Here is an 87,453-nt window from a genome sequence, read left to right on the forward strand (position 1 = left end):
GCTACTTCACCGAGTCCCCGGACATGCTGGCCGCCAACTACGGGCTGCATCTGGCCGTCAGCACCGACGGCCTCCAGTGGACCCCGCTCAACCAGAACAACCCCGTCGCGACCCCCACCGCGGGCTCCCTCGGGCTGCGCGACCCGTTCATCCTGCGCAAGCAGGACGGCACGTTCGTTGTGCTCGCCACCGACCTGAACGGCACGGACTGGACCTACGTCAGCCAGTACATCCATGTCTGGGACTCCACCGACCTGCGCACCTTCACCGGCTACCGGCGGATGAAGCTGCACGACATGAACACCCACAGCTGGGCGCCCGAGGCGTTCTGGGACGCGGGCCGCGGCGCGTACGGCGTCATCTACTCCGCCGTCAACGCCAGCGGCCACAACGTCATCATGATCAACTACACCGGCGACTTCGTGACCGCCGGCGCCCCCCAGGTCTTCTTCGACCCCGGCTACGACGTCATCGACGGCGACCTGGCGGTCGGCGTGAACGGCGTCAACTACCTGTACTTCAAGAAGAACTCGACGCTGGTCGGCGCCCGCTCCACCTCCCTGGACCCGGGCAGCTTCACCGAGTTCAGCACGGCCGTCTCGCACAACGGCACCGAGGCCCCGACCCTGGTCAAGTCCCTTGCCTCAAGCTCGGCCTGGTACCTGTGGGGAGACACCTGGTCGCCGAACGGCGTCTTCTACGTCTGGCAGACCAGTTCCCTGTCCGCCGGCACCTGGACGGCCCTCGACCAGAAGACCTACACCCAGCCGCTCAACTCCAAGCACTGCGGGATCCAGCCCATCACCTCGACCGAGTACAACAACCTCGTCGCCAAGTGGGGCACCCCCACCTGGAATCGGCTGAAGTCCTACAACTACCCGGCCCGGTACGTCCGGCACAGCAACTACGTCGGCCGGATAGACGAGTACGCCTTCGACCCGTACGCCGACGGCCTGTGGAAGCTGGTCCCGGGCCTCGCCGACAGCAGCGGCGTGTCCTTCCAGTCGGTCAACTACCCGACCCGCTATCTGCGCCACTACAACTACCAACTGCGGCTCGACGAGAACGACAGCACGACGACGTTCGCCCAGGACGCCACGTTCTACCGGACAGCGGGTCTCGCCGACTCCTCCTGGTCGTCGTTCCGGTCGTACAACTACCCGACGCGGTACGTCCGCCACTCCGACTACGTGCTGCGGATCGACCCCGTCTCCACGAGCGCGGACCAGGCCGACGCCACGTTCCACGTGGGCTACTGACATCGCGACGGGACCGTCGTGCGGCGACACGCCGATGGCGGGCCCCCGGCACCCCCGAACGGCCGTGTGCCGTCGGGCGTGATTGACCCAGCCGGGCGGTGTTGGGCGTGTCGTCGCCACGGATGGGCGGCCCGGATGGTGCCGGGCGTGGGGCTGGCTGACGGTGGTTCATGTCGGGGCCGGGTCGTTTCAGCCGATGGAGTATCCGCTGCCCGGCCACGGCGGAAGGACATCGAGATGCGTTCTGCCCGCATGATCCTGGCGACGACGGCCGCCACCGCAGCCCTCGCCTTCGCGGCACCCGGCGCTCAGGCCGCGGTCGCGGGGGACTGGGACAACGGAGGCCGTGAAGACTCTTCCTACAGCAAGGAGCACGACGATGACAGCAGCCACGATGGGCCGCGTGGCGGGATGCACACGGGCGGCGGTGTGCTCGCCGCGGCGAAGCTGAGCGACGTCTGGGACTCGGGCAGCGGCAGCGACAGCAAGTTCGATCCCGAGACCTACAAGGGCACGGACCAAGGCCAGGGCGACAAGGGCGACAAGGGTGATAAGGGGGACAGCGGCGACAAGGGCAAGGGCGACGGCCGGGACGAGGAGGACCGCGACAGCGGCAGCTCGTGGGGCGGCGGCGAGGACAGTGGTGAGAAGCCGCACGGCGGCATGCACACCGGCGGCGGCGGCCTCGCCACGCCGGGGGTCACGGCCGGCGGGCTGGCCGTCCTCGGTGTGGCGGCCGCCGGCGCCTACGCGCTGCGGCGCAGGAAGACCGAGCCCGTGTCCTGACGGGCTTACGCATACGGGAGCCGCGGCCGCCGACCGTCGTCTGCGCGGCCGCGGCCCCCGTTCCGCCCCTCCCGCTGCCTTGCCCGAGAAAGGTGACCTCCGATGGCAGCTGGCCCCACCACCCCGAATCCCGGGGACCGCAACCCCGACGCTCCGAACTTCGCGGACCCGAACGGCGCCCGGCGCGGCGGACGACTGCCCGTGTGGGGCGTGGCCGTCCTGCTTCTGGCCGTGGCGCTGCTCGGCGGACACGGCAAGGCCTCCGACGCCACGGGCAACACGCCGGCCAAGAGCGCGGACGCCGCCACCTCCAGCGATGCGCGCGGGGACGGGGAGGGTCTGCCCCGGTCCGAGCCGACCCGCCTGCTCATCCCGAAGATCTCCGTCGACGCCCCGTTCACCACCCTGGAGCTCGCACCCTCGGGCCAGCTCCGGCCTCCTCCCGCCGCCGACACCAACCTCGTCGGCTGGTACGCCGATGGCGCGGCGCCCGGCGAGGAGGGCACCGCGATCATCGCCGGGCACGTCGACACCAAGACCTCGGCGGCCGTCTTCGTCCGGCTGGACGAACTCGGGCCGGGCGACCGTTTCGCGGTGCTCCGGGCCGACGGCACGACGGCGAACTTCGCGGTCGACAGCTCCGACACCTTCGCGAAGGAGGACTTCCCCAGCGAACGCGTCTATGCGGACACCCGCCGCCCCGAGGTACGCCTGATCACCTGCGCCGGTGACTACGACCACAACGTGAAGGACTACACGGAGAATCTGGTCGTCTTCGCCCACCTCGTCTGACCTCGAACGCGTGATCGCGTGTCGGGCAGCACAGATTGAGCTGTGGTCAGGGATGGGCAGCCACGAGTGAGGTCATGATCGCCGTGAAGCGACATGAGACTCGTCATCCGGACGATGCTCACCGACCTCGGCCCGAGCCCGGACAACGGCCGGTTCTTCGAGAAGATGGGCCGGCCGGCCGCGGTCGGAGGCCGGCTGACCGGCTCAGCCGCCCGTCGACTCCCGTACCACCAGGCGGAAGGGGCCGGTGAACTCCGCCCGCTCCGGCCCGGACCGGGCCCCGTCGATGCGTGCCGCCAGCAGGGCGACCGCGCGTTCGGCCATCAGGTCGTGGTCCGGGTCGACGGTGGACAGGGAAGGGACGAGGTACGCGCTCTCGTCGACGTTGTCGAAGCCGATCACCTTGACCCGCTCCGGTACCCGGAGCCCGGTGTCGGCGAGAGCGCGCAGCACGCCCACGGCCACCGTGTCCGTCACACAGAACACCCCGTCGAAACGTAGGCCGTCGGTCACCTTCTCGCGGATGTGCCGGGCGGCCTCCTGCATGGTGAGCGACTCGGCGGTCACCACCAGCTCCGGGTCGGCCGGCAGCCCCGCGGCCGCCAGCGCGCGCAGATATCCGGCGTGCCGCAGGCTCGACACATCGACTTCGCCGCCCAGGCGCCCGCACACGAGGGCGATCCGGCGGCAGCCCCGCTCGACGAGATGGCGCGTCGCCGCCTCCGAAGCCGCCTCGTTCGGCATGGCGACATGGTCGACCGGCCCGCCGAAGATCCGCTCACCCAGGATCACCACCGGATGGTCCACCTCCAGCGCCTCGACATCGGCCGGCCCCATCCCGACGGTGCTGAGGATGAGGCCGTCGTAGAGCCGGTTGCGGGACAGGGAGAGGGCCGCCAGCTCGTTCTCCCGGCGGGCGCCGGTCTGCTCGATGCTCACCCTGAGGCCGTGCCGGGCGGCCGCCGCGATGATCGAGGCGGCCAGCCGGCCGTAGTAGGGACGGTTGATCTCGGGCACGGCCAGACCGATGGTTCCGGTCCGGCCCTTGCGCAGATTGCGGGCGGCGAGGTTGACCCGGTAGCCGAGCCGGGTCATCGCCTCCAGGACGCGGTCCCGGGTGGCCGGGCGGACGTTGGGGTGGCCGTTGATCACGTTGGAGACGGTCATCGCCGAGACTCCGGCGGCCTTCGCCACGTCCTGGATCGTCGCCACGCTCACTCCCGCCCGCTGTCCTCGGCAAGACGATAGAGGGCGGCACCGTGGGCGGGCAGCTCGACGATCAGCTGCCGGCCGTCGTGAACGGTGTCGGTGCGGGTCCAGAGCTCGCGGGCGGCGTCGCGGGGTTCGGCCCCGATCGACCCCAGGGGTACGGCGAAGCGGCGCTCCTCGTCGGCCAGGGAGAACACCGCCGCGTACCGGGTGCGCCCGTCGGTGTCCCGGGCGGTCCACAGCACCAGGTCCCGCTCCCGCAGCACCTCCCGGTTGGCGGTGCTGTGCCGGAGGACGTCGAGCGCCGCGTCGTTGGTCAGCAGTTCGATGGTCTCGGGCGAACTGGTGGGCAGGTCTCCGCCCATCATCAGCGGTGAGCGGGAGATCAGCCAGAGAGTGAGCAGGCTGATCTGCTCGGGATGGGTGAGGGCGCACTGGCGGTCCGCGCCGCGCTCCGCGCGGATGCCGATGTGGCCCAGCGGCAGCATGTCGGCGTCCGCCCAACCTCGTTGGCCCTGCCAGGGGGCCCAGCGGGCCATGCGCGCGAACTGTGCCTCGACGTCCTCCCAGCGGTCCCACAGGTCGTCGCAGACCCGCCACATGGTGGCGTGCTTCCCTAGGTGGTCGAGGCGTGCGAGGGACATGTCCGTGCCGGGGGAGAGGCTCAGCTCGATCGGCCGCCCGCTGCGCTCGACGGCCCGCGCATAGGCGGCGATCTCCCGCTGGTGGTAGGGGAAGAGCATGTCGTCGGCCTTGACGAAGTCGACGCCCCACTCGGCGAACTGGGCTACCTGGGTGTCGTAGTAGGCCTGGGCGCCGGGGTGGTCGTGGTTCAGGCCGTAGTTGTCGGAGTTCCAGGGGCACACGGAGGCGGTGTCGGCCACGTCGGCGGCCGTGAACTCCGTCCCGAGAACCGGGAGTTTCGCCTCGACCGCCCGCCGGGGGATGCCTCGCATGATGTGCAGCCCGAACCTCAGGCCCATGCCGTGCACTTGCCCGGCCAGCGGCCCGAATCCGGCCCCGGCCGCGGCGGAGGGGAACCTGTTCGGCGCGGGGAGCTGGCGGCCGTGGTCGTCGAGGACGAGCGGTGCGTCCGGGTTGTAGCCGTGGGCCCGCGCGGTGGGCTCGTACCACTGGATGTCCACGACCACGGTGTCCCAGCCGTGCGGCAGCAGACGCTCGCGCATGAACTCCGCGTTGGCGAGGACCTCTTCCTCGGTGACGGTGGTGCCGTAGCAGTCCCAGCTGTTCCAGCCCATCGGCGGCCGCAGGCGGCGGGCGGGCAGGGGGCGTGCGGATCGGGTCATGTGCGCTCTCCTGAGGGTCAGCGCAGGGGGGCCTGGACGGTGACGAAAGAGTGCGGCGGCAGGGAGAGCCTCAGGCCGTGGGTGACCGCTGTGAGTTCCTCGAACACCTGCGGGACAACGGCTGTTGAGGCCTCGGGTGAGTTGTGGGCCTGGAGCTTGCCGGCCGTGAGGACGCGGGCGGTCGGCTCGCCGAGGGTGCCGCCGCGCAGGTCGAGGGTCACCTCGGCGGGTTCCTCGGCGTCGAGGTTGCTCAGCGAGATCAGGACCTTGCCGTCCTTGACGCTGGCGGAGGCGGAGAGGGTGTCGAGTTCCGTGTCCCCGACCCGGCGCCGGGTGCCCTCGCCGCGTAGGTGCACCGGAAGTGAGGTCGCGCCCTGGTGGCCCTTGTTCATCTCGAAGACGTGGTAGGTCGGGGTCAGGACCAGGGCGTCGCCGTCGGTGAGCAGCATGGCCTGGAGCACGTTGACGGTCTGGGCGATGTTGGCCATGTGCAGGCGGGCGGCATGCTTGTGGAAGATGTCGAAGTGGGTGCTTGCCACCAGCGCGTCGCGCAGGGTGTTCTGCTGGAAGAGGAAGCCGGGGTTGGTTCCGGGCTCCACGTCCCACCAGGTGCCCCACTCGTCGAGGACCAGGCCGACCGTGCGGCCCGGGTCGTAGACGTCCATGACCGTGGAGTGGCCGGTGAGGATGCGGTCGATCCGGCGGGCCGACAGCATCGTGCGGTAGTAGTCGTCGGTGCCGAACTCGGTGGCGCTGCCCTTGGCCTCCCAGGGGCCGGCGAGCGTGTAGTAGTGCACGGACAGGCCCTGGAAGAAGTTCTTCGGGGTGGCCTCGCAGCCGAAGCAGCTGATCTGCTGCATCAGGGTCTCGGTCCACTTGTAGTCGGCGTCGGAGGCGCCCGAGGCGATGCGGTAGAGCGTGTTGTCGCCGTGGTCGCGGCAGTAGGTGGCGTACTGGCGGGCCAGGTCGGCGGAGTACTCGGCGCGCATGTTGCCGCCGCAGCCCCAGGTCTCGTTGCCGATGCCCCAGAACTTCACCCGCCAGGGCTCCTGGCGGCCGTTCTCCTTGCGCAGCCGCACCATCGGGCTGTCGCCGTCCCGGGTGAGGTACTCGACCCACTCGCTCATCTCGCGGACGGTGCCCGAGCCGACGTTGCCGCTGATGTAGGGCTCGGCGCCGAGGAGTTCGCACAGGGCCATGAACTCATGGGTGCCGAAGTGGTTGTTCTCCTCCACGTTGCCCCAGTGCGTGTTGACCATCCGGGGCCGCTGCTCGCGCGGGCCGATGCCGTCCCGCCAGTGGTACTCGTCCGCGAAACAGCCGCCGGGCCAGCGCAGGTTGGGGATGTCCAGGGCGCGCAGGGCTTCCACGACGTCGAGGCGGATGCCGCCCTCGTTGGGGATCGGAGAGTCCTCGCCGACCCAAAAGCCGCCGTAGACGCAGTGGCCGAGGTGCTCGGCGAAGTGGCCGTAGAGGTGGCGGCTGATGGTCGGGCCTGCGATGTCGAGGTTGATGATCGCGGTGGCGCTGGGCATGCGGATACTCCTGTCCGGAAGGCGGCTGTTCGATATCACGAACATTGTTCGCGGCGTCGTTTGTATCGATAAAAGCTGCCATCGGGGCGTGGGGCGCGTCAAGAGTGGTGGTACGCCCGGCACAGCGGAAACGGCCCGGCCGGCCTGCGGGCGCAGGGCAGCCGGGCCGCTGAGGCTGAGGAGCGTCAGACCGCCGTCGCCGGGAAGGTCGGGTACTCGACGCCGGAGACGTGCTGGACGACCCGGACGACCTGGCAGGAGTAGCCGAACTCGTTGTCGTACCAGAGGTAGAGGATCGCGTTGTCGCCCTCGACCTTCAGCGCGCCGGCGTCGACGATCGACGCGTGGCGTGAGCCGATGAAGTCGCTGGAAACCGCGTCCGGGGCGGTGATGAAGTCGATCTGGCGCTTCAGCGGCGAGGTCAGCGACACCTCGCGGAGATGGTCGAGGACCTCCTCGCGGGACGCCTCACGGGCCAGCTGGAGGTTGAGGATCGCGATCGACACGTCCGGCACCGGGACCCGGATCGAGCTGCCGGTGATCCGGGCCTTGAGGTCGGGCAGCGCCTTCGCGACGGCGGACGCGGCGCCCGTCTCGGTGATGACCATGTTGAGCGGCGCGGACCGGCCGCGGCGCTCCGACTTGTGGTAGTTGTCCAGCAGGTTCTGGTCGTTGGTGAACGAGTGGACGGTCTCCACGTGCCCGCGCAGCACCCCGTACTCGTCGGCCATGGCCTTCAGCGGCGGCACGATCGCGTTGGTGGTGCAGGACGCGCAGGACAGGATCTGCTCGTCCGGCTTGATCGTGTCGTGGTTGACGCCGTGCACGATGTTCGGGACGTCGCCCTTGCCCGGCGCGGTCAGGACGACCTTTTCGATACCGGGCCGCAGGTGCTTGGAGAGGCCCTCGCGGTCCCGCCACTTGCCCGTGTTGTCGATGAGGATGGCGTCCCGGATGCCGTACGCCGTGTAGTCCACGTCGGTCGGGTCGTCGGCGTAGATCACCTTGATCTCGTTGCCGTTGGCGAGGATCGTGCTGTTCTCCTCGTCGACGGTGATCGTGCCCTGGAACTGGCCGTGGATGGAGTCGCGGCGCAGCAGCGAGGCGCGCTTCACGAGGTCCCCGGCGCCCTGGCCGCCGCCGCGCACCACGATGGCCCGCAGGCGCAGACCGTTGCCGGAGCCGGACTTCTCGATGAGCAGCCGGGCGACCAGGCGGCCGATACGGCCGAAGCCGTAGAGGACGACGTCCCGCGGCTCGCGCTGCTCGATCTTGTTGGCACCGGTGGCCCCGGCGACCGCCTCCGCGGTGAACGCCTCGACGCTCAGGCCCCGGTCGTCGGCCTTGTAGGTCGCGGCGAGCATGCCGATGTCGATCTGGGAGGGGCCGAGGTCGAGCGTGGTGAGCGCGCGCAGGAAGGGCATCGTCTCGGTGACCGAGAGTTCGGCGCCGGCGATCTGTCGGGCGAACCGGTGGGTCTTGAGGATGCTGACCACCGACTTGTTCACCAAGGAGCGGCTGTGGAGAAGGACGGTCACGTCCCGCTCCCGGTGCAGCTTCCCGATGATCGGGATCATCGACTCCGCGATCTCCTCGCGGTTCTTCCAGTTGGTGAACGAGTCCTCGTTGACAGTCACAGACCTGAATCTCTCGATCGAGCTTGGTGGCGCTCATATGCTAAACCGGCCGGTGAATGATCGATCAAGTGGGTCCGTAAGTGATTCGGGTCGCGAAGGTCTGAGCCGGCCGGGAAGACCGTAAGAAACTGCCGTGTCGAGTTGCGCCGTCACCAGCCGCTACCGAAGGTCGGAGTGTGAGCACGTCTTCCGTCCCGCGGCCCGAGTCCGCCGCGCCGTTCGGGCCCGTCCGTCCCGCGACCGTCCGCCGGACCCCGTCCGGCCTGGTGACCGCCCTCGTCCTGTTCATGGCCGTCCGGCTCGCCGGAGCGGGCGCCGTGGTCCTCGCCAACCACTTCACGGGACGCCCCCTGGTCCGGAACCTGGCGCACGTCTGGGACGCCCGCTGGTACCTGCACATCGCCACGTACGGCTACGGGGACCTCATCGAGATCACGCGCCGGGGAGCCGTGCAGACCGACTGGGCGTTCTTCCCCTTGTATCCCTGGCTCATCCGCGCCCTGAGGACGGCCCTGCCGCTCACCCCCGGCCAGGCCGCGCTGCTCGTCTCCGGGGCGGCGGCCGTCCTGGCCGCGTGGGGCATCTACCGGATCGGCGATCACCTGTACGGCCGCGCCGTCGCCGTCGCGCTCGTCGCCCTGTGGGCCGTCCTGCCCCAGTCGGTCGTACTCACCATCGCCTACACCGAGTCCCTCTTCTCCGCCCTCGCGGCATGGTCCCTGTACTGCGTGCTCAAGGGCCGCTGGCTGGGGGCCGGTGCCCTCGCCGCGCTCGCCGGTCTGTCCCGTCCGAGCGGCTTCGCGGTCGCGGTGGCCGTCGTGGCCGCGGGCGCGTACGAGGCGGTACGGCTCCGGGGCCGCGTCCCCCTCGGGCTGTGGGCCGGGTGCCTGCTGGCGCCCCTCGGCTGGCTCGGCTATGTGCTGTGGGTGGGGCACCGGACCGGTGATCTCCTGAACGGCTACTTCGGTGTGCAGCGCGCCTGGAACTCACGGTTCGACTTCGGACTCGGCTCCCTGCGCTTCCTCAAAGGGCTGCTGTTGCACGGCGGAGGCTTCGTCTACGCGGTGGACCTGGTGATCGTCGTGTCGGCGATCCTGCTGTTCGGTCTGCTCTGCCTGGACCGTGCCCCGCTGGCGCTGGTGGTCTTCGCGGGCATGCTGGTCCTGGTGGTCGTGGGCGGCTCAGGCTCGTTCTCCTCCAAGCCCCGATTCCTGCTTCCCGCCTTCCCCCTCCTGATCCCGCTGGCCCGCGCCCTGGTGCGGAGCCGGCGCGCGCGTCCGGCTCAGGCCTTCCTCGTCGTCGGCGCCCTCGCGGTGGTCTCGCTGCTGTTCGGGGCCTATGTCATGACGGTCGCCCGCGCACCCCTGTGAGGTCCAGCTGCCCGAAGGCGGCGGCCACGTCGACCAGCAGCGTCCGGAAGACGTTCGCCAAGGCAGCGAGGACGGTGCCGGACCGGGTCACCGCGTACAGGTCGCGGGGGAGCGGAGGGTCGGCGAGGGGGCGGTGCGTCGTGCCGGGCCGGGCCGGGCCGGGGCAGTCCGACACCCGGTCACCGGTACCGGTGTTCGGCGCAGTGGCCTCACTCGAACGGGTAGCCCTGTTTGATCACGCGTTCCGCCCGCCCGCTCGCTGGCTCGCCGTCCGCGGCCCCGACGAGCCCTTCGGACCGGCCGCCGTACGCCTCGCCCACGCCGTCCGCGCCACCCCCGCGCCGGGCCGGGCACCCCTCGTCGCGGGACCGCCGGCCCTAGCGGGGGTTGAAGACCACGCTGGCGAAGCGGATGCTGCTGGGCGCCGAGTGCCCGGGGGCGATCCGGTGCGCGGTGCCCTTGCACTTCTTCTTGCTGTAGACGACGAGCGCCTTCTTCGTGGCGTTCTGCGCACCGCGCGCCTCCTGCGCCATGTCGAGGCACTTGCGGTCCGGCGGGCTCTGGATGGCGTACGCCTTGCCCTTGGGTCCCAGCCAGACGAAGGACCCGTCGGCGGCGGCGGCCGGACCGATGGTGATGACGGCGAGAGCGAGGCCACCGAGAGCGGCGGTGAGCGGACGGCTGAGACGCATGGTGATGTCCTCCGTGAGCGGTGAGAACGGTGACGACGGTGACGACGGAATCGACGGAGAGACCGAGGTCCGGCGCCATCACACACCGTTACCGCGTCCGGACGCCCCGGCGACACGGAAACGTCCCACGTCCGGGGGATGCCCGTCGGCGGGCTGCGATGCGCCCGAGGGCAAGTGCGGGCACCGTCAAGGTGGTTGGTCGATGCCGGTCACCCGTGCGCGTGTGGCGGAGGGGACGCGCGAACCGTCGGCGATTCATTGCCGGAAATGAGTGACATAAGAGTAAATTCCCGACCATTGCTTGAGAGGTGTCACCGGCGGACGGGGCAAGGGATGAGCACGGACGACGGCGTGGCGGTGACGACCGGCATCGCGCGACTGCACGACTCGCCCTCACTCGCCGGGGCCGGCCGGTTCGGACTGGTGACCAACCACGCCGGAGTCCTCCCCGATCTGCGCCCGGCGGCGCCCGCGCTGCTCGCGGCCGGCGCGCCGCTGGCCGCCCTGTTCGGTCCCGAACACGGGCTGCACGGGACCGGCCAGGCCGGCGAGACCGAGGCCGTCCGGGCGGACCCCGACACCGGCCTGCCGGTGTACGACACCTACCGGTGCGAAGGCGAGCGCCTCGACAAACTGCTGATCGACAGTGGCGTCGACACCCTGGTGTACGACCTGCAGGACATCGGGGCCAGGTTCTACACCTATGTCTGGACCATGTTCGACCTGATGGTCTCGGCGGCCCGCACCGGCGTCCGCTTCGTGGTCGCCGACCGGCCCAATCCCCTCGGCGGACTCGTGGGCGAGGGCCCGCTCCTCGAACCGGCGTGGGCCAGCTTCGTCGGGCGCGCCCCGATCCCCGTCCGGCACGGCCTCACCAGCGGCGAACTGGCCCGGCACTTCAACGCCGCCGCCGTGCTCCAAGCGGCGGGACGAGCCGTCGACCTGACGGTGATCGAGGCCGTCGGCTGGCAGCGCGCCATGGACGCGCAGGCCACCGGCCTGCCGTGGATCGCCCCCTCGCCGAACATCCCGACGCCCGCCACCGCCACCGTCTACCCCGGCACCTGCCTGTTCGAGGGGACGAACCTCTCGGAGGGCCGCGGCACCACACAACCCTTCGAGATCGTCGGCGCCCCCTACCTCGACGCTCGGTTCACGCCCGCGCTCGCCGAACTCGCCCTGCCCGGGGTGCACTTCCGCGACCTGCGGTACGTACCGGCCTTCCACAAGCACGCCGGACGGCCGCTGCGGGGAGTGCAGCTGCACATCACCGACCGCCGGGCGTTCGCACCCGTACGCACCGCTGTCGCGATGCTCGCCGTGGTCCGCCGGCTGTACCCGGACGACTTCGCCTGGCACACCGTCGACGGCGGCGCCGAGGAGACCGGCCACCGTCACTTCGTCGACCTGCTGTGGGGGTCCGACCGGTTGCGGCGTGCCGTCGACGCGGGCGACGACCCGCTGCCGCTGTGCGACCCGCCGGCCCCGCCCGGCCGCTGGGCCGGCGACGACGTGCTGCTCTACCCCGCGGACCCGCCGCCCGGCCCGGAAGGACGATCCCGTCGATGACCGACCGCACGACGACACCCCCGGCCGGGATCCGTGGCTTTCGCGCGGGCGACGGCCCACAGGTGGTGGAGGCCTGGCGCCGGAGCGCGCCGGCCGACCCCATCACCCCGGACCGCTTCCGCACTCTGGTGCTGCTCGACCCCAACTTCGACCCCGAAGGGCTGCGGGTCGCCGTCGACGGCGACCGTGTCGTCGGCGCCGCCTACGCGGTGCGGCGACAGACACCGATGGCCGGTAGCGACCTGGAGCCGGAACAGGGCTGGATCCCGTTCTTCTTCGTCACCCCGGCCGCCCGCGGGCGCGGCCTCGGCCACCGGCTGCTGACCGACGCCCTCGACTGGCTGCACAGCCACGGCCGTACCCGGGTGGACTTCGCCTCGTACACCCCGAACTACGTGTTCCCGGGCCTGGACGCCGAGGCCTATCCGGAGGCGGCCGGGCTCCTGGAGTCCCTGGGCTTTCGCACGCTGTACGAGGCGGCCGCGATGGACCGGGTCCTGGTCGGCTACCGCTTCCCGGACGACGTGACGCGCCGCCTGGACGAACTGACGGGACGGGGCTACCGGTTCGCCACCCCGGCCGACGACGACCTGGTGGATCTCCTCGCGCTCGCCGGGACACACTTCGGCCCGGACTGGGCGTGCACGATCCGGGCGTGTCTGGCCGCGGGCACACCGCTCGACCGGATCGTCGTCGCCCGTGACCCCGCGCGCCGCATGGTCGGCTGGGCGATGCACGGCGCGTTCGACTCGGTGGACGAGCGGTTCGGCCCCATCGGGGTGCTGGAGGAGATGCGCGGCACCGGACTCGGCGAAGTCCTCCTCCACCTGGTCCTGGAACGGATGCGGGCCCTGCGCGCCCACTCCGCGTGGTTCCTGTGGACCGGCGCCCAGTCGCCGGCCGGCCACCTCTACCGCAAGACCGGATTCACCACGACCCGGGTGTTCCGCGTGATGCGCCGCCAGGCGGCCGACCGATGACCCCGTCCCCCCCGGCGGGCCGGCCGAGCCGCCGTCGCCTCGCGCTCGCGCTGCCCTCGGCGCTGCTCGCGTCCGGCTGTGCCGCGCCGTACCGGGGCACCGGGCGGCCCGGGGATCCGGTCGTCCTCACCTTGCTCTCGCACTACGCGAGCGGGGAGCTCAAGGAGGCGCTGCAGGGCCCGGTCGACGAGTGGAACGCCACGCACGACCGGGTCAAGGTGGTGACCAAGGCAGTCGAGTTCACCGACCTGCTGACCACCTTCATGGTTCGCCAGGCAGCCGGCCAGGGCGCCGACATCCTCCACCCCTACTGCCTGTGGAACGGCCAGCTCGTCCAGGCCGGCGTCCTGCGGCCGGCCCCGGCCGAGCACGCCGAGGAGATCAGGCGCGGTTACGGCGCCGCCGCGGTCGGTTCCTCATCGGTCGCGGGCAGGGTCTACGGCTATCCCACCGAGATGCAGACGTACGCCCTCTACTACAACAAGCGGCTGCTGCGCGAGGCCGGCGTCGGCGAACCTCCGCGCACCTGGCGGGAGCTGGAGGAGACGGCCTACCGCACCGCCCGGCGGGACGGCTACGGCAACACCCTGGTCCAGGGGTTCGGCCTGTCGACCTTCGACGACTCCACGACCGTCGGCCAGACCCTCGCGCTGCTCAACGCCGCCGGCGGACGGTTCGTCTCCGCGGACGGCAGGAGCACCGCCATCGACTCGCCGGCCGGCCGGGCCGTGCTCGACCTGGAGCACCGCCTCGTCGTCAAGGGCGCGAGCGCCCCCGGCGTCAACGTCTACAAGGCGTTCGCGTCCGGGCAGGTGGCCATGGTGATCAGCGCCGGCTGGTGGACCGCCAACCTCAAGTCCCTGATGGGCGGGGACTACCGCGACGTCGGCGTGGCGCCCGTGCCCCTGCCCGAGGCGGACGGCCGACGTGCCACGCTGTCCACCGGGTTCATGCTCGGCGTCAACACCGCCAGTGAACATCCGCGCGAGGCCTGGGAGTTCCTGCGCTGGCTCAACGCCGAGAAGGTGAGCGGTGCCACCCGGATGAGCGCCCTGCAGGTGTCGGTCGGCTCCCTGACCGGCCGCGCCGACGACATGCGGACCCTGCTCGGCGCGGGCGGCGACCCGAACCTGCGGCCGTTCCTGGACGCGCTGGCGTATGCGGTGCCGGAGCCGAACGGGCCGGGCGCACAGCAGGCCAAGTCGCTGCTGCGCAAGAACATCGAGGCGCTGTGGACCGGTCAGCACTCCGTCGACGAGGCCCTGCGCACCACCCGCCGCCAGGTCGACCAGGAGGTGTCGCGCTCATGGTGAACGCCACCCTGACAGCGGAGGCGGCCGAACAGGCGGCGCGCCACCAGCCCGCCGTCGGTGTCCGCGGCCGCGGCCGCGACCGGCAGCGGCGTCGCCAGGCCCTCGTCGCCTACCTCTTCCTGGCCCCGACACTGCTGTTCTACGCCGTCTTCCTCGCCCTGCCGCTCGGCTTCGCGCTGCTGCTGTCCATGTCCCGCTGGGCGGGCTTCGACCTCGGCGACATCGACCCCGTCGGACCGGACAACTTCGCCGGCCTCTTCGCGGACGGTGCGACGTTCCTGACGCCGGTCCTCACCAACACGCTGCTGTTCGCCCTCGGCACCGTGGCCCTCGCGCTCGCCGGCTCCGTGCTCGTTGCCACCTGTATCGACAAACTGCGGTTCCAGGGGCTGTGGCGCACCCTGTACTTCCTGCCGATCGTCACGACCGTCGTCGCCGTCGGCAACGTGTGGAAGTACATGTACGAACCCGGCGGGCTCGTCAACGGCGTCCTCAACGCCCTCGGGCTCGGCTCGGTGGCGTTCCTCCAGGACCCGGACACCGCGCTGCCCGCGGTCGTGGTCGTCCAGGCCTGGGCCTCGGTCGGCTCGGCGATCCTCGTCCTGACCGCCGGACTGAAGTCCGTCCCCCAGTCGTACTACGAGGCCGCCGCGCTCGACGGCGCCGGGCCCGTCACCGTCTTCTGGAGGATCACCCTGCCCCTGCTGCGGCCGTCCCTGCTGTTCGTGTGCGTCACCCAGTTCCTCACCGGTCTGCAGTCGTTCGCGCTGATCATCGTGATGACCAAGGGCGGGCCGGGGGACGCGACCGACGTGGCCGCCCTTGAGATGTACCGGCAGGCCTTCTCGTACGGCGACTGGGGCACCGCCAGCGCGGCCGCCTTCGTGCTGTTCGCGGTGGTCCTCGCGGTCACTCTGGCGCAGTTGTGGCTCTTCCGACGCAAGGGGGAGGACGTATGATCCGCCGACGGTTCCCGTGGCTGTCGTATCTGCTGGTCGTCACCGGCGCCGTGCTCACGGTGGTGCCGTTCCTCGACATGGTGATGACGTCCTTCAAGGGGGCCGGCGAGGCCGGCACACTGCCCTACCGGTTCCTGCCCGAGGCGTTCGACCTGTCCAACTACCGGGCGGCGGTCCACCAGCTGGATCTGCCGGTGCTCTTCCGCAACAGCGTCGTCGCCACGGCCGTGATCAGCGGTTCGGTGCTGGTCACGTCGTCACTCGCCGGCTACGCGCTCGCCAAACTGCGCTTCCCCGGCCGGGACTTCGTCTTCCGCCTGGTGCTGTCGACGATGATGTTCCCGCCGTTCCTCTTCCTCGTCCCGCACTTCCTGATCCTGGTGCACTGGCCGCTTGCGGGCGGCAACGACCTGTTCGGGCGCGGTGGCGCCGGCCTGACCGTCAGCATCGCGGCGCTCGCCGTGCCGTTCCTCGTCAGCAGCTTCGGGATCTTCCTGATGCGCCAGTTCATGGTCTCGATCCCGGACGAGGTGCTGGAGGCCGCGCGCATCGACGGGGCCGGCGAGTTCACCGTGTGGTGGCGGATCGTCGTCCCGCAGACCAAGCCGGTCCTCGTCACCCTGGGACTGCTGACCTTCGTCGACGCCTGGAACGAGTACATCTGGGCGCTGCTCGTCTCGACCGCCAACCCGGACGTGATGACCCTGCCCGTCGGCATCCAGCTCCTGCAGGACTACGTCGACCCGACCCGCACGACGCCGATCCTCATGGCCGGCCTCGTCCTGAGCACTCTGCCGGTCCTGGTCCTCTTCCTGCTGCTGCAGAAGTACTACATCCGTGGTGTGATGCTCAGCGGCCTCAAGTGAACTGAGTTTCCTACCCGGAACGGGGTGTCGGCCGCAACTTGGATTTCTGCCTCGGCACCCACTTCTGCCTGGGCGCACCGCACGTCGACCGCGACGCGGAGAACTACCGGTTCTGGCGGGACGAGGAAACCCAGGACCAGCCGGAATGGAAGCGGTTCGGCATACGGGTGAGCACCGGTTCCGACTGACGCGGCAACAACCGATGTTTGGTCTGCACCATTGACATGTACGCGGACCAGGCCTTCAATGCGGCACGTCCATGTATGTCTTCCGACGTTCACGTATGAGGAAGGTGCTGGCATGATCACCCCCCGCCCGGACATCACCTGGCCCCGCACGCTGTTGAGAATCCTCGCCCTGGTCGCCGTGGTGCTCGGCGTCCAGGCCGGACCGGCACACAGCGCCCGGGCCGCCACGCCCGTCAATGTGATCGCCTTCTACGACGGCACGTACGACGCGGCCCACATCAGCTTCGACCACGAGGCCAACGCCTGGTTCCCGCAGGCAGGCACCCAGAACGGCTTCACCTACACCGCGACCACGGACTGGAACCGCCTCAACTCCGCGACGCTGGCCAACTACCAGGTGGTCATGTTTCTCGACAACTACCCCCACACCGCGTCCCAGCAGGCCGCCTTCCAGAACTACATGGCGGGCGGTGGTGGCTTCATCGGCTTCCACGTCTCGGCGTACAACGACAACGCCAGCGACTGGCCCTGGTACCACAACACCTTCCTGGGCACCGGTACCTTCCGCAGCAACACCTGGGGACCCACCCCGGAAACCCTCCAGATCGACGACCCCGGCCACCCCGCGACCGCGAACCTGCCGGCCACCATCACATCGTCGGTGAGCGAGTGGTACAGCTGGCAGAACGACCTGCGGCAGAACCCGGACATCGACATCCTCGCCTCGATGGCCCCGTCCACCTTCCCGATCGGCACCGACCCCAACCAGACCTGGTACAGCGGCTATTACCCGATCGTCTGGTCCAACCGCCACTACAAGATGGTCTACAACAACTTCGGCCACAACGCGATGGACTACTCGACCAACACCGCCCTCTCGTCGACGTTCGCGAGCGCCCAGCAGAACCAGCTCCTGCTGCAGGAGATCAAGTGGGCGGCCGGCCAGTCCGGTCCGGTCACCCCGCCCGCGAACACCAGCGGTCCGATCCACGGATACGGCGGCAAGTGCGTGGACGTCGCGGGCGCCGCCACCGCCAACGGCACCGCTGTACAACTCTACGACTGCAACGGCACCAGCGCCCAGAACTGGACGGTCTCCACCGCCGGGACCCTCACCGCGCTCGGCAAGTGCATGGATGTGACCGGCGCCGCCACCGCCGACGGCGCCAAGGTGCAGCTCTACGACTGCAACGGCACCGGCTCACAGGTCTGGCAGCCCGGCGCGAACGGCTCCCTGGTCAACCCGCAGTCGGGCAGGTGCCTCGACGCGACCGGCCCCAGCTCGGCCAACGGCACCCGGCTGCAGATCTGGTCGTGCTCGGGAGCCGCCAACCAGAGCTGGACGCTGCCGTCCTGAACCGCCCGCGGCCCCACCGCCGAATCCGCCCGTGAAACGCCGGCATGCCGCAGCCCGCGGCATGCCGTATTCCGTGGAACCAGATGTCTCCGGTGCATGGGTGCGCGCTCGGTCATGGTCACATCCCGGGTCCCAATACCCGCCCCCAACTGCTGCCGCGGCTGGCATGCGTGCCGAGCGTGATCACCCGCGTGACCGGGCGGGGGCCGCGCAGAAACGGGCGGCCGGCGGCCCGTTGCCTCAGTCGGGAGGGGTTGGGGTCTCGGTGGTGTTCGTCAGGGTGTCGAGTTCGGTTGCGAGGTGAGGGTGGGTGGCGGTCAAGTGGGGACGCGTGGCGTTGAGGGGGTGGACGAGGTCGGCGGGGTCGTCCTGGGCGAGGGCCGCGTGGAGTTGGCTGAGGGGGAGACGGGCGTCGGTGGGCAGGTCGGTGAGGGCGGTGATCTGGCCGGCGATGCGGCGCAGGTCGGCGGCGTTGTGGCGGGCCCAGGTGGCGGTGGTGCGTTGGGCGGCGCGGCGTTCACGGGTGGCCTGGACGCGTTGTTCGCCGGTGGTTCCGGTGGGGCCGGGCCGGTTGCGCAGGTAGCGGCGTTCGGCGGCCTGGCGGCTGGTGACGCCGAGGGGGTGGGCGAGGTCGGCCCAGCTGGCTCCCGCGTGGCGGGCCGTCTCGATCAGGCCGCTTTCCCATCCGGCGAGCTGCTCGCGTACCTGTCGCAGCAGCAGCAGGGAGGCCAGGGCCTGTTCGGGGTCGACGTCGTGGGCTTCGGGGATGTCGGGGGCCTTGCGCCGGGCGGCATGCAGGGCTTCCTCGATGGCTTCCAGGGCCGCCGCGGCGGCGAGGAACGACGCCGGGCTTGTCGCGTCGGCGCTGGGTGAGGCCGGCTGGTCGGCCGGGGTCATGGGCACCTCCCTCGGGTCGTCATCATTTGGATGACGTCAATGTTTGTCATCCATCGGATGACATGTTACAACGGTTCCAGTGAGGCGCATTGGCAGCAACTGCCCGAACCTGCTGGAGGTGTTACGCGATGTTGATGCGCACTGACCCCTTCCGTGAACTCGACCGGCTGACTCAGCAGCTGCTGGGCCCGGGCACCTGGACGCGGCCGTCCCCGATGCCCATGGACGCCTACCGCGAGGGCGACGAGTACGTGGTGGCCTTCGACCTCCCCGGCGTCAGCCCGGACGCGATCGACATCGACGTCGAACGGAACATGCTGACCGTCAAGGCCGAGCGCCGGCCGGTGCCCAAGGGCGACGAGGTACAGATGGAACTGTCGGAGCGGCCGCTGGGCGTCTTCTCACGCCAGATCGTGCTCGCCGACACGCTGGACACCGAGCACATCAAGGCCGACTGCGACCAGGGCGTGCTCACCCTGCGCATCCCGATCGCCGAGCGTGCCAAGCCCCGCAAGATCGCCATCGGCGGCGGATCAGACCGCAAGGAGATCTCCGGCTGAGACCGGTCACGCGGGCCGAACAGGTGCGGAGGACGGGTAACTGATCTCCCCCTCTGCCGTCCTCCGCACCCCACGGACAGTCCGAAGGATGGGGGTGGCGATGGTGACCCTGAGACGGGAAGCGTTCCTCGACCAGGTGAAGGAACGCGGCGAGTACGAGAGCCTGGGGGAAGCCGAGCGCGCGGCCCGTGTGGTGCTCGCCCTGCTGGGCGCGCACCTGGTCGGCGAGGTGCGCGCCCAACTGGCGGCGCGCCTGCCGGAGGACTTCGCCCTCGTGCTGCTCAACCCACTGCACAGCGCCGAGCCACTGCCGCCGGAACGGTTCGTGCGGGCGGCCGCGGCCTGGATCGAGGGCGCGACCGACCAGACCGCGGCCTGGGACGTCAGCTCCGTCCTCTCCACGGCCGCCGACGCCGCGGGCGAGGACCTGCTGGGACAGATCCTGCTCCAGCTCCCCGCGGGCTACGACCTACTCTTCGGTCGCCCCCAGCCTGGCTGAACACCCGCACCCCGGGTATCCGCACACCAGCACCGCATCCCCGGTGACAGACAGAAAGGCGAGAACCACAGTGATCACCGACCGGCTCACCCCGCAGCACACGCAAGGGACGGCGTACGAGCAGATGCTGGAGAAGGTTCGCTATGAAGGCGCCTACCCCACCCGCGAAAGAGCCGAGGAGGCCGTCCTCATGGTTCTCGCGGGACTGGGACGCCAGCTGACCGGCGACGAACGCGTCGAACTGGCCGCCAGACTCCCCTTCGAAGCCGCACGCGTCCTCACCACCCAGATCCCCGACACCCAGCCCCTGACCGGCTGGGCCTTCGTCAAGGACCTCGCCGCCCGCACGGGCGCCTCCCTCGCCACCACCCGCTGGGACACCGGCTCCGTCTTCTCCGCAGTCGCCGCCTGCGCAGGCCCCGACCTGATCACCCGCATCCTGCGCCGGCTCCCCTCGGGCTACGCGCTGCTGTTCGGCCGCGCCGAACTCACCCCGGCCGCATAAGCGGTTTTGCCGTGCGGTCCTCAGTTCCTCGCCGACGTGGGGCCGGGGACCGCGAGGGTACGGGTGTAGTCGCCGATCTTTTCCATGGGGATCAGACGTCAGAAGAGTGTTCGTAGGGGCGTTCCGGCGCTCCACGCGGCGATGTCCTCGACCGCATCCCGGTAGAAGACCTCGTACAGATCCCGGCTGACGTAACCGATGTGGGGAGTGACCACGGTGTTCGGCAGGGTGCGCAGCGGGTGACCGGCGGGCAGCGGTTCCCGATCGAAGACGTCCAGCGCAGCTGACGCGATCCTCTTCTCGGTCAATGCCCTGATCAGTGCCGCCTCGTCCACCACGGGCCCGCGCGAGGTGTTCACCAGGATCGCCGTCGACTTCATCAGGCCCAGTTCGCGCTCACCGACCAGGCCCCGGGTGCGCCCGCTGAGTACGACATGAATGCTCAGCACATCCGAGCCGGCGAACAACTCGTCCCGCGAAACGTATTCCGCTCCTTTGGCCTGTGCGTCCTCAGGCGTCAGATTCTGACTCCAGGCGATGGTCCGCATGCCGAAAGCCCGCCCGATCTCCGCTACCGCTGTCCCGAGCCGGCCGAGGCCCAGTACCCCGAGAGTGGCACCCCTGAGGCTCGTCCCCAGGCCCTCCTGCCAACCACCTCGGCGTACGGAGTCCACCTGTTGCGGGATCCGCCGTGCCGCGGAAAGGATGAGCGCCCAGGTGAGTTCGACCGTCGGGTACGAGAAATACCCCGTGCCGCAGACGGTGATACCCGCACGGCGAGCGGCGTCCAGATCGATCGCCGCGTTGACCGGCCCGGTGGTCACGAGCAACTTCAGCCGCGGCAGCCTTCCCAGAGTCGAGGACGGAAAGGGAGTTCGCTCCCGCATGGCGACCACTACCTCGAATTCGGTGAGCGCCGCAACAACCGCCTCCTCGTTCTCGAAGGCATCGGTGAAGACGTGCACCTCGGCGTGGAGGGAATCCCAGTCGGCCAGGCTCAGGGCCACGCCTTGGTAGTCGTCCAGGATCGCGATCCTCATACGGGCTCCTCTCGTTCTCGGCAGCCGGGCCGGCGCCTGCCGTGGTCTCAAGCGAGGGTACGGGGGCCGGACCTCGTCGCGTTGCGGCGCCGTGCACCGCCGTCCCCTCCTTCGCGTGGCCGGTTCCTCGCGTGCGACGCTCCGTGGCGGCGCAACCATGCGCCGCCAGGTCCGCACGGACTCTAAGCTCGTGCGAAGCCGCGCGCCCCCGACGACCGGGTGCGCCGGTCTCACATGTCGTCACAGTCGGTACAGGGGACTCGGTGCGTACACGATTTGCCGTGCTCGGACCCGTCAGGGCTTGGCGCGGCGGCACGGAACTGGTGCTGGGCCCGCCCAAGGAGCGCGCGCTGCTCGCGTTGCTGCTGACCGAGGCGGGGCATCCGGTCGCCGTGCACGAGATCATCGACGCGCTGTGGGGCCAGGACCCGCCGGACAGCGCCGTCAACGTCGTCCAGCGGCACATCGGCGCCCTGCGCCGGCTGATCGAACCCGACCTCCCGGCCAGGAGCGAGTCCCGGTGGCTGGTGCGGGGCTCCGGTGGCTACCGCCTCGAGGCCGACCCCGACTCTCTCGACCTACTCCGCTTCCGGGACCTGCGGCGCCAGGCGGACCAGGCGGCGCAGGACGGGCAACCGGCCACCGCCACCGAGCTGTTGATCGAGGCACTGGCGCTGTGGCGCGGGCCGGCGGCCTCCGGGATCGCGGCCGAAGTGCGGTCCCACCCGGCCTTCACCGCCCTCGACGCCGAGCATCTGGCCGCCGTCAAGGCGGCCGCCGAACTGGCCCTGGAAGCCGGCCCGGGCCTCGGCGCGCGGATCCTGGTGACCCTCCGGCAGGCCGCGGCTCAGCACCCGCTGGACGAAGGACTGCAGGCAAGACTGATCCTGGTGCTCGCGGCCACCGGCCACCAGGCCGAGGCGCTGGACGTCCACCGGACCGTACGCACCCGGCTCGCCGACGAGCTGGGCGTCCAGCCGGGGCCCGAACTCCAGGCCGCCCAGCAGCGGGTCCTCGGCCGAACCCCCACCGCGCGGACCCCGACGGCGTCCGGACCCGCCGACCCCGGCGAAGGCGCGGCCGCGGCCGCCCGGCCGGCCACCGTCGTCACCGTGCGCCCTGCCCAACTCCCCGTGGATCTCGCCGCCTTCACCGGCCGGCGCAGTGAACTCGCCCGCGTCCGGGCACTGTTGCCCGCCACCGACGAACCGGCGTCGACGGTCGTGATCAGCGCCATCGGCGGCATGGCCGGCGTCGGCAAGACCACCCTGGCGGTGCACTGGGCGCACAGCGTCGCCGGCCGGTTCCCCGACGGACAGCTCTACGTCAATCTGCGCGGCTTCCATCCCACCGGCTCGATCATGAGCGCCGCGGAGGCGATACGGTCCTTCCTCGACGCCTTCGGCGTCCCCGCGCAGCGCATCCCCGCGGGGCTGGACGCGCAGGCCGCGCTCTACCGCAGCCTCCTCGCCGACCGGCGCGTCCTCATCGTCCTCGACAACGCCCGGGACAGCGAGCACGTCCGCCCACTGCTGCCCGGCGCGCCCGGCTGCATGGTCGTCGTCACCAGTCGCAACCAGCTCTACGGCCTGGTGGCCGGGGAGGGCGCGCACTTCCTGAGCCTGGACGTGCTCAGCGACGCGGACGCGCGCGAGTTCCTGTCCCGTCGGCTCGGTGCCGAACGCGTCGCGCGCGAACCCGACGCCGTCGCGGAGATCATCGCCCTGTGCGGACGCCTCCCCTTGGCGCTGGCCGTCGTCGGCGCCCGCGCGGTCGTGAACCCGACGTTCCCGCTCGCGTCCGTCGCCGCCGAACTGCACGACAGCGAGGACAGCCTGGACGCCTTCTCCGGAGAGGCCCCGGCCGCGGACGCACGCAGCGCGTTCTCCTGGTCGTACCAGCTCCTCACCCCCGCCGCCGCCCGCGTGTTCCGCCTGCTCGCCCTGCATCCGGGATCCGACAGCTCGCTCGCCGCCGTCGCCAGCCTCGCCGGGCAGCGGGCCGGCCAGGTCCGGCCCCTGCTCGCCGAGCTGGTCCGCGCCCATCTGATCTCCGAGCCCGCGCCGGGCCGCTACGGCTGCCACGAGCTGCTGCGCGCCTACGCGGGCGAGCTGGCCCGGGCGCGGGACACCGCACAGGAGCGGGACACGGCACGGCGCCGCATGTTCGACCACTACCTGCACACCGCGCACGCGGCCGACAGCGTCCTCGCGCCCGGCCGGGAACGCATCCGGCTGCGGCCCCCCGCGACCGGGGTGACCGTCCCGCGGCTGCCCGACCAGGCCGCCGCGGACCACTGGCTGGAGACCAACCGCTCCGCCCTGCTCGCCGCGATCGAGCAGGACGCCCGGCACGGCAGCGGCGAGCACAGCTGGCAACTGGCCACCATCCTGGAGCTGTACCTGGACCGCAACGGCCGTTGGCAGGAGCAGCTCACCGCGCAGACGGCGGCCGTGGGGGCGGCCCAGCGCCTGGGCGACATCAGCGGTCAGGCGGACGGGCACCGGGCGCTCGGCTTCGCCAGCGGCCGTTTCGAACGGTGGGACGAGGCCGACGCACACCTGTCGCGGGCCCTGGAACTGTGCGCCGAGACCGGCGACCGGGCGGGCGAGGGCAGGACCCACCGCCGCTTCGCCTTCCTCGCCAACCGGCGCGGACGGCACAAGGAGGCCCTGGACCACTACGCCCGGGCCAGCACCCTCTACCGCGCGGCCGGACTGTGCGGCGTCGAGGCGGCCATCGCCAACGAGGTCGGCTGGACGTACATCCTGATGGGCAAGTACGAGGACGCCCTGGAGGAGTGCGGCCGGGCGCTCGCCGTCCACCGGGAAACGGGCGACCGCAACGGCGAGGCCGCCGCCTGGGACAGCGTCGGCTACGCCCATCACCATCTGCACCGCCACGACCGCGCACTCGAGTGCTACGAGCACGCGCTGGAGCTGTACCGGGAGATCCGCGACCGCTACCTGGAGGCCGACACCCTGGTGCACATCGGCGACACCCACCGCGCGGCCCGCCACGACCCACAGGCCGCGCTCGCCTGGCGCGAGGCACTCGGCATCCTCGACGAGATCGGCCACCCCGAGGCCGGGCAGCTGCGTGACCGGCTGGAGGACCTTCCCGCACCCGACCCGCCCCGGCGTCAGTAAACCGTCAGAGTTCCGGAAGCGGGCCCTGCCTACGCTCCCCGCGCTCCGCTCCACCAGGAGCCGAAGGGGCGTACGGCATTCCCCGTCAGGAACTCGAAGATGACTACGACCACCCACGCGCACGCCGCGCCGGCCGCAGACCGCGACCAACTGCTGCACACCATGATGTCCGACCACGCGAAGGCGCTGGTCGTCTACGCCGAGAAGCTGCTGAACGACCGTCACATGGCCGAGGACATCGTCCAGGAGGCCCTCATCCGTGCCTGGCCGCACGCCGAACGCCTCTACAGCACCGAGGGATCGGTGCGGGGCTGGCTCCTCAAGGTCACCCGCAACCTCGTCGTCGACCGGATGCGCAGCGCCGCCGCCCGCCACGAGACCCTCGGTGCCGACGACCGGGACGTACCCCTGCCCGACCACTCCGGCGCCGTGCTGACCTCGGTGGAGGCCACCGATCTGCTGCGGCAGCTGTCGCACGAGCACCGGGAGGTCCTGCTGCACACCTACCTGTGCGGCCGGACCGCGCAGGAAACGGCACGCATCCTGGGCATACCCGCCGGGACCGTCAAGTCCCGCCAGCACTACGCCCTCACCGCCCTGCGCGCCAAGGCCGGCAGGGGACTCACGCCGGAACGGTGAGCCGCACGTCCAGCACCGGGATGTCGACATGGCCGTCGGCGTCGGTGTGCCAGCGCCAGTGCGCACCCTCCGCCTCGCCGTACACGAGCCCGGTCCAGCCAGCGCCGTCCGGTCCGCACAGCGCGGCCAGTTCGGCGGCCGCCGGCCCGCCCGGTGTCCCGGCCACCACGACCAGGCCCCGCACCGGCCTGCGCGACGCGCCGGCACGCACCGTCCCCCGGCCCGCGACCGGTACCGCCGTGGCCGGGGTCTCGACCCGCGGAAGCTGCCGCAGACCCGCGGGCACCGTGAGCGGCTGCGCACCGTCCGCGCCGCGCAGCACGGTCACCGGAGTATCCGGCCGGGTCCGGGCGATCTCCGCCAGCAGGTTCTGCACGACGTCCCGGGCCACGCTCTGATCACCGCTCACGCTGAGCACGCCGTCCAGCCGGCTGAGGTCCACGAACACCGGCTCGCCGTCCGCGTCCGTGCCCGCCCGCACCAGGCAGGCGGCGCCGACCGCGGCCTGTGACGTCACACCGGCCTCCTCGCCGCGGCTCAGCCAGCCGGTGGCGGCCGCGGGGCGGCGCCAGCGGGTGCCGTCGACGTTCGCCCACGGAGCGTCGACCGAGTCGGAGGCCGTCAGCCACACCGTCACGCCCGCCCCGTCGACCCGCAGCGCGTGCACCGGCCGCTCCGGCTGCCGGCGGGTGGCCGCGAACTCGCCCAGGGTGCCGTAGGCGCGTCGTACGCCTTCCGCGTCGGTCGCGAAGCGGCGGCCCGTGGCCCGGCGCTGCGTCAGGCGGCGCTTGCGGCGCATCGGCTCGCCGAGCCGGCCGACGGCGTGCCGTACGGCGGCGTACGCCATGCGCACCTTCCGCCTGCCGACGATTCCGGCGGTGATCAGGGCGAGCAGAATCGTGCCGAGCACCGCGACAGCCGCGGCCAGCGGAATCGTGAACATCGTGGACTGCTGGGCGCCCGGCGGGGACGTCTGCTGTCCGGAGGCCGGGGGGATGGTGGCGGCGCCCTGGCCGCCGGTGTCCCGGGCCAGCCGGACGTCGGGTCCCGAGGCGTCCTGCGGCAGGCGCAGGATCCAGCCGGGGTGCAGCTGGTCGGCCGGGCTGTCCAGGGTCCCGCCGTCCTTCTGCGCCTGACCGCGGTTGAGGTCGAGGATCTCGCCCGACCGGGACGCGTCGCCCAGCGTGGAGACGGCGATCGACTGCAGGGTGGCGAGCTGCCCGCCTGCCTGCGCCGGGTCCGGTACCACGAACACCTTGATCAGATCGTCGTCGGGGGCCGCGTGCGCGGACGCCGTCCCACCCAGCGCCATCAGACAGGCCGCCAACAGCGCCACCATGGTGCGCAGCAGCATGCGCACCGTGGGGTTCGCCGGCCTGTGCCCGTACCCGTCGTCCCCGTTGCCGCTCATCGTGTCCACCCATGTCCTCCTGGTTCCGTTGCACCGACTACACGGAGCCGCCCGGTGGAATCGTTCGAAGCGAACTCGGATTGAACCCTTCGCGACACCGACCCCGTGTACCTGGCGAACACCCGTCACAGGCACCGGACCGGGGGATCCCCATGGCACGTCGGCACGCGAGTCCCGAGGACTTCCAGATCGTCGGCATGGACTCCGATCCGACTCCCGGTGACCCCGACCTGATCCAGGGCGTGATGCAGCGGTACCGGGACATCGGGGACGCCGCGGAGAAGGCGCTGAACGTCCTGAAGAAGGACGGCACGATCTCGCAGGGCCGTGGTTCGGCGATGGACCAGCTGAAGCAGAAGATCGGCGACGATCTCCCGGAAAAGCTGACCAAGACCATGACCTCCTACCACGACGCGGCCCAGGCTTACACCGACTACATGCCGCGGCTGCGGGAGGCCCAGGACACCTTCGACCGGGCGGTGGACCAGGCCCGGTCGGCCGCTCCGCAGGCGAACCAGGCGCCCAAGCAGCTCGGCGCGAACCCGACGGACGAAGAGAAGTCCGAGGCGCGCAGGACGCAGGACGCCATCGACGCCGGCCAGTCGGAGCTGAGCGCGGCCAAGAGCCTGGCCGAACAGGCCAAGTCGATGCGGGAGAGCGCGCAGGGCCGGTGCGCCGACGTGCTGGACCGGGCGGCGCAGGAGGCGATTCCGGAGCGGAACATCTTCCAGAAGATCGCCGACTTCTTCAAGGATTTCCCGTTCGTCCAGATCCTGCTTGCCGCGCTCGTCGCCGTCGTGGCGGTGTTCTTCCCGGTGGTGGGCGCACTGCTCGGCGCGGCGTTGTTCGTCTTCAACCAAGTCGTGGCCAGTCAGACCGGCGGTATCAAGGCCGGTGACTTCGTCGTCGGTCTGCTCGGGATCGTGCCCGGCGGCTCCCTGCTGAAGCTCGGCGGCAAGGCCGTCCAGGCGATCGCCCCCGCCGCCGTGGCCGCCGTGAAGAGCTCGGGCTTCATCACGAAGGGCACCGGGTCGATCACGAAGATCGGTGAGTCCCTCACCAACAGCAAGATCGTCGGCGGTGTGCTCGCCAACCCCGTCGGCAAGGTGGCCACCGAGGTCGGCGGCAACTTCCTGACCAACTCGGCGCTGGAAGCGGGCGCCAAGGCGGCCAACCACGACCAGATCACGGCCGCGGGCGTGTTCGCGGGGGCGGCGGCGGGGGCCGTGGCCGGAGCCGCCTTCAAGGGAGGCATCGGCAAGATCGGAAAGAGCCGCGGGAACCCAGCGGTCGAGGAGGGCAAGGGCGGCCGGTTCGGGGACACCACGGCGCCCGCGGCCGGGGACACCGTGGGCAAGCGGGCCACCGACCAGATCGGAGGCGCCGTCGAGGAGGGCGCCACCCTCGGCACCAAGATCGGCGTGGGTGTCGCCCAGGGCGGCGACCCCAACGAGGTCGCGGCCGGTGAGATCGCCAACTCCGCACCGAAGCTCGGCGCCGGACCCGTCGGAAAGGCGGGCCTCGGCCGTTCGATCGACGGCCTCACCGACAAGATCCCCGTCAAGGGCAGCCCCAGACCGCCGGCCGGTCCGGCGAACACACCCGCCGACCAGACGTCGACGCCGGACCCGGCGGCCTCACCGACAGGGTCGCGTCCCTCCACCCCGGCGCCGGTGGACCCGGCCAACGTGCCGCTTCCGCCGTCGCCGACGGGGTCCCGCCCGTCCACGCCGACCCCGGTGGACCCGGCCGACGTGCCGCTTCCGCCGTCCCCCACCACTCCGCACCCCACCGACGCGCCGCCGTCCTCGCCCGTCACCCCGGACGCCGGCAGCCCCCAGGGACGGCCCGGCCTCCCACCGATCAGTACGTCCGACGCGCAGCCGAACTCCGGCAGCGAGTCGCCGTCCCCGTCGAGCGACGGGTTCGTCACGGCGCCCACGAGCCCCAGCGGGTCATCGTCCCCGACGAGCGACGGGTTCGTCACGGCGCCGACGAGCCCCGCTGAAGGCCCGGACGGCCGGTAGTCCCTCTGCCGTCCGCACATCACAGTCGTCCACCCCCGAAGGGTGGATCGCACCAACAACCAGCAAGGAGTCCTCCCATGCCCAACTACAGCGTCAACTCGGACACCACCTCCTCCACCTCGCAGGCCCTCCTCAACGACTTCTCCCAGCTCCAGGACAAGCTCAACGAGGTCAAGGGCAAGATCTCCAGCCTGCTTGCCGACGGCTACACCACGCCGGCCGCCCAGCAGAAGTTCTCGCCGTTCTTCGACGAGTTCGCCAAGGGCTTCGACCAGGTCAACCAGGGGCTGCAGGGGATCGGCCAGTACGTGAAGTCCGTCGGCGAGGCCTTCGACCAGACCGACAGCCAGCTCGGCTCCAACCTCTCCTGACCCACCGGCCCGGCTCGCCGCCATGGCGGGCGGTGCCACACCCACCTCCACACGAGAAGGACGATGAGCAGTGCGATTGACCGTCAGCGTGCGTGACCCGCAGGTCGAGGGGGTGTCCACCACCGTCGCCGTGGAAACCGAACCGTCCGCGCAGACGGGCAGTCTCGCGGCCGAACTGGCACGGGCCGTCGGGTATACCGGGGCGGCCGCGGGGGAGCCGCCCCTGTACATCGGCCCGGCCCCCGTCGACCCGCACACCACCCTCCAGGGCGCCGGGGTGCGGGACGGCATGGACCTCGGGCTCGGCGCTCCCCTGCCACGGGACCCCGAGCCCGAGGGCCGCACCGAGGTCCGGCTGGTGTCGGGCCCGGGCGCCGGAACCGTCTTCCGGCTCGTCCCGGGCGACTACGACATCGGCAGCGGCCCCCTGTGCCGTGTCCGCCTCGCCGACACCGCCCCGCCGCTCGCGGCCCGGGTCCGGGTCCGGCTCGACGGCAGTGCCGAACTCCTCAAGACGGACGGGGCGTTGCTCGACGGCAAGCCCGCGCAGGACCCCGCCCCGTGGCGGGCGGGCAGCCAGCTCGCCGTCGGCGACATCCTGCTGGAGCTGACCTCACGCCCCACGGCCCGCGCCCCGCTGACCCCGGCCCAGGACGGTCTCGGCCTGGAGTTCAACCGGCCGCCGCGGTTCCTGCCGCCCGCCGCGGGCGCGAAGTTCCGGCTTCCCACCCCGCCGGTCAAGCCCGACAAGCGTCCCATCCCGCTGCTGCCGATCCTGCTGCTGCCGGCGGGCAGCGCGGCGATCGCCATCTTCGTCACCCACCGCTGGTCGTTCGTCTTCATCGCCCTGCTCTCCCCGATCGCCGCCCTGGTCACCCAGTTCGGCGGCCGCAAGCAGGCGATGCTCAAGTACCTGGAGAAGAAGGAGGAGTACGACCGGACGCTCGCCCGCGTGCGCGCGGACATCGACGCGGCCGTACTGGAGGAACAGCACAACCTGCGTCTGTCGCTGCCCGATCCGGCCACGCTGCTCCAGATGGCGGTGCAGCCCTCGGAGCGGCTGTGGGAACGCCGTTGGCAGGACCCCGACTTCCTCTCCGTGCGCGTCGGCACCACCGACCTGCCCTCGTCGGTCAGCGTCGACGACCCGGAGCAGGACGAGCACCGGCGCGGCACCGTGCCGTGGCTGAACCAGGTGCCGGTCGCCGTACCGCTGCGCCGGGCCGGTGTCGCGGGCGTCGCCGGACCGGGAGCGACCCGCCTGGCCGGCTGGCTTGCCGCCCAGGCCGCCGCCCTGCACAGCCCCACCGACCTGCGCATCGTCGTCCTCGCCGGACCGGACGGCGAAGGCGACTGGTCCTGGACCCGCTGGCTGCCCCACACCCAGGCACAGGGCGAGGACGCCTACGCCCTGATCGGCAGCACCGCCGAGTCCCTGGCCCGGCGCATCGGCGAACTCGGCCAGCTCGTCGCCGCCCGCACGGCGGCCGGCCCCGACGTCACCCGCGGCGGGGCGAACGGCTACCCGGACGTCCTGGTGATCCTGGAGGAGGCGCGCAGGGCCCGTTCGCTGCCCGGTGTGATCGCGCTGCTGCGCGACGGCCCGGCCGTCGGCGTCCACACCATCTGCATCGACCGCGAGGAGCGGCTGCTGCCCGAGGAGTGCGGCGCCGTCGTCGTCACGGAGCCGGGCGCCACTACGTCCCGGGTGCGCACCGGCTCCGGCGCCGCGCTGGAGAACGTCCGCGGCGACTCGCCGGAGCCCGACTGGTACGAGCACTTCGCCCGCGCGCTGGCCCCGCTGCGCGGCGTCGGCGACAGCGACGAGAGCGCGCTGCCCGGCTCCGTACGCCTGCTGGACCTGCTGCACATCGAACCGCCCACCGCCGAGGCCGTGGTGGCCGGCTGGTCGCTGGGCGGCCGCAGCACCCGGGCCCTGCTCGGCGTCGGATACGACGGTGAGTTCGCCGTCGACCTGGTGCGCGACGGCCCGCACGCACTGATCGCCGGCACCACCGGCTCCGGCAAGTCCGAGCTGCTGCAGACCCTGGTCGCCACACTCGCCGTGGTCAACCGGCCCGACGAGATGACGTTCGTCCTCGTCGACTACAAGGGCGGCAGCGCCTTCGCCGAGTGCGCCGACCTGCCGCACACCGTCGGCCTGGTCACCGACCTCGACACCCGGCTGGTGGAGCGGGCGCTGGTCTCTCTCGGCGCCGAACTGCGCCGCCGCGAGACCCAGTTGGCGCAGGCCGGCGCCAAGGACATCGAGGACTACCTCGACAAGCGTGCCCGCGGCGGCAACGTCCTGGCCCCGCTGCCCCGACTGCTGCTGGTCATCGACGAGTTCGCGTCCATGGCGCGGGAACTGCCCGAGTTCATCTCCGGGTTGGTGAACATCGCACAGCGCGGCCGTTCGCTCGGCATCCACCTGGTGCTGGCGACCCAGCGTCCCGGCGGCGCGGTCACCCCGGACATCCGCGCCAACACCAATCTGCGGATCGCCCTGCGCACCACCGACACCAGCGAGAGCCGCGACATCATCGACGCCCCCGACTCCGGGGACATCTCCCCGGCCAACCCCGGCCGCGCCTACGCCCGGCTCGGCCCCTCGGCCCTGCTGCCGTTCCAGTCGGGCCGCGTGGGCGGCCGCCGCCCCGGCGGCCAGGCCGCCGAGGGGACCGAGGTGGCCGTCCGCGCCGAAGCGGTGAGCTGGCAGAACCTCGGCGGTCCGCGGCCGGCCGCGCGCTCCCGGGGCGGCTCGGGCGCGGCACGGACCGAGGCCGTCACCGACCTGGCGGTGCTCGCCGGAGCCGTCGCCCAGGCGGCCCGGCTCGCCGAAGTGGCGCGCCAGCCCAGCCCCTGGCTGCCCCCGCTGCCCGCGCTGCTGCCGTGGACGCCACCGCCCGCGCCCAAGCCGGCCGCCGAACGTGCGGCGGCGCTGCCCGCAGTGGAGTACGGCATCGTCGACCTGCCCGCACAGCAGACCCGCGCCCCCCTGGTCCTCGACCTCGACCGGGCCGGCCATCTGCACATCGTCGGCTCGCCCCGCAGCGGACGCTCCCAGACCCTGCGCACCCTGGCCGCCGCCCTCGGCCAGGCGCACGGCGCCGACGACGTCCACCTGTACGGCATCGACTGCGGCAACGGCGCGCTCAACGCCCTGACCGCGCTGCCGCACTGCGGCGCGGTCGTCGACCGCAACCAGACCGAGCGCCTGGGACGGCTCCTGGACCGGCTGAGCGCCGAACTCACCGCCCGCCAGAGCATCCTGGGCGCACGGGGCACGGCCGATCTGACCGAACTGCGCGGCACCCAGCCCGCCGAGGAACGGCTCGCCCACATCGTGCTGATGGTCGACCGGTTCGAGGTCTTCGAGCGCGAGTACACCGCGTACGACAACGGCAGCTACATGGAGCGCATGATCCGGCTGCTGCGCGACGGAGCAGGCGTCGGCATCCATGTCGTCCTCGCCGGTGACCGGGTGCTCGGCAGCAGCCGGTTCTCCGGCACCACCGAGGACAAGATCGTCCTCAGGCTCAACGACCGCCAGGACTACTCCAGCGTCGGCATCCCCACCAAGTCAGCGCCGGCCGACCCCGCACCGGGCCGCGGCATCCGCACCCAGGACCTGAGCGAGGCACAGATCGCGGTGCTCGGCGAGGACCTGTCCGGCACCGCGCAGGCCGACATCCTGGTCACCCTGGGCCGGGAGCTGACCGAACGCGAGTCCTCGGTTCCGCTCGCCCGGCGCCCGATCCGCCTCGACGTGCTCCCCGACCGGGTCACGTACGCCGACGCGCTCGCCCTGCACACCCACGGCGGTCCGATGCGTCCCCTGGTGGCCGTCGGCGGTGACACGCTCACCTCGCTCGGCCCCGACCTGGCGGACGTGCCGACCTTCGTGGTCGCCGGTCCGCCGCGCACCGGCCGCAGCACCGCCCTGCTCACCGCGGCCGAGTCGCTGCTGGCCGCCGGGACCGGCCTCATCGTGCTGGCGCCGCGGCGCTCGCCGCTGCGCCGGCTGCGGGGCCGGCCGGGGGTGGCCGTCGTCATCACGGACGCCGAGGTGACGGCCGAGGAGTTCCGGCAGGCTCTGGGCAATGTGCCGGAGGAGCACGGCGTGATCGTGGTGGACGACGCCGAACTGTTCATGGGGGCCGAGATCGACCCCGACCTCGCGCTGCTCGCCCGGGGCGGTGCCGGAACCGGCTGGGGCGTCCTCGCGGCCGGCAATGCCGAGTCGCTGTCACTGAGCCTGGCCGGCTGGATGGGGCAGGTGAAGCGCAACCGCACCGGCATGCTCCTCTCCCCGCAGGGACTGAGCGACGGCGAGGTCATCGGTGTGAAGCTGAGCCGGGGCGTCGTGGGACAGGCCCCGCAGCCGGGCCGGGGTCTGCTGCACCTGGGCGACGGAACGCTGCGGACGGTCCAGGTGCCGTTCGTCGAAGCCCTCGAAGCGGACCTCTGAAGCGGGGAGGCGCACCCCCGCTTCCCCCCTGGGGGTGCGCCTCCCTCCTCTCCTGCGGCCCGGACGAGCGGCCGGTCCCGCGGAGCGGTGAAGGGCGGCCGGAGCTTGGGGGCCCGGCCGCCCTTCGTCATACCGTGCCGCGTGGATCAGGCGGCGGCGCCGTCACCGTCCGGGGAGACCTGGACGCCGTCGTCCGTCACGAAGCGGAACGTGCTGGTGATGGCGTCGAAGAGGTCGTACACCTCACTCTTCAGCGGCAGGTTGGGGCTGGCGAGGGTGACCACGAGGAAGTCGTCGGTGCTGCCGGGCACCGGCATCATCGTGTGCATCGTCAGCAGCTTGACGTCGATGTCCCCGGTCAGCCGGGTCACCTCGGTGCCGGTGACGCGGGCCACCGTGCCCACATGAGGCACCTTCGCCGACGCGATGACCCGGTCCCTGGGCGCCGCGCCGGTAGCCGAGGAGACACCGAGCCGCGCCGACAGCACGGGCAGGGTGAGCTCCTCACCCTCGGGGGTGCTCACGGCGAAGACCATGCCGTACGCCATGAAGAGGCCCTCGGTGTACATCGTCGCCGTGCCCGCGGCCAGCAGCGCCCCGTGGCGGCGGGCGGCCCGGGTCACCTCCCGGCCCTGCCGGAACATGTCGTTGATCCGTGCCTTCTCGCGCGGGTCGTCGGTCGCGGCGAGGGCCTGGGCGCGGGTCCTGGCCAGCTCCTCACCGCTCAGGTCGACCTGCTGCCACTGGTCCGGGATGTCCAGCAGAAAACGCCGTGCGGTGCTCATCGGTCGGCCGCCACCTTCGGGGGAAGTGTTGGACAAGTCGGGGGACTCAGGGAAGTGCTCGGCGGGGGAGCTCACCGGCCGCTGCCGTCGTCGAGGTTCGCCACCGCGTCCTGGTCGGTCTTCTCGAAGGAGTCCAGGACGGTACCGATGGCGTCACGGATGCCCTGCACCTGCTTCTGCAGCTGGTGCTTGCCGTCCTCCCACTTGTTCTCGAAGTTCTGTGCGGAGCCGTGGGAGAGCTCGGGCCCGAACGCGGCATCGAAGTCGAACGTGTGGTGTCCGATGTCGATGAAGTCGTGCACGAAGCCCAGCATGTCCTGGGCCTCTTTGAGTTCACTCCCGGGGATGTTGACGTCCGACGCCACTGCGGGCCCCCGTTCCTGGTGCGGTGAGGATTCGTCTCTGCCGGGAACACGAGGTCGCGGGCCCAAAACGTTCACCGCCGCGGCGGTCCGACCGATCCCGGGCGGCCCGGCGGCCGGCATATTGAACCCTTACCGGTGCCTGTCTCGTGTTGCAGGCATGACCTCGCTCTCCACCCCGCCGCCGTCCCACGGCGGCGCCGTACGCCGTGCCGTCGTCGCGTCCGTGCTCGCCCTGTGCGGTGTTGCCGGCCTGTCGGCCTGCGGCAAGACGATCTCCATCGGCGACAGCTCGACCCCGGCCACCTCGTCCTCCGCGGCGCCGTCCCCGTCCCCTTCCACCACGACACCCGGCCAGGGCACGGGCAACTCGGCCCTCCAAGTGGTCGACTCCACCGCGCAGAACGCCGGCCTCAGCGGCACCGGCGGCACCGTGGTCGGAGCGGTGGTGCAGGAGGCGCCGCCCAAGTGGGTGCAGTTGTCGGCGGTGACCTCGGCGCCGCTGTCCACCGCGCACCTCATCAACATCAACCAGGCGGCGCTGTACCGCTTCGACGCCGACACCGCCAACCCGTCGCAGACGGCCTGCACCGGCGCCTGCGCGGTGAAGTGGCCGCCCGTGACCATCCAGGAGGGCGGCAACGTCTACCTGGCGGGCGTGAACGCGAAGGCGGTCGGCGCCATCCGCCGCCCGGACGGCCAGGTCCAGATCACCGTCGGGGGCTGGCCCGTCTACCGCTTCTCCGGCGACAGCAAGCCGGGCGACCTGAACGGCCAGGGCCTCGACGGCAAGTGGTTCGCGGTCGCACCCACCGGGGAGAAGGCGACCCACTAGCGACAGCCGCCTGCGGTGGCCCTTACAGACCGCGCCACACGTTGTCGAAGGCCGCGTCCTCGATCTCCCGCCGCTGCCGCACGGCGGCCAGCTCCGTCACGGCGTCGTCCACGGCGGCCACCACCGTCACGGTGGCGTCGGAGGCGTCACTCGCAAGGTCCTTGGGCGTCTCGTCCTGGATGCCCACGGCGGCCGCGAGGGCCCCGAGCACGGGCTCACCGGACATCCAGCGCTCGCGCGCCCGGGCATGCTCGGGCGAGTCGGCCGGCGCCGTCCGCCCGCTCGGCAGGGGCAGCCAGCGCCGCCGCTGCCGGGCGACCGTCCCGTCCTCCTCCAGCACGGCGAGATAGGCGGCGGACAGGCCACGCCCCCGGCGCCACAGCCAGTCCTCGACCGACTCGTACGGTGTGTCGCGCTTCAGCGCCGCCGCCGCCTGGTCGAGGAGACGGTCGCCCGTTTCGCCCTGGGGAGCGGGCACGACGAGCTCGTCGTCGAGGGTGGCCGCCCCGGCGCCGAGGAGATCGACCAGTTCGGCTCCCGCGAGGGCCAGCGAGAGGTCGCCCTGCTCGACGGGCCGGGCGGCGGCGTCGTACACGGTGACGATGAACAGGTCCCGGGGTGTGGTCATGTCGGACTCCCCAACAGAGACAACAGAGGCACCAGAAGTACCAGAACTTCCGGAGGTATCGGGAACAACGGTGGCGCGGACGAAATCGATGCCCGGGCGGGAGCCTCGCGGGCTGCACGGCGGGAGTGGGCGAGGCGGCCCGGGTGCCGGCATCCGCACCGCCGGTGGAGCGAAGGCTCGCGCGATAGGCTGCTTCGCGATCAGAAGGGTGACATCGGCCGGAGGTGGGTGGACATGACAGCGCAAGTCGAGCCGTCGTCCGCCGTCGGCGCGGGCGGGCGGGACAGCCGGCTGGGCCCGCTGATCATCACCCTCTTCGGGCTGTACGCGCGCGGTGAGCACGACTGGCTCTCCGTGGCCTCGGTGATACGCCTCATGGCCGACCTCGGTGTGGAGGGGCAGGCCGTACGCTCCGCCGTCTCCCGGCTGAAGCGGCGCGGGGTCCTGCGGAGCGAGCGGCACGGGGGTGCCGCCGGATACGCCGTCGCCGACTCCACCCTGGAGGTGCTCGAGGAGGGCGACATCCGCATCTTCGAGCGGAACCGGGCCGCGGCCGACGACGGCTGGCTCGTAGTCGTCTTCTCGGTGCCCGAGTCCGAGCGGGACAAGCGCCACGCCCTGCGCACGGCCCTGACCCGTCTGGGCTTCGGCACCGCCGCCCCCGGTGTGTGGGTGGCCCCCGGCATCCTCGCCGACGAGACCCGCCGCACCCTGCAACGGCTCGAACTGACGCCGTACGTCGACATCTTCACCGGCGACCACTTCGCCTTCGGTGACCTGTCGGCGAAGGTCCGAGAGTGGTGGGACCTCGACGAGCTCACCGCGCTCTACGCGGACTTCCTCGCACGGTACGGGCCGGTGCGCGAGCGCGCGGCCGCGGGCGGAATCGAGCCCCACGAGGCGTTCGGGATCTATCTGCCGATGCTCACCGAGTGGCGCCGGCTCCCGTACCGCGACCCCGGGCTGCCGCTGTCCCTGCTGCCGCCGGGCTGGCACGGCGAGACGGCCGGCGCGCTCTTCGAAGAACTCGACAGGACGCTCCGGGCCCCCGCCCGCGAACACGCCCTGGCGGTCATTCACACGGCCTAGGCATCCGGCCTGATCAGCCGCTCGTCCGGGATCACGGCCACGCCGAGGATCTCGATCATCGCCTCCGGCTGCCAGAGCGCGGTGCAGCCGATGCCCGCCATCGCCGGATACACCTGCCCCGCGAGCTCCCGCCACACCCGGCCGATCGCCTTGCCGTGGGCCTGGTAGTCGGGGATGTCGGTGAGATAGATCGTCACGCTCACCAGGTCCGCCGACTCACCGCCCGCCGCCCGCAGCGTGGTGAGCACATTGCCGAACGCCTGGCGGAACTGCTCCACGATGCCACCCGGAACGATCTTCATATCGGCGTCCAGGGCGGTCTGGCCGCCCAGGTGGAGCGTGTTTCCCGCGAGCGTCCCGTGCGAGTAGCCGCTCGGGGCGGGCAGTTCGGGCGGGTTCACGGCGACGGGAGTCATGAGGCCTCCGGTTCGGTGGGGTCCGGTTCCGGCCGCACGGCCGGTCGTATTGACAATAAATGACGACCGTGAAAGATACGAGATAGAGCGCGGTCCTCTTCCCGACCCCGACAGGCCGACGATCCCGGCAAGCCCACGGAAACGGAGCCGTTCCATGGAGCCCGACCTCAGTAAGTACCGACTCGAAGACGACAACGCGACGTACCGGCTGCCCAGCGGCATCGTCGCGCCCGTCGTGACCCGGGCCGGTCAGGAGGACGTGAACACCGCCGACTCGGGCGGCGCCGTCCGGGTGTCGGGCGTCAGCGCCCAGCACACCCCCGCGCGCCGCCTGTGGTACGGCAAGGTCAGCAACGAGCCCGGCTACCGCTCCGTCACCCACCACCACGGCGAGGCCGAGACCGGCGGATACGTCCTGTCGGGCCGGGCCCGGATCTACTTCGGCGAGAAGTTCGAGGACTACGTCGACATGACGGAGGGCGACTGGGTCTTCGTGCCGCCCTTCATGCCGCACGTCGAGTGCAACCTCTCCCGGACCAAACCGCTGGTGTGGATGACCACCCGGACCCCGGAGAACATCGTGGTGAACCTGCCCGACGTGTCCGACACCGACCTGCGCGACTGGCTGAACCGATGACCGCCGCCCCGACCTCCGCGATCGTCACCGCCGCCCTGACGCTCAAGCCCGCCGCGCCGGAACACTTCGACCTCGCCTTCACCGCCACCACCCAGCCCTGCCCCTGGCCCAAGGCCTACGGCGGCGACCTCGTCGCCCAGGCCGCCGCGGCCGCCATGCGCTCGGTGACCGACGGCAAGTCGCTGCACTCGACGCACAGTTACTTCCTGCGCCCGGCCGACATCGGCACCGAGGTCCGCTACGAGGTGGAGGTGCTGCGCGACGGCCGCGGCTACAGCACCCGCCAGGTGCGCGGCTACCAGAACGGCAAGGTGCTGTACGTCTGCCTCGCCAACTTCGCGGCGGGGGAGCCGGGTGCCTCCTTCCACGCCGGGTTCACCGGGGAAGTCCCCGCCCCCGAGGACCTCCCCAGCTCGGCCGAGTACCTAGCCGACCGCACCGGCGGCACCATGACCGCAGAGTCCAAGGCCTACTGGCGCGGCGGCCGCGGCTTCGACATGCGCCATGTCCCCGGCCCCGTCTACCTCGCCGTGGAGGGTGAGCTCCTGCCCCACCAGGCGGTCTGGCTACGGCCGTTCGACACGCTGCGCCCCGTCGAGGGACTCACCGACGCCCAGCGCGACCTCGCCGTCCTCGCCTACGTCTGCGACTACACGATCCTCGAACCCGTCCTGCGGGTCCTCGGCCTGGCCTGGGCCGACCCCGGCCTGGTCACCGCCAGCCTCGACCACGCCATGTGGTTCCACCGCCCCGCACCGATGGGCGACTGGCTCCTCTACGCCCAGGAAGCGGTGGCCGCCGACGCGGGCCGCGGCCTGGGCACCGGACGCTTCTTCAGCCGCGACCACCGTCACCTGGCCACTGTCGCCCAGGAGGGCATGATCCGCCCCGCCTGACCGCCCGCCGTACACCACCGGCGGGCTCCCGGAAGGAACCCCACGTTGGCTGTTCCGCTCTCACCCTCCTCGCACCTGGACACCTTCGCCCGGGACCATCTCCCGCCCGCCGAACTGTGGCCCACCATCGAGTTCACCACGCCCGAACTGAGCTACCCGGCCCGCCTCAACGCGGCCACCGAGCTCATCGACGCGGCCGTCGAACGCCACGGCCCCCACCGCCCCGCCCTGCGCACCCCGGCCGGGGAGCTGTGGACCTACGGCGAACTGCGCACCCGCGCCAACCAGGTCGCCCAGGTCCTCACCGAGGACCTGGGCCTGGTACCGGGCGGGCGCGTCCTGCTGCGCGCGCCCAACACCCCGTGGACGGTGGCGTGCTGGCTCGGCGTCCTGAAGGCGGGCGGGGTGGTGGTCACCACGATGGCCGCCCTGCGCGCCCGCGAGATCACCCCGATCGCCGAACGCACCCGGCCCGCGATCGCACTGGTGGACCACCGCTTCACCGAGGAAGTCCGCACCGTGCTGCCCGGCCTGCGGCTGGTCGCATACGGCGGGCCCGGCCCCGAAGACCTGGTGGCCCGGTGTGCGGCCAAGTCCGGTGAGTTCAGCGACGTGGAGACGGCCGCCGACGACGTGGCACTCCTCGGCCCCACCTCGGGAAGCACCGGCGTCCCCAAGATCACGATGCACTTCCACCGGGACATCCTGTCCATCGACAACACCTTCGGCCGGCACCTCCTGGGGCTGCGGGAGGACGATCTGGTCGCCTGCACCGCGCCGTTCGCCTTCACCTTCGGCCTCGGCATGCTGGTCGTCTTTCCGCTGCGGGCCGGCGCCTGCGCCCTGCTGACCGAGACGGCGACACCGGCCCAGCTCGCCGACCTCGTCGAGAAACACGGGGTCACCGTCCTCGCGACCGCGCCCACCGCCTACAAGGCGATCGTCCGCGACGGCAAGGAACGGCGACTGAGCAGTGTGCGGGTCGGGGTGTCGGCCGGCGAACACATACCGCTCGCCGTCTGGCAGGAACTGCGGGACCGCATCGGGCTGAAGGTCATCGACGGCATCGGCGCGACCGAACTGCTGCACATCTTCATCTCCGCCGCCGGCGACGACATCCGGCCCGGCGCCACGGGGCGTGCGGTGCCCGGCTACAGCGCCACGGTCCTCGGTCTGGACGGTGCGGAGGTCGGCCCGGGGGAACCGGGGCTGCTCGGCGTCATCGGCCCGGTCGGCTGCCGCTACCTCGACGACAAGCGCCAGCAGGACTACGTCGTGAACGGCTGGAACGTCACCGGTGACATCTTCCACCGCGACGAGGACGGCTACTTCTACTACCACGCCCGCAGCGACAACATGATCGTCTCCTCCGGGTACAACATCGGCGGCCCCGAGGTGGAAGCCGCCATCGACACCCACCCGGACGTGGTCGAGTCCGCCGTCGTGGCCCGCCCCGACCCGGAGCGCGGCTCGGTCGTCTGCGCCTTCGTCGTGCTGCGCGAGGGCGTCACCGGAGATCCGGCGAAGGCCATGGAGATCCAGGACCACGTCAAGCAGGTCCTGGCGCCCTACAAGTACCCGCGTGACGTGCGCTTCCACGACGCCCTGCCGCGCAACACCAGCGGAAAACTCCAGCGGTTCGCGCTCCGCAAGATCATCGAAGCCGAATCGGCCGCTGAGCAGTGAGAGGAACTCCCTTGAAGATCGCGATCATCGGCGGTGGCCCGGGAGGGCTCTACCTCGCGGCGCTGCTCAAGCAGCTGGACCCCGCCCACGAGATCACCGTGTGGGAACGCAACGCCCCCGACGACACCTTCGGCTTCGGCGTGGTGTTCTCCGACGAGACCCTCGGCGGCATCGAGAACGCCGACACCGTCTTCGCCGAGGCCATGTCCCGCCGCTTCGCCCGCTGGACGGACATCGACATCCACTACCGGGGCGAGACCCACACCGTCGGCGGCCAGGGCTTCGCCGCGATGAGCCGCAAGGAACTCCTCCGGCTCCTGCAGGAGCGCTGCCGGGAGCTGGGCGTCACCCTGCACTTCTCGACCCCGGCACCCGAGGTGGCCGAACTGCGCGCCTCGCACGACCTCGTCGTCGGCGCGGACGGCGTCAACTCGGGTGTCCGGGCGGCCCACGCGGGCGCTTTCCGCCCGTCCCTGGACCGGCGGTGCAGCAAGTACATGTGGCTGGGCACGGACCGGGTCTTCGAGGCCTTCCAGTTCTTCGTCAAGGAGACGGAGTGGGGGGTCATGCAGGTCCACGGCTACCCCTACTCCGACACCGGCTCGACCTTCATCGTGGAGATGCACGAGGACGTCTGGCGCCGGGCCGGCTTCGACGTCACGGAGGACACCGTGTTCGCGCCGGGTGTCTCCGACGAGCGGGCCGTGGCCCGCATCCGTGAGCTGTTCGCCGAGGAACTCGGCGGGCAGCAGGTGTTCGCCAACAACTCCAAGTGGCTGAACTTCACCACCGTCCGCAACGAGCACTGGCACCACGGCAACCTCGTCCTCATCGGCGACGCCGCCCACACCGCCCACTTCTCCATCGGTTCCGGCACCAAGCTGGCCATGGAGGACGCCCTCGCCCTGGCCGCCTGTCTGCACGAACACCCGGACACGGAAAGCGCGTTGACCGCCTACGAGAGCGAGCGGCGGCCGGTGGTGCAGTCCACCCAGCGGGCCGCGCAGGCCTCGCTGGAGTGGTTCGAGAACATCGGCATGTACGCCGGCCAGGAACCCACCCAGTTCTGCTTCAACCTGCTGACCCGTTCGCGCCGTATCACCTACGACAACCTGCGCACCCGGGACGAGGCGTTCGCCGACCGCGTCGATGCCGCCTTCGCCGCGGCGCAGGGGCTGAGCACCGGGGCGCCCGCGATGTTCCAGCCGTTCCGCATCGGGCGGCTGGAGCTGAAGAACCGGGTGATCGTCTCCCCGATGGACATGTACTCCGCCGTCGACGGCGTGCCCGGTGACTTCCATCTGGTCCATCTGGGTTCGAAGGCGATGGGCGGGGCGGGGCTGGTGATGACGGAGATGGTGTGCGTCTCGCCCGAGGGCCGTATCACCCCCGGCTGCACCGGCCTGTGGAACGACGAACAGCGCGGCTCCTGGCAGCGGGTCGTCTCCTTGGTCCACGAATGCAGCACCGCGCGCATCGGCCTCCAGCTCGGCCACTCCGGCCGCAAGGGCTCGACCCGTCTTATGTGGGAGGGCATGGACGAGCCGCTCCCCGACGGCAACTGGGAGGTCGTGGGCCCGTCCGGGCTGCGGTACGGCCCCGGATCGCCCGTCCCCCGCGAACTCACCCGCTCGGAACTCGACGACATCACCGCCGAGTTCGTCGAAGCGGCCCGCCGGGGCGCCGAGGCCGGCTTCGACCTCCTCGAACTCCACTGCGCCCACGGCTATCTGCTCTCCTCCTTCCTCTCACCCCTCGCCAACCACCGCACCGACCAGTACGGCGGCCCGCTGGAGAACCGGCTGCGCTACCCCCTGGAGGTCTTCGACGCGGTGCGGTCCGTCTGGCCCGCCGAGCGGCCGATGACCGTGCGGATCTCCGCCACCGACTGGGCCCCCGACGGCAACACCGAACACGACGCGGTGGAGATCGCCCGCGCGTTCATCGCGCACGGCGCGGACGCCATCGACGTCTCCACCGGCCAGGTCACCAAGGACGAACGCCCCGCCTACGGCCGCTCCTACCAGACTCCCTTCGCCGACCGAATCCGCCACGAGGTGGCCGCCGCGACCGGCGCGGCCGTGATCGCCGTCGGCGCCATCGCCTCCTACGACGACGTGAACTCGATCCTGCTGGCGGGCCGCGCCGACCTGTGTGCCGTAGGACGCACCCATCTGTACGACCCGCACTGGACCCTGCACGCGGCCGCCGACCAGGACTACCGGGGCCCGGCCGCCGAGTGGCCCGTGCAGTTCCAGGCCGGCCGCCGCAAACCGCCCACGGCACGCACCGACGCCGTACGCCCCCGCCTGTCCCTGCTGCGGGCGGACTCGGCAGGGGAGAGCGTTCACCTGCGGTGGAAGCCCATGGGGGAGGGACTACCGGTGGTGGGGTGACGTCAGGTAGTGCCGGCGGATCAGTTCCTTGCCGTAGCCGTAGCCGTAGCCGTAGCCGTAGCCGTAGCCGTAGCCGTTGCCGTTGGCGTGCGGATGACCGAGCGCACGTGCTTCTGAGTGTGTCGTCGAGGCGGGCCCGCGCCTCAGCCATGCGCACCCTGGCCGCGTCGGCCTTGGCCCGTGCGGCGAACGCCTCGACGGTGCCCGTCCGGGTGGGCAGGGTCCCGTCCGCCGGGATCCCGTCGCAGCAGGTCGAACGCCTTCGCGGTGAGTGAGATCGGCGTGCCGCTCCGGCGCACCTCGCGGGTCTTCTCGCCGAGCACCAGGTTGCCGAGCACGCGCACCGCTTCCTACTCGGCGACCTCGCCGGCCCCGGACCGGCGCAGCAATCCGCGCAGCCCGGAGCATCACCTCCTCCAGGGAGGAAGGCTTGACGGCGTGCGGGCTGTGTCTGCGGGCGGTGCGCAGGGTGCCGTACCCGCCCTGGGCCACGAGCGGCCGCCGGCCCGCCGCGGTGACCGCCGCCGAGAGCAGCTCGGTCGCCTCGGGACCGTCGTCGACGATCAGCACATGGATGGCGTCCGCCGCGTGTGTGAGAGGTGCCGGACATGCCCCCGGTGCTCTCCTGACGGGGCTGTACGCGAGCTGTGGAGCGACGTCCGGCAGGGTCGTTTCCGCCCCCCGAAGAGGCTGGAGAGCGTGACACCACCCATAGGAGGCAGATCACATCCTATCCGGCGTCGTAGCACCGGAACCCTCTGAACAGGATGTAAAGCTGCCATAACCGCTCATTTCGGGCATTACTCCGAAGAAGGATAGTACGTCACATCGTTGCGCCCCGCCGCGCCCACCGCTAACCATGGCTGTCGTCGCCGGGAGACGGGCGATGGACCGAGCGGATCCCCGCCGGGTCCGCCCACTCCCCGCCGACTGACCCGGGGCCCCGCCCCACGCCGCCGCCCACCGCGGCCGGCGCAGACGCCGTCCCCCACAGGAGAGTTTCCTTTCACATGACCATGACCACTCGCACCCGCATCGCTCGCCTGCGCACCCTCGGCCTCACCGGCATCGCCACCACCGGTGCCGCGGCCGCCGCCCTCACCCTGATGCCGACGACCGCACAGGCCGCCGAAGCGACGCAGATGCACGCCTCAACCTCGGTCACGGCCGCCAGCGACCACAGCCGCGCCACCTCCCAGCAGCAGTCCGGCCACTCCAACAACCTGGACGGCTGGATCAAGCAGTCCCTGCAGATCATGAAGGCCAAGGGCATTCCGGGCAGCTACGACGGTCTGAAGCGCAACATCATGCGCGAGTCCGGCGGCAACCCGACCGCGCAGAACAACTGGGACGTCAACGCCCAGAAGGGCACCCCCTCCAAGGGTCTGCTCCAGGTCATCGACCCCACCTTCAACGCCTACCACGTCGACGGCACCGCGCGCAGCGTCACCGACCCGGTGGCCAACATCACCGCGGCCGCCAACTACGCCGCCCACCGCTACGGCTCCATCGACAACGTCAACTCCGCGTACTGACCGCGAGGGTGGCTCATCGCGGGCCCTCGAGCTGGTCCGTCTCGGTGTCCAGGTCGAACCCGGCGGGCAACCGGCCCGCCGCCAGGGCCCGTGCCGGCAGGGCGCGGGCGCACCGGCGCCGTGGCCCCGGCACCGCGACCGGAACTCCCGGCGAACGCCGGATCGTGCTGGTCCTCCGCGAGCAGCGCACGCAAGACGGCGCCCGGGCCGGACTCCCCGAGAAACCAGGCGAGTCGGCGCAGACGGGCGCGTAGCCCGGCGGCGAAGTTCCCGGAGCCGGGCGGGGCGAGGTCCTCGCCCGAGCAGCTGCCGCCTCTGACGACTCCCCGCTAGGGCTCCCGGTGTTCGTGCGCCGCCTGCTCCAGTTCCGCGGCCTCCGCCTCGGCGATGCGGGTCTCCGCCTCGACGTCGATCGAGCGGCTCAGCCACCAGTACAGCAGCGCAGAGACCGGCAGCCCGACGAACAACGAGATGTCCGCGCCGCCGAGGGCCTTGGCGGCAGGGCCGACATAGAGCGTGCCGACGGAGAAGAACGGGACCATCACGGCGAAGCCGACCAGGTACGAGATGATCCCCCGCCAGCCCCAACGGCCGTAGATGCCGTCCGGTTTGAAGATCTCGGCGATCGCGTAGTGGCCCCGGCGCACCACGTAGTAGTCCATCAGGTTCACCGAGGTCCACGGGATGAACAGATAGAGCACCAGCAGCAGGAAGTTGTTGAAGTTCGTCAGGAAGTCCGAGGTCGCCGCCAGCGCGCCGACCAGGGAGAGCGCCGCGGTCACGCCGATGGTCACCAGCCGGACGCCCAGCGTCGGCCGCACCCGCTTGAACGAGTCGATGGCGCTGATCAGCGTGAGTGAACCGCCGTACATGTTCAGCGCGGTGACGGAGATCAAGCCCAGCGTGGAGAACAGCAGCACGATAGCGCCGAAGCCGTCGAAGATCTTGTCGCCGGCGGCGTTGATCGTCGAAATCGTGTCGAAGCTGTCGCCCGCCCAGGCGGCCAGCAGCGTCCCGAGCCCCATCAGCCAGATACCGCCGAGCGCCGAGCCGAAGTAGGTCCAGTAGAACGTCTTGCGGACCGTCACGTCCGGCGGCAGATAGCGCGAGTAGTCCGAGACGTAGATGGCCCAGCTGATCTGGTAACCGGCGACCACGCCGAACTGGGCCAGGAACGGCGTCCACTTGAAGGCGCCGAGGTCGAAGGAGCCCGCCGGATAGTGCAGGGTGACCAGGACACCGACGGTGAAGATCCCGAAGACGACGAGGAAGGTGTAGGTCAGGAACCGCTCGGCCTTGTGGATGATGTCGTAGCCCACCAGTGCCACGACCAGCGCGATCAGGGTGACCACGACGACCCACAGCTTCACACTGCCGTGGATCGTGGTGTTCAGTGCGTCACCGGCCAGGATGGTGTTGAACACGTTGAAGCCCGCGTACTGCACATACGCGAACAGCCACACCAGCAGCGCCCCGACATAGCCGAACTGCGGCCGCGACTGGATCATCTGCGGCAGCCCCAGCTGCGGTCCCTGCGCGGAGTGGAAGGCCATGAAGAACGTGCCGATCAGGGTGCCCGCGACGATCGCCAGCAGCGACCAGATCAGGTTGCCGCCCTCCGTGATGCTGATCAGCCCCACGGCCAGGGTGGCGATCTGCGCGTTGGACATGAACCACAGCGGCCCCAGATGCCACAGCTTGCCGTGCCGCTCGTCCAGCGGCACGTAGTCGATGGACCGCACCTCCAGGCCGCTCACCCGCGGTTCCGCCGATGTGCTCATGGGCACCTCCCAGGGGTCGGTCCGTCACTCTGGCCACATTCTTCCCCCGGAACGGTCCGGATGAGGCATACGGAATCCGCGTTCCGTAGCCGGGAGGCCCACCTCATCTGCGGCCTTGTTGTTCTGATCACAATTCGCCTGAAACCGGCCGGTTCGTGGCGGTGGTCACGTCGCCGACCGGCCATTTTGTCTATGTTCGCAGTTCTGTGTTCCCTCCGACCTGAACTGCCGAGGCTCCCCGCATGCTCAACCGCACCCTCGCCGTCCTGGCCACGGCGGTGACCCTGCTCGCAGGCGCCGCGCCGGCGGCCATCGCGGCGGGTTCCGCCCCCGGCTCCGGAGACTTCCGTACGGCCGTGCGGACTCCGGCCGAGGCGCGCGTGACCGCCGCCGTCCTCGACCTGGACGGCAGCGGCCGGGAACCCGCGGTCTACGGCGACGACACGCCGTACGACACGGCGAGCATCGTCAAGGTCGACATCCTCGCCGCGCTGTTGCTCCACGCCCGGGACCACCGGCGCGCCCTCACCGCGCGGGAGAGCACCCAGGCGGAGGTGATGATCCGCGACAGCGACAACGACGCGGCCAACGCCCTGTGGCGGGCCATCGGCGGGGCCCCCGGCCTGGAGTCCGCGAACAAGCGGCTGGGTCTGACCTCGACCGCGGGCGGCCCCGGCGGCAGGTGGGGGCTCACCCGGACCACTGCACGCGATCAGATACGACTGCTGCGCGCGGTCTTCGGCTCCGGCCCCACTCCGCTCGACACGGCGTCACGAAGCCGTATCGGCACCCTGATGACCGAGATCGCCACCGAGCAGTCCTGGGGCGTCTCGGCCGCCGCGGACTCGGGGTGGGCGCTGAAGAACGGCTGGCTCATGCGCAACACCACCCGCCTGTGGGACATCAACAGCGTCGGACGCGTCACGGCAGGCGGTCACCACTACCTCGTCGCGGTCCTCTCCAACGGCAGCGCGTCCATGCCGGACGGTGTGAAACTGGTCGAACGAGCCGCCCGCACGGCCGTCACCACAACGGCGGCACACTGACCCCGTTGGCGCAGCTCACCCCGCCCGCCGCCCGAATTGCCCCTAACGTGCACTAGAGGTGCCCTTACGCGCACCAGAGGCGACGGAAGCCGGCAGCGGGAGGTGCGGTGGCGGGTTCGGGCGGGCCGGCGGCCGGGCGGAACCGGGCGCGCCGGGCGCGTGGCACGGCGCCGGCCACCCGGTCCGCCCGCGCGGTGTGGATCCCGAAGCGCGCCCGTGATCCGGTCGCCTCCGCCTCCGTCAGCGCCGTCGTCGTCCTCGCCCTGCGGATCGCCGCCGCCTATGCCTGGCGGCTCATCGTGCTCGGCGTCGCCGTCTACGGCATCTTCATGGTCCTGGGCCGCTTCCAGCTGATCGCCGTCGCCCTGTTCCTGGCCCTGGTCATCACCTCGGTGCTGCGGCCGTTCACCGACCTGCTGAGCCGCCGGCTCCCCAGACCCCTGTGCGTGGCCGTGAGCCTGGTCGGCAGCATCTGCGTGTTCTTCGGGCTGCTCGCCCTGGTGGGCAACGCGGTCGCGCAGGAGTCGGCGACGCTGGCCGAGGAGTTCCGCGGTGGCATCCACCGCATCGAGGTCTGGCTCCAGCGCCCGCCCTTCCGGCTCGGCCCGGGCGCCCTGTCGCATCTCCAGCAGCAGGTCGTGAACTACGTCCAGGCCCACCGCTCCAACCTGGCCAGCAGGGCGCTCAGCGGCTTCGGCACCCTCGTCGAACTGGTCACCGGAGGCGCGCTCGCGCTCTTCGCCTCCGTCTTCTTCATCAACTCCGGCGAACGGCTGTGGGCCTGGACGAGCCGCGAGCTGCTGCCCGCCGGGGCCCGGGCAGCGTGGGACCGGGCGGGGCACGCAGCCTGGCGGACGTTCGCCGGGTACACCCGGGGCATCATCATCGTGGCCGCCACCAACGCCGTACTCGTCGGCATCGCCCTGCTGGTGCTGCGGGTGCCACTCGCGCTGCCGCTCACCCTGCTTGAGTTCTTCGCCGCGTTCGTCCCGCTGGTCGGCTCACCGGTCGCGCTGGGCGTGGCCACCGTGGTGGCGCTGGCCGGGCGCGGGCCGCTCACGGCCGTGGCCGTCCTAGTGCTCATCGTCGTCATCGGGCAGATCGAGGGGCATGTGCTGCACCCCCTGGTGATGAGCTGGGCGGTGCGTCTGCACCCCCTTGTCGTCGCCGTCTCCGTCATCGCGGGCAGCATCGTCGCCGGGGTGATCGGGGCCGTCGTGGCCGTGCCGTTCATCTCCGTCATCTGGGCGGTGGTGCGGGCCCTGCGGACGGCGCCGCCCTGACCCGGCTCCCGGCGCCCGGCCGTCCTTGGCGGGGCGCCGGGCGCGCTTCGACCGGGTGCCAAGATGCCGTCGTCCGGACCACCGCGCAGCTGCCCCGCACCCGGTGGCCCGTCAGGTGAGACGAAGGGTCAGCGTCTGTCCCCGGCGAGAGGACGGCGGGAGACGGTGGCGCGGATGGTGGTCTGCGGGTGCCGTTCCACGGCGGGGTTGCCGGATCCGCCGTTCGGCTCGCCCCACACCGGGCCGACTTCCCGGCCGTAGGCCACCTCCTCCTCGTCGATCATGCAGACCGAGATCCGGCCACGGACGTTGGCCGTGTAACTGCACAGGGCCGACACGCCGATGAGCCGCCCGTTGTGCTCGATCCGGTCGAACTGGGAGGCCGAGTAGAACGCGGCCGGCATCTCGATGTGCAACGGCGGTTCCGTGTCCGCGCATCCGCACATGGTCGGCGACTCCTTCGCACCTGGTGCGCGGAATGCTGCCTGCGGCTACGCCCGGCGGGGGAGCCCACGGCGCACAACATTGGATGGCGTGCTCGTCACTCCGGCGGAGTGGGCGTGTCCGGCGAGCGGTACATCGCCTGCACGTCCAGCTCCAGTTGCACCGTCGGACCCACCACCGCGATGCCACGGGCCAGCATCGACCGCCAGTTGAGGGTGTAGTCCTCCCGGTGCAGCTCCGCCGTGGCGAGCGCCGCACAGCGCAACTCCTCGCCGTAACCGCCGTTGACCGTGCCCAGGTAGGTGGTGTCCAGTGAGACCGAGCGGCTGACACCGTGCATCGTCAGGGAGCCGAGGAGCGTCCACTTGCTGCCGCCCCGGTAGGCGAAGCGCGCGCTGGCGAAGTCGATGTACGGATACCGCTCGACGTCCAGGAAGTCCCCGGAACGCAGGTGGTTGTCGCGGGTCGTGTTCCCGGTGTTGATGCTGGACGCGTCGATGCGCACCTGCACGGTCGACTGGCTCATGTCCGGGGCGACGTTGATCACGCCGTCGAAACGCTCGAAACGACCGTGCACATGAGCCATGCCGACATGCTTGGCGATGAACCGGATCGCCGTGTGCGGAGGATCGAAGATCCAGCCACCGGTCGGCGGCAACGGCAGCTGCCGGGCCGGCTGCAACCGGATGTGCCCGGGCGCCGGACAGTTGCCGGCGACGATCTCGACCGTCTCGCGGTGCGGGTCCAGACCCTCGGCGACGATCAGCAGGCTGTAGCGCCCGGGCGGCAGAGCGGCCATGAAGAAGCCGAAGGGTCGGTGGTACCCCGCGTCACCACCTGGTGGGTGTCGAGCGCGGTGACCGTGACCTCAGCGCCGCCCAGCGGCTGGTCGACGGGGTCCAGAACGGTACGGGCGACGCCGCCCGCACCGGAGGGGAGGGGCAGGGTGAGTCCCGCCGAACGGGCCGGGGCGTCCTTGGACCACCGGCGCCTGAGCAGCCCGAGGGGCATGCTGTTCACCTTTCGTGTCGCGTGGGTTCCGGGGACGGCACGGCCGTCACTCCGGATCGGTCAGGCCTGGCCGAGGATCTGCCGCAGTGCCTGCGACAGGAGTTCCTCCGCTTTCTCGGCGGCGGCCGGGTGCCGGAAGGCGACATACCCGTCGGGCCGCACCAGCAGGGCGCCCGCGTCGGACACTTCGCTGAGCCGGGCCCAGTCGCCGTACGGGTCCTCGTACTCCTGCCCCGGGCCGATGACGACCGTGGCGATGTCGAGGTCCTGGGCGTCCGCCGCGCGCAGCCAGCCCGCGCCGCCGATACCGGTCAGCAGGGTGAACCGGCCCTTGCCGACGGTGTCCAGGGTGGACACGGTCCTGGTGCCCGAAGTGATCCAGGCGTGCGGGAGCTTGGCGCCCGGGCGGGAGCTGGGCTGGTGGTACAGCTCCGGGTCGCGGGCGAAACCGGGGTCGGGGGTGCCGTCGGGGACGACCGCGGCTGAGCTTTCGGCGGAGTAGCGCTGGTTGAGGTCGACGCCGTGCGCGTTGAACTCGTACACCTTGTACGCGATCGCCTCGCGCAGCCGCGCCCGCTGCTTCTCGGCGCCCTCGGTGGCCTCCTTGCGGGCGGCGATGCTGGCCCACAACCGCTCGGGAGCCTGTGGGGTGAGACCGCCGAGCGCCTCGAAGATCGGTGCCGTCTCGCCGATCGACTTGTTGGCCCGGGTGACGATCTGCCTGCCGACGGGCGCGCGTTCGGCGCTGTAGCTGTCCAGCAGGCCCGGGCCGGCGGTGCCGTCGAGGACCAGCTTCAGCTTCCAGGCCAGGTTGTAGGAGTCCTGGATGGAGGTGTTCGAGCCGAGTCCGTTGGACGGCGGGTGCCGGTGCACGGCGTCACCGGCACAGAACACACGGCCGTTGGAGTACGTCTCGGCGTACATCTCGTTCACCGTCCACGCCGAGGACGACTTGACGGTCACCGGGATGTCGTCGTCGCCGATCAACTGGCGGACGACCGATTCCGCGTACTCGGTGGTGAGGTCGGGAGCGCCCGCCCTGACGTCGTACCCCCACACGATCAGCCACTCGGTCCACGGGCGCACGCAGCGCACCAGGCCCGCGCCGATGCCGCCGACGGTCGCGCCCGGGGCCAGCACCCAGTACAGGGTGGAGGGGCGGTGGGCGGTGTACTCACTCAGGTCGGCGTCGAAGACGATGTTGATGCTGCCCGCGACGCCCATCTGGCCGCCCATCGGCAGCCCGGCGTCCTCGGCCACCTTCGAGCGCCCGCCGTCCGCACCGATGAGGTACTTGGCCCGGACGGTGTACTCGTCCCCGCGCACCCGGTCCTCGACGGTGACGGTCACGCCGTCCGGTCCCTGCGTGAACGACTTGTAGACCGTGCTGTAGCGGAAGACGGTCCCGCGTGTGATCGCCGCGTCCACCAGCACCGGCTCCATCAGATGCTGCGGCATGTCGCACATCCGGGTGGGACTCGCGAGGTCGTGCGCGGCCTGCACCAGCGGGTCGTTGCCCCAGGAGCGCACCCGGCCCAGCTCCTCACCGGCCAGGCTGGTGCAGAAGGTCGTGTTCCCCATCAGGTGCTGCGGAGTGGCCTTGGCCATCACCTCCTGCTCCACCCCGAGGTCGCGCAGGACCTCCATCGTGCGCTGGTTGGTGATGTGCGCACGCGGGGTGTCGGCGAGGCTCGCATAGCGGGTGACGACCATGTTCGGTACGCCGTAGGTGCTCAGGGCCAGGGCGGCTGAGGCGCCGGCGGGGCCGCTGCCCACGATCAGGACGTCGGTGACGACATCGGTGTGCACGGGTAACGCTCCGGTGGGGGGAGGACGGAAACCGACCGTTCAAGATCTTGAAACGGTCCGGGCGGTCATGGGTGTCTCAATCCGAGACACCGGTGTAGGGCGGAACCGACCGGGCACACCGGTCGTTGCTCCTTCAACTGTTCCCGGTACGGTGAGGGGCGCCATGACCACCGCAGAGCATCCCCCCACGGCCGGCCGGCATGCCTCCGCCCGCCCCGCCCTCGGCCAGCTGCGCCGGGCCCGCGCCCGCTTCCTCGCCGGGCACCCCCTGCCCGAGGACGTGCCGGACGAAGTCGCCGCCGCCTGGCGCCGGGCCCGCTTCTTCGGCGTACGGCACGACTCCGCGGAACCCTTCGCCGCCCAGGCCCCGCCGCCACCCGAACCCGCGCTGCTGGAGGTGGCCCGGCCGGTGTTGGAGCGCCTGCGCCCGGTCCTCGGCCACGAGCACGCGACGCTCGTCCTCACCGACGCCCGGCTGCGGGTGCTGTGGGCCGCGGGACACGACCCGCACGACATGCTCCGCCCTGACCTTTCCGAGCAGCGGGTCGGCCCCAACAGCGCGGCCCTGGCCCTGCGCACCGGCCACCGCGCCGAGGTGCACGGGCCCGAGCACTTCCTCGACGTGTGGCAGGAGGTGTCCGCGGTGAGCGCGCCGCTGCGGGCCCCCGGCGACCACAAGCCGGTCGGCACGGTCACCGTGGCGTCCGCCCTGTGCGGCGGTTGCGCCCCGCACCCGCAGGCGGCCCTGGCCGAGGCGACCGCCGCCGCGGTGGAGGCGGAACTGCGGGCCCACGCACGTTCGCCGGAGCGGGCCCTGCTCGACGCCTTCCTCGGGGCGTGCGAGGGGCAGGACCGGCCGGTGGTGGCCTTCACCGGCCACAGCCGGCTGGTGAGCGAGGCGGCGGGCCGGCTGCTGTCGACGCGGGACATCGAGGACCTGGAACGCACCGTGCACGCGGAGCCGTGCCAGGACGGCCCCGGCACCCGGATCCCGCGCGGCGCCCAGGTGAGACCCGTCCGGCACCTGGGAGCGGTCGTCGGGGCCGTCGTCGTACTGGAACCTTCCTACGACCGCGAATCCGCCGCCCCCGCCCGACGGCCGCAGACCACACTGGCCGGACACTCGCTACCGTGGCGGCACGCCACCGAACGGGCGGCCGAACTGGCCGCCACCCGCGCCCCGCTACTGCTCGTCGGCGAACGGGGCACCGGGAAGACCACCCTGGCTCGCGAGCTGCTCGGCGAGAGCGACCCGCTCGTCGTCGACGCGGCCGCGGGGGACCTGCACAACGCCCTGCCCGCCGAACCCCGCGGCCTGGTGCTGCGCCACGCCGAGCGCCTGGCACAGCCGGACGTGGCGGCGATCGTCGCCCTCCTCGAAACCCGGCCCGCCACACGCCTGTTGGTCACCTACACACCGGGTGCGCCGCCCGGACCGTGTCTCCAACGGCTCCTCGACACCCTGGCCGCCCGCTCGGTCACCCTGCCCGCCCTGCGTGAACGCACCGAGGACATAAGGGAGTTGCTCGCCGCCGTGACCCCGGCGCCCGATCCGGGAGAGCCTCCGCTCAGCTGGACGCCGGACGCCCGGCGCGCGCTGGAGCGGTACCTGTGGCCCGGCAACGTCACCGAACTCGTTCATGTCGTAAGGTCGCTGGCGCGGCGCCGCAGGGCGACCGGCCCGGTACGGCGGGCCGAACTGCCCGATCCCGTACGTGAGGGGCCCGCCGGCCGCCCGCTGAGCCCCATGGAGCACGCCGAACGCACCGCCATCCTGGAGGCCCTGCGCCGCAACGGCGGCAACAAGGCCCGCGCGGCGGCCGCCCTGGGCATCGGCCGCGCGACCCTCTACCGGAAGCTGCGCACCTACGCCGACTAGGTGTATTGATCACGAACGTTGTTGACACTCGCGGGTTCTTGATCATGGCGAAGACCTCCGGTGTGGTGGAGCTGTCTAGGACTGCACCTCGCGGAGGTCTTCGTGTCCCACCGTAATGCCCGGCTGACCGTTCACGGCCGACGGCTGCTGATTGAACGAGCCTGCTCGGGTCGCCCGGTCGCGCATGTCGCAGCCGGGATGGGCATCTCGCGCGCCACGGCCCACAAGTGGGCGGCGACCACGGCCGCCAGGCAGGCAACGAGTCTGCGCATGTGGGTGTCTCCTACGGGGAGGTGTGCGCCGAGTGGGTGTGGGCATGCCAAAATGGCACACCGAAACGTAATGGCAAACGCTTTCCCCGAACCCCCGTCACGACCGGCCTATCGGGGAATTCCATATGACGACCAGAAGATCAACTTCTGTCGGCGGCTCCGGTCGGCCGCTGACTGTTACTCACTTTCGGGTGAGCCGATGGCTTCTGAGGGGCCGCAAGGCCCCCGTATGGGGCAAATCCGTCCATTCACTTAGTGAATGGACGTTACAGTCGAGTGTCATAGCCGTGCGAAAGATCGGTAATGGGCGTGGTGCGTGCTCCGCGCGTCCCACCGCGCGGTTGCAGGGTGTGGCTGCGCGGCCGCCCGGCCGCCACCTCGGTACCACACACCCCTCGCGAACCGCGGCTTGACACCGCACCCGTCGAGGTGTGCCCGAACCCCGCAAAGGGGGACCTCGTGTCCGTATCCGTCTCCGCGACCGCCCGTCGTCTCGGTTCCGCCACCGCCATGGCGGCCGCCATGGTGGGCGCACTGACCCTGCCCGCCGCGGCCGCGGCCGCCGCCCCGCACTCCGCGATGCCGCCCCGCGACGCGGTCGTCATCAGTGCCGTACAGCACGACCAGCAGGGCCGCGCGGTCTTCTCCGGCCGTGCCCTGAACCGTGAGTGGGTGGACGTCACCAACACCTCCCGTCGGGACGTCAACCTCAGCGGCTGGACGCTGTCGGACGCCGACGGCCACAGCTACACCTTCCGTCACTACCTGCTGGCCGGCCGCAGCACGGTCCGCGTCCACACCGGGCAGGGCCGGGACACCATGACGGACCTCTACCAGGACCGCCGTGAGTCCGTGTGGAACCACGACACCGACACCGCCACCCTGCGCAACGACCACGGACGCTATGTCGACTCCGCCTCCTGGGGTCTGCACCACCGCCGTGACGCCGACCGCCGGCACGCTCTCGGCCACCGGCACTGATGAGCCCAACGGCCGCCGCCGGGTCCCGGACCGGGACCCGGCGGCGGCCGTTTCGTGTCGCGTTCAGTCGACGACGGGCCCGTGCACGGTGGAGGTGAAGACGGTCTCGCCGCCCTGCCGGCCGACGACCTCCACGGTCATCGTGCCGTCCCCCCCGGGAGTCACCTCGGTCACGTCGACCCAGCAAGGGCTGTCGAGTTCGACGTAGCGGTCGAAGGTCGTGGACGTGCTCGCCGGTATCAGCGCACGCGGGGCCAGCCGGGCGCAGGCGGCCTGACGGGCAGCCTCCAGCAGGACCATGCCGGGCAGATGGTCGCCGCCGTGGTCGAACAGGATCGGGTGGTCCAGGTCAGGGCTGAGCAGCCACCGGCCGGGCGTGTCCGTGGGCGTCAGCACCACGTCGGCGGGGGAGGTGCGGCCCACGGCGGACGGCGGCATCGGGTCGGCCGCGACCACCGGCTCCGCCGAAGTCACCTGTCTTCCGGGCCGGCTGGCCCGCAGCCGCGCGTAGACGGACGGCGTGACGATGGAGTACCGCCCGTCTCCGTGGGCCACGGTCCGGCCGGCCCGGCGCAGCGCGAACCCTATGCCCATCCGGCGCGCGGACGCCCTGCCGCACGGGGCGGTGTCCGGGCACGTCACGTCCAGATGGAAGTCGGTCGGGCGGGAGCCGATCCGCAGTTGCTCCAGATCGGTGTGGCAACTCAGCGACCACAGCACGAAGTGATGACCGAGCGGTACACCGTGTTCGGCGTGCGTCACGAACATGCCGGCCTGCCGAAACGTCTCTGCGGCCTGGAGCGGGTCGTGACTTGAGCCGTCGGCACTGTTGAAGAAGGTGTGGGCGCGTGGCCACTGTCCGGTGAGGGAGAACCGCAGCCTGTCGTCCTGGGCGGTACAGCCGGAGAGAAACACCTCGGCCAGGGACGCCCGGTGGACGTACTCCTTGGGGACCGTCGTGGTCAGCCGGGGCAGTGCGGGCAGACCGACTCCGATCTCGCTGGCGGACAGGCTCATCAATAACCCCCCGTCGGAAAGCTCTTCGTTGGCTGGAAGCTCTGTTCGACGCCTATAAGATACGGACCTACCGGTTTTCTCGGGTCGGCCACAAGGTAAAGGATTCGCCAAGCGTGGTGGGACTCGATCCATGCATGACTCCGCTCGGTGGTGGCTTGGCCAAGTATTTTTGCGCTCAATCAAGTCGAAGGCGCGGCGAAAAACGGACTAAACAGCAGATGTCGGCGGCTGGTTATCGTGGGTGACGAGCCCGCCTCGACTCCGCCAAAACCTGCCGAGCGGTCTCTTTCAGCCATGTCACTGGGGGAGTTCGCCCCCCCGTCGGCGGACCCATGCCGCACCCGGTCCCGACAGCCACTGCATGATTGTCGAACGGCCTGGGAGAGGAAGACCCCGATGGAACCACTGCGCACCCTGCGCCTGGCCGCCGTCAACATCGACGGCGTCCTGCTCAACGACAGCTTCAGCCCCGTCCTGCACCGCCTCGTCCTCAAGTACGGCGGTGAGTACACCCGGGAACTGGAGCAGCGGCTCTTCTCGCAGTCCCGCCTCGCAGCCGCCCGGGTGCTGCTGGAGGAGACCGGCGCCGACGTGAGCGAGCAGGAGGCCGTCGCCGACTACTTCGCCGAACGCGAGCGCTACCTGCGGGCCCACCCCGTCCACACCCTCGACGGCGCCGAGGAACTCCTGCACCGGCTGCGCGCCGTGGGTCTCGACATCATCTGCTACGGCGGCCTCGACGAGGACCACTTCCGCCGCCATCTCGGCGCCTGGGAGCAGCTGTTCACCGCACCGCACTACATCTGCACCAACGACTTCCGCCCCGGCATCCGGCAGATAGTCCAGGACCACTTCGGTCTCGACTACCACCAGGTGCTCTTCATTGACGACGTGGCCCGCTTCGCCGGCCATGCCAAGGAGCTGGACACGCCGTTCGTCGGCCACCCCAGCACCTTCGAGCACGGCTTCCAGCGCGAGCTGATGCGCGAACTCGGCGTCCGGCACCTGGTCGGCGCCCTCGCCGAGATCGACGAAGAGCGCCTGCGCACCCTCGACCAGGAGGCAGGGCTCGACGTCTTCTGGCATGATCCCGACTCCCTCTCCACCGCGCGCGAGGTGACCAGGTGACCGCAGCAGAAGGAGCCGTACTGGCGGGCCGGGTCGCCCTCATCACCGGCGCCAGCAGCGGTATCGGTGCGGCCGCCGCCCGGGTGTTCGCCCGGCAGGGCGCCACCGTCGTCCTGACCGCCCGCCGCGAGGACAAGCTGCGCGACCTCGCCGACGAGCTGCGCGCCAAGGGCGCCGAAGCGAGCCATCGCGCCCTGGACGTCCGCGACGGGGAAGAGGTGCGCCGGACCGTCGAGTTCGCCGTCGAGCGTTACGGCCGTCTCGACGCCGCCTTCAACAACGCCGGCGTCGCGCTGCCGAAGACTCCGATGCACCTCATCGACGACGACGACTACGAGCGGGTCACCGAGACGAACGTGCGAGGCGTGTGGAACTGCCTGCGCCACGAGATCACGGCCATGCTGGAGACCGGGGGCGGCTCGATCGTCAACACCAGCAGCGTGGGCGGCCTGGTCGCCTCCTCGACGGCCGCGCCCTACATCGCCTCCAAGCACGCGGTGATCGGCCTGACCAAGGCCGCCGCCGTCGAGTACGCTCCGCACCGCATCCGCGTGAACGCCATCGCCCCGGGCCTGACCCGCTCCGAGATGATCGACGACTGGTTCGCCAAGTCGCCCGAGAACGAGGCACGGGCCTACCGCTCCGCCCCGCAGGCGCGAGCCGCCGATCCCGAGGAGGTCGCGGAGGCCGCCGCCTGGCTCTGCAGTGACAGGGCGAGCTTCGTCACGGGTGCCACACTTACCGTGGACGGCGGACGCACCGCCTGGTGAACTGCCTGACGAGTCCCGCGCCAACGCCCCGGCGCCGAAGCGGGACGGGCCGGGAATCGGCCCTCTGTGGCCGAAATACCGACCCCCGATTGGGGTAAGGTACGTCACGTCCGGTTTTGTTTTGACCGAGGAGGGGTCCCCATGGCGCGTCAGGAGCGTGCGATTCGGACCCGACGCGCTGTTGTGGAGGCCGCCGCCGCGGTCTTCGCCGAACGCGGATACACAGCGGCGACGATCGCTGAGATCCTTGAGCGAGCCGGAGTGACCAAGGGAGCCCTGTACTTCCACTTCGACTCCAAGGAAGCCCTCGCGCGAGGCGTGATCAACGCCCAGATCAGCGACGACTACTGGGTGCCGCGCGAGCTGAAGCTCCAGGAGTGGGTGGACATCGGCATGACGCTGGCCCACCGCATCCCCAAGGAGGTCATCCTGCTCGCCGGCATACGGCTGTCGGCCGACCTCCAGGGGCGCTCGCTGTTCGGCAGCGCCTGGCCCGCCTGGACCGAGCTCGTGACCGAGAAGCTGGTGGAGGCCAAGGAACGCGGCGAGGTGCTGCCGCACGTCACTCCCCAGGAGACCGCGGAGTGCTTCCTCGGGGCCTGGATCGGGACCCAGTTCATGTCCGAGGTGGTCTCCGACTGGACGGATCTCAACGACCGTATCTCCGTCCTCTACAACCATGTACTGCCGGCCATAGCCACCCCCGCTGCCCTGATCCGGCTGGACACCGCGCCCGACCGGGGCGCCCGGGTCGTCGAGGAAGTCGAGCGCCGGCGGCAGGAATCACTCGTGGCCACCGAGGCCTGACCCGCCTCGAACCAAACCACCTGTCTGGTTTGCTCCGCAGGGAAGCGTCGTGCTCCCGATATGCGGGAGGGCCACCGGAGCCCGGAGCCCTCCGCCCACACACAGAACTCCGGCAAACCTACCAATCGTGCTGTTTGCTAAGGTTCTCAAATCGGAATGTTGCAGGCCCAGGGGGAATCGGACCATCCAATTCCGGATTCACCCGGATAACAGGGGGACGCGATGGTCAAGCAGCTCCGGGCGGCTCGAACCCGCCAGGCCCTCGTTCACGCCGCCGCAGAGATCTTCGCCGAGGACGGATACGCCCTGTCCTCTCTGCCCGCTATCAGCCGGCGCGCGGGAGTGAGCGCCGGAGCGCTGCACTTCCACTTTCCCAGCAAGGACGCCCTCGCGGTCGAGGTGGAGGGCGCGGCCCGGCGGACCATTGAGCAACTGGTAGCCGACCGGCGGCCGCCGGCCACCTCCGCACTGCACCTGCTGATCACGGTCACCCGGGAACTGCTGCTCGCGGTCGCCACCGATGTCGTCGTCCGCGCGGGCTTCAAGCTGAGTGTCGATCCCTCCCGCAAGAACGGCATGGGCTTCGGGTGCTGGTGGCGTACCTGGGTGTGCGAACAGCTGGCACGGGCCCAGCACCAAGGGGAGTTGGCCGAGGGAGTGTCACCGGACCGGGTCGCCGCGGTGATAGTCGCCGCGACGGTCGGGTTCGAGGTGCTCGGCGCGGCGGACCGTGACCGGATCTCACCGAAGCACGTCGATCAGTTCTGGTCACTGGTTCTGCCCCAACTGGCCGCGCACAGCGGCGAGTTCGCGGGCGTCGCACTGTCCGATTCCTGACTGCGGGTCAAGGGGCGCAATGTCATCGGTGTTCATCGGTGTTCGATCTGACAAACCGTCCGTGCCGTTTATGGCCCAGGCCGGCTGACGGCCCGCCCGACGCCGCACGCGGTCGCTGTCCGCCCTCGCCTGTCGCGCCTGCTCCGTGGCACCGTCCATAGAAACAGCTCAGCGCTCCCCGGCCCCGCCGCAACCGAATTCCCCTGCTCAGGAGGCCCTGATGTGCCGGGCGATCCGGACGGCCGCGAACTGGGTGCCCGCCACGAACCGCATCATCGGCCCGAACACCGGTGCCGCGAGCGAGCCCGTGAAATACAGTCCCGGCACCGATGACTCGAAGGTGCCCCGCAGCGCGGGAGCCTTCGAACCCGGCACACACGCCACGGCGCGACGCACGGTGGGGGACAGGAAGGGCAGGGCGGCCACGTCCAGCCGGTAACCGGTGGCCGCCAGCACATGGTCGACGGTGAGGGACTCGCGCTCACCCCCGGGGCCGGCGACATCCAGGCGCACCACCGGTCCGGAGAGCACGGCACCGGTGACCCGGCGCGAGGTGTGCACCGGTACGACACCCTCCACCCGCTCCCGCAGCCACCAGCCGCCCGATGGGCCGAGCGCCCGCCGGAACAGCAGCAGCCGGGCGGCCGCCGGAAACCACCGCACACCGCCCGGTGCCGCACAGACACCGGCGAGGATCCAGCCCGTGCCCAGCGGCGAGGCCGGCTTGGCCAGCCGCTGCGTCCAGGGCCGGCAAAGGTCTGGGATCATGCCCCACAGCACCTTCGGCTCCCGCACCAGAACCTGCGCCTCGGCGCCCGACTCGTGCAGCAGCGCCGCGCTCTCCAGCGCGGACTGGCCACCGCCGACGACGGCCACCCGCCGGCCCGCGTACCCGGACAGATCGGTGTGGTGGCTGGTGTGCGACACCGGCGCTCGGGGGCCGGGCCCCTCGGGCGCGAGGTGCCGCAACTCGTCCGGGACATGGGCGAGTCCGTTCAGACCGGTCGCCACCACGACGGCCGAGGCCGCCATCTCCTGCCCGTCGTCCGCCCGGACCAGGAACCCGGATCCGGACGCGGACCGCTCGACCGCCGTCACCCGGGCCGGCTCCACCTCACCGACGTACCGCTTCTGGAACCACTGCCCGTACCGTACGAAGACGTCGCACGGGATCGGGGTCAGCTCGGTCAGCTCCGGCTCGCCGTGCTCACGCCGGAAGTCCGCCAGCCGGCCACCCGGCTCCGGCGCCGACAGGTCGGTGGCGGCCGGCGTCGATTTCAGGAACATCCCGGTGGCCATGGCGTGCCGCCAACTGCCCATCACCTCGCCGAAGACGCGGACCGGTGTCCCCGACGCCCGTAGGTGGGCGGCCACCGAAAGTCCGTACGGCCCTGCGCCGATCACGACGACCGGTGGCCGTCCGGGCCCGGCGAACGCCTGCTCCTGGGCAGGGCGCTGCCCGGGAAGCGACTGCGTCATGGATCCCTCCGCTGGTCAGCTCGCCGCCTCCCCCTGGGCGACGCGACACCGCGGGATGGCACGCCCGGCGTGACACGGTCGTGCTCGTCCCCCCTCCGCGGGTGAGTCTCTCCCGCGGGACCGGTCCGGGAAACGGTATCCACGCACGTTGGCCAAAACTTGGTCGAACCATACGGCAAGCGGACCCAACAGTGTCATTGGCATGCCCCGGACGGCCACCGGCGATCCGCCCGCCCGTCCGCCGGGCCCTGCCGGGCGGGAGCACAGTCGGCCGCCCCGCTGCGTCCGGGCCCGTTGACCGCCCGGACGCGGTGCGAGGCCGCCGGCAAGAATCGGCCCACGGCCGTCCGCGATCAGGGGCGCAGCGCGACGCAGAGCAGGGCGGCCGGCCCCTGGGCGCTGCCCACGCGGGTCGTGAAGGCGACCCCGGCGATGTACTCGCCGGCGGCGCACTGGCCCTTGTAGGCGCCGTAGGCGAAGTCGTCGCCCGCGCCGTCGGCGGGGCGGTTGTCGGACCGGTCGAACCACAGCGTCCGGCCGCCCGCACCCAGCGCCGTGGCGGACGGCACGCACAGCACCGCCGACAGCCGCTCACCGCGACGGCTGTAGCCGATGACGAACTGGCCCTCCGGGCACTGGAGTTTGGTGTAGCCGGAGGTCCAGTCGCCGCCCGCCGGAACATACCGCTCGTCCGTGACGACCGTCTGGGCGTTGCCCGCGGCCCGCAGACCGCCTGCGGCCGCGTCGGTGCACAGGCCGCGTCCGCCGGAGTGACCGAGGCCGATCAGCCGCAGCCCGTCAGGGCAGACCGCCTTGTAGGCGCCGGAGTCCCAGTCACCGCCGGCCCGCACCCGCAGGGACCGTACGGCGTCTCCGTGATCCGTGGCCAGCATCCGCCAGGTCGTCCCCGGCGCGATGTAGCCGGTGCGGCTGGGGGAGTTCATCACGTGGTCCCACGCGGTGGTCCGCCAGTCTCCGTCGTCGAGGAGGCCGTACCGGTGCCCGGCGGTGTCGTAGCGCAGCAGTGCCCAGTCGTCGTGGCCCTCCCAGCCGACCAGCGGCCAGTAGGCGAAGTCGGTGTCGTGGTCGGCGAAGTAGTCGGTGATGTTGCCGAACCAGGCGCGGGCGGCCGTAGCCGTCTCGCCGGCGCCGATGCCGAACTCGCTGACCCACACGGGTGCGGTGTAGTGCTTGCCCTCGGTTGTGACGAAGAAGGCCTGATCGGCGAGGACTTGGTACAGCTGGTCGCGGGTCAGGTCCTGGTAGCGGGGGTCGCTGGTCTCGCCGATTCCGGTGGCGCCGCTGTGCCGGGGGCCCGTGTAGCCGTAGAAGTGGGCGGAGTAGACCAGCTTGTGGGCGTCCACGAGGGTGTGGGAGAGGGTGCGGACGGGTGTGAGGGTGGGGCGGTCGTGCGGGAGTCCGTCGACGGGCAGGCCGGTCCAGTTGATGCCCTCGATGACGATCAGCAGATCCGGGTCGGCCTCGGTGAGGATGCGGTCGGCGGCGAGCTGGGCGGCGGCGTACCAGTCGTGGTCGTCGCCCAGGCCCCAGCCGGGGTCGTTCAGGACGTCACGGCGTACCTCGTTGTAGAGATCGGCGCCCACGACACGGGAGTTCGCCGCGTAACGGCGGGCCATGAAGACCCAGTCGTCGGCCCACTGCTGCGTCGACTGGCCGCTGTTCCACCGCTCGTTGCCGTCGATGCCGCAGCACCAACGGGAGGTGTTGGTGTGGTTGTTGAGGATGACGGCGAAGCCCGCGTCGGTCAGGTCGGCCACGACGGCGTCGTAGACCTCCAGGGGCGTCTTCCCCCGCAACTGCGGATTCGCCGTGACCGCGCCGTCCGGTACCGGCGCCGTCGTATGGATCATCTCGTTCGAGAACGGCAGCCGGATGCTGTTGATGCCGAGCGCCTGGAAGTCCGACAGGAGCCGGGGGAGGGAGGCGCGGTCCAGGCCGAGGGGGATGCCGTAGGAGTCCTGGCCGGCGTGGTGGTTGGCGGGGTCGGCGGTGCTGCCGCTTCCGGTCCAGGATCCCTGGGCGCCGTCCCAGTTGGCGGCCCTCAGGCGGAAGCGGTTCCCGGCGGCGTCGACGATGTAGCGGCCCCGCGTGGACAGCGGCGGCTGCCAGGTGCCGGTGGCGGAGACGGCCGGTGCGGGGGCGGGGAGCTGGGATGCGATGGCCGCCGGGGCGGCGGACCGCGGTGCGGCGGTTGCCGGGATGGTGCCGGAGAGGGCGAGAACCAGGAGAGTCACTGCCAGGTACCTGACAAGCAGGATGGGCTTCGTGATCGACATCAGCCGTCCTCGGAGTGGATGCCGCGTGGGGGCGCGGCACTTTATCAGGCCGCGGGTCAACGGAGAAGCGGCTCCTGTGCCCCGCAGGCCTCGGCCGTCCAGCCGTCGAGATCGCGCTCGGGACGCAGCAACCGGCGGATGGCGGCGGCCGAGGCCCGGTGCCAGTCGTGGCTGCGGCGGAGCATCGCGTGGTCCCCGCCCCTGAGCAGCACCATTCCGGCCTGCGCGCCGGCCTCGCGGGCCTGCCGTATGAATGTGGCCGACCCGGCGGGCTCGGTGACCCGGTCACGGTCGCCGTGCAGGACGACGATCCTCGTCCCGGTGAGATCGTCCACGGGGTCGCCGGGCGGGCACCAGGGCGCCAGCGCGAGCACACCCCGTACCGAGGGATCGGCCGCCGCGCGCAGCGCCGCCCGGCCGCCCATGGAGTGGCCGACCAGCACCACGGACACGTCCCCGGCCCGGCCGCGCAGCTCGTCGAGGGCGCGCAGCGTGTCCTGCAGCGGGTCGGCGGCGTCGTTCCAGCCGCGGTACCGGTACCGTACCTGGCCGACCAGTACGTCGCGGGGCGAGGAGACCGAGGCGGCCGCGCTCAGGAAAGGGCGCATGCGCAGCGCCGCCGGCTGCCAGGGGCGCGCCGCACGGCGCCCGTTCTCCTGCCCGCCGTGCAGGACGAGCACCGCCGCGCGTGTCCGGTCCCGCGGCGCACGACGCACCACCAGGGCGCTCCCGCCCACCTCGACGACCCGTCCGTCGGCCACCGCGTCCACCTCTGCTTCCTCAGGCCTGGAGCGTGCTGCCGTCATCAAACACTGCCGGGGGAAGCCGCAGCCACCGAGTGGGGCTGAGCGGCCCGTGCCATCGCCGTGAACATCAGTGCCCCGAACATCAGTTAGGCTCCACGGGCGCACAGGGGACGCACAGCGGGGGTGGGGGACATGACCGAAGGTTGCAGCGAGCCCGAAAAGGACGGCAGACCGGTCCTTCAGGCGATCGCGGCGGTGGCCCTGTTCCTGGGTGTCGTGGGCGCCCTGTGGGCTCAGAAGGCGTTCGTCCACCCGCAGGACGCGAGCCGTGAACCGGCGGCCTGCTCGAACTCGACCGACCGGCTGCCGTCCCGCTATGTCTCGGGCGCACGGTTGTGTACGTCGCTGAACCGCCCGGACCTTCCGGCTCTGTTGGGGACACCGGGGGAACAGATCGAGACCGCCAGTGGCAGCGGGGACTGGGTCAAGTTCCCGGGGGGCACGAAGATCGCCGCGCCCGACGCCACGGTGACCCTGAAGACGTACTCCGTGAAGCTGTCGGCGCCCTACTACGACCTGCCCGTCTCCGAGACGGGCGACCTGTCGGGCGACGCACGCAGGACGACCGTCCTGGGGCACCCGGCCCTCCTCTACTCCAGCCCGACCATCTCCATCGGCTTCAACCTCGCCGACGGGAAGGCACGCACAGGGCCCGGCGGCACCGCGCGCTGCCTCCTGGTCTCGAAGCACGCGCAGGACGACGGCAGGGGCACGTTCGAAGTCGCGATCTGGCGGCAGGACGACGTACCGCCCGACGACACGGCTCTCGTACGGGTCGCGGAGCAGGTGCTCCAGACGGTCCCGGGCTGGCAGGGGAACTGAGCTGACGGCCCCGGCACGGACCGGGTTCGCCGCCGCAGCGCCCTCGTGCCAGGGCGCTGCGGCGACGAACCACGGTCACTCCGGGTCAGTTCCTCACGGTGCGACGATCGTCGTCGACGCGGTGGTGTCCGCGGCGGCCGGCGACGGCAGCGCGGGCACGGCGCCGAGGAGGCCTGTGACCGCCTCGAGGATGGGGTCGAGCAGCCCGGTGACGGCGCTCACCACTCCGCCGAGGTCGAGCGTGGTCAGCGAGCTGAGCAGGCTGTTGACGGCAGCCTGGACAGCGTTCAGCAGGTCCGAGACGGGGTCGGCGGCCCGGACCGAGCGGTCGGAGGCGCCCGGCTTCAGCTGCTTCAGCCGCTTCTGGAGGGCGGCGCTCCACTCCTGTACTTCCTTGGCGTAGGCGGCGGCCCGAGCCGGGTCGACGGCGGTGCCGTGCGCCGCGGTGAGGTCGGGCAGCGTGTTCAGGAGAGGGGTCAGGGCACGGTCGTACCGCGTGGTGTCCATCGCTTCGACGCGGTCCAGCAGCGTGGCGACATCGGTACCGGGCCGCGGAACCGTCCGTGCGACACCGGGTCCCGAGGCATCTCGGCCGGCGTCGGCGGCGGCAGCGGTGGCGGCGGCCGGGCCGAAGACCAGGGCGGCACAGACCAGGAGGGAGACGAGGAGACCGCGGGAGGCTAGGGCGCGCATGGGTTTCCTTTCGAGACTGCTGTCCTTGCGCCCACCGTGGGAAGCCGTGCGGGGCACCGCAACCGGTGCCCCGGCCCACGTCCTGCCCGCCGTATCGCCAAGGCGTCCCTGACCAGGCGCTTTGCCCTGTTCGTAGGCTCCTTCCGGGTGTTGGCGGGAGGTTCGCCCGTCAGGCGCGTACGGCCGTCGTCGAAAGCCGTGGACGCAAAGAGCCCCGCCCCCGACGGATCGGGGGCGGGCCTCTTGGGATGGAGCGCCGGGCAGGCCTTGCACCTGCATTTCCCCGCAGGAAGCGGGGCGTCTTTCCTTGGACCACCAACGCATCGCGCGTAACGCTGAGTTGGAGCGCCGCGCGCAAGATCGACCATAGCGAGGCCACAGGGCGGACACCAAATCGCGAGCGCGCACGCCGACGGCCCGAGGCGCTGTGCGCGGGTGGCGGCCGACTGGCCCACCAGCCTCACCCGATCCCGCTACGCCTCCGGGACGCGCTCCAGGTCGTGCAGCCAGGCCTTCGCCGAGCTGTCCGACGGGGCGCGCCAGTCGCCGCGCGGGGAGAGGGAGCCGCCCGCCGAGACCTTCGGGCCGTTCGGCATGGCCGAGCGCTTGAACTGGGCGAAGGCGAAGAAGCGGCGGCAGAAGTAGTCGAGCCAGTGCCGGATCGCGGCCAGGTCGTACGCCTTGCGCTCGGACTCGGGGAAGCCGGGCGGCCAGGCCCCCGCCTCCCGGTCGTGCCAGGCGTGCCAGGCCAGGAAGGCGATCTTCGACGGCCGGAAGCCGTGCCGCAGTACCTGGTAGAGGGTGAAGTCGTGCAGTGCGTACGGGCCGATCTTGGACTCGGTGGACTGGAGCTGCTCGCCCGGAACCAGCTCCGGGCTGATCTCCGTGTCGAGGATCGCGGCGAGCGTCTCGCCGGTCTTCGCGTCGAACTGCTCGCTGCTGATGACCCAGCGGATCAGATGCTGGATCAGTGTCTTCGGCACGCCGGAGTTGACGTTGTAGTGGCTCATCTGGTCGCCGACGCCGTAGGTGCACCAGCCGAGCGCCAGCTCCGACAGGTCACCCGTGCCCAGCACGATGCCGCCGCGCTGGTTGGCGATCCGGAAGAGGTAGTCGGTGCGCAGTCCGGCCTGGACGTTCTCGAAGGTGACGTCGTACACCGGCTCGTTGTCCGCGAACGGGTGGCCCAGCTCCTTCAGCATGAGCCGCGCGGTCGGCGTGATGTCCAGCTCGGCCGCGGTCACGCCGAGCGAGCTCATCAGCTTGTGGGCGTTGCCCTTGGTGTGGTCGCTGGTGGCGAAGCCCGGAAGGGTGAAGCCCAGGATGTCGCTGCGTGGTCGGCCCGCGCGGTCCATCGCCCGGGCGGCGACGATCAGCGCGTGGGTGGAGTCGAGGCCGCCGGACACCCCGATGACCACCTTCGGGCCGCCGATCGCCGCCATCCGCTGCTGGAGTGCCGCGACCTGGATGTTGTACGCCTCGTAGCAGTCCAGGGCGAGCCGGTCGGGGTCGGCGGGCACGAAGGGGAAGCGTTCGACCCTGCGGCGCAGGCCCAGGTCGGCCGTCGGCGGGTCGAGCCGGAAGGGGACGGTCCGGAAGCCGCCGGTGCGGGCCGCGTGCGTACGCCGGTTGTCGTCGAACGAGCCCATCCGGGCCCGTTCCTGGCGCAGCAGGTCCAGGTCCACGTCGGCCACCGCGTACTGGTCGTCCAGCGGGAACCGGTCCGTCTCGGCCAGCAGTGCGCCGTTCTCGTAGATCATGGTCTGGCCGTCCCAGGACAGGTCCGTGGACGACTCACCGAGTCCGGCCGCCGCGTAGACGTACGCGGCGAGGCAGCGCTGCGACGCCGAGCGGCACAGCAGCTTGCGGTCCTCCGCGCGGCCGACCGTGATCGGGCTGCCCGAGAGGTTCAGCAGCACCGTCGCGCCGGCCAGCGCCGCTTCCGCGCTCGGCGGCACCGGCACCCACATGTCCTCGCAGATCTCGGCGTGCAGCACGAGACCGGGGACGTCCTCCGCGTCGAAGAGCAGATCGACCCCGAACGGCACGGACTCGCCGCCGATCCGGATCGTGCCGCCCCGCTCGTCGTCGCCCGAGGCGATCTGCCGGCGCTCGTAGAACTCCCGGTAGTTCGGCGGGTACGACTTCGGTGCGATACCGAGGATCCGGCCCCGGTGCACGAACACCGCGCAGTTGTAGATCCGGTTGCGATGGCGCAGCGGGGCGCCGACGACGAGGACCGGGAGCAGCCCGGCCGAACCGGCGACCACCGTCGCGAGGGCCTCCTCGGCCTGGTCGAGCACCGCGTCCTGGAGGAGCAGGTCCTCGATCGAGTAACCGGTCAGGCCGAGCTCGGGGAAGACGGCCACGGCGACCCCGTCCTCGGCACAGCGGCGGGCCAGGCGCAGGACCGCCTCGGCGTTGGCGCGCGGGTCGGCGATGACGGTGTGGCCGGTGCACGCGGCGACACGCGCGAAGGCATGCTCATAGATCGACCAGAAGTTCAACGGGGCTTCCTCGGGAGAGACGGACACGGTGCGGATACCGGACGGAGAGCGCCGCCGTACACGGGCATCCTCTCCTTCGACGGTCCGGCGAACCTCCTGCTCCAAGAAGCATAGATCGGCCGGTGATCCATGCTGACCAGGGGATTCCGCGCAAGCCGCGGGGCGGTCGACCGGGCGTGAGGGATCACGGGGCCGCGGTGTCGAGAAGGTCCGGGGCCCTCCGGTGGGCCGGGGCCTCGGTCGCGGCCGCGACCCGGTGGGACCCGGTGGGACCCGGTCTCCGCCCGAAGGCCCGGCCGCGGGGCCGCGGCTGTACGGCAGGACCGTGCCGTTCCGGCGGCCCGGCATGTCGAGGGCCTGCGCCGCGCCGGACGACGACGTGCCCTCGGCCTGCGCCGCTCCGACCCCGTTCCGCCACCGGCAGCCGGGCTGTGCTGCCCGGTCTGCCGGTGGACGGTGATGCGCGCGCCGCTCCGCCAGAGGGCTGCCGCCGCACTGTGCGGGTTCTTCGCGGCCAGGACGAGCCCCTCGGTCTGCGAGCAGGCCGCGTCGTCCTGCTGGGTGTTGACGGCCATACCGGGGTCGATCTCGGCCAGGGCGCCCAGGAACCCGTTCCAGAAGGACATGTCGTCGCGGACGCCGCCGAACTTCCACGCCGGGTTCTCCGGCCAGACGTTGCACCAGACGCCGTACCCGGTGGGCGCCTTGCCGGGCGCGTCGGCCGGCACCCGTGTGAACGACGTGTCCAGGGCAGCCGGGGGCCCGGTCCGCTACGCGGCGGTGCCGCCGTTGTAGTCGCTGTTGAACGTGGTCTCGACGGTCGTGGCCACCGACTGCGCCACCCCCGTGCCCGTGAGGACGATGCCCAGCTCGCGGTTGTTGGACAGGGAGTTGCTGCTGATGTTCATGGAGCCTGCCTCCACCTCCTGGGTGGACAGGTTGTAGTCGGCGACCATGGCCTTGGCGTGGATGTAGAAGCCGTTGGGGTCGGAGTAGCCGACGACCGTGCCGCCGGCGTTCTTGATCTCGGTGACCTCACTGGCGTAGCTGTTCGGCGTCTCGAGGACCACCCGCACCTTCACGCCCGCCTCGGCCCGGGCCACGATCGCGTTGACCACCGTGCCGTCGCTGAACTCCAGTTCCTCGACGTCGAGCGTCTTGGTGGCGAGACGAAGCTGGACGGCGACCACACCACACCCGCGCCCGCCTTGGTCAGGGCACTGTACGCGGAACTGTTGGCCCTCTGGTGCACCCGGCCGCCCCGCACTGGCCGTGCTCGCCATCTTCTCCGTCAGCTGGCGCTGGAACGACTTCTTGTGGCCGCTGATCGTCGCCCAGGACGAATCGAAGCAGACCCTGCCAGTGGCCATCGCCCGCTTCGCGAGCCAGCAGGCCATCCCGTTCAACCAGATCCTCGCCGTGTCCGTGGTGTCGATCGTGCCGGTCGTGATCCTCTACCTGCTGCTGCAACGCCACATCATCTCCGGAATCTCCCAAGGAGCGATCAAGTGACGTCACCTCAGGCCACCAGCCGCACGGTGCACTCGCTGGACCGCGGCGGCTTCGTGCGCGACTGGCTGATCAGCCCCGCGTGGAGCAGTACCTGCGACGACCTGGCACGGGTCCTGTCCGCCACTGGCAGCCCGTGGGGCGACGACGGCCGGTGGGTGCTCACCAACGGACCCGACGTCGCACCGCTCAAGCGCCGCCTCCACGACCTGCACCCCCTGCTCACCGAACAGCCGCTGCCCGCCCTCGCCGAGGGCACCGCGTTCACCTGGACGCGCTCGGCGGGCGATCCGCCCTCCTCGGCGCTCTGGCAGCGCGAGCACACCGGCGAGGACGGCCTGCTCGACTGGAGCCAGTTCTGCTTCACCCCCGAGTACCGGCACGCGCTCGCCGGCACCGTCCTCGAGGTGGACCAGGCCGAGTACCGCGAACTCGAAGTCGGCTGCACCGGACCCTTCGTGCTCTTCGTCGACGGCGAACCGGTGCTCTCCGGCGACGACCTCGGATACATGGAGCCGCTACGGCACCGCGTCCGCGTCCGCCTGCGCTCCGGCCCGACGACCGTGCACCTCGCCACCTGGCAGGTCGCCTTCCGCGAGGTCCGCCACGTGGCCAGCCTCAGGATCGAGGGCCTCCCGGTCCGGGTGGTCCTGCCGTCGCCCGGAGCCGACGAGTACCGCTCGCGAGCCGCCGAGCAGCTGCTGGAGTCGGTTGCAGTGGGCCCGTGGGCCTGTGCCGACGGGCGCACCTGGATCTCCGGGCCGGCCGGCGGACGCCTGCTGGTGTCGGTGGACGGCCGCCCCGCCGAACCGGTCCTCCTGCCGGAGAAGGGAGCCGCCCCGGTGGTGCTGGCCGGGCGGTCACCGGAGACCGAGAACGCCGCGTCCATGCTGGACACCGGCGAGAACGTGCTGCGCATCACCGCCGACGACCCCCTGTCCCCGGTGTTCCGGGTGGCCCGGGTCGCCACCCTGCCCCCACAGCGCCGTGCGGAACCGGCCGGCGATCCCACCGTATGGCGAGCAGAACTGCTACGGCACGTCAGCCGCGCCACCCCCGGCGCGGCCCGGGCCCTCGCCCGGCAAACCCTCGACCCGGAGGTTCCACTCGACCAGGCCGACCTGGACGGGCCGCTGGCGATGCTCGCCGACCGCGCCGACTGCGCGGACTTCGAGGCCGTCAGCCTCGTCCACCTGTGGCACCGCGTCCCCGGCACCAACTGGCAGCCGGGCCAGCGGGAGGCGGTGCACCACGCGCTGACCGGCTTCAAGTACTGGATCGACCAGCCCGGCCTGGACGCGATGTGCTACTTCACCGAGAACCACCAGTTCGTCTGGCACACCGCCGAACTCCTGGCCGGCGAACTGTTCCCGGACGAGGAGTTCACCAACACCAGCTGGACCGGACGCCGGCACGCCGAGCACGCACAGGCCCTCGCCGAGGAGTGGATGCGGCGCAAACTCACCGACGGATTCAGCGAGTTCGACTCCAACGCCTACCTGGCCATCGACACCCTCGCCCTGGTGTCCCTGGTGGAGTTCGCCGCCTCCGACGGACTGCGCCGGCTCGCCGAGGCGCTCCTCGACAAGGTACTGCTCACCCTCGCCTGCAACTCCTGGCACGGTGTGCACGGCGCCGCCCACGGCCGCTCCTACACCCCCACCCTGCGCTCCTCCCGCTTCGAGGAGACAGCGCCCGTCATGTGGCTGTTGTGGGGCGTCGGCTCCCTGAACAGTGCCGTCCTCCCCGCCACCGCCCTGGCGACCGCCGAGCACTACCGCGTCCCGCCCGTGATCCCCGCGATCGCGGGCGAGCCCCCGCAGGAATGGAAAGGCCGCCAGGTCTACCGCGGCGGCTACCGGCTCCACCACGACCTGCTGAGCCGCCCGTACGACTCCGACCTGCGCATCTGGCGCACCCCCGACGCCATGCTGTCCAGCGTCCAGGACTACCGGGCGGGCCTGCCGGGACTCCAGGAACACATCTGGGGCGCCACCCTAGGCTCCGAGGTCCAGGTGTTCGCCACCCACCCGGCCGCCGACACCATCAGCTCCTCGGCCCGCCCGAACGCCTGGGCCGGTCAGCGCATCCTCCCGCGCGCCCGCCAGCATCGCGACACCGTCCTCGTACTGCACCGCCTCCCGGACGACACCGCGACCACCCACCTGTGGTTCCCGGCCGAACTGTTCGACGAATGGCGGGAGTACGGCTGCTGGCTCGCCGGCCGGGTCGGGGACGGGTATGTCGCGGTGGCGGCGGAGGGCGGCTTCCGCCCGGACACCACCGGCGACGAGGCCCGGCAGGCCTGGACACCCGTCGGCGACGGCCGCGCCTATGTGGCGACCGTGGGCCGGCGCACGGTGGACGGCTCCTTCGCCGAGTTCACCGACACCCTCGCCACCCCCGACTTCGGCCGGGACCGGCACGGCGATCCGCAGGTGGCGTGGACCGCGCGGGACGGCCGTCGGCTGCATCTCGCCTGGAGCGGCGCGTTCACCGTCGACGGCGCACTGCCCGACCCGGAACCGAGCACGCCGCACCTCGACAATCCGGCCTGCCGGCAGGAGTTCGGCGCGGGCGAACTCCGGGCGAGCTGGCGGGACGCCGAGCTGGTGCTCGATCTCGGCACGGGCCGGCGCGTGGCGCCGGCCAGCGGGATCCCGCAGGCGCGGACGGAGGGCGACGCGCATGGTGGGTGAGGACCTGATCTCCAGCCGGTTCGCCGCGCCCCCCGGCCGCCGCTGACCCCGGCACGACTCGGCACCGACGCACTGCTCACGACCGCCCGGCGGATCACCGAACGCACCTGGCCCCTGGGCCTGCCGGCGTTCTTCTGGCCGTGAGGGAGTCCGTCTGCTCGGCATGGTCCGCGTCGCCGAAGCGGCGCCGAGGTCACCGTGGCCGTCGGCCTCGCCCGCCTCGGCCGTGCCCACCCGGTTCGCCGGCCGGGTCGGCGCGGACCCCTTCGGCGACCGCATCCGCACGACACCCGCTGGAGCGGGCGTCGACATCCGCTTCCTGGAGTCCGACCCGCACCGCCCGACGGGCCGGTGCATGGAGGGCGCGCGGCCCGGCGGCACGACGATGCGCTACTACCGGCAGACCTCCGCGGCCACCGCCTACCGCCGGGTGCCCGACGAGGCCCTCGACGGCGTCGACCAGGTCCACCTGTCCGGGATCACCCCGGCACTCTCGGACGACTGCCGGGACCTGGTCGGCGTCCTGCTGCGCCGCGCCCCGCGTAGCTCCTTCGACGTGAACCACCGGGTGACGCCTGCCGTGTCCCCCCGAGGCGGCGGAGTCGCTGCGCGGCATCGGCCAGCGTGCCGGCACAGTCTCCGTGGGCGCGGACGAAGCCTGCGCCCGGTGGGGGACGGACGACCCGGACGCCCTCCGCAAGCTGCTGCCGGGGCCCTCGGAACTGGTCGTCAAGGGCGGTGCCGGCCCGGCAGTCGCCTTCGTGGACTGGGACGGGTACGCCGTCACGGCAACCGCTGTGGAGGCCGTCGAGCCGGCCGGGGGCGGGCGACGCTTTCGCCGCCGGATACCTGGCCGCCCGGCGCTTCGACCGGCCGTCCGGACGCGCCCTGCGCTGAGATCGCCTGCCGGCCGCGGCCGTCCTGCGGATGCGCAGCGGGCCCACGGCGAGCCGTATCGGGCGCGGATCCGGGGCGACCGTCGCCGGCGACGGGAGCTGGACCCCACGCTGACCCAGGCGGGACCGGTCAGTAATGGAGAAGCGCTAGTGTTCCACCCCGGCTAGCGTGGCGGCCGTCGACGGAGGCACCGCGCAGCGGATGGAGACGGGTTTGAGCATGGCCACAAAGACCGAGACGCAGGCGTCCGCGCCGCACGTGGCGGACAGCCACGACCTGATCCGCGTGCACGGCGCGCGCGAGAACAACCTCAAGGACGTCAGCATCGAGATCCCGAAGCGCCGGCTCACGGTCTTCACCGGAGTCTCCGGCTCGGGCAAGAGCTCACTGGTGTTCGACACCATCGCCGCCGAGTCACAGCGGCTGATCAACGAGACCTACCCCGCCTTCGTCCAGGGCTTCATGCCCAACCTGGCCCGCCCGGAGGTCGACGTCCTCGACGGACTGACCACCGCGATCATCGTCGACCAGCAGCGCATGGGTGGCGACCCCCGCTCCACCGTCGGCACCGCCACCGACGCCAACGCGCTGCTGCGCATCCTCTTCAGCCGCCTCGGCAAGCCGCACATCGGCTCGCCCAAGGCGTTCTCCTTCAACATCGCCTCCATCAGCGGGGCGGGCGCCGTCACCGTCCAACGCGCCGGACAGCAGGTCAAGGAGCGCCGCAGCTTCAGCATCACCGGCGGCATGTGCCCGCGCTGCGAGGGCCGCGGCAGCGTCACCGACCTCGACCTCAGCCAGCTCTACGACGACACCAAGTCCCTGAACGAGGGCGCGATCACCGTCCCCGGCTACAAGGGCGGCGGCTGGAACTCCCGCCTCTACGCCGAGTCCGGCTTCTTCGACCCGGACAAGCCGATCAGCAAGTTCACCAAGAAGGAGCTGCAGGACTTCCTGCACCGTGAGCCGACGCGGATGAAGATCGCGGGCATCAACATGACCTACGAGGGTCTGATCCCGCGCATCCAGAAGTCGATGCTCTCCAAGGACAAGGAGTCGATGCAGTCGCACATCCGCGAGTTCGTGGAGCGGGCGGTCACTTTCGCCACCTGCCCCGACTGCGACGGCACCCGCCTCAACGAGGGTGCCCGCTCCTCGAAGATCGACGGGATCAGCATCGCCGACGCCTGCGCGATGCAGATCAGCGACCTGGCCGCATGGGTCAAGGGCCTCGACGAGCCGTCGGTGGCACCGCTCCTCAAGACGCTCCACGACACCCTGGAGTCGTTCGTGGAGATCGGCCTCGGCTATCTCTCGCTGGACCGGCCGGCGGGCACCCTGTCCGGCGGCGAGGCACAGCGGACCAAGATGATCCGTCACCTCGGCTCCTCGCTCACCGACGTCACCTACGTCTTCGACGAGCCCACCACCGGCCTGCACCCGCACGACATCCAGCGCATGAACGGCCTGCTGCTGCGGCTGCGCGACAAGGGCAACACGGTCCTCGTCGTCGAGCACAAGCCGGAGGTCATCGCGATCGCCGACCACGTCGTCGACCTCGGCCCCGGTGCCGGCGCGGGCGGCGGCACCGTCTGCTTCGAGGGCACCGTCGAAGGCCTGCGCAAGGCCGGCACCATCACCGGCCGTCACATCGACGACCGGGCCTCCCTCAAGGAGAGCGCCCGCAAGCCCGCCGGGGCGCTGGAGATCCGGGGCGCGAGCACCCACAACCTCCAGGGCGTCGACGTCGACGTCCCGCTCGGGGTCCTGACCGTCGTCACCGGTGTCGCCGGTTCCGGCAAGAGCTCCCTGGTGCACGGCTCGATCCCGGCCGGCGCCGGGGTGATCTCCGTCGACCAGGGCGCCATCCGCGGCTCCCGGCGCAGCAACCCGGCGACGTACACCGGGCTCCTCGAACCGATCCGCAAGGCCTTCGCCAAGGAGAACGGCGTCAAGCCGGCCCTGTTCAGCTCCAACTCCGAGGGCGCCTGCCCCACCTGCAACGGCGCCGGAGTCGTCTACACCGACCTGGCGATGATGGCCGGGGTCGCCACCACCTGCGAGGAGTGCGACGGGAAGCGGTTCGAGGCGTCCGTCCTCGAATACCACCTCGGCGGCCGCGACATCAGCGAGGTGCTGGCGATGCCGGTGACCGAGGCCGAGGAGTTCTTCGGCGTGGGCGAGGCGCACATCCCGGCCGCCCACCGCATCCTCCGGCGGCTCATCGACGTAGGTCTCGGCTACCTCACCATCGGCCAGCCGCTCACCACCCTGTCCGGCGGCGAGCGCCAGCGCCTCAAGCTGGCCACGCACATGGCCGACAAGGGCGGTGTCTACGTCCTCGACGAGCCGACCGCGGGCCTGCACCTCGCGGACGTCGAGCAACTCCTCGGCCTGCTGGACCGGTTGGTCGACTCCGGCAAGTCCGTCATCGTCGTCGAGCACCACCAGGCGGTCATGGCCCACGCCGACTGGATCATCGACCTCGGCCCCGGTGCCGGTCACGACGGCGGCCGGATCGTCTTCGAGGGCACCCCCGCCGACCTCGTCGCCGCCCGCTCGACCCTCACCGCCGAGCACCTCGCGGAGTACGTCGGCGCCTGACCACACCACTCCTTCAGTCGGGACAGGGCGTGCTCGACACGATGCCCGACCGCCGATCATCCGTTGGGCTCCGCCCGGGGACGACGCCTACGGCGCGCCGGGCAGCCGGACCTTGACGAGGAGACCGCCGGCGGGGCGGGGGACGAGGTCGAGGGTCCCGTCGTGGGTGCGGATGATGCTGTGCACGATGGCCAGGCCGAGGCCGACGCCGGCGTGCTCGTCGGTGCGGACGCGTTCCGTTCCGCGCTGGAAGGGTTCGGTGAGGGTCGGTATCAGTTCCGGTGGGAGCCGGCGGCCCGTGTTCTCGACCCGCAGCACGCTCGTGTCGCCGTGCTCCTCGGTGTGGACCGTCACGGTGCCGCCGACGGGGAGGTTGTGGACGACGGCGTTCTGGACGAGGTTGGTCACCATCCGCAGCAGGAGCTCCGGGGAGCCGCTGGTCCGGGCCGCCTCGCCGGTGACGTCGAGCGTGATCCGGCGCTGTTCGGCGAGGGGAAGCAGCGTTTCGGCGGCTTCTTCGGCGAGGAGGGAGAGGTCGACGCTCTCGCGGGTGAAGTCTCCGCGCTCGCCGCGGCTGAGCAGCAGGAGGGCCTCGGTGAGGTCGATCGCCCGCGTATTGACAGTGTGCAGGCGTTCGATGATTTCTCCCCGGTCGCGCGTGGGGTCCTTGCGGGCGACGTCGAGGAGCGTCCGCGAGATCGCCAGCGGTGTGCGCAGTTCGTGGGAGGCGTTCGCGGCGAACCTCTGCTGCTCGGCGACGTGGGACTCGAGTTGCTGGAGCATCGAGTCGAACGCGTCGGAGAGTTCACGGAATTCGTCCAGGCGGCCCTTCATACCGATCCGGTGGGACAGCGACCCGTTCCCGGCCATCCGTGCCGCGGCCGTGATCTGTGTGAGCGGTGCGAGCATCCGGCCGGCGAGGATCCATCCCCCGACCAGGCCGAACACGAGCAGGACAACCATCGCCACGGCCGCGGCGGGGACGAAGGTGTGCACAAGGAGGTAGCGGTTGGGCGAGATCCCGAGCAGGCCCTGGGAGTTGTCGGGTACGTAGCGCAGCAGGAACCCCCACACCACGGCCAGCAGAAGAGCGCCGGCGACGGCGAGGAACCCGGCGTAGCTGAGAGTGAGCTTCAGTCGGGCGCTGAGCCCTGGCCGCCTATTCATGCGTGTCGATCCGGTAGCCGACGCCGGGCACCGTAGCGATGATCCATGGTTCGCCGAGCCGTTTGCGCAGTGCGGACACGGTGATGCGCACGGCGTTGGTGAGGGGGTCGGCGTTCTCGTCCCAGGCCCGTTCCAGCAGCTCTTCGGCGCTGACGACCCCGCCCTCGGATGCGACGAGGACTTCAAGGACGGCGAACTGCTTGCGGGTGAGCGCGACGTAGCGTCCGTCGCGGAAGACCTCCCGGCGGAAGGGGTCGAGCCGCAGCCCCGCGATCTCGCGGACCGGGGGCCGGGCGTGAGCGCGTCTTCGGTCGAGCGCCCTCAGCCGCAGGACGAGCTCCCGCAGCTCGAACGGTTTGGTGAGGTAGTCGTCGGCGCCGAGCCCGAACCCGGAAGCCTTGTCGTCGATCCGGTCGGCAGCGGTGAGCATGAGGATCGGGATGCCGCTGCCGCAGGCGACGATGCGCCGGGCGACCTCGTCGCCGGAGGGGCCGGGGATGTCGCGGTCGAGGACCGCGAGGTCGTAGGCGTTGACGCCGAGCAGTTCCAGGGCGGAGTCGCCGTCACCTGCGATGTCGGCGGCGATCGCCTCAAGGCGCAGCCCGTCGCGGACGGCTTCGGCCAGGTAGGGCTCATCCTCCACGATCAGTACGCGCATGTCCGAAGCCTAAGCAGCAGCACATATCGCCGACGTATCCAAAGACGTGTGCACACCGGACACGCGACTCAGCCGGCCGGCGCCGGCACGGGGCGAGACCGGTCCGACGGAACTTGGGACGTAGTGCGCCACCAGCGGCGTGACGCCAGCGCGGCCAGCACGGCACCGGCGGCGTTGACCAGTACGTCGTCCACGGAGGACACCCGGTCCAGGCGCAGGACGTACTGTGCGGTTTCGACCAGGACCGAGCAGCCCGCTCCGAGCGCCAGGATCCGCGGTACGGACGCCAGTGCCGCGAACCGCATCGGGGCGAAGAACCCCAGCGCCGCGAAGATCAGCAGGTTGCCGGTGATCCCGAGCGCCCCCATCGTGACCAGGTCCCGCAGCGGTACCAGGCTCACCCGGGCGGGAGCGGTGCCGGCCGCGGCGCCCGGCATCATGGTCAGCCACAGGAGCGGCACCGTCCCGTAGACCATGCCCAACTCGGCCAGCGACATCCGCCACGCCGACATGGCGCCGACGGCACGCCGACAGTGCGCCAGAACCCACACCACCAGCGCGGCCAACGGCAGCGCCACCAACATCGTGAGCACCACACCGTTGAACGTGTCCAAGCAGCCGTGCCACCGCCCGGCCATGCACCTCGGAGCGGACATCATGAGCGGCCCCCGCACGACGAACACGGCGCTCGCCAGGCCGAGGACCGCCAGGCTGACGAGCACGATCCTGCGGGCGCGGCGGGGCGCTGCCGACGGGGATGCGTTGTGGTTCATGCCCCTATTGGAGACGGAGGGCCGTTGCGGCGGCGTATGCGAATTCCGATACGCCCGCGATACACGCGATCCCCGGCATCAGGGAACTGACGCAAGCCGGCAGTGAGATGGTCCCGTCGCGGGTGATCGCGCCGGCCCAGCTACTGCGGCTGCTGGACGACTCGTCCGTGAACGAAGCACTCCCGAGCGTGGCCCGCGCGACCTGCCGCAACGTGAGGTTCGTCCGCCGGTACGTGGCAGTCGGCGACACTCGGTCCGCCAGCGGCACCGGCGACTCGGACGAGCTGAGCAGCGGGGCTGGGGCATCGGACAGCGGTGTGAACATTCAAACGTGAGTCGTTAGGGTACGCGCATGAGCACGAAGCCACGCCGTCTGAACCCCGAGGAACGACGGGCGTGGCTCGCCTACGTCCAGTTCTCCACTCACCTGTCCGACCACCTGAACCGCCAGCTGCGGCGCGATGCGGGCATGGCCCATGCCGACTACACGCTGCTGGCCCACCTGTCCTCGGTCAAGGATCACAGCCTGACCATGTCCGAGCTCGCCGAACGCCTGAAGATCACCCGAAGCCGACTCACGCACGCCGTGACCCGCCTCCAGGAGGCCGGCTACGTCGACCGCCACGAAGACCCCGCCAACCGGCGTAACCAGCTCGCCGTCCTCACGCAGGAGGGCATGTGCCTCCTGGAGCGGGCGGCTCCCGGCCACGTCGAGGCGGTCCGCCGAACCGTCTTCGACGCCCTCACCCCCGAGCAGGTGACCCAGTTCGCGGCGATCGGCGAGGCGATCAACACCGCGCTCCAGCGCATGGACGCCGACAGCGACGAGCAGGAGGCGCTGCCCTGGCGGCGACGCTAGGAGACGGCGTCCGCCGCGCCGAGGGGTCCCTCGGGAAAGGGCTGGTCCATCACATGCACGCGTGAGCCCCGGGGCCGCCGCGGACGCGCAGTCCGAGCCAGCCCCGGGGCTCTTGCCCGGTCAGCTCTGGTCCTGACTCTCGGGCGCGAGCAGGATCGCGGTGTGGGTGTGGTGCGCGACGGCATCGCTGACCCGCGGGTCGAACAGCGCCTGTGCGGCGCTGCGGTGATGCGGGCTCAGCACGATGAGATCGGCGTTGAACTCCTCGGCGGTCTCGGAGATGGCGGCCGCGACCTGGGTGGTGAGACCCCTCAGGAGGGCTCCCTCGGCCTTGACGCCGCTGTCCCGGAGGGCGGCGAGCGCCTCGTCCACAATGGCCTGGGCCTCGGTGTCCTCCTCCAGAGGGACGATCGCCGCGACGGAGGCGGCGGAGGCGATGACGTGAACGACGCGGACCTCGGCGTTCGTGAGCTGCGCCAGCTCGCCGGCCAGCCGTACGGCGGAGCGGCGGGCGGGGCTGGGATCGACGGCGACGAGGATGCGCTGGAACACGGACACTCTTCTTCCCTTTCGGGGCGCGGAAGGTCGACTCGGTGGTCAGGGACGCCGGGTGCCGGCGTGACGGCTCGGCGCGTCCGGCGCCGAACGAGTGCTTCCGCCCCCACCATGTGATCATCTCACCACTCGTCGGTGCGGGGGACAGCGGTCCATGTAACAGCCACTGAACTGCGGGAAGCCGACCGGTGCCGGGCGGCCGGCCGAACGCCGCGGCTCTCCGCTCCCGCTCCCGCGCGCCTTCGCGGTCAGGGCATGGTGAGGTCGATGGCGCGGTCGAGGGCTTGGGGATGGAGGATCCGGTTGATGCCTTCGAGGAGGTAGTAGTCGGCATAGGGGAGGGAGACCTCGATGCCGTCCTCGGCGGGTCGGTTGCGGGTGCAGCGGGCGACTACGGCGTCCGCGCGAGTGGAGGCCCTGGTCAGGCAGGTCTGCGCGAGCGCGGTCAGCAGCCGCAGGGCGACGCCCCGGTAGTGCTCGCGGCCGGTGGCGGCGGCCAGGTCGAGGAGTCCGCAGGCCATGACGGCTCCGGCGGACGCGTCCTTGATGTCGTGGGGGTGCTGGGGTGCCCGGTAGTCCCAGACGGGGACGTGGTCGGGGGTGAGCACGCTGATGGCGTACTCGGCGAGACGTGTCGCCGTGGTGAGGAACTGGGGGTCGGCGGTGCGGCGGTAGAGGGTGGTGAATCCGTAGATCCCCCAGGCCTGTCCGCGGGACCAGCAGGAGGTGGGGCTGTAGCCCTGGACCGTGCCGGGCCCGATGGGGGTGCCGGTGGCGGGGTCGAGGTCCCAGACGTGCGGGGTGGATCCGTCGGGCCGCGGGAAGAGGCGCTGGGTGGTCCTGGCGTGGGCGACGGCTATGTCGAGATAGGCGGTGTGGCCGGTCTGCTGCGTGGCAAAGGCGAGCAGGTCGAGGTTCATCATCGTGTCGATGATGATGCGCCCGGCGTTGGCGGGGTCGTCGAGCGCGCCCCAGGCGCGCAGGAACTGGCCGCGGGGGTTGTAGCGCCGGATGAGCGAGTCGGCTGCCTGGATGGCGCCGGTGCGCCATTGGTCGTCCCCGGTCAGGCGCCAGGCGGTGACCCAGGAGGGGGTGAAGAGGAAGCCGAGGTCGTGCGTGGTGGTGTCGTTGCGGCGGGGGGCGAGTTTGCGGGCGGAGTCGAGGGCGAGGGTGCGGAACTGCTCGTCGTTGGTGTGGAGCCAGCACATCCACAGGGTGCCGGGCCAGAATCCGCCGACCCAGTCGCCGTTCTGGGAGTAGGTCCACTTCTCGAACTTGGTCACGACGGGAAAGCCGCTGACGCCCGGCGCGACGGTACGGACCTTGTCGACCGCGTAGTCGGCGGCGGCTCTGAGGACTTGCGTGGTGGCGGCCGGCACGGGGCCGGCCTCGGCGTGCGCGGGCAGGGGTGCGCTGGCGTAGGCGACCGCGGCGCCGCCTGCCGTGGCCAGCACGGCCCGCCGGGAGATGGACATGACTGCCTGCCTCTTCAACTGGACTTGCGCGTGCGGGAGTTGAAGGAGTGTGGCATGTCCGTTCGCACGGTGTATACCCATGTGCATGAAGTCCACGTATGTGAATGTGAGATCCGTGTCGGCCGACCAAGCGACCCGGTTGGTGATCCGGTACCTACCGTCGGCCCACCTCCGCGCAGTGTTGGGACGGTGGCCGAGCTGTCATTCTCGTGAGGTTGCCGAGGCGTGCTCGGTGATGGCCTCGAAGAGGAGAAGGCCCTGATCCACCAGCTCCTCCCCCGAGAGGTTCAGACCTCCGTTGAACCAGCTCAGCATCATCTCGCTGACCGCGCCCACCAAGGCCACGGACAGGGGGGCGGTGTCGATCCGGGGATCGTGAAGCGCTTCCCTCAACAGGGAGTCCACGAGGCCGCTCATGCGCTGCTGGCCCAGACGTCGTTCGCGTGCTGTGAGGGGGCCGGCGCCCAGGGATTCCGCATATTTGACACGCATCGCGTGCGTGCGACGTGGGCTGCGGCGTGGATCAGTTCGCGGTCAACGGGGTGGGGGCGTGTGGTCATCTTCTCTGCCTTCGCGTGGTGTCAGGCGACGTTGGCGCGAGTGACGACGGTGCGCAAGCGGATATCGGCGGTGTGCTGGATGTCATCAGCGGAAACACCAAAGCACCCACGATCATGATCGCCGAAAAGGCGGCCGAGCGGATCGGGATCAGCGTCGCCTGCAAGGCGGCGAGCCACAGCGGGTGGCCGGAGGCCAACGATCTGATCAAGGGCCTCGCTGATCTTCTACGTGGCGGTTGACGCGGGGAGCCGCCGCGAGCCGAGGGCTGTTCGTTGTCGTTCCGGCCGGAGACAAGAAGATGGACGCGGCGGCGGGTCCTCCCGCTTTCGGGATTCTGGGTGATCCCAACGCCAAGATCGGAAGCGTCTGGATATTTGCCTTCCCGCTGTTCGTCCACAACCGCTTGGAATGGGACGAAACTATCCCAGGATCCAGGGATATGACCACAATGCCGAACTACGTCGGCAAGCCCGTCGTGATACGGATGACATGAAGTGACCACCGGCACGGGCGGGCCTCAGCGGGCGTGATCCGCCATACTCCCCGCGTGACTACACCGGTCGGTCCCCTGATCATCTTCGATGATGAGTTCCACATGTAGGTCCTGAGAGATCAGGTGTTGGCTGAGACATGGTGGGAAATGCCCGACGAGTACACCTGTGGGTTCGACGCGCTGGCCAGGCCGCTGCGCATGACGGGTGAGCCTCACCACGTCAGCCTCGAACTGACTGGTGAAAGATCGGACGAGTCAGAGCTGCGCCGCCTGGTCGCCAACCACTATCGGCTCTATCTCCGCGGGCAGATGCCGCCTCGAGCGTCTGTCCTCTCGAACTTCGTGGCAGCGCTGCCCCGCGAAGGACCATGACCTGGGCGGTATCAGCTCGGGGGTGTGCGAGGCACTCCACGGCCGAGGCACCGGTAGCAGATAAAGGTGCAGGCGATGCTGGTGAAAGCGAGGAAGTGCTCGGCTCTGCGCTCGTAACGGCGGAGCAGCCGGCGGCATCTGAAGAACCAGGACATGGTGCGTGCGATGGTCCAGCGGTGTCGGCCCAGGCGTGTGGGGACTCGATGCCCTTGCCGGCGATGCGATGCCTGATGCCACGCAGCACCTCCGGTCACTGTTGGCGGAGCCGGGCATTGGAATCGCCCGAATGCCGAAGGGCGAATGCCGAACGCTCCTGAGAGGGCATTTAGAGATGGTCTATGTCGGTAAGTAACTTTCATGGCCGTCAGGCTTGAGTTGTTTGCTCCACTACGTGCACCCGCGCGTCCATCGAGCTGCGAACTTGGCCGTCCGTTTGCTCCAGTTCTCATGCACGAAGTCCGTCTGGTTTGAAGATCAGGCAGAAACGCCCAGCAGCAGCGGAGCAGCACCGTCCGCCGCATCCATGATCACGCTACGGCGTGAGCCAGCGGAAGCCGTACCCGAGCGACCTGTCCGACGCCCGATGGGCCTTAATCGAGCCGACGTTGACGGCCTGGAGAAAGGCCCGGCTCGACCGCAGGCCCACCGAGCAGCCGGCCAAGGTCGACCTGCGCGACGTATTCAACGCACTCCTCTACATCAACCGCACCGGAATCCCCTGGAACTACCTCCCGCACGACTTCCCCAACCACGGCACTGTCTACGCCTACTACGCCGCCTGGCGCGACGAGGGAATCCTCACCCAGCTCAACTACGACCTGACCGGCCTGGCCCGCGTGAAGGAAGGACGCAAGCCCGAACCGACCGCTTCCGTGATCGACACCCAGAGCGTGAAGACCTCCACTAATGTCCCCTGACCAGCCAGGGAACCGACGCCGCCAAGAAGATCGTCGGCAGGAAACGGGGCATCCTCACCGACACGATCGGACTCATCCTCGCCGTGACGGTCACTGCCGCGAGCCTGTCCGAGAACGCCGTCGGAATCCAGCTCCTCGACCAGGCCAAGAAGACCTACCCGACCATCTCCAAGAGCTGGGTCGACACCGGCTTCAAGAACGCCGTCATCGAGCACGGCGCCAGCCTCGGAATCGACGTCGAAGTCGTCAACAGAAACCCCGGAGTTCGCGGCTTTCACGTTGTCAAAAGGCGCTGGGTTGTCGAACGAAGTATTGGTTGGATCATGCTGCACCGGCGCCTCGCCCGAGACTACGAGACCCTGCCCGCCAGCTCCGAGGCCATGATCCACATCGCCTCGATCGACAACCTCACCAAGCGCATAACGGACGAGACGACACCCACCTGGCGAGGAACTTACTAGGAGATAAAGGGCAATCCACCTAGATCAAACGCCCTCTCAGTGATATCCGTCACTCAGGATGCAAAGGCCCGACGAACAAAGTCCACAAATCGCCGAAGTTTCGCGGTCTTCGCCGGTCATGCCCTTCCGAGATGCGGACGGGCGTTGACGGGCACTGCCCCCTCGGCCACGGTGGATGGATGCCCACCGACCTCCTGCTCGTATCTCGTCGGCATGTGGACCTTTGCTACCTGGCAAGCGCCATCTGTACGCGCTGACCGCGTACTTCACTGACCTCAGCCAGGCGTAGAGGGTCCGCACAAGTCTGCGCCACCGCCCCGGCACCGGTCGTCGAACCCAGCCTCGTGAAGCGCCGTGCGCAGAACGCCGGCGCCTTGGCGCGCTCCTACCGCACACGAGCACGCCCACGGGCCGCCAGCGGCACAACCGGCCACCCGCGCCGCGACACCGCCCCCCAGGTCGGCGCCCTCAGCGCAATCACGTGGTGACGGCATAGCCGCAGGATATTTATATGCATACTACACGTAGTATTTGCACCTTTCGAGAAAAGAGAATGTCTAATGGCAGCCGAAAGCAACTGGAATATTGCCAGGCGAGGGTTCCTGATAGGCGCCGCCGGGATAGCGACGACCGCTGCACTTGAGGGTGTCGCCTTTGCCGGTGAGCCGGCGGGCTCCCGCCTGGAGTTGGTCGGCTCGTGGCCTGCGGGTGCGACCCGCATGTGGCTGGGACCCGAGTTCTGGGCCAACAGATTTCAGGACTGGCAGCTGAACAAGGGCCGGATCGAGTGCATCGCACAGCCAAAGCAGGGCGTGCTGCGCACAGTCGGTGTGCTGACTCGCGAGATCCGCGGCGACCGAGTTGCGCAACTGCGCGTACGAACAGGGACGCTGGCCCCAGCCGCGGGCTTTTCCGGTTTCCTCATCGGTGCTGGTGCGGGCGCCTTGGACTACCGTGCGGCTGCGCTTGTGCAAGGGGTGTCCGGGACGGCTGGAGGGTTGCTGTGCGTGTACGAATCGGACGGCCGGGTCCGGTTCCGAGAGCACACGGACGAGCTGAATCAGTTCGCCTACGCGCAGTTGGCGGTAGGTACGGCAGGGCCCGCGCGAAGCCTTGCCGAGGATGTGGAGCTCCGCCTGGACATCGCGCCGGCCGACAGCGGATCCGTACGACTCACGCTCACCGCGTACGACACGGGAACAAGCACTGTTTTGTCGACTGCCACGCTCGACAGCGTGGACACCGCGAAGGTACGCGGCGGTATCGCGCTCGCTTCATCGGAAGACCACTCCGCTCCGGGCGCCCGGTTCTGGTTCCAATCGTTGCAGGTGGCGGGCCCGGGTATCACCGAACATCCCGATAGGGGGCTGGGGCCGATCGTAGGCACCCTGTTCACGGTCTCCGGGTCGGTGCTCAAGATGACCGTCCAATTGGTACCCGGCGCAGCGACCACCCCTCAGGAAGTACGCCTGGAGATTCGCTCAGCGGGAGGAGGATGGCGGCAGGCCGGGAGCGCCCCCGTACAGGACGGCTATGCCGCGTTGCTCCGGGTCAACGGCTGGGATGGGACCCGTGACTGGGAATACCGCGTCATCTGTCCCTCGTCCCCCCATGCGGTGTACCAGGGGAGGGTCCCGGCGGAACCGGCCGGACGGCCGCTGGTCATCGGGACGATCAACTGCGTTAAGGCGACACACCGGTCCCTGAACCAGGCCAGCAACCCAGGTCCAAAGCTTCCCGGCGAGCATGAGTTGGGGCTCTACACCGACCGGAACATCTACTTCCCGTACGCCGGGCTGACGAGTCATCTGGCAGCCCAGCGTCCGGACCTGCTCGTCGCACTGGGCGACCAATTCTACGAGACCAGCCCGACCAGCAAGGACACTTCCCCCTCACCCACGCTGGACTACTTCTACAAGTACCTGCAGTGGCTGTGGGCGTTCCGCGATCTCACCCGTGAGATCCCGACCGTCGTGATGGTCGACGACCACGATGTCTTCCAGGGCAATATCTGGGGTCATTCCGGCGCTGCCGCGCCCGCCGGCGACTTCAATCAAGGCGGCTATGCCAACTCACCGGACTGGGTCAACATGGTCCAGAATGTGCAGTGTGGTCACAACCCCGACCCCTATGACCCCACACCGGTCCAGCAGGGGATCAGTGTTTACTACTGTGCCTTCGCCTACGGCGGCGTCAGCTTCGCCGTGCTGGAGGATCGCAAGTTCAAGAACACCGACGCCGACAATCTCGACCAGGCGGGAAACCCGCTCCCACCGAACACCCTCGAACTCCTCGGCCCACGTCAGGAGGCCTTCCTCGGTGCCTGGAAGAGCATGCACCCCGGTCTTCCGAAAGTGTGCCTCACCCAGACCACCCTGGCGTGCTTCCAGACCGACGAGCAAGGTATGCCACGCCGCGACTTCGACTCCAACGGCTATCCGGAAACCGGACGTCTACGGGCGCTACAGCTCCTCAAGGATGCAGGGGCAGTGATCCTTTCGGGCGACCAGCACCTCGGCGCCCTTGTGCGGCACGGACTCACCGACTTCACCGACGGGCCGGTTCAGTTCGCGTCTCCCGCCGGGTCGTCGTCGTTCCAGCGTTGGTTCGAACCTGCCGACTCGTTGCCCAACGGTAGCGGCCAACCGTACACCGGCGACTTCACCGACGGATTCGGCAACAAACTCCGGGTTCTCGCTGTCGCGAACCCCAAAGTCACTTTCGCGGACTACCGGACGGGATACCCGACGGGGCAGGGACTCGGTGACCAAAGCCTCAAGCGAGAGGGTTACGGAATCGTGCGCGTCGACGCACGGGCCGCCGAGTTCGTCGTGGAGTGCTGGCCATGGCAGATCGACCCGACCAAACCTCAAGCCCGGCAATTCTCCGGCTGGCCGCTCAGCATAGCCTTTTCAGAAGTCTAGCCTCGATCTTTCGTGACGGTCCGCCGGCGGAGTTGGTAGACCGTTTCGCGTTCGGCGTCTGATGGTGGGCAGGTCAACTGCCCGGCTGTCGCGTCGGGTGGGCGCCGGGTTTCACGGCTCCGGCGGGGTGGTGCTGCTCGTAGGGGCGGGAAGAGGCTGGTCAGCCGGGGTTCGGGAGGGCGGCAAGCCGGTGCAGGGCTTGGGTGA

Annotated in this window: 76 protein-coding genes and 4 pseudogenes (1 of these 80 cut by a window edge); 48 read left to right on the top strand and 32 right to left on the bottom strand. The window is 70.7% G+C overall.

All coding sequences use genetic code 11. The features are described from left to right. The 3 genes from ABZ396_RS30810 to ABZ396_RS30820 form a co-directional block, all read left to right on the top strand. Positions 1 to 1,259, top strand: the 3' portion of a protein-coding gene (locus tag ABZ396_RS30810; RefSeq protein WP_358923254.1) for a glycoside hydrolase family 43 protein. 130 nt of this gene lie to the left of the window's left edge; 1,259 of the gene's 1,389 nt are visible here — the last part of the coding sequence; the start codon falls outside the window, past its left edge; its stop codon occupies positions 1,257 to 1,259. Between the two features lie 237 nt (positions 1,260 to 1,496). Further along, positions 1,497 to 2,045, top strand: coding sequence for a hypothetical protein (locus ABZ396_RS30815; RefSeq protein ID WP_358923256.1), 549 nt, complete (start codon positions 1,497 to 1,499; stop codon positions 2,043 to 2,045). Between the two features lie 102 nt (positions 2,046 to 2,147). Further along, positions 2,148 to 2,837 (top strand): class F sortase, encoded by a 690-nt coding sequence (locus ABZ396_RS30820; protein WP_358923258.1) that lies wholly within the window; start codon positions 2,148 to 2,150, stop codon positions 2,835 to 2,837. Positions 2,838 to 3,041: 204 nt separating this feature from the next. Here the strand turns inward: ABZ396_RS30820 and ABZ396_RS30825 are convergent, their stop codons facing one another. The 4 genes from ABZ396_RS30825 to ABZ396_RS30840 all read right to left on the bottom strand — a co-directional run bounded on the left by ABZ396_RS30825 (position 3,042) and on the right by ABZ396_RS30840 (position 8,525). Beyond that, positions 3,042 to 4,049 carry a LacI family DNA-binding transcriptional regulator gene (locus ABZ396_RS30825; RefSeq protein ID WP_358923260.1) on the bottom strand — a complete coding sequence of 336 codons (1,008 nt, stop codon included), beginning with the start codon at positions 4,047 to 4,049 and terminating at the stop codon, positions 3,042 to 3,044. Positions 4,050 to 4,051: 2 nt separating this feature from the next. Next, entirely contained in the window at positions 4,052 to 5,353 is a 1,302-nt protein-coding gene (locus tag ABZ396_RS30830; RefSeq protein ID WP_358923262.1) for an alpha-galactosidase, read from the bottom strand. 17 nt (positions 5,354 to 5,370) lie between these two features. After that, positions 5,371 to 6,888, bottom strand: coding sequence for an alpha-L-arabinofuranosidase C-terminal domain-containing protein (locus tag ABZ396_RS30835; RefSeq protein ID WP_358923264.1), 1,518 nt, complete (start codon positions 6,886 to 6,888; stop codon positions 5,371 to 5,373). A 185-nt stretch (positions 6,889 to 7,073) separates the two neighbouring features. Further along, the gene (locus ABZ396_RS30840; protein WP_358923266.1) at positions 7,074 to 8,525 is read right to left on the bottom strand and encodes a glyceraldehyde-3-phosphate dehydrogenase; all 1,452 of its coding nucleotides are present in this window, start codon (positions 8,523 to 8,525) and stop codon (positions 7,074 to 7,076) included. 176 nt (positions 8,526 to 8,701) lie between these two features. Here ABZ396_RS30840 and ABZ396_RS30845 point away from each other — a divergent pair, with 176 nt between their 5' ends. Next, on the top strand, positions 8,702 to 9,895 hold the full coding sequence (locus ABZ396_RS30845) for a glycosyltransferase family 39 protein (RefSeq protein WP_358923268.1): 1,194 nt from the start codon (positions 8,702 to 8,704) through the stop codon (positions 9,893 to 9,895). On the opposite strand, the gene ABZ396_RS30850 is transcribed toward ABZ396_RS30845, so the two are convergent. Together ABZ396_RS30850 and ABZ396_RS30855 are read right to left on the bottom strand one after the other, a co-directional pair. Then, on the bottom strand, positions 9,867 to 10,070 hold the full coding sequence (locus ABZ396_RS30850) for a hypothetical protein (RefSeq protein WP_358923269.1): 204 nt from the start codon (positions 10,068 to 10,070) through the stop codon (positions 9,867 to 9,869). The two genes, ABZ396_RS30845 and ABZ396_RS30850, sit on opposite strands and share 29 nt — an antisense overlap. A 202-nt stretch (positions 10,071 to 10,272) precedes the next feature. Next, a complete protein-coding gene (locus tag ABZ396_RS30855) occupies positions 10,273 to 10,587 on the bottom strand; it encodes a hypothetical protein (RefSeq protein WP_358923271.1) in 315 nt (104 codons plus the stop codon). 333 nt (positions 10,588 to 10,920) lie between these two features. On the opposite strand from ABZ396_RS30855, the gene ABZ396_RS30860 reads away from it, so the two are divergent. The 7 genes from ABZ396_RS30860 to ABZ396_RS30890 all read left to right on the top strand — a co-directional run bounded on the left by ABZ396_RS30860 (position 10,921) and on the right by ABZ396_RS30890 (position 17,819). Continuing rightward, positions 10,921 to 12,156 carry a DUF1343 domain-containing protein gene (locus ABZ396_RS30860; protein ID WP_358923272.1) on the top strand — a complete coding sequence of 412 codons (1,236 nt, stop codon included), beginning with the start codon at positions 10,921 to 10,923 and terminating at the stop codon, positions 12,154 to 12,156. Beyond that, positions 12,153 to 13,136 (top strand): GNAT family N-acetyltransferase, encoded by a 984-nt coding sequence (locus tag ABZ396_RS30865; RefSeq protein ID WP_358923273.1) that lies wholly within the window; start codon positions 12,153 to 12,155, stop codon positions 13,134 to 13,136. Before ABZ396_RS30860 ends, ABZ396_RS30865 begins: the two co-directional genes overlap by 4 nt. Next, positions 13,133 to 14,449: an ABC transporter substrate-binding protein gene (locus ABZ396_RS30870; protein WP_358923274.1), complete on the top strand. Its 1,317-nt coding sequence runs from the start codon at positions 13,133 to 13,135 to the stop codon at positions 14,447 to 14,449. Before ABZ396_RS30865 ends, ABZ396_RS30870 begins: the two co-directional genes overlap by 4 nt. Further along, positions 14,443 to 15,408, top strand: coding sequence for a sugar ABC transporter permease (locus tag ABZ396_RS30875; protein WP_358923275.1), 966 nt, complete (start codon positions 14,443 to 14,445; stop codon positions 15,406 to 15,408). The genes ABZ396_RS30870 and ABZ396_RS30875 overlap by 7 nt, the downstream gene beginning before the upstream one ends. After that, complete coding sequence (locus ABZ396_RS30880; protein ID WP_358923276.1) at positions 15,405 to 16,274, top strand: carbohydrate ABC transporter permease; 870 nt, start codon at positions 15,405 to 15,407, stop codon at positions 16,272 to 16,274. Before ABZ396_RS30875 ends, ABZ396_RS30880 begins: the two co-directional genes overlap by 4 nt. Positions 16,275 to 16,312: 38 nt before the next feature. Continuing rightward, positions 16,313 to 16,462 (top strand): hypothetical protein, encoded by a 150-nt coding sequence (locus ABZ396_RS30885; RefSeq protein WP_358923305.1) that lies wholly within the window; start codon positions 16,313 to 16,315, stop codon positions 16,460 to 16,462. 112 nt (positions 16,463 to 16,574) lie between these two features. Continuing rightward, a complete protein-coding gene (locus ABZ396_RS30890) occupies positions 16,575 to 17,819 on the top strand; it encodes a ThuA domain-containing protein (RefSeq protein WP_358923278.1) in 1,245 nt (414 codons plus the stop codon). Positions 17,820 to 18,059: 240 nt separating this feature from the next. Here the strand turns inward: ABZ396_RS30890 and ABZ396_RS30895 are convergent, their stop codons facing one another. Continuing rightward, positions 18,060 to 18,716, bottom strand: coding sequence for a type III effector protein (locus tag ABZ396_RS30895; protein WP_358923280.1), 657 nt, complete (start codon positions 18,714 to 18,716; stop codon positions 18,060 to 18,062). 128 nt (positions 18,717 to 18,844) lie between these two features. On the opposite strand from ABZ396_RS30895, the gene ABZ396_RS30900 reads away from it, so the two are divergent. The 3 genes from ABZ396_RS30900 to ABZ396_RS30910 all read left to right on the top strand — a co-directional run bounded on the left by ABZ396_RS30900 (position 18,845) and on the right by ABZ396_RS30910 (position 20,280). Then, positions 18,845 to 19,276: an Hsp20/alpha crystallin family protein gene (locus ABZ396_RS30900; RefSeq protein ID WP_358923282.1), complete on the top strand. Its 432-nt coding sequence runs from the start codon at positions 18,845 to 18,847 to the stop codon at positions 19,274 to 19,276. Between the two features lie 103 nt (positions 19,277 to 19,379). Continuing rightward, entirely contained in the window at positions 19,380 to 19,775 is a 396-nt protein-coding gene (locus tag ABZ396_RS30905) for a DUF2267 domain-containing protein (protein ID WP_358923301.1), read from the top strand. 70 nt (positions 19,776 to 19,845) lie between these two features. Next, a complete protein-coding gene (locus ABZ396_RS30910) occupies positions 19,846 to 20,280 on the top strand; it encodes a DUF2267 domain-containing protein (RefSeq protein ID WP_358923303.1) in 435 nt (144 codons plus the stop codon). A gap of 98 nt (positions 20,281 to 20,378) precedes the next feature. Here the strand turns inward: ABZ396_RS30910 and ABZ396_RS30915 are convergent, their stop codons facing one another. Then, complete coding sequence (locus ABZ396_RS30915) at positions 20,379 to 21,320, bottom strand: D-2-hydroxyacid dehydrogenase family protein (RefSeq protein ID WP_358923284.1); 942 nt, start codon at positions 21,318 to 21,320, stop codon at positions 20,379 to 20,381. 281 nt (positions 21,321 to 21,601) lie between these two features. Here ABZ396_RS30915 and ABZ396_RS30920 point away from each other — a divergent pair, with 281 nt between their 5' ends. Together ABZ396_RS30920 and ABZ396_RS30925 are read left to right on the top strand one after the other, a co-directional pair. Then, on the top strand, positions 21,602 to 24,469 hold the full coding sequence (locus tag ABZ396_RS30920; protein ID WP_358923286.1) for a BTAD domain-containing putative transcriptional regulator: 2,868 nt from the start codon (positions 21,602 to 21,604) through the stop codon (positions 24,467 to 24,469). Between the two features lie 99 nt (positions 24,470 to 24,568). Beyond that, a complete protein-coding gene (locus ABZ396_RS30925) occupies positions 24,569 to 25,108 on the top strand; it encodes a sigma-70 family RNA polymerase sigma factor (protein WP_358923288.1) in 540 nt (179 codons plus the stop codon). On the opposite strand, the gene ABZ396_RS30930 is transcribed toward ABZ396_RS30925, so the two are convergent. After that, complete coding sequence (locus tag ABZ396_RS30930; protein ID WP_358923290.1) at positions 25,092 to 26,528, bottom strand: hypothetical protein; 1,437 nt, start codon at positions 26,526 to 26,528, stop codon at positions 25,092 to 25,094. The genes ABZ396_RS30925 and ABZ396_RS30930 overlap by 17 nt on opposite strands. Before the next feature lie 143 nt (positions 26,529 to 26,671). Here ABZ396_RS30930 and ABZ396_RS30935 point away from each other — a divergent pair, with 143 nt between their 5' ends. The 3 genes from ABZ396_RS30935 to ABZ396_RS30945 all read left to right on the top strand — a co-directional run bounded on the left by ABZ396_RS30935 (position 26,672) and on the right by ABZ396_RS30945 (position 33,388). After that, positions 26,672 to 28,546 carry a putative T7SS-secreted protein gene (locus tag ABZ396_RS30935; protein ID WP_358923292.1) on the top strand — a complete coding sequence of 625 codons (1,875 nt, stop codon included), beginning with the start codon at positions 26,672 to 26,674 and terminating at the stop codon, positions 28,544 to 28,546. Between the two features lie 77 nt (positions 28,547 to 28,623). Beyond that, the gene (locus ABZ396_RS30940; protein WP_358923294.1) at positions 28,624 to 28,917 is read left to right on the top strand and encodes a WXG100 family type VII secretion target; all 294 of its coding nucleotides are present in this window, start codon (positions 28,624 to 28,626) and stop codon (positions 28,915 to 28,917) included. Positions 28,918 to 28,987: 70 nt separating this feature from the next. After that, entirely contained in the window at positions 28,988 to 33,388 is a 4,401-nt protein-coding gene (locus ABZ396_RS30945) for an FtsK/SpoIIIE domain-containing protein (RefSeq protein ID WP_359186440.1), read from the top strand. A 146-nt stretch (positions 33,389 to 33,534) separates the two neighbouring features. On the opposite strand, the gene ABZ396_RS30950 is transcribed toward ABZ396_RS30945, so the two are convergent. Then, complete coding sequence (locus tag ABZ396_RS30950; RefSeq protein ID WP_358926885.1) at positions 33,535 to 34,173, bottom strand: hypothetical protein; 639 nt, start codon at positions 34,171 to 34,173, stop codon at positions 33,535 to 33,537. A gap of 71 nt (positions 34,174 to 34,244) precedes the next feature. Further along, a complete protein-coding gene (locus ABZ396_RS30955) occupies positions 34,245 to 34,538 on the bottom strand; it encodes a hypothetical protein (protein WP_358926884.1) in 294 nt (97 codons plus the stop codon). Positions 34,539 to 34,695: 157 nt separating this feature from the next. Here ABZ396_RS30955 and ABZ396_RS30960 point away from each other — a divergent pair, with 157 nt between their 5' ends. After that, positions 34,696 to 35,370, top strand: coding sequence for a hypothetical protein (locus ABZ396_RS30960; protein ID WP_358926883.1), 675 nt, complete (start codon positions 34,696 to 34,698; stop codon positions 35,368 to 35,370). 22 nt (positions 35,371 to 35,392) lie between these two features. Here the strand turns inward: ABZ396_RS30960 and ABZ396_RS30965 are convergent, their stop codons facing one another. Continuing rightward, positions 35,393 to 35,998 carry a GPP34 family phosphoprotein gene (locus ABZ396_RS30965; protein ID WP_358926882.1) on the bottom strand — a complete coding sequence of 202 codons (606 nt, stop codon included), beginning with the start codon at positions 35,996 to 35,998 and terminating at the stop codon, positions 35,393 to 35,395. Between the two features lie 234 nt (positions 35,999 to 36,232). Between ABZ396_RS30965 and ABZ396_RS30970 the strand changes: the two genes are divergently transcribed. Next, positions 36,233 to 37,087 (top strand): PaaX family transcriptional regulator C-terminal domain-containing protein, encoded by an 855-nt coding sequence (locus ABZ396_RS30970; protein WP_358926881.1) that lies wholly within the window; start codon positions 36,233 to 36,235, stop codon positions 37,085 to 37,087. Here ABZ396_RS30970 and ABZ396_RS30975 read toward each other — a convergent pair. Continuing rightward, positions 37,084 to 37,503, bottom strand: coding sequence for a RidA family protein (locus ABZ396_RS30975; protein ID WP_358926880.1), 420 nt, complete (start codon positions 37,501 to 37,503; stop codon positions 37,084 to 37,086). The two genes, ABZ396_RS30970 and ABZ396_RS30975, sit on opposite strands and share 4 nt — an antisense overlap. Positions 37,504 to 37,657: 154 nt before the next feature. Between ABZ396_RS30975 and ABZ396_RS30980 the strand changes: the two genes are divergently transcribed. From ABZ396_RS30980 to ABZ396_RS30995, 4 genes are read left to right on the top strand one after another with little or no spacing between them, the layout of a single operon-like run. Beyond that, the gene (locus tag ABZ396_RS30980) at positions 37,658 to 38,140 is read left to right on the top strand and encodes a cupin domain-containing protein (RefSeq protein ID WP_358926879.1); all 483 of its coding nucleotides are present in this window, start codon (positions 37,658 to 37,660) and stop codon (positions 38,138 to 38,140) included. Beyond that, the gene (locus tag ABZ396_RS30985) at positions 38,137 to 39,036 is read left to right on the top strand and encodes an acyl-CoA thioesterase domain-containing protein (protein WP_358926878.1); all 900 of its coding nucleotides are present in this window, start codon (positions 38,137 to 38,139) and stop codon (positions 39,034 to 39,036) included. Before ABZ396_RS30980 ends, ABZ396_RS30985 begins: the two co-directional genes overlap by 4 nt. Positions 39,037 to 39,081: 45 nt before the next feature. Further along, on the top strand, positions 39,082 to 40,722 hold the full coding sequence (locus tag ABZ396_RS30990; RefSeq protein ID WP_358926877.1) for an AMP-binding protein: 1,641 nt from the start codon (positions 39,082 to 39,084) through the stop codon (positions 40,720 to 40,722). Between the two features lie 11 nt (positions 40,723 to 40,733). Then, on the top strand, positions 40,734 to 43,118 hold the full coding sequence (locus ABZ396_RS30995; protein WP_358926876.1) for a bifunctional salicylyl-CoA 5-hydroxylase/oxidoreductase: 2,385 nt from the start codon (positions 40,734 to 40,736) through the stop codon (positions 43,116 to 43,118). 143 nt (positions 43,119 to 43,261) lie between these two features. Here ABZ396_RS30995 and ABZ396_RS31000 read toward each other — a convergent pair whose 3' ends face one another. Beyond that, positions 43,262 to 43,456, bottom strand: a complete 195-nt coding sequence (locus tag ABZ396_RS31000; protein WP_358926875.1) for a hypothetical protein — start codon at positions 43,454 to 43,456, stop codon at positions 43,262 to 43,264. Between the two features lie 678 nt (positions 43,457 to 44,134). Between ABZ396_RS31000 and ABZ396_RS31005 the strand changes: the two genes are divergently transcribed. Beyond that, positions 44,135 to 44,653 carry a transglycosylase SLT domain-containing protein gene (locus ABZ396_RS31005; RefSeq protein WP_358926887.1) on the top strand — a complete coding sequence of 173 codons (519 nt, stop codon included), beginning with the start codon at positions 44,135 to 44,137 and terminating at the stop codon, positions 44,651 to 44,653. 44 nt (positions 44,654 to 44,697) lie between these two features. Then, complete coding sequence (locus ABZ396_RS31010) at positions 44,698 to 44,907, top strand: hypothetical protein (RefSeq protein ID WP_358926874.1); 210 nt, start codon at positions 44,698 to 44,700, stop codon at positions 44,905 to 44,907. Between the two features lie 75 nt (positions 44,908 to 44,982). Here ABZ396_RS31010 and ABZ396_RS31015 read toward each other — a convergent pair whose 3' ends face one another. Continuing rightward, entirely contained in the window at positions 44,983 to 46,434 is a 1,452-nt protein-coding gene (locus ABZ396_RS31015) for a cytosine permease (protein WP_358926873.1), read from the bottom strand. A gap of 242 nt (positions 46,435 to 46,676) precedes the next feature. Between ABZ396_RS31015 and ABZ396_RS31020 the strand changes: the two genes are divergently transcribed. Together ABZ396_RS31020 and ABZ396_RS31025 are read left to right on the top strand one after the other, a co-directional pair. After that, positions 46,677 to 47,480, top strand: a complete 804-nt coding sequence (locus ABZ396_RS31020; protein WP_358926872.1) for a serine hydrolase — start codon at positions 46,677 to 46,679, stop codon at positions 47,478 to 47,480. Positions 47,481 to 47,587: 107 nt separating this feature from the next. After that, positions 47,588 to 48,763, top strand: coding sequence for an AI-2E family transporter (locus ABZ396_RS31025; protein ID WP_359186445.1), 1,176 nt, complete (start codon positions 47,588 to 47,590; stop codon positions 48,761 to 48,763). A gap of 128 nt (positions 48,764 to 48,891) precedes the next feature. Here the strand turns inward: ABZ396_RS31025 and ABZ396_RS31030 are convergent, their stop codons facing one another. The 3 genes and pseudogenes from ABZ396_RS31030 to ABZ396_RS31040 form a co-directional block, all read right to left on the bottom strand. After that, entirely contained in the window at positions 48,892 to 49,209 is a 318-nt protein-coding gene (locus ABZ396_RS31030) for a hypothetical protein (protein WP_358927041.1), read from the bottom strand. Between the two features lie 95 nt (positions 49,210 to 49,304). Further along, positions 49,305 to 50,218, bottom strand: a pseudogene (locus ABZ396_RS31035) (YceI family protein). Positions 50,219 to 50,278: 60 nt separating this feature from the next. Further along, on the bottom strand, positions 50,279 to 52,027 hold the full coding sequence (locus ABZ396_RS31040; protein WP_358927042.1) for an FAD-dependent monooxygenase: 1,749 nt from the start codon (positions 52,025 to 52,027) through the stop codon (positions 50,279 to 50,281). Positions 52,028 to 52,190: 163 nt separating this feature from the next. Here ABZ396_RS31040 and ABZ396_RS31045 point away from each other — a divergent pair, with 163 nt between their 5' ends. The 3 genes and pseudogenes from ABZ396_RS31045 to ABZ396_RS31055 all read left to right on the top strand — a co-directional run bounded on the left by ABZ396_RS31045 (position 52,191) and on the right by ABZ396_RS31055 (position 55,159). Next, on the top strand, positions 52,191 to 53,906 hold the full coding sequence (locus ABZ396_RS31045; protein ID WP_358927043.1) for a helix-turn-helix domain-containing protein: 1,716 nt from the start codon (positions 52,191 to 52,193) through the stop codon (positions 53,904 to 53,906). A gap of 102 nt (positions 53,907 to 54,008) precedes the next feature. Continuing rightward, positions 54,009 to 54,143 (top strand): annotated as a pseudogene (locus ABZ396_RS31050) (leucine zipper domain-containing protein); the annotation flags it as partial. Positions 54,144 to 54,637: 494 nt separating this feature from the next. Next, positions 54,638 to 55,159, top strand: a complete 522-nt coding sequence (locus ABZ396_RS31055; RefSeq protein WP_358927044.1) for a lamin tail domain-containing protein — start codon at positions 54,638 to 54,640, stop codon at positions 55,157 to 55,159. 63 nt (positions 55,160 to 55,222) lie between these two features. Here the strand turns inward: ABZ396_RS31055 and ABZ396_RS31060 are convergent, their stop codons facing one another. Then, positions 55,223 to 56,176 carry a ScbA/BarX family gamma-butyrolactone biosynthesis protein gene (locus ABZ396_RS31060; protein WP_358926751.1) on the bottom strand — a complete coding sequence of 318 codons (954 nt, stop codon included), beginning with the start codon at positions 56,174 to 56,176 and terminating at the stop codon, positions 55,223 to 55,225. A 396-nt stretch (positions 56,177 to 56,572) separates the two neighbouring features. Here ABZ396_RS31060 and ABZ396_RS31065 point away from each other — a divergent pair, with 396 nt between their 5' ends. The 4 genes from ABZ396_RS31065 (at position 56,573) to ABZ396_RS31080 (ending at position 59,718) form a co-directional block, all read left to right on the top strand. Then, entirely contained in the window at positions 56,573 to 57,304 is a 732-nt protein-coding gene (locus tag ABZ396_RS31065; RefSeq protein ID WP_358926752.1) for an HAD family phosphatase, read from the top strand. Further along, positions 57,301 to 58,074: a glucose 1-dehydrogenase gene (locus ABZ396_RS31070; RefSeq protein ID WP_358926753.1), complete on the top strand. Its 774-nt coding sequence runs from the start codon at positions 57,301 to 57,303 to the stop codon at positions 58,072 to 58,074. Before ABZ396_RS31065 ends, ABZ396_RS31070 begins: the two co-directional genes overlap by 4 nt. Positions 58,075 to 58,215: 141 nt before the next feature. Next, on the top strand, positions 58,216 to 58,881 hold the full coding sequence (locus ABZ396_RS31075) for a ScbR family autoregulator-binding transcription factor (RefSeq protein WP_358926754.1): 666 nt from the start codon (positions 58,216 to 58,218) through the stop codon (positions 58,879 to 58,881). Between the two features lie 222 nt (positions 58,882 to 59,103). After that, positions 59,104 to 59,718, top strand: a complete 615-nt coding sequence (locus tag ABZ396_RS31080; RefSeq protein ID WP_358926755.1) for a ScbR family autoregulator-binding transcription factor — start codon at positions 59,104 to 59,106, stop codon at positions 59,716 to 59,718. Between the two features lie 207 nt (positions 59,719 to 59,925). On the opposite strand, the gene ABZ396_RS31085 is transcribed toward ABZ396_RS31080, so the two are convergent. The 3 genes from ABZ396_RS31085 to ABZ396_RS31095 form a co-directional block, all read right to left on the bottom strand. Beyond that, entirely contained in the window at positions 59,926 to 61,197 is a 1,272-nt protein-coding gene (locus ABZ396_RS31085; protein ID WP_358926756.1) for an FAD-dependent oxidoreductase, read from the bottom strand. A 353-nt stretch (positions 61,198 to 61,550) separates the two neighbouring features. Next, positions 61,551 to 63,494: a cellulase family glycosylhydrolase gene (locus tag ABZ396_RS31090; RefSeq protein WP_358926757.1), complete on the bottom strand. Its 1,944-nt coding sequence runs from the start codon at positions 63,492 to 63,494 to the stop codon at positions 61,551 to 61,553. A 56-nt stretch (positions 63,495 to 63,550) separates the two neighbouring features. Continuing rightward, on the bottom strand, positions 63,551 to 64,264 hold the full coding sequence (locus ABZ396_RS31095) for an alpha/beta fold hydrolase (protein ID WP_358926758.1): 714 nt from the start codon (positions 64,262 to 64,264) through the stop codon (positions 63,551 to 63,553). A 168-nt stretch (positions 64,265 to 64,432) separates the two neighbouring features. Between ABZ396_RS31095 and ABZ396_RS31100 the strand changes: the two genes are divergently transcribed. Further along, complete coding sequence (locus ABZ396_RS31100) at positions 64,433 to 65,122, top strand: DUF6215 domain-containing protein (RefSeq protein ID WP_358926759.1); 690 nt, start codon at positions 64,433 to 64,435, stop codon at positions 65,120 to 65,122. Between the two features lie 93 nt (positions 65,123 to 65,215). Here ABZ396_RS31100 and ABZ396_RS31105 read toward each other — a convergent pair whose 3' ends face one another. After that, the gene (locus ABZ396_RS31105) at positions 65,216 to 65,815 is read right to left on the bottom strand and encodes a hypothetical protein (protein ID WP_358926760.1); all 600 of its coding nucleotides are present in this window, start codon (positions 65,813 to 65,815) and stop codon (positions 65,216 to 65,218) included. A 473-nt stretch (positions 65,816 to 66,288) separates the two neighbouring features. After that, positions 66,289 to 68,322 carry an NAD(+) synthase gene (locus tag ABZ396_RS31110; RefSeq protein ID WP_358926766.1) on the bottom strand — a complete coding sequence of 678 codons (2,034 nt, stop codon included), beginning with the start codon at positions 68,320 to 68,322 and terminating at the stop codon, positions 66,289 to 66,291. A 459-nt stretch (positions 68,323 to 68,781) separates the two neighbouring features. On the opposite strand from ABZ396_RS31110, the gene ABZ396_RS31115 reads away from it, so the two are divergent. Next, positions 68,782 to 69,117 carry a hypothetical protein gene (locus tag ABZ396_RS31115; protein ID WP_358926761.1) on the top strand — a complete coding sequence of 112 codons (336 nt, stop codon included), beginning with the start codon at positions 68,782 to 68,784 and terminating at the stop codon, positions 69,115 to 69,117. Here the strand turns inward: ABZ396_RS31115 and ABZ396_RS31120 are convergent. After that, complete coding sequence (locus ABZ396_RS31120) at positions 69,093 to 69,512, bottom strand: phospholipase D-like domain-containing protein (RefSeq protein ID WP_358926762.1); 420 nt, start codon at positions 69,510 to 69,512, stop codon at positions 69,093 to 69,095. The genes ABZ396_RS31115 and ABZ396_RS31120 overlap by 25 nt on opposite strands. A gap of 82 nt (positions 69,513 to 69,594) precedes the next feature. Between ABZ396_RS31120 and ABZ396_RS31125 the strand changes: the two genes are divergently transcribed. From ABZ396_RS31125 to ABZ396_RS31140, 4 genes are all read left to right on the top strand, one after another. After that, positions 69,595 to 69,834, top strand: a complete 240-nt coding sequence (locus ABZ396_RS31125) for a hypothetical protein (RefSeq protein WP_358926763.1) — start codon at positions 69,595 to 69,597, stop codon at positions 69,832 to 69,834. Continuing rightward, the gene (locus ABZ396_RS31130; protein WP_358926764.1) at positions 69,831 to 72,530 is read left to right on the top strand and encodes a hypothetical protein; all 2,700 of its coding nucleotides are present in this window, start codon (positions 69,831 to 69,833) and stop codon (positions 72,528 to 72,530) included. The genes ABZ396_RS31125 and ABZ396_RS31130 overlap by 4 nt, the downstream gene beginning before the upstream one ends. Positions 72,531 to 72,693: 163 nt before the next feature. Further along, a complete protein-coding gene (locus ABZ396_RS31135; RefSeq protein WP_359186453.1) occupies positions 72,694 to 73,563 on the top strand; it encodes a PfkB family carbohydrate kinase in 870 nt (289 codons plus the stop codon). A gap of 83 nt (positions 73,564 to 73,646) precedes the next feature. Further along, entirely contained in the window at positions 73,647 to 76,031 is a 2,385-nt protein-coding gene (locus ABZ396_RS31140; protein WP_358922728.1) for an excinuclease ABC subunit UvrA, read from the top strand. 87 nt (positions 76,032 to 76,118) lie between these two features. Here ABZ396_RS31140 and ABZ396_RS31145 read toward each other — a convergent pair whose 3' ends face one another. From ABZ396_RS31145 to ABZ396_RS31155, 3 genes are all read right to left on the bottom strand, one after another. After that, positions 76,119 to 77,198 (bottom strand): HAMP domain-containing sensor histidine kinase, encoded by a 1,080-nt coding sequence (locus ABZ396_RS31145; RefSeq protein WP_358922730.1) that lies wholly within the window; start codon positions 77,196 to 77,198, stop codon positions 76,119 to 76,121. Next, positions 77,191 to 77,856, bottom strand: coding sequence for a response regulator transcription factor (locus tag ABZ396_RS31150; protein ID WP_358922732.1), 666 nt, complete (start codon positions 77,854 to 77,856; stop codon positions 77,191 to 77,193). The genes ABZ396_RS31145 and ABZ396_RS31150 overlap by 8 nt, the downstream gene beginning before the upstream one ends. 68 nt (positions 77,857 to 77,924) lie before the next feature. After that, positions 77,925 to 78,629, bottom strand: coding sequence for a VanZ family protein (locus tag ABZ396_RS31155; protein ID WP_358922734.1), 705 nt, complete (start codon positions 78,627 to 78,629; stop codon positions 77,925 to 77,927). A 352-nt stretch (positions 78,630 to 78,981) separates the two neighbouring features. Between ABZ396_RS31155 and ABZ396_RS31160 the strand changes: the two genes are divergently transcribed. Next, a complete protein-coding gene (locus ABZ396_RS31160; RefSeq protein WP_358922736.1) occupies positions 78,982 to 79,488 on the top strand; it encodes a MarR family transcriptional regulator in 507 nt (168 codons plus the stop codon). Positions 79,489 to 79,608: 120 nt separating this feature from the next. Here the strand turns inward: ABZ396_RS31160 and ABZ396_RS31165 are convergent, their stop codons facing one another. From ABZ396_RS31165 to ABZ396_RS31175, 3 genes are all read right to left on the bottom strand, one after another. Next, on the bottom strand, positions 79,609 to 80,046 hold the full coding sequence (locus ABZ396_RS31165; protein WP_358922738.1) for a universal stress protein: 438 nt from the start codon (positions 80,044 to 80,046) through the stop codon (positions 79,609 to 79,611). Between the two features lie 245 nt (positions 80,047 to 80,291). Beyond that, positions 80,292 to 81,518, bottom strand: a complete 1,227-nt coding sequence (locus ABZ396_RS31170) for a glycoside hydrolase family 88 protein (protein WP_358922740.1) — start codon at positions 81,516 to 81,518, stop codon at positions 80,292 to 80,294. A 201-nt stretch (positions 81,519 to 81,719) separates the two neighbouring features. After that, complete coding sequence (locus tag ABZ396_RS31175; RefSeq protein WP_358922742.1) at positions 81,720 to 82,010, bottom strand: hypothetical protein; 291 nt, start codon at positions 82,008 to 82,010, stop codon at positions 81,720 to 81,722. Between the two features lie 26 nt (positions 82,011 to 82,036). Here ABZ396_RS31175 and ABZ396_RS31180 point away from each other — a divergent pair, with 26 nt between their 5' ends. Together ABZ396_RS31180 and ABZ396_RS31185 are read left to right on the top strand one after the other, a co-directional pair. Next, positions 82,037 to 82,318, top strand: a complete 282-nt coding sequence (locus ABZ396_RS31180) for a hypothetical protein (protein ID WP_358922744.1) — start codon at positions 82,037 to 82,039, stop codon at positions 82,316 to 82,318. Between the two features lie 401 nt (positions 82,319 to 82,719). Further along, a complete protein-coding gene (locus ABZ396_RS31185; protein WP_358922746.1) occupies positions 82,720 to 82,944 on the top strand; it encodes a hypothetical protein in 225 nt (74 codons plus the stop codon). Positions 82,945 to 82,955: 11 nt separating this feature from the next. Here the strand turns inward: ABZ396_RS31185 and ABZ396_RS31190 are convergent. Then, a pseudogene (locus ABZ396_RS31190) lies at positions 82,956 to 83,167 on the bottom strand (IS5/IS1182 family transposase); the annotation flags it as partial. 316 nt (positions 83,168 to 83,483) lie between these two features. On the opposite strand from ABZ396_RS31190, the pseudogene ABZ396_RS31195 reads away from it, so the two are divergent. The 3 genes and pseudogenes from ABZ396_RS31195 to ABZ396_RS31205 all read left to right on the top strand — a co-directional run bounded on the left by ABZ396_RS31195 (position 83,484) and on the right by ABZ396_RS31205 (position 87,246). Then, a pseudogene (locus ABZ396_RS31195) lies at positions 83,484 to 84,322 on the top strand (IS5 family transposase). A 179-nt stretch (positions 84,323 to 84,501) separates the two neighbouring features. Further along, the gene (locus ABZ396_RS31200) at positions 84,502 to 84,579 is read left to right on the top strand and encodes a putative leader peptide (protein ID WP_358922809.1); all 78 of its coding nucleotides are present in this window, start codon (positions 84,502 to 84,504) and stop codon (positions 84,577 to 84,579) included. Between the two features lie 303 nt (positions 84,580 to 84,882). Next, complete coding sequence (locus ABZ396_RS31205; RefSeq protein WP_358922748.1) at positions 84,883 to 87,246, top strand: alkaline phosphatase D family protein; 2,364 nt, start codon at positions 84,883 to 84,885, stop codon at positions 87,244 to 87,246. Positions 87,247 to 87,453: the final 207 nt, after the last annotated feature.

The organism is Streptomyces sp. NPDC005866 (assembly GCF_040629895.1).
Taxonomy (GTDB): Bacteria; Actinomycetota; Actinomycetes; order Streptomycetales; family Streptomycetaceae; genus Streptomyces.

Excerpts from the sequence above, each read along its gene's own strand:
- ABZ396_RS30815 (WP_358923256.1), top strand. The coding sequence starts at position 1,497 with ATGCGTTCTGCCCGCATGATCCTGGCGACGACGGCCGCCACCGCAGCC.
- ABZ396_RS30820 (WP_358923258.1), top strand. The coding sequence starts at position 2,148 with ATGGCAGCTGGCCCCACCACCCCGAATCCCGGGGACCGCAACCCCGAC.
- ABZ396_RS30830 (WP_358923262.1), bottom strand. The coding sequence starts at position 5,353 with ATGACCCGATCCGCACGCCCCCTGCCCGCCCGCCGCCTGCGGCCGCCG.
- ABZ396_RS30835 (WP_358923264.1), bottom strand. The coding sequence starts at position 6,888 with ATGCCCAGCGCCACCGCGATCATCAACCTCGACATCGCAGGCCCGACC.
- ABZ396_RS30855 (WP_358923271.1), bottom strand. The coding sequence starts at position 10,587 with ATGCGTCTCAGCCGTCCGCTCACCGCCGCTCTCGGTGGCCTCGCTCTC.
- ABZ396_RS30860 (WP_358923272.1), top strand. The coding sequence starts at position 10,921 with ATGAGCACGGACGACGGCGTGGCGGTGACGACCGGCATCGCGCGACTG.
- ABZ396_RS30865 (WP_358923273.1), top strand. The coding sequence starts at position 12,153 with ATGACCGACCGCACGACGACACCCCCGGCCGGGATCCGTGGCTTTCGC.
- ABZ396_RS30870 (WP_358923274.1), top strand. The coding sequence starts at position 13,133 with ATGACCCCGTCCCCCCCGGCGGGCCGGCCGAGCCGCCGTCGCCTCGCG.
- ABZ396_RS30875 (WP_358923275.1), top strand. The coding sequence starts at position 14,443 with ATGGTGAACGCCACCCTGACAGCGGAGGCGGCCGAACAGGCGGCGCGC.
- ABZ396_RS30880 (WP_358923276.1), top strand. The coding sequence starts at position 15,405 with ATGATCCGCCGACGGTTCCCGTGGCTGTCGTATCTGCTGGTCGTCACC.
- ABZ396_RS30890 (WP_358923278.1), top strand. The coding sequence starts at position 16,575 with ATGATCACCCCCCGCCCGGACATCACCTGGCCCCGCACGCTGTTGAGA.
- ABZ396_RS30895 (WP_358923280.1), bottom strand. The coding sequence starts at position 18,716 with ATGACCCCGGCCGACCAGCCGGCCTCACCCAGCGCCGACGCGACAAGC.
- ABZ396_RS30900 (WP_358923282.1), top strand. The coding sequence starts at position 18,845 with ATGTTGATGCGCACTGACCCCTTCCGTGAACTCGACCGGCTGACTCAG.
- ABZ396_RS30915 (WP_358923284.1), bottom strand. The coding sequence starts at position 21,320 with ATGAGGATCGCGATCCTGGACGACTACCAAGGCGTGGCCCTGAGCCTG.
- ABZ396_RS30925 (WP_358923288.1), top strand. The coding sequence starts at position 24,569 with ATGACTACGACCACCCACGCGCACGCCGCGCCGGCCGCAGACCGCGAC.
- ABZ396_RS30935 (WP_358923292.1), top strand. The coding sequence starts at position 26,672 with ATGGCACGTCGGCACGCGAGTCCCGAGGACTTCCAGATCGTCGGCATG.
- ABZ396_RS30940 (WP_358923294.1), top strand. The coding sequence starts at position 28,624 with ATGCCCAACTACAGCGTCAACTCGGACACCACCTCCTCCACCTCGCAG.
- ABZ396_RS30950 (WP_358926885.1), bottom strand. The coding sequence starts at position 34,173 with ATGAGCACCGCACGGCGTTTTCTGCTGGACATCCCGGACCAGTGGCAG.
- ABZ396_RS30960 (WP_358926883.1), top strand. The coding sequence starts at position 34,696 with ATGACCTCGCTCTCCACCCCGCCGCCGTCCCACGGCGGCGCCGTACGC.
- ABZ396_RS30965 (WP_358926882.1), bottom strand. The coding sequence starts at position 35,998 with ATGACCACACCCCGGGACCTGTTCATCGTCACCGTGTACGACGCCGCC.
- ABZ396_RS30970 (WP_358926881.1), top strand. The coding sequence starts at position 36,233 with ATGACAGCGCAAGTCGAGCCGTCGTCCGCCGTCGGCGCGGGCGGGCGG.
- ABZ396_RS30975 (WP_358926880.1), bottom strand. The coding sequence starts at position 37,503 with ATGACTCCCGTCGCCGTGAACCCGCCCGAACTGCCCGCCCCGAGCGGC.
- ABZ396_RS30980 (WP_358926879.1), top strand. The coding sequence starts at position 37,658 with ATGGAGCCCGACCTCAGTAAGTACCGACTCGAAGACGACAACGCGACG.
- ABZ396_RS30985 (WP_358926878.1), top strand. The coding sequence starts at position 38,137 with ATGACCGCCGCCCCGACCTCCGCGATCGTCACCGCCGCCCTGACGCTC.
- ABZ396_RS31005 (WP_358926887.1), top strand. The coding sequence starts at position 44,135 with ATGACCACTCGCACCCGCATCGCTCGCCTGCGCACCCTCGGCCTCACC.
- ABZ396_RS31015 (WP_358926873.1), bottom strand. The coding sequence starts at position 46,434 with ATGAGCACATCGGCGGAACCGCGGGTGAGCGGCCTGGAGGTGCGGTCC.
- ABZ396_RS31020 (WP_358926872.1), top strand. The coding sequence starts at position 46,677 with ATGCTCAACCGCACCCTCGCCGTCCTGGCCACGGCGGTGACCCTGCTC.
- ABZ396_RS31030 (WP_358927041.1), bottom strand. The coding sequence starts at position 49,209 with ATGTGCGGATGCGCGGACACGGAACCGCCGTTGCACATCGAGATGCCG.
- ABZ396_RS31045 (WP_358927043.1), top strand. The coding sequence starts at position 52,191 with ATGACCACCGCAGAGCATCCCCCCACGGCCGGCCGGCATGCCTCCGCC.
- ABZ396_RS31060 (WP_358926751.1), bottom strand. The coding sequence starts at position 56,176 with ATGAGCCTGTCCGCCAGCGAGATCGGAGTCGGTCTGCCCGCACTGCCC.
- ABZ396_RS31065 (WP_358926752.1), top strand. The coding sequence starts at position 56,573 with ATGGAACCACTGCGCACCCTGCGCCTGGCCGCCGTCAACATCGACGGC.
- ABZ396_RS31075 (WP_358926754.1), top strand. The coding sequence starts at position 58,216 with ATGGCGCGTCAGGAGCGTGCGATTCGGACCCGACGCGCTGTTGTGGAG.
- ABZ396_RS31080 (WP_358926755.1), top strand. The coding sequence starts at position 59,104 with ATGGTCAAGCAGCTCCGGGCGGCTCGAACCCGCCAGGCCCTCGTTCAC.
- ABZ396_RS31085 (WP_358926756.1), bottom strand. The coding sequence starts at position 61,197 with ATGACGCAGTCGCTTCCCGGGCAGCGCCCTGCCCAGGAGCAGGCGTTC.
- ABZ396_RS31090 (WP_358926757.1), bottom strand. The coding sequence starts at position 63,494 with ATGTCGATCACGAAGCCCATCCTGCTTGTCAGGTACCTGGCAGTGACT.
- ABZ396_RS31100 (WP_358926759.1), top strand. The coding sequence starts at position 64,433 with ATGACCGAAGGTTGCAGCGAGCCCGAAAAGGACGGCAGACCGGTCCTT.
- ABZ396_RS31105 (WP_358926760.1), bottom strand. The coding sequence starts at position 65,815 with ATGCGCGCCCTAGCCTCCCGCGGTCTCCTCGTCTCCCTCCTGGTCTGT.
- ABZ396_RS31115 (WP_358926761.1), top strand. The coding sequence starts at position 68,782 with ATGCGCGCGCCGCTCCGCCAGAGGGCTGCCGCCGCACTGTGCGGGTTC.
- ABZ396_RS31135 (WP_359186453.1), top strand. The coding sequence starts at position 72,694 with ATGGTCCGCGTCGCCGAAGCGGCGCCGAGGTCACCGTGGCCGTCGGCC.
- ABZ396_RS31140 (WP_358922728.1), top strand. The coding sequence starts at position 73,647 with ATGGCCACAAAGACCGAGACGCAGGCGTCCGCGCCGCACGTGGCGGAC.
- ABZ396_RS31145 (WP_358922730.1), bottom strand. The coding sequence starts at position 77,198 with ATGAATAGGCGGCCAGGGCTCAGCGCCCGACTGAAGCTCACTCTCAGC.
- ABZ396_RS31150 (WP_358922732.1), bottom strand. The coding sequence starts at position 77,856 with ATGCGCGTACTGATCGTGGAGGATGAGCCCTACCTGGCCGAAGCCGTC.
- ABZ396_RS31155 (WP_358922734.1), bottom strand. The coding sequence starts at position 78,629 with ATGAACCACAACGCATCCCCGTCGGCAGCGCCCCGCCGCGCCCGCAGG.
- ABZ396_RS31160 (WP_358922736.1), top strand. The coding sequence starts at position 78,982 with ATGAGCACGAAGCCACGCCGTCTGAACCCCGAGGAACGACGGGCGTGG.
- ABZ396_RS31170 (WP_358922740.1), bottom strand. The coding sequence starts at position 81,518 with ATGTCCATCTCCCGGCGGGCCGTGCTGGCCACGGCAGGCGGCGCCGCG.
- ABZ396_RS31175 (WP_358922742.1), bottom strand. The coding sequence starts at position 82,010 with ATGCGTGTCAAATATGCGGAATCCCTGGGCGCCGGCCCCCTCACAGCA.
- ABZ396_RS31185 (WP_358922746.1), top strand. The coding sequence starts at position 82,720 with ATGCCCGACGAGTACACCTGTGGGTTCGACGCGCTGGCCAGGCCGCTG.
- ABZ396_RS31200 (WP_358922809.1), top strand. The coding sequence starts at position 84,502 with ATGCCCACCGACCTCCTGCTCGTATCTCGTCGGCATGTGGACCTTTGC.
- ABZ396_RS31205 (WP_358922748.1), top strand. The coding sequence starts at position 84,883 with ATGGCAGCCGAAAGCAACTGGAATATTGCCAGGCGAGGGTTCCTGATA.